Consider the following 115,343-nt stretch of genomic DNA (forward strand, 5'->3'; position numbering starts at 1 on the left):
TTGAAACTGGTACAAGTCATATGGAAGCCCGTCCATTCCTATTAAAAGCGTTTGAAAAAGAACGTAGAGAACTTAAAAGAATGATGGGAGGGTAATACATGTCTAACGCTATTGCAGCTATTAGAATGCTTGTAGAGAACGATGAAATAATAAAAGATAATCTATCAGAGTATGGTGAAGGCGAGGACAAAGGGCCTGCTCTTTCATTCCAAACTGCACAAGATGATATGGAAATGCCTTATGTAGTGATGAGAATTGAAGCAGATAATCCGGATGATGTTGAAATTATAGATCGTATGATTCTAAATTTCGATGTGTATTGTGATAATGGGGATTATGATAAGGCAAAGTTAATTGCTACACGTATTGAGAAGTTACTAGATAGAGAAGTGGGTTTAAAAGATGATGGGATACTTTCTATACATCGTGCAGGGAAACTGCCGGTACCGGATGAAGACCCATCTATCATTCATATAAATGCAAAATTTCTTGTCCGAACCATGCGAACGGACTTGTATTAGGGGGTAGGACAAATGAGCTGGAAATTAATTAATGGTGTCCGTGAAGGGACTACAGATAATTTTGTTATCGGTCCTGGTGTCATGTACAAAGGATTTAAAAGTGTAAAAGAATTAGGTGAACTTGTAGGAGCGACTACAGGCGGAACTAAAGTGGGTTTTGATCGTGAGTATTATGATGCAGATATTGATGGTGTGCTAGGTAAAATGGTGCGTGGTAAGTGGTTATTAAAAGATGAACCACATGTAGAACTTACATTAGTAGAGTTCACAAAAGAAAACCTGCAGTTAGCTTTACCTGGTATGACGGTAGATAGTACAACTGAAGAAGAATACGATATTATGAAACCTTCAAATGATATTCCAGATTCAAATTATCATGATATTGCACTCATTGGTATGATTTCGGGTAGTGAGCTACCAGTTATTTTTGTAATTCGTAATGCAATGGTAGTTTCCTCTATTGAAGTAGATCTTAAAGACGGTAAAGGAACGGTTGGTTTGAAATGTAAATTTATTGGTCATTACAGTGAATCTGCACCAACTACACCACCATACGAAATTTATTTACCAAAGAAAAAGAAAACAACAGTACAAAAAGCACCGGCTACCGCATAAATGGTAGTCGGTTTTCTATTACATAAAACGAGCTAAATGCTAAAAGGAGAGAACAAAATGGCTTCTATTTTAGAAAAAATGATGAATACCGGTACAGAAATTACAATCCTAGGCGAAAAAGTAGCAATGCGCCGATTAAATGTAACGGACGTTTGGCGATTTGCAAAAATTATCTCAAAGGTTGGACGCAGTGCAATGGCTAACTTTGCTGGTTTCGGTAAGGATAAGCAAGAAATGGATGAACTAACTAAAGCTGCTGAATCTCTTCCAGAAGAAGAAAAACAAGCGCAATTATCTGCACTTAAAGAGAAGCAACAACAAAAAGGATTAGAATTTGCTTTCCGTGTTCTAACGATGATCCCTGCTTGCGAAGATGATTTTACAGAGTTCTTTGCTAGTTTATTAAAAGTGAAAGCAGAAGAATTTAGACAGTTCCCTCCGGAAGCAATGGTTGCTGTTATACAGGGCCTATTAGAAAGTGAAGACTTAATGACTTTTTTCAACCAGGTCAAGGGACTCGTGAAAGTTCAGAGCGAGAAATGGAACCAATCAGCAGTAATTCCAGCAGCAGCTCCGATTCAAGCGTAAATGAAAATTCAGATGAATATTTAGAAGAAGCCGAACAAAACATGTTACGTGCTTTCGACAAGATCCAAAAGCGGTATGGATGGACAGATGAATATGTCTTATCTATACCGTATTCGCGTTTAATGGACCTATTTTCTTTAATTGCACGAGAAGAGCAGCAAGAAGAACTAAATGAGTGGAAGAAGATGGCGTTCATTGGCTTTCAAACTCGTCAACTAGAAGAAGGTACTACTTTTAATGATTATCTTCAAGCTTTTGGATTAACTGACACCCAGGACAATAAAGAGTCATTTTATGAAATGGGTGAAGTATGGACGAAAGAAGAGTGTGAAGCGCATGTTGAGCAGATTATGGCTCAATTCCAGGAAGACGACGATGAAGAATAAAATGGTTATCGGCCCCAGAAGGGGGTGCGTAAATGTTAGCTGAAATGTTCCAACTGTTCGGAACGATTGGTATTAAAGCAGAAGGCGCTTATAAAGATTTACAACAGTTTGAAGATCGAGTACAAAAGACTGCGAATGGAATGCATGATAAATTCCAAAAGGCAGGGGAATCCATTAGTCATGTAGGTAACAAAATGAAAGATGTTGGTACAAACATGACAACGGGCGTTTCCTTACCTTTAGCTGGTATCGGTGCTGCAGCTGTAAAAGTGGCTTCTGACTTCGATACTTCTCAAAGAAACATCCAATCTTCTTTAGGTCTTACTGAAAAAGGTGCTGAAAACCTTGGTAAAATCGCAAAAGAAACTTGGAAAGATGGATTTGGCCAAAGTATTGAAGAAGTGGATCAGTCTCTTATAAAAGTGTATCAGAATATGAAAGACGTTCCTCACGAAGAATTAGAAGAAGCTACAAAAAGCGCTATGACATTGGGGAAAACATTTGATTCTGATATCAATGAAGTAACTCGTGGTGCAGGACAGTTAATGAATCAATTTGGTATTTCTTCCAAAGAAGCATTTGATTTATTTGCTGCTGGTGGACAAGAAGGTTTGAACTATTCAAATGAAATGTTTGATAATGTGGCCGAATATGCGCCATTGTACAAACAAGCCGGCTTCTCTGCTAACGAGATGTTTACCATTATGGCAAACGGGACTCGTGATGGCAGTTATAATCTCGATTACATTAACGACCTTGTAAAAGAGTTCGGTATTCGGGTACAGGATGGTTCTAAAGGTGTATCTGATGCCTTTGCTGAAATGTCACCCCAAACACAAAAGGTCTGGGATAACTTCAACAAAGGTAAAGGAACTTCTGCAGATGTGTTTAATGCCGTCTTAGGTGATTTAGGTAAGATGGACGATAAAGTAAAAGCAAACCAACTTGGTGTTGCTGTATTCGGTACAAAATGGGAAGACATGGGTGCTCAAGCTGTCTTAGGTCTTAATAATGCAAATGGTGCGTTAGGCGATGTCGAGGGCACAATGGGAAAAATGCAGAAGACGCAGCAAGAAGCTTTTGGTGTTCGTTGGCAAAAGTTAATGCGTACTACAATGGCATCTTTAGAACCATTAGGACAAGCTATTTTAGATATTGCAGAAGTGGCACTCCCTCCAATTATTAAAGCGGTAGAAGTTGCTGCAAAAGCATTTAGTTCTATGCCTAAGCCAATTCAAATTGGTGTTGTAGCAATTTTAGGTATGGTCGCTGTATTAGGTCCATTAGTAGCCATGATGGGATTTATGACAAGTGGAGTTGGTGCATTTGTTGGTTCATTAAGATTCCTAGTACCAATACTTACTAAAGTACCAATGCTATTTACAGGCATTCTTAAAGTCGGCCCTAAACTTATCGGTATGTTTGGTGGAATCGGGAAAGCTCTAGCGCTGTTGGGCAGATCCATGATGACCTTACTGATGAATCCCTGGACGATTGCCATACTAGCAATTGTAGGATTAGTATATCTGATTTACAAAAACTGGGATGATATCGTTAAATACACCAAAAAAGCTGTTAAATGGATTGGTGATGTCTGCTCTAAGGCTTGGAACGCAACTGTAAAAGGTGCGAAAAAGGCATGGAATGGTTTAGGTAAGTTCTTCTCTGGATTCTGGGAAGGTACGAAAAAGGTATTCAGTTCTGCAATGTCATTCATAGGTAAAATATTTTCAAAAGCTTGGGATGGCTATGTAAAAATAGTTAAATGGTATTTTAACTTGTTGAAAAATATAATCGAATTCGGTTGGAATGCTATTAAATTCATTTTCAAATTTGCATTAGATGGATTGAAAAAAATTGTAGATGGCACATGGAAATTCATTAAGAATAGTGCCCAAAAGGCAGTTAACACCTGGAAGAAAATTTTTACTACTGGATGGAATGCTGTTAAAAGAATTTTCTCTATGGCTTTAGCAATAATAAAGCAGTACGTAAAAACCGAATTCGAAAAAATGAAAAATACAATATCCAGTGTTTTTAATACGATTAAGGAAATTGTAAAGAAAGCCTGGGACGCAATTAAATCAACCTTTACTACAGTATTAAAGTTCTTAAAAGATTTTGTGAAATCTTCTTGGGAATCTATTAAAGATACAATTTCTAGCGTTATGAACACAATTAAAAATGTGATTCAATCGGCTTGGAATTTTATAAAGTTTACAATCATTAATGCAGTTCGTGAATTTGTTGGGTTTGTAATTACTAATTTCAACAAATTATATAACACAATAACCGATGTTGTTGGCGGTATAAAAGAATTTATTGTTAGTAACTTTAAAACTATAAAGAAAGCAATCACTGGTGCATTTACAGGCGTTGTAGATACTGTAAAGGATGTATTCAGTAAAGTTGGTTCTATAGTAAAAAATGTAGCAAAAGATGCAGTTAGTTGGGGAAAAGATATTATCGCAGGTATCGGTGAAGGTATGTCCGGCATGGCAGATTGGCTTATAAAAAAAGCTAAAGGAGTTGTTTCGGGGATACCTAAAGCCGTATTAAAGTTCTTTGGTATCCGAAGCCCATCCCGGTTAATGATGGAATACGGGGGTTATATTACAGAAGGTCTTGGTGTAGGGATGGAAAAAATGATTCCTGCAGTAGACAAAGCTTCTGAACTATTAAATAAAGCTGTCGTTCCACCTAAACCAATGAAACTAGTAACCGATGTATCTAATCAAATTGGACAAATGGGAGCACGTTCTGCTGATTTAATTGGTAAAACTGCCCATCCATTTGCTGGACAAACCCACGTTGAGAAGAAAACGGATAATGGCGTAACAATTCAAAATGCTACATTTAGAGTCTCTGTTGAAAAACTACAATCTGCAGACGACTTTGTAAAAATGAGAAAGCTGCTACAAAACGTAGTTGCTGACGATCTAATGGGAATGGCGGTGCGAAATGTATGAGTATATTAAAAACATTACATAGAAGAGCTGGTTCATATCACCTCTTATGGGATGCTACAGAATTAGTAAGTACAATTAAATATACTATTAATTTTTCATGGCCTGGGACATATAACTTTTCTTTTATGTCCCAAGTTCCTATTGGTTCTGATGGTATGTTACCGGATAAACACTTTATTGTTCGAGTAAATGGTATTGAAAAATTTAGAGCAAGAGGTGCTTATGCCTGGGAAGCAAGAGAAGTTTTTGTTGGTGCAGGGCCACAAACAATTGAATTTACAACAATCGGTTACGGTTCCTCTGACGTAGCCTATTTGCGTGATGTTTATTATCATGCATATGGACCTATACCTACAATTGCAATGATTGAACAAACAAAAATGCCTAAATCATTAGACGGATTAAAAAACTATAATATTATGCATGGTTATCCCCGTTTCCAAAGTAACGGGAATAAAGGATGCGAAGTAGAATTCAATGTTTTATTCAACGATATTAGTTATTGGCGTGATTTCATGAAGGAAATATATCGCCCTCATATTATTACTGGGGATTACGGTACCTACGGGGGTATAATCCCGCCAAATGAAGTAGATGCAATAAGAAAAGGAACTCTAGTTATAGCCAAATGTAAATTAATATCTATGTCACAAGCAGGAGTAGGAGTTGATGGAATGTGAGGGAAGGATCTATTTCTTTAATTAGAATGTTGGGGAGCTATTTCCAGGTAGGGAATAACTCCCCTAATTTAATTGTTTATATGAAAAAAAGAGACTCTTCTACTTATGTCCAAATACAACATCGTGTAACGGGACTAGAAGTACAGGAGAACGCAGATCAGTTCGCTAGTACATTTACTATTACCTTTGCGAATGAATACGGTCAAATGGCTCCTGACAACTGGTATGGTAAGTTCTCTTCTATTCAAGAATGGTTTTATAACAGTGAAGTAACAAATACAAACCAGCTATATCCGCAGACTGAATTTAAGGTGTCTATCGGATACGGTGAAGAAGCTTTACCGTATATACATGGTTTTGTATCTGATGTGAAGGTAAATGCCGAAAGTGGGACAATATCCGTCACCTGCACAACATCATATAAAAAGGTTTTACACAAATCCGTTATCCCAACACCAGGATCAGATGAGATCGTAGCACCAACTGGTAATGTTTATGATGTGGTGAAATTCTTCTTTGAAAAAGCCGGAGTTACATTGCACGGTAACAGAGTAAACATTCCTGGCACCAATCAAAGTTGGATTGTTGAGGGAGCAACTGGTAAGAGGTTTCAAAAGTGGGATGAAATTGTTCGCGATATTATAGATACAACATTCCATTATATAAAACATGAACCGGATGGAAGTTGCACATTCATGAAAATGCCGGACTATGCAATTAATGAACCTGCAAAATTTAGTTTTAGAGAAGGGGTAAATTTTATCTCTTTAGATATGCAGCTAACTGATCAGGATATAAGTAACAGTATTGTTGTTAAATGCGGAGATTACGCAAACGGATTTCTTAATTCGTTTCTATTAAAAAATGTATCGCAAGGTGATTTACGTGAGGAAATGGTGGAGGTTCCTTGGGCGACAACGTTCTTTGCAAGAAGAGCGGTTGCTGCAGCATATCATTTAAAAGCAATCCAGAAGTTCAGAACGTTAACGGTTGCAGTTGTTGGGGATCCAAGGATTCAATTATTCGATGTTATTTCAGTTTACAATAGAGATTCTGGTCAACAGTGGAATTACTTTGTCAAAGGTATTAATACAATGATTTCTGCAGATGATGGATTCTATCAAACTTTAGATTTAACTGTTAACTATGGGTATGAACCTGCTCCATATACAGATATAACTGGTATTACAGTAAATGTAGATACATTACGATTAAAACTTTGGGACTATGATTATGAAGATGGCGACTTATTAAATATTTATTGCAATGATAAGTTAATAGAGGAAAATTACTTTATACGTAATAATCCTACATATGTTGATATATCACTCGAATACGGTGCAAACATGATTGTTTTCGAAGGGGTACGGACTCCTTTAAAATGGCTTACCGGACGGATACAAGTATTAGATACACAAAATAATATTTTATATGATTATGGTTCTTTACCCGATTTAACATTTAAACGAGTAAATATAGATGAATCAACTGGTTATTATATCAAACGCCCAGCGAAAACTTGGGCTGTCACAAGGGTGAATTAGGGGTGATCTTATGATAATGCAAAAGAATTTATATGATCCGATTATGTATCTAATGAAAGGGTTGATTGACAGGCAAATATATAACGGCGGTAAACCAATGCCTGGAAATGACCCGAACGATGTATTTAAAGAAGGTATGACAGAAGGCTATACCCTTATTCGTGATGGTGCTCGTTTATCCCAAGTTGATGGAGATAAATATCTTCATTACGATCTAGATTTTAATAACCAAGGGATGTTAGACAAGGTTATATTATCCCACAAGATAACAGGAAAGAAGATGGAAATTCAATTAATATACAATGCACAAAAACAATTACAGCGTGTACAACCGCGTTTACTGGATAAAGGCAGCGGTATACTGTCTGATTTACCAATTCCCGATGTGTCGTAATGATGCACGGGAATTTTTTAATACAAGAAAGGGTGATTGCTCTTGTTTGAAACAACCTATTTAGCCGGTGGCCGATTAGATCCACCTTTTCATCCAACTAAAACAGAACCATTCATACCAGGTTTCATTATGGATTCATTTTCATTCCAAACAAATGAAACTACATATACTTTACCTGCAGACATGGAGCTGTATGCAATAAGTGTAAGTGCATCTATATATGAATTAGATGATAAATGGAGCTTAATTGTAAACGGCAAAACGATTTGTAAAAACATATATACCAAGGATATTCCCGAAGGTATGCACTTTATGGTTTATAAACCTTTAGCAGCAGGAAGTACGGTTCAATTTTCATTTAAAAATCAAGGAATCCTTGATAAAACAGTATGGTTTGAATTGCATTTTTTATCATAAAGGAGGGGTATCATGAGTTTTGCTGTTACATATATGGCGGGCGGTAGATTTGACGCTCCTTATTTCCCTACAAAAACGGAACCGTATATAGAAGGTAGAAGAATCGGAATAGATGCTGCAGTAAAAAAAGATGAATTTTCACTGCCATTCGATACAGAGTTAATTGCATTCTCTATAGCTGCATCAAATTATAGTGATCGTGATTATTGGAATCTATTTATCGATGGAAAACAAATATTTAAAAATGTTTATGTAAAAGACGTACCAGAAGGATTCAATTTTTCTATTATTAGACCTATTCCGGCTAACGCTGTATTAAAGTTCGAATACCACAATATAACCGGAACATCCAAAGTAGTAAAGCTGAATTATCAACTATTAAGAGATTAGGAGCGTGAAACCTATGGCATATATTGAAAAAATAGTATCAGAAGCAGAATTCCATATGGAGTTAATAAATACCATGATTGAAAATGGATGGAAGAAAGTAAGTAGCTTTTACAAGGTTATTTATAAAGCTACAAAATCAGACGATCCTGTTCATAATTATTGGGCTGCAAAGCATGTAATTTTAAAAAACAACGATGGTGGTTTATACGGAATTGTTCAAGCTTGGAAGTGGACCGCAAAGTCTCAATTAGACATTGATTTTTCTAAGCCTGATGGTAAAACTGCATTTAAAACATACTTAGAAAACAACCCACAATATAAAGATCGTTCATGTATGTATTTATATATGATTGAAAAACTTCCAAGCTATCAAGAGGATAGTGTAATTATTATGGGAGCAGAAGACAAGAAAGAGTTCCAATCCATTCTAGATGTAGAATTGGCCGAAGTGATAGCTACAGAAAAAACAGAAATAAACAACGGAAGACCTTATACATATACCGTTTATGACTATACAGATAAGCCTGATTTAATGATGTCTCCTTGGGTTAAATCTACTTTGAGAAACCCTAAATTGCTAAATATAGATGCTGATACAAATTGGTGGCCAGATTCTTTAGTTCGTATTACAGGACAAGTTGATAAAAATAGAGTTGTCCTACTAATACAAGCAGATAAAACGCCAGCATTTGAAAATAATACTGTCCCTGTAACCCCAGTATACATGGGACGCTTAGAAAGCTATGGAAATGACGACACCATAGCAGATGCTCTTTGGGCTGGAACTGCTTACGATGAAGGTGGAGAAAGTTCTTCTCACAGCTTTAATTTTGAAAGTAAAACGCCATTTAGGGACGTATCGAACTATATGCCACGCACAAAGAAATACCCTAAGTCGCCAGGTAATGGAATTGATAATGTAATTATTAAACGTTCCCGTTTTGGTGCAAGATACCAAGCGCATTATATTGCGTGGAATATACCGAGTAATATAATGCCGCCGGATCGGAAAGGTGCTAATGGTGGCCAATACCCTACAGCATGGCAAAGCCACGATAATGACGAATATAAGTATCAATTTAATCCATCTTTATATAGCGGCAGAGTTCATACATCTAGGGCTTATATTGTACATCCGGATGAAGGGGTACGTGGTTATATGCCGTATGTTGTACTTCTCTCCCCGTTAGGATTGCTAAATGGAGATAAATTAAAAGTTAGAAAAAATACATGTCCAGATACACATGACATCTACAGATTCTTTACCGTGGATGCAATTTCACCAATTACAAAAATGCCAGCTACTGCATATCGTCCAGCAGGTTTAGGTATTTTCGAGAAAACTATATAGGGGATGAATATAAATGTGGTTCGATAAAATTGTAAATTTACAAACCTTACCTACAGAATTAGAAAAGTTATTTGTAGATCACGGATGGAAACGTGATCTATTTTTCCGTATTCAAAGAGAAAGCAGCAAATTCATAGATGTGCGATTATTCGAATCAACCGGAAGTGATTTGGAGCGTAGAAGATTTGGTTTTGCAGTTGCATACGATACTGCGGATTCTGATTTCGCAGATTCCAGATATGTAGCCACAGAATCACGATTAGGGGATTTTGGAGTAGGCGATGGTAAGAAAACAAACTTCATTATTCCCACTTCTCCAATCATTGCTAGTTCCTTATCTGTTTATATAAATAGTATCTATCAAGAAAAAAACACTTATACAGTGGATGGTAGAACAGGATTAATTAAATTTAATACACCAGTAGCAAAAGGAGCTAGAGTTACGGGGGAATATCGTTTAGCTAACGATGCCTATGAACCAACGAACGATATTATTTTCTTCACTTATACTCGATACTTTATTGAGAAGGAAGTGAAAATGAGTGATCAAGATGCAGATTTAGGAAATGGTAATGGTACAAAAACAGCTTTTAAATTACCATACCCAGATTTTGATGAAAGCCGTTTTGCAGTATACAAAAACGGAACAATTTTAGATGCAAACAACTATACATTTACAGGCGATACAATTATTTTCAAAGTTGCTCCTGCAAGTGCAGACAACATAAAAATTGCAGGTACACGTTTGCTAGAATCTAGTAACGGTAGCGATGTAACAGAAATACTACCTGCTAAGACGCAATTTACCGTACAGAGTACAAATAGTGTCCTGGCTGAAATTTTTACATCTATCAATTTTGTGAACGCTTCTCCCTATACAGTACTAAGTTTGACACCGGAGCAAAGATTCACAAAGGACTGGAAACGTGATTCCGTTGTTTACATGTACGGTAACGCTCATAAAGATCGTGTTGTAATGTTTATGCGAATTGATCCAACACCAAGCCCTGTACGAGCACTATTTGTTCCATTGTACATCGGAAGAATGTATACATTTGATAATAAACCGCAAAAGAATTTAATTATTATGGGCGGCTGCCGTTCTGGGGAAGAATTCAGCAATTCTACAAAGAAAATTGGTAATGCAAATATGGATTATGGCGAAAATACATCTGGTGGAAATCTTACGCCTGTTTTGTCTCAATCATTAACTGGATCTATGTATCAGCAGCATTACCTTGCCTTTATAACTCATAATGCCGATATCGATAGTGGACAAGGGAGATTTAATCCCTCTATGTATAGCGGTAAATACCATTTATCACAAATTTATATCGTACATCCTAATGATGGATATGTAGGGAAACTTGACGATGTATACGCAGTACATCCAAAAAATATTCAACAAACAGATGAGTTTGAAATTGAAAAAACTGTAACAGATGAAGTAATTGGTAAAGGCGATGGAACTAAAAAGATATTCCATTTAGAGCACAAACCAAAAGAAAATACATTGAACCTATTCATGGATTGTAAGGAAGTTCCTAAAACGGATTACGATTATAATGCGGAAGATAAAACTGTAACTTTTAAGGAATACCCTGGCGGTGAAATTCTAGCTAATTATCAAATGGCGCAATTATATCGCTACACATTGCCAACAACAGCAGTTTCTCCATTCACAAGTAAGTTTTCGCCTTTCAATCCAATTGGCCTAGCAATCTATAAAGAAGATATTTAAACAAGAAAGGGGGAAGGCAAAAGATGAACGAGAAAAATTATTCGATTGCTGCCCCTTCTTTATTTATAAATGAAAAGAATCATATAGTTTCTGTTAGTCCAAATCTTTCGTATGAAAAGACTTATTGTGTTTCTATTTCAATTGCTAATCCTTTTGGTGAAAACGTGCATGAGTTTCCTGTAAGTATGCCACCTAATTCAAGGTTTAAGGCTGTTAAAGAGGATAATGCAGGTGTATTCGCAACAAGAGTAAACAAAATTAAAGGTGTCTTCTCTGATGTAATTAACCAGGCTTCCAGGGACATTGAAGTTGAAGCAAGTATTACAACGTTAAATGCTTTTGATATAGATCGTAACGTTAATATAGATATTTCTGAAATGGAAAACCTCACACAATCAAGATGCTTTGCAATAGATATTACAGCTGATGAGTCAGCGCAGCAACGCAGTCGTATTTTTGATATGGATTATGTGAAAGAAGAACTTGCAGATAAACCATTTGATACGCGTGAAATTAAAATCGTAAATGAATCTATTATGTCTAGAACTACAGATGAATATGAAATGAATGAAAGTATAGAAGAAGAGCTTCTTCATAAGAAAATTCGTGAGTTTGCTACAGAAGTAGAAGAACTTCCCGACTGGGTGAAAGTAGCTCGTGTATTGTATGGAGAAAAATTCTACGAAAGTATATTGGCAGACCGAAAAGAAAAAGAACTGCAGTCTAATATATTTGAGAATGGCACGGGTGAGATTGTATTTAAAGAGTTAACTGCAGTAACAACACATCCTTTAGAAATGGCAGATAGATGTATTCATGAAGTTGCTGCTTCTTATGAAGAGTATGATTTATTTAATGATTTAGGAATACCTGTTTATTTACCTGATTATGATCTATTTGCAAGAATCCAAAGAGAATTAAAAGCAGATTATACAAAATTTGATACTGCAGATAGAAATATTATTCAAGTTGATGGAGGTTCAATATCATTCGAATTAGTTGAAAGAGAACAGATAGAAACCATAGCAGCGGTCCCAACAGACGAAACATTTATACGAAAAAACTTATCTTTGGAACTAGAAACCTTTGATATGGAAGATTCAAAAAGAACTCAAAATGAAGTAATAACATCATCTGCACGATATGAACAGGCAAATAAAATTCACTCATGTCACGAAAGTGAAATTGAAGATGAAACACAATCAATTCGAGTTACAAATGAATTAATTGGGAATTCTATCGAAGTATTGGAATCGATAGATAATAAGGTCCGTGAACTTGCTATTGATGTGGTCGATACTGCAGGTGATTTTGTTTTAACTCGGGATCTTATCGCAGAAAACATTATTGGATTTGATAATGCTACTCGTGAAAAAGAACTAATCTATACCATATTAGACAATGAAACTAATGCTCACAAAGTAGTGCCAGAAGTAATAGCAGATTCCATTGAATCACGGGAGTTTAATAGGAAATCACAAAATATCCTTTCATACATTACAACAGATGAATTGAGCACACGAGAAAACAAACAAATTGATGTTATAGAGGGAGAATCCTCTACAGCAGAAAGAAGTGTTATCGAATTAGAAGCCCAAAATGAAGAAATGGATTTATTTGAAGGTATGGGATTACCTGTTTATTTACCCGATTATGATTTATTTGCAAGGGTTAAACGGGAGTTACAAGCAACGACGGTGTTGTCCGATATAATGGATCGTTCCAAAGTTACTATAACTTCTGAAATTGTTGATAGTATTGATATGGAGCGTTGCACACCAAATATCATGACGGATGTGTCCGGAATAATAGATTTTAAAAGACCTGTATTAGAATTAGATTCAAAAATTGCTAATGATTATGATGCAGCTGACACACCTGCAAAGCAGTCTTTAATACTAGAACTAGATACATTTGATAGAGATGTAAGTATAGCAACTGATATAGAAGAATTCGAGCGATTTAACAGGGATACTTGCATAGAAAGTTCAGTGGCGGAATTTGAACCAGCGGAGAAAGTTCTGGGAATTGATACTGAAATCATCGAAAGTGAACGGTTTATTATTAATAAATTCATTGATACCGAGTGCATACAATTTGATGATTTTATTGTTAATAATGTTTACCCTACTGAAATCATTGAAGTTGATGAAAATAGAAAAGTTCAAAAAGAAAAACCGAAACTATGGTTACGTCATAGCCGTTCTTCTTGGTGGACAAATTCTAATTGGAAGAAAACAAGATAGAAGGTGATGAAATGGCTACCATTGGACAAGTATTAAAGACACCCGAACTGGGGTGGAGAAGATATGACTGTAATTCTCAAAATTTCTCACTATTTGATACAGATTTTGACCTAAGTAGCTCTGACCGATTTTACTCCGGTATTACAAACGGTCAATATATACGATTCAAGTTTTTTGGTAAACAGCTACGTGTTATTGCGGAAGTTTCTAATCTTCCTGGACAAGTTTCTATATCGATAGACGGAAATAAAGATTACTTCTCTTTAAATAGCAAAGCAGATGAAAATTATGTTCTAAAATATGAAAAGAAATTCACGGAACAAGCAATCCGTGAGTGTATTATTAAAATCGAAAACAACAATATATCATTCCATAGGTTTAACGCTTTTGATATTGATAGTTCTGGATACTTAATTGATTTTATGAGAAAAATCTCTTTATATAAAAAAGAAGCAGGGAAAATATTTATAGAGGATTTTGATTCCATAAACCCGGAATGGATTATATCACCGTCCGAATCTTTTAGTATTGCTGCAAGAAAAGGCTTTATAAGATTGAATCATACAGCAGATAAAGATGTAATGTTACTAATCAACAAACCGCAAGGAGATATAGCGATACAAGTCATTGCTGATTATACTCCTGATGTTGAAGGGGATAAGGGCGGATTGATTATATATCAAAACGCTGATAATAAAATAGAATTTCTTGAATCTCATTCTATTAATAGTTCTAAAGAACACAGGGAATGGCTTGCTACTTCTACTGGTGAACAATGGGACTTTTATAGCAAGGTAGATGCTACCTTTGATTATGCAGATAGCGACAAATTAGAAGCGACTAAAATCGGTGTTGTATTAAAGAAAGGTGTCGCAGATCCATACAAGCCGCTAGATATTGATCGTATCATTATCACGAGTGGCCACAAATTAAAGTTAAGACAACTGTTCCCAAATAACAGGGTAATTTTAAGAGATGAAAATGGCACTACAATATCTATTAATCAAGTGGGCAAATTAAATACCGGTATAGATATAAACCTACCATCTTTAGAGTTCCAAGGAACCATTGAAGTTAACGATGAACAAAATAGCCTTATAGCAGAAAAGAAAGCCCTATTTTATGGCGGTGACATCTATAATATGGGTTCTCCTTTAAAAATCATAATGGACTCTAAAGAATTAAACGATACTGATCCAACTAATTTAGGAAATATGATTGAGGGAAAAAGAATCATTAAAATGATGGTCCAAAATGAAAATTCTGTAGCTGTTCATAATCTCAAAATTTCTATTGAGCAATACATGGAAAAGGTGGGATATACGTGGGCAAATATTTCGTTAGATAACTTAGCTTGGGTAAAACAAATTTCAATAAATACATTAAGCGCGAATAGTTCTAGGGAGTTTTGGGTACTGGTAACTAAAGATTTAAACTACATTGGGTTTGAACCTATTTTATTTAACATTAAATTGCTACATGATTGAGGTGTTTACATGGGTACTGAAATGAAAATCAATCGTTACAAAGGAACTGTAGGTGATAGTTCATCGCCCGTACTTATCGAAAAATCTGAACAAATACTCGTACAAAACGGACAAACTCAATACCTTTCAATGAATATGGAATACAACAAATTTGATATTCGAACTATTCATGTAACAAACGATAAAGATGTTGAATCTATTATTTCAATTTTTGATAAGAAACAAAATGGACTACAGATATATAAGAGTAATCAAGAGAAGAAAACTTACGATATATTAGCAATCCCTTGCGAAGATAAAGATACAACAAGCGCTGCTCATGTTTTTATTGAAAACAAAGGAAATGAACCAACTTTATTTACAATAATCATTAAAGCAGTAAGTTTACAATAAAGGAGTGTCTTTTATGACAGAACATATATTCAAGAGATCCACACCATTAAAAAAAGATATATTCGACCTTGTTATTAACGAAATGTTGCGCGTTGGGTGGAAACAGTTAAACGCTAACAAAGAAAATGAAAAAGATATCTACATGATGTACTCCGACGGAAATGACGGTAAAAAAAACATCTTCATAGAATTTAGTCCATATGATGGGAGGGATGTAGAAAATCGTTCCGATAAGTCTAACTTTGATATAAGGAAAACTTTATATTCAGATTCATTTTTCAGATTTTGCACTGGATATGATAGTTCGAAAGGCAGAGGGATTAGCGAAGATTATCAATACCCTGTATCTTGGTATAACGGCCGCCGTAGTTACTCTGGTGTTTCTGCTGGAGACGGACCACAGGTTGATCCTTTACTTACAATAGAATTATATACATTCATTGATAAAGAAAAAATTATTATTTGTACAATTCCACCAAGTAGCCTAAGTAGTTACCCAGTAGTATCCTATGTCGGTGTTTTAGAAGATTTAATGCTTGAAGAGTTACACGAACCCTATACAAGAGCATTAACTTGGTATTCAAGCGCCTTTTCTAGTGCCAGCGAATCAAATACAGGGCTAACTTTTAGTAGGCCTAAAAATAGTAATTGGACGCAAAAGGTAGCTGCATATCGAAGTATATGGCTCTCTATACCTATTCCAAGAAACCCTAATATTGATAATAATTTCATTATGTTACCTTTTTACATTTCTCATAAGGACTATGGAGTTAGGGGAAAACTTGGCGGTATATACTCTACTGCCGATATAGGGATTGTAAGTGGAGATATCTTGGAGGTGGAAGTGAACGAAAAGGTACAAAAGTTTAAATATATAAACGCAAAAAGTAGTTATGGATCATTACCTGCTCCATTAGCATTTCGCATAGAATGAGGTGATTAAAATTAATATTTTTAAAGCTTCTATTTTTGATCCAGACTTACAAAAGATGAACAGGTCAGCATTACAGAGAAAGGGCACAATAATCGACAATATCATTCAAACCGGAAATAGAAAAACAGTAAACAGAAATGGATATATTTTCAGAGATAAATCGATTATCCAAAATGATTCAAAACAAGAAGTGAACTACCCTCGTCAAGAACCATTAGAGCATTCTTGGAAGAGACTAAATACGTAAATTCTAAGCGTACAACAGTAGGCTTTTTTTATTTTGGCCAAAATTTGAAAGTAGGTGAGAACTTGGAAAGAATTCACGAACTCATCAAGGCATTGAATATAAGCGATGTTATTACAAGTACTCAATTTAAAGTAGGTGGTGCTATAGGTGGTGGATTAGGAACAATAATTAATTTGTTATACGGTAAAGCGAACTTAAATTGGATATCGATCTATTGCTGGATTATCATGCTCGACTGGATTACGGGTAGTAAAGCTTCAAAGCTAGATGGAACATACTCATCACAATATGGAATTGAGGGCATCACGAGAACAGTGGTGCTTTTATCTTTACCAGCCCTTGCACATTTATTTGATATTGCTCTTAAACTACCTGATTTCTTTTTCTTCATGGTAGTCGGTGGATTGAGTTATCACATTTTTAATAGTTTTGCAGCAAACTGTGCACGAATTGGCTGGGAAAAATGGATTCCTGCATGGTTATTAGAAAGTGTAGCATCTGAAATTCAAGCAAAGATCCAAAGAAGTGATGCACGAAAAGAAAAACATACTACCAAATAAAAAATACACGCCTTACATAAGGAGAGCATTGTCAAAAGACGGTGCTCTTTTTGTTTGGCAAAAAGGGGAAAATACACAATGAAAAAACCAATTAAACTATTTAGCTCGTTATTTATGACTCTATTACTCTTATTTTCGTTTGCTACGGCTTCTTTTGCTGATAGAGTACTAATTATCCAAGACTTACCGAAACAAGCATATCGCTACGGTGTGGGCGCTTATGAGGGCGTTGTTGCACATAGTACTGCAACGCCAGAAGCACCAGCAATTAACATTCGAAATTATGAAGCTAGAACATGGAGAAATGCATTTGTACATTATGCCGTAGATTGGAACGAAACAGTCCAAATTGCCGATACAAAATATGTTGCTTATGGTGCTGGACCAGCTGCAAATAAAAGATTTGTTCACGTAGAACTTTCTGAAACTAGCAACCCAGATAAATTTAAATCTTCTTACGAGCGTTATGTAAAACTATTAGCTAAGATTTTAAAAGATAGAGGGATTCATCCAAGCAAAGGTTTATGGACACATAAAGATATTACTTACAAATTAGGTGGAACTGACCACGAAGATCCGATTGATTACCTTCGCAGTCACGGTGTATCAGAATCACAATTCAGGGCGGACGTACAAAAGGCGTATGAAGGCGCAACAGTTACAGTTAAACCAAAACCACAAGAACCATCTCAAAACGTTGTAGGCGAAACAGGAGTAGCTTATATTGATGGACTCAACGTAAACCTAAGAAGTGGACCATCAACAAATTATGGTGTTATCCGTCAATTAAATAAAGGAGAAGCATATCAAGTATGGGGAAAACAAGGTGATTGGTTAAATCTAGGTGGTAACCAATGGATTTATAACAACCCATCTTATATTAAATATCAAGGGGAACAAACTACTACTTCAAGTTCTGTAATAGGAAAACGTGTTGTTTCTAAAGTAGATGACCTTCGTTTCTATGACTCTGCTTCTTGGTCTGATAAAGATGTAGCAGGAACGGTAGATGAAGGACTTGGATTTACTATTGATGCTACAGTATCGGTGAATGGTTCACCACAATACAAGGTGCACAACAGTAAAGGTGCAACATACTATATAACTGCAAATGAAGCCTATGTGTATGTGAAGTAGAGAAAAAGGTCTACTCAATATGAGTAGACCTTTTTTATAAGTTTCTAGAAAATAACGTACTAATAACTATTTAGAATAATTTTCAAACCCCTTGCTAATAACTACAAGTCCTATTATGAAAGAAAGTGTTCTTATTATTAATTCAGCAACTAGCAAATCACCCATAGTCTTTGAAACATCATATAATTCACCAGTAATAATAATTGGTGCCATGATTATTAGTATTCCTATTAGAATTTGAATGAACAGAATATATTTAGGTTGCAGAGAGATCACCTCCATTAAATTAGCATGTATAATGAACGTAACATGTAATTAAGAAGTAATCGATCATTTAAAAATTTATCAACTTTAAAAATATACATATCCTTCTTTATAAGTATATTTATAGTGACTCGTCGCATAAGATGCATTAAAACCTACACTTCCTGTCTTCCCTACAGTAATGGATACATTGCCATTAAAAGTAGTTGTGCCATTATTATGAAAATCACCATTAACAATATAGAAAATTCTGTTAGGATCCTCTAAATTTGCTTGAACTGTACCACTGAACGTTTTAGAAAGACCATTTGCATCTCTATTCATATTAATATGTTTTATTTCCTTAATACCCCTGAAGCTTCCACCCCATTCATTTGTTTCACAATAAAACCTTAATGAAGGGCTATAGAAAGGTGTTACTGAAAAATTGGTTGTTAGTGTTCGGTACGTAGCGGCAAGTGTTGCAGCAGATGATTGTCCACGAGCTTTCCCCTGAGCCATGAGCTGCTGAGAAATTTCTTCTCTAGGTTTATTGGTATCTGCAGCAATTTGATTAACAAGTTCCCCAAACGTTAGTACTTCACCTATTTGTACATTCGATTGATCTGTTAAATCTAATACATTACCTTTTTTTATAGTAGAATCAACTGTGTTATTCTCAGCTGCGCTTGCAATTGTTCCTCCTCCGAACATAGCAAGAGATAATCCTGCAACACTTAAAACTTTACTAATCTTTTTCATTTTTCATACCTCCTAAAATATTAATTAAGACAATATCATGCTAATTTACCTTTATTTGTTAGCATAATTCAGATATTAACCCCGAAATAATGGGAAATAAATACTTATAAACCAAATAATTACCAAAACTTTTCGACAAATAAGGTTCACGCTATACCATTACTAGCATTACAATTAGTTTTATATAGATAATTCTTTCTTTACAATCTAACGATTTACCGATGTTTTTACGTCAATTGATAAAAATGAAATTAAATATTCTGAATATTATTTATAAAATTGTTTTTTACAACTTATTACAATTAAACTTTGTTATGATTGATTTTATATAAACTAAATAAAGGAGATTGTGATATGATAATTCTGAATAATGAAAAAGTTACTAGACTATTAAATGAATGGTATAAGGTTATTCTATCTAAACAAATAACAAAGGCGACAAGAATGAAAGAAGAAGTTGATGAAAAGATTAGTGTCTTAATGGTCGAACAAAATCGAGATTTACAAGATCAAAATCTCTTATTGTACTATTCTTTATTGGATTATAGTTATAAAGTGTTAATAAATAAATCATATGTAACTCGTAGTGATTTTGATGCAGTTGAAAAACTTACAACAAAAACTATTGATGAGTATTTAAGATACTACTACCATTTCTATAAAGCTGTGCATAACACTATGATTGCTAACTATATGGAAGCGATGGAGCAATTTGAAGAAGCTGAACGACTTTTAGAGTATATTCCTAATGACATTGAAAAAGCTGAATTTAATTATAAACTTGGTGAACTATATTACCACCTTCAACAACCTTTATTAACAATTAAGCATGTTATGAAAGCAAAAGACATATACAAAAAACATGAAGATTATGTAATAAATCAAATTGAATGCGATACAATCCTAGGATTGGCAAGTGTCACTTTAAGTCAGTTTGAACAAGGAGAAGAGCTTTTTGTTAAGTGCTTGGATATGGCTAAAAAACATAACTGTACTCGACTAATTACCTTAATTCAATACAACTTAGGTTTTCTTTATGCAAAACAAGGTATATCTGCAACTGCAATTCGGCATTTAATGGATGTGTATAAATCTGAAAAACCATATCATAAAACTGTATTCTTACTGGCTCGAGAACATTTCAAAGTAAATGAAATTGAAAAAGCACAAGAATTTTTGACTCAAGGCTTTGAATTAGCTGATGTTGAATATACACATCATTTACGAATACTTCGAGCACAATACGATGAAAATTATAAGCAGAATCTAGAAACAACGATTGCAGATGGACTAGATTACTTTGAATCCCAAAAACTTTATGGATTTATGGAAGAGTACTCTGGAATTTTAGCGAAAAAACTTTATCAAGAAGGTAATCATGAGAAGGCTAGCCAATACTTTAATATATCTTATGATGCTAAAGAATTACTTCAGAAGGGAAGTGCGTTAAAATGAAAAAAGTACTAATAGGATTTTTTAGTTTTGCTGCTGTTTTAACTATTGGAAGTTTTACAGAATCTTTTACATCACAAGCTGATCATGGTAGACCACCTGCACCACAAAGACCAGATTATATTTCTAATGTGGCCGATTTTGATCACGGTAGACCACCTGCGCCGGCATACGAATACGGCGATACTTATATTGATCATGGTGAGCATATCTAAAACAAAAAGAGGACGTGATATATACGTCCTCTTTTTGTTTTATTTTAATTATGACCGAATTATATTTGAAATAATATAAAGGATAATGTTCTAGTATATCAATTCCATCAATAATAATGTCTGCGTGTGGCTTGCTATCAAGAAACTGTCCAAGTGTCAACAGGAAAAAGTGTTAGTTTCTCATATAAATCTCATAATTGAGAATTGGTTTAAATAACCGGTGCAACAACAGCGAAATGCGATTCGTATATTTGCACACATTTTGCACACATTTTGTTCACGTACTATATAAAAAAGTACGAAAATCTATAAAAATAATTATTTCGATAAAATTTTTCTGGATTTTAAAAAAGTGCTAAAACCCTTATATCACAAGGGTTTTGGCACTTTTGTATTTTTGTATTTTATCAAATAAACAATCCTAAAATTGTTCATTCTTCTCCCAAGATTCAACGATATAATGAGCAATCGTCGGATTGAAGCCTTTACCAACTAAAAACATAATTGCAGCAACTTCTGTTAATGCGTGTTCGTGTGATGTATGTTTTGCTTCATTTAAACCGTAATCTACCCATGGTTTTACGAAATCTAGTACAGGTTTCTTGAAAGGTAAAAATTGTGTACCGACAACTTGTTGAATTTGTTGTTGTGTTGGTTCAGTAATTGGTCCAGGTGGTAAGATTTGTGGTTGTGTAATGTCTAGTGTTGGTCCGGGCGGTAAAATTTGTGGTTGAGTTGGATCTATTGTTGGTGGTTTAGGTGGTGAGACACGTGCGTCGTAGTTTGGTTGATACATTTGTTGTTGATATTGCGGTTGTTGTGGCTGAGTTGTGTATGGGTTTTGTGGTGCTACATATGGATTTTGTTGATATTGTTGTTCTTGATTTTGTGGTGCTACATATGGATTTTGTGGATATTGTTGTTCTTGGTTTTGTGGTGCTGCATATGGATTTTGTTGATATTGTTGTTCTTGGTTTTGTGGTATTACATATGGATTTTGAGGATATCGCTGTTCTTGATTTTGTGGTGCTGCATATGGATTTTGAGGATATTCATAATTTGGACGTGTGTCATATGGATTTTGTTGAAATTCAGTTTCTTGGTTTTGCGTTGTTGCATATGGGTTTTCGTCATATTGTTGCTCTTGCTGTTGTAACTCTTGTTCTTCGTATTGTTCTGTGTATCTCTGTTCTTGTTGTTGAGGATACAATGGTTGCCTTGGATAAGGCGGTTGATTATTATAGAACATGTTTATTCCTCCTTCATGATGATGCCTACCACCTAGTGTATGGGCGGACAAGAAAATATGTGATGAAAAAATGCGGGCGTGTTACAATAAGTAACTGGGTGAAGATAAAATGACAAAACAAGAAAAAATTCAAAAAACAATTACTTTTGTAAAACATATTTTAGAAAAAGATGCGAGTGGGCATGATTGGTATCATATTGAACGTGTACATAAAATGGCGATTTCTTTATCTGAGCAAGAAGGTGGAAATCGTTTTATGATTGAAATGGCAGCATTACTTCACGATGTGGCAGATGAAAAGCTAAATGAAAGTGAAGAAGCAGGAATGAAAAAAGTTTCTGATTGGTTAGAAGAGCTACGTGTTGAAGAAGAGGAAAGTAAACATATTCTTCATATCATCGCCAATATGTCTTATAAAGGTGGCCATGGCGGCACAGTAGAGTCACTTGAAGGGAAAATTGTTCAAGATGCGGATCGTTTAGATGCTCTTGGTGCAATAGGAATTGCTCGTACATTTGCATATGGCGGGGCGAAAGGGAGATTAATGTATGACCCAACTATTCCGCCGCGTGAAGAAATGACGAAAGAAGAGTATAGAAAAAATAATGATCCATCTTTAAATCATTTTTATGAAAAACTTTTGAAATTAAAAGATTTAATGAATACGAATGCAGCAAAACAAGAGGCTGAAATTCGTCATCTTTATATGGAACAGTTTATTGAACAATTTATGAAAGAGTGGAATGCACAAATATGAAAATGTTAACTGTGGAGAACTTATCAAAATCATATGGAGAAAAGCCGTTATTTGATGGATTATCATGTAGTATTACAGAAGGACAACGTGTCGGAATTATTGGTGTAAACGGAACAGGTAAATCGACATTATTAAAAATTATTGCGGGATTAGAAACTCCTGATACAGGTGATATGACGCATTCACGAGGGTATACAATTAGTTATTTATCACAGCAACCAGAGTTTGATGAAAAACTGACAGTATTAGAGCAAGTATTCCATGGTGATACACCTTTAATTCGTCTTCTTCGTGATTATGAAAAAGCACTATTAAATATTGAAAAAGATCCAAGTAATGAAAAAGTGCAGGAACAATTATTTGCAGTGCAGCAACGTATGGATGCAATGAGTGCATGGGAAGCAAATGCAAATGCGAAGTCTCTTTTAACGAAATTAGGAATTACGGACTTCACTGCAATTGTTGGGAATTTATCTGGTGGACAGAAAAAACGTATTGCAATGGCACAATGTTTTATTGAAACACCGGATTTATTAATTTTAGACGAGCCTACGAACCATCTTGACCACGAGACAGTTGAATGGTTAGAAGAATATTTAGCGAGATATACAGGTTCGGTATTACTTGTAACCCACGATCGTTATTTCTTAGATCGTGTGACGAATCGTATTTTTGAATTAGATAATGGTAAACTATATAGCTACGAAGGAAACTATAGTACATTTTTAGAAGCGAAAGCACTTCGTGAAGAGCAAGAATTGGCACAAGAATCGAAACGCCAAAATTTATATCGTCGTGAACTTGCTTGGATTCGTCGTGGTGCAAAAGCCCGTTCTACGAAACAAAAGGCGCGTATTCAGCGTTTTGATGAGCTAAAGGCACAAGAAGGACCCGCTGCAAAACAGTCAGTTGATATTGCACTAAGCGGAAGTCGTCTAGGAAAGAAAGTACTTGAGTTAAAAGATGTAACGAAAAAATTTGGCGATAAGACGGTATTACATAATTTTAATCATATTGTGAAACCGGGTGATCGTATCGGAATTATTGGGGCGAATGGAAGCGGGAAATCTTCCCTATTAAATATGCTTGCAGGTAAGTTATCTCCTGATAGTGGTGAAGTGGAAGTAGGACAAACTGTAAAAGTTGCTTATTATACGCAAGAAAATGAAGAGATGAATTTAAATCAGCGTATGATTGAATACATTAAAGAGATTGCAGAAGTTATTCATACGACAGATGGAAAAGTAATTGGTGCATCTCAAATGTTAGAACGTTTCTTATTCCCGACGCATTCACATGGTACACCACTTGGTAAACTATCTGGTGGTGAAAGAAGACGTTTATATTTATTACGTATTTTAATGGGAGAACCAAACGTACTTTTACTTGATGAACCTACGAACGATCTAGATACACAAACATTAACAGTACTAGAAGATTATTTAGAAGATTTCCCAGGTGTCGTTTTAACTGTATCGCATGACCGTTACTTCTTAGATAAAGTAGTAGATGAACTGTTCATCTTTACTGGTGGAGGCGAAGTGCGTGAGTTTCTAGGTAGTTATACAGATTATTTAGAAATGGAAAAAACGAGAGAACTTATGGAGAAAGCGGAAGTTCAAAAAGAGAAAAAAGTTGTAGAAGAAGCGCCAAAACAACAACGTAAACGTAAACTTTCATACAATGAACAGCGTGAATGGGAAACGATTGAAGATACAATTGCCGAACTTGAAGAGAAAATTGATTCAATTGGAGAAGAACTTGCGAAAGTTGGATCTGACTTCACAAAGGCACAAGAATTATCTGAAGCACAGCAGAAAACAGAAGAAGAGCTAGAAAAAAAGATGGAAAGATGGAGTGAACTATCAGACATCGTTGAAGGATTAAAATAAAAACAAGCTGCATATATTGAAAAGTAAAGAGAAAAACTTTACACTATTGGTAGAACCTATTTTAGGAGGGAAAAAATGAGAACATCTAATCCAATGTTGAAAAAAGAGGCATTCCGTAAAGAGGGAGCAAGTGCTTCTGCGATGACGATTGGCGGAACAGTAGGCAAAACGTTCATTATGCTTATCTTGCTACTTGCAACGTCTGTCTATTCATACATACAGATGATGCAGGGGACGATGAAGATGCCAGTATTAATTGGTGCTTTAATCGTTGCGGCAATCATCGCATTTGCGTCTATGTTCTTCCCGCGTATTTCACCTTTTGGTGCACCAATCTATGCAGCGGTAGAAGGGGTTGTGTTAGGAAGTATTTCAGCAGTTTATACAATGAAATTTGGCGATTCTATCGTTTTAAATGCTGTATTACTAACAATCTCAATTCTATTTGCAATGTTAGTGTTATATGCAACACGCGTAGTAAAAGTAACGGATAAATTCCGTACAGGCGTGATGGCAGCAACACTTGGAATTATGGTTATGTATTTAGTCGTATTTCTACTAAATATGTTTGGTGTAACTGTTCCATACATTCACCAAGGTGGTACAATCGGTATTATTATTAGTGCAGTTGTTATTGTAGTTGCTGCATTAAACTTATTACTAGATTTCGATTTAATCGAAAATGGTGTACGTAGTCAAGCTCCGAAATATATGGAGTGGTATACTGCGATGGGATTAATGCTTACATTAGTATGGTTATACTTAGAAATTCTTCGTTTCGTTTCGTACTTTACGAAAAATGACTAATAAAAAAATCCTGCATGAAAAATGCAGGATTTTTTTATTTTCAAAGATATATTGAATGTATGGTATAATATGGATGATAGCAACTTGAAGTGAAGGAGATGGAATATGATGAAAGAGAAGAAGGGGATTATGAAAAAACTATTTTCTAAAAGTTTTTTCATAGAACTAGATGAAGCTTTAACGTATCCATCATCAAAAGTTATTACTTCAGCGATTGAAGGATATGCAACTGAATGCAATGAAAGACTAAAATTTGAGAGTAAAGTTAAACCGATTACTTTCTACTTAGAAAATGCAATGTACCGTGCTGAAATAAAGATGGCTCGCGGAGGATATTACATATCTTGTACTGAAGTGTAATAAATTTTGAAACCATACATGTTTGAACTATGTATGGTTTCTTTTTTTGTTTTGTAAGGTCTAAAATAATACTTTTTACTTACGGATATATCATTTTGTGCTTTTTACCATTCAAACATTTCTCCTTACAATGAAGAAAAACATGTGAGGTGGTATAACTTATGATGAATCGAGTTGTATTAATCGGTAGATTGACAAAGGAGCCAGAATTATACTACACAAAACAAGGCGTCGCTTATGCACGAATATGTGTTGCGGTGAATAGAGGATTTCGAAATAGTTTAGGTGAACAACAAGTCGATTTTATTAATTGTGTCGTTTGGCGCAAATCGGCTGAGAATGTAACTGAATATTGTAAGAAGGGGTCGCTCGTTGGGATTACAGGGCGTATTCAGACTAGTAATTACGATGATGAACAAGGCAAGAGAATATATAGAACTGAAGTTGTGATTGAGAGTATTACCTTTTTGGAGAGAAGGCGGGAGGGGGCATCGTAATAAAAGGTGATTTGAAGTAATAGCTTCGGAAAAAATTGTGGAAAGTATTTTAATAAACTTAAAGAGGGGATACCCCAGCTTTTTTGAAAAAACAAGTAAAGAGTATACAAAGTTTTATAACGTTTTTTGGCTAATCCAGTAACAAACGAGAACCATAAAACCCATCACAGGATAGGAATGTATAAAAAGATGAATCGAGTGATAGAAAATAAAAAAAGGATTCCTTCTGAGAGTAAGGAATCCTCCTTTTTGTTGCTACCAATAACGAAAGTTATGTAAATAAGCTATCCATATGGATAGCTTAATATATTTTTGTGCTTAGCGTGTTTTTTTAAAAAAATACTGGCGGTACCTCAAGAAATGGATAAAAAATAAAAATCATCGGAAACGAAAGCTTTTAAAATCCCGTTCCTAATTTAAAATGTAAAAAGAATGAAATAGTATGGTAGCGGGAAGAAAGTAGTAAAATTAAGCATCCGAGTAGGAGTATAGAGTGATAACATGTTACAATACAGCTAAGATCATGCAATAAAGGAGAGTTTTTTACGTGAAGATTAAAGCAATTGAACCGACGCCAAGTCCAAATACAATGAAAGTTATTTTGAATGAAGTATTACCATCAGGAGCACGTAATAATTATACAAATGAAAATAAAGAACAAGCACCAATGCAAGTGCAAGAAATTTTGAAAATTGAAGGCATTAAAGGTGTATATCATGTAGCCGACTTTTTAGCAGTCGAGCGAAATGCAAAGTATGACTGGAAAGTATTATTACAACAAGTTCGTGCTGTTTTTGGCGAAGAAGTAGTGGAAGGAAGTGAAGAACAACAACTGTCTCATTTTGGAGAAGTGAAAGTGTTTGTTCAAATGTTCTTTACAATTCCAATGCAAGTAAAGTTAACAGATGGAACATCGGAAGAACGTGTTGGCTTACCAGATCGTTTTAAAGAATCAATTATGAAAGTGCAAATGTCTGCACCAAACGTTGTAAAAGAGCGTAAATGGGTAGAACAAAGTACACGTTACGGTAATTTTGAAGAAATTGGGAAAGAAGTAGTGGAAGAGATTGTTGCTGCTTATTCAGAAGAACGTGTAAATGAAACGGTTAAAGAATTATTAAATCAAGCAGGTGCTGTTGAAGTAACGATTCAAAAGCGTGAGCCATATAAAGTAACAGAAGAGATGATGAAAGATTCTGACTGGAAAAACCGTTTTGCAGCATTAGAACAAATGGATCCTACTGAAGAAGATATTCCAGTGTTGAAGATGGCGTTAGATGATGAAAAAGTTTCAATACGCCGTTTAGCAACAGCGTATTTAGGTATGGTAAAAGGTGATGAAGTATTACCGTTATTATATAAAGCGTTGTTAGATCGCTCTGTAAGTGTTCGCCGTACTGCAGGAGATTGTTTATCAGATGTAGGTGATCCGGCAGCGATGTTCGTTATGATTAAATCTCTGAAAGATCCAAGTAAATTAGTACGCTGGCGTGCAGCGATGTTCTTATTTGAACTTGGAGATGAAAGTGCGATTCCAGCATTAAAAGCAGCGCAAGATGATCCAGAGTTTGAAGTAGCGATGCAAGCACGTCTAGCATTAGAGCGTATTGAAGGCGGAGAAGAAGCAAAAGGTTCTGTATGGAAACAAATGACGGAGTCTCGTAAAGGGGAATAATGTATGATTGTTTTCTATGATAGTTGGTGTACGATGTGTACGGCCGTTGCAGAACGTACGAAAAAATTAGATAAAAAGGGTAAGATGAAATTTGTTTCATTTCGAAATGAAGATGTAGTTGAGAAGTATGAGCTTTCTCAAGAACTACAAAGTAAGATGGAACAAAGACTGTATATTTTTGAAAATAATAAGTGGTATGACGGTATTCAGAGCATAGATGTATTAGCAAAGGCCGTTCCATCTTATTGGTTTGCAGTTCCTTTTATAAAGCTATCTATCGTACTTGGTTTTGGAAGTAAAGTATACGATTATATCGCTAATAATAGAAAACTCGTTCCAGTGGGACATTGCCGTGGTGGGGTTTGTGAAATCCCTACAAAAAAATGAAATCATCGTTATCTTTCTTTTGCACCTATTAATAGAGCGTGATATGATGAATTTGGAATGAAAGTTGAAGGAGAGATTACAAGATGTCAAATGCTTATGAAGAATACATGCGCCAAATGGTAATCCCAATGCGCCAAGAGTTAGTGCGTTCTGGGTTTGAAGAGTTAACTACAGAAGAAGCTGTAACAGAATTTATGGAAAATACATCAGGTACAACTTTAGTAGTTGTAAACTCTGTTTGTGGTTGTGCAGCTGGTTTAGCACGTCCATCAGCAGGTCAAGCGGTTGTTCGTGCTGAAAAACAACCTGATCATCTTGTAACTGTATTCGCAGGTCAAGATAAAGATGCTACTGCAAAAATGCGTGAATACTTCGGAGAAATTCCTCCATCTTCACCATCTATGGCATTATTAAAAGGAAAAGAAGTTGTTCACTTCATTCACCGTCATGAAATTGAAGGTGCAACTATGGACGAAATTATTACGAACTTAGAACAAGCTTTCGAAAAGAATTGCTAAAGAAGGGGGAGAGTAAATCTCCCTCTTTTCTTTATATAGAGGTGAAACAATGATCGTAACAACAGCAGGAAGAACGAACAAAGAAATGACAGATTATGCAAACGAGGTAGCAGCAGAATTAAATGCTTCTTTCGTTAAACGTAATGACATACCAGTACATAAGCTACATGAGCAGTATGAACAAGATGTGCTTGTCGTAGGGAAGAACCGATTAGCTATTTATCCAAAAGGTACGGAAGAATCGTTTTTCTTTCATCCAAACTCAGCGATGTTTCGTGTGAAAAGGTTAATGCGTGGAGAACACGATCCGTTTGTACAAGCCGCGCAATTAGAGAGAGGAATGACAGTGTTAGATTGTACGCTCGGGATGGCATCAGATAGTATTGTAGCTAGTTATGTTGTTGGGGAAAGCGGAAAAGTAACAGGACTTGAAGGCAATGAGTATATGGCTTATATTATGGAAAATGGTTTGAAAACATGGTCTTCATCCGTTTCTGAAATTGATGAAGCAATGCAAAGAATCCAAGTAAAGCAAACGGAGCATTTTTCATTTTTAGCGCAATGTGAAGACAATAGTTACGATGTCGTTTACCTTGATCCGATGTTTGAAGAAACTGTCATAGAATCCGATGGAATTAAAGGGTTAAAACACTTCGCTTTGTATCATGATATTACTGACGAAACAATTGCGGAGGCAAAACGAGTGGCGAGAAAACGTGTCGTTTTAAAAGATCATTTTCGTAGTTCTAGATTTGAAAAACACAATTTTTATGTATACAAAAGAAAAAGTGCTAAGTTTCACTTTGGTGTAATTGACCCTTGCTAATTGTTTGAAAAGATGTATAATAAGCAATAATTAATTAAATATACTGTCTGTGATGAAGAGAGTAGTCTTTTTTAGAAGGAAAGCGAGCTAGGGATGGTGTGAGCCTAGTACGGAAGAAAAAGATGAAGCGCACTTCGGAGATGCTTCTTGAACGAATAGTAGAGAAAGCCGAGGCCCCCTGTCCTCGTTATAAACGGGAAAGTGGTTCGTAACGAACAACAAGGGTGGTACCACGGGTTAAAACTCGTCTCTTTTTTAGAGACGAGTTTTTTGTGTTTTAAAAAATAAGGAGGTTGTATCATGGATTATAAAATGCAGTTTGCGGAAAGTTTATCTAATATTTTCACGAATGAATTAACGCAAAAACAAATTTTAGATTTAATTGAAACACCGAAACAAGATGAATTTGGAGATGCAGCGTTCCCATGCTTTTCATTAGCGAAGCAATATAAAAAAGCACCAGCTCTTATCGCAAAGGAAGTTGCTGAGAAATTCAATGATCCGTTTTTTACGAAAGTAGAAGCCGTTGGTCCTTATGTAAATGTATTTTTCAATCGTGAAACTGTAAGTGATGCAGTATTAAAAACAGTTTTAGCGGAGAAAGAAGAGTTCGGTCAAAACCACTTTGGCTGTGAAAAAACAGTAGTAATTGATTATTCCTCTCCTAATATCGCGAAACCTTTTTCGATGGGGCATTTACGTTCTACAATGATAGGAAATTCGCTGAAACATATCGCTGAAAAATGTGGCTATGAAGTTGTAGGGATTAATTATATAGGAGATTGGGGAACACAGTTTGGAAAGTTAATTACGGCTTATAAAAAATGGGGAAATGAAGCAGTAGTTAAAGAAGATCCAATACGTGAGCTATTTAAGTTATATGTCCAATTCCATGAAGAGGTAAAAGACGACGAAGAACTAGAAGAAGAAGGACGTGCTTGGTTTAAGAAACTAGAAGAAGGTGATGAAGAAGCGGTAGAACTTTGGAATTGGTTTCGTCATGAGTCCCTTAAAGAATTTTCTCGCATTTATGAACTTCTCGGCGTAGAATTTACTAATTTTCAGGGAGAAGCATTTTATAATAATTTAATGGAAGATTTTATTGGGATTTTAGAAGAACATGAGTTGCTTGAAGAATCAGAAGGTGCATTAGTCGTTAATTTAGAAGAAGAAGGAATGCCGCCTTGCTTAATTAGAAAATCAGATGGTGCGACGATTTATGCAACGCGTGACTTAACGGCAGCTTTATATCGTCAAAACACTTATGGGTTTGATAAAGCGCTATATGTTGTTGGTCCAGAACAAAGCTTACATTTCAATCAATTTTTCACCGTATTAAAAAAACTTGGCTATACTTGGGTTGATGGTATGGAACACGTACCGTTTGGCTTCATTTTAAAAGATGGTAAGAAAATGTCGACACGTAAAGGAAGAGTTATTTTACTTGAAGAAGTACTCGAAGAAGCAATCGAACTTGCAAAACAAAATATTGAAGAGAAAAATCCAAACTTAAAACAGAAAGAAGAAGTAGCAAAGCAAGTCGGTGTTGGTGCAGTCATCTTCCACGATTTAAAAAATGAGCGTATGCATAATATCGAATTCTCATTAGAAAATATGCTGAAATTTGAAGGGGAAACAGGACCTTACGTACAGTACACACATGCACGTGCTTGTTCTATTTTAAGAAAAGAAAGTGTAGAATTTGAAACATGTACATTTGCTTTAAAAGACGATCATAGCTGGAGTGTCGTAAAATTACTTAATAAATTCCCTCAAGTAATTGAAGCGGCTTTCAATAAAAATGAGCCATCGATTATTTCGAAATATATATTAGATGTAGCACAATCATTCAATAAATATTACGGTAATGTTCGTATATTAGAAGAGAGCAAAGAAAAAGATAGCAGACTCGCATTGGTTTATGCTGTGACGGTTGTATTAAAAGAAGGATTACGTTTACTTGGGGTGGAGGCACCTGAGGAGATGTAATATAGTAGTAAACTGACAAACTGGGTCTAGTATAAACCTGGTTTGTTTTTTTATTGGATATATATTTTTTTTGCAAAATCAATTAAAATCTTTTTAGAGAGGGTGATTCATATTGATTCGAACTTTTATTTTACAAATTCCTTGTCATAGAAGATTAGATAGGAGTTTTTTTAAACTACAAAAGTACATACCTTTATGTGCGCGTTGTACAGGCATGCTTATTGGTATTTTAATGTTTCCAATTTATTTTTATATGACACCTTCATTTCTTTTGGCAATCATACTATCATTTTTCGCTCAAATTCCGTTACTTATCGATGGGTTCACCCAAAAGTGGAAATGGAGAAGTAGCTCAAATTTGCTAAGAATAACTACTGGTGTATTAAGCGGTAATGGTATGGGATTATTCATTTCCTCTAGTGTTATATGGATATTATCTTAAGATATATAGTAATGGAGGTATTTACATAGATGTTCTGGATTTACTTAATTCTAATTTTTATTTCAGGCGGAAGTGGAATTGGTTTTATGATTCAAAATAAGTATACAGAAGCAATAATAGCTTTTGTTATTTGTATACTATTGTTTGGGCTACTGTATTATTATCTTAAAAGAAACAAAAGAAAGAGAAAAGCAGATTGTGACGATTTAGACTGTACGGATTGTTTTGATTGTGATTGTACTTGTTAAATTTTTCTTCCAAATAAAAAGCTAGTGTATTATTAAAAATACACTAGCTTTTTTGCTTTGAAATTTTAAGAAAAGTGTAGGAATACGGCTATTATATAGAGAACTTTAGTTTTGTATATAAAAGGAGGCGTTAGATGTTGGAAACGTATGATTGGAACAATAAACTAACATATTTAAAAAACACGAGAGATTTATATTACAACGACGATTATGTAAGCTTTTTAGTAAATACAGTTTGGAAGATTACTAAGCCTGTACATATCGTTGATTACGGTTGTGGATATGGTTATTTAGGGTTAGTATTAATGCCATTACTCCCAGAAGGTTCAAAGTATACAGGTATTGATAGTGGAGAAACATTATTAGCTGAAGCCAGAGAGTTGTTTCGTTTACTTCCGTATGATTCAGAATTTCTTGAAGGAGATGCTACAGAAATTGAACTGAACGATAAATACGATATAGCAATCTGTCATGCTTTCTTATTACATATGACTACTCCAGAAACAATGCTACAAAAAATGATACATTCAGTTAAAAAGGGTGGAAAAATAATCTGTTTTGAACCACATTGGATTTCTAATATGGCTTCTTATTTACTAGATGGGGAGAAACAATCGGAATTTATTCAGCTAGGTGTTTTGCAGAAATTATTTGAAAGTGATACGCAAAGAAATGGTAAAGATGGCAATATAGGCATGAAAATACCGATATATTTAAGTGGATTAGGTGTGAAAAATATTGAATGTAGAGTAAGCGATAAAGTGAACTTTTTAGATTCAAATATGCATCACAATGATAAAAACGATTTGTATCAATCATTAAAAGAAGAGGGGATTGCAGGTGATCCGGGTGATAAGCAACAATTTGTAGAACGTTTAATAGCCAGAGGATTAACATATGATAATGCGCTAGCTCAATATGGAGCTGAACTACGATTTTTTAAAATATTTCATGTGTATTCTTCTTTTGTATACGCTCCCAATATGAAAATTACATTTGGTGACATAGTTTGTTAAAAGGTATGATGTATAAGGATTGTCGTTTAATGTCGATAAGTCGATATTCGACATATAATCGCTGATAAATGTTAAGAATCGGTCGATATAATTTGAAAATCGCCGATAAAATGAAAGAATCGCTGATATATTTGAATTATCGCCGATATAATTTTATGTACTAATTTCAGCTTCTACAAGATAAAAACCGCATGATACGTTATTCCATATAATTAAACAAAATACGGAGAAAAACAATCGTTTTTACTATATTTTGTTATAAATTTGAATAATATTAATTAATACCATCCATTTTAAGAGATTTTAGTTGAATACATACTATATGGTGTGTAAAATCTAAGCAAGTAGCAGTTTAAATATAAATTCGAGGTGAATGCATGCTAGATTTTAAGCAATTAGAAACTTGTTTAAAAGACAAGAGATTTGTAGATGGATTACAGGAAATAAATAATGAAATTGCATATATAAAAGAAACGAATACTTTATCCTATGTGAAGAATTGGCTTGCCAATATTCCTTCGCATAAGGAGTTCGATATATTAATTCGCCTTACTGATGAAGGGCTTATGCACCAATACAGTTCATTCCTCATTCGTTACGCTTATAAAAAATTCCCAAATATGAGAACGCTCTCTTTATATTGTGATGAGTTAATTGATGAGCGGAAAATTCTTGAAGCAGAGCAGCTGTTAAAAGAAACTTTAGAAGAGAGTAATAAAGAAGAAATAGATGCAGATTTTTTAGCGAAAACATATTTTACGTTAGTACGATGTCTTTTAGAAATGAAACGAAACGAAGAAGCGTTAATGTATATGCAAAAAGCAGAGGAGTACAGTGCACGCGCAGTGTTTGATAAATGGGGCTACGTTTATATGCATACAGGTGAATGGGAGAAAGCGGAAGAACAATTTATTGCTGGCATGCAGCATGAAGATTGTGAAGAGTTATCTACCTATTTATTATCACAATTGTATGCGAATAAAGGAGAACAAAAACGCGCGATACAGTTAATCGATGATGCGATTGTAAAATTCCCACAAGTACCATATTTTCATTTTGAGAAGATAAAGTATTTATTAGATTTAGAGCAATATGAAGAGATGTTAGCGGTAATAGATAACATAAATACTCAGCTGCCGTATCATGCCTATAATACTTACTTTGTACATTTACGTGCAGAAGCACTGTACAAAATGAATAAATTTGCAGATTTACAAAAACTATTAAAAGAAGAAAAGAATTTAAAAGAATCTTTATATCATAATTTAGAAAAAAATCCGGATGGAAAAAAGGTTCACTTGCCGATAGTTCCTATTGTACAAAAGGATAATTATTGTGTTCCAACAAGCTTAGAGATGATGTTGCATATATGGGGAGAGAAACGTACACAAGATGAAATAGCAGAGTTTATTTTTGATATGACAGGTTCGAAGTTTTCAGATACTGTTTCTTATTTAGAAGAATTAGGTTATGAATATCGTTATTTTAAAGGGAATGAAGAGAATTATAAGAGACTGATTGACGAAGGAATTCCTGTTTTATTAAGTATAGATATTGAGCATGCTTCACACGTACAAGTTCTATCTGGATATGATGATACATTGCAAGCTTTCTATGTTCAAGATCCAAACTTTATAGAACCAGTTCTTGTGGAATATAGTAAATTACAAGAAAAATATCGTTATACAGGCTGTTTAGCAATCACGTTTGTTCCGAAAGAAAAGAAGGAGCAACTAGCGTTTCTAAGTGAGGAAGAAAATCGTTACTTTAAATCTATTTTTTCTCTTACGGATCATTTAGATGAACATGACAAAGAGGGAATTAGTAACTTAGTACAATTTTTAAAAGAAACGAGTGATAATCCAAATACGTGGTTATATACGATAAAGCACTTAGATGTTGAAGTAGATAAAGAATTTATTTTATATTGTATCGATAAGTTAATGGAAAAGTTTCCGAACTCGGACTTTGTTAAATTGCATGGTGCACAGTGTTTTATTCGTCTTCAGGAAGTAGAGAAAGCGGAGCAAATGCTGACAAGCGTTGAGAAGAAAAATAATCGTGCTTTATATCATTTAATAAACGGAAGATATGCGTTTGAACAGGAAAGTTATCTAGAAGCGATTTCAAGCTTTCGTTTATCGTTACAATTAGACGCAGATCAGCCTATTGCTTGGAGTTTTCTCGCTTTATCCTATATGTATATTGATCAATCTGAAAAAGCATTGCAATACTCTCAAGTTGCGTTAGAGCGTAGTCCTGAAAGGTTCACTTTAACAAATCACGGTTTAATATTAATAGATTTAGAAAGATATGAAGAAGCATATGAAATCTTTAATGACTTGTTAAAAGAGTACAAATATGAAGCGCATGTATGGTATGAACGAGCGAGATGTGCACATCAACTAGGGAAAGTATATTTAGCAATAAAAGGGCTTAAAGTAGCGATTCATTTGGATAGTAATGCACCTTACATTTATACGAAACTTTCGGAAATATACGAAGCTGATTTGAAGGATGAGGAAAGTGCGAAAGAAATTTTATTAAACGGTATTGAGAATTGTGATGATAAAGCACCTCTTTACGTAAAATTAGGTGATTATCATTTTCAAAATGATAGCTTGGAAGAAGCAGAAGTATTGTATAAGCGTGCTTTAGAAGAAAATGATGAGGATGTTTATTCTCACTTCGGACTTACACAAGTTTATATGGCAAGAGAACAATATAAGGAAGCAAAAGAATATATACTTGGTCTTGAGAAGCAAATTGAAAAGAGCCAAGATTTCCTCATGAATGCAGGAATGGTTTTATGGGATGCTGAAATTGAACTTGGTGGAAATGAAGAAGGGTTTAAAGTAGCACTATCTAAGTTAGAAAATGGTATAAAGAAAAGTGATTATAATGTAGCAAGTGCGTTAGATGAATATGTGAATCGAATTAAAGGAACGGAATTTGTACAACGAGGTATAGCATTTTTAAGAACGTTACACAAAGAAAGAAATGAAGTAAGTGAGTACGGTTGTTATGCAGGTATTTTATATGAATCTATTGGACAGTACGGCCAAGCGATGAAAAGATATAATAAGGCGATAGAACAAATGGAAACGGCATTACCGTATTACCGAATTGGTGAAACGCTTATGGCATTAGGGCAATTGACGGAAGCAAAACAAGCGTATGAAACATGTTTAGAGCTTGATGGGAATTTCGTAGGTGTACATTTACAGCTTGCGGAAATATACGAAAAAGAAGAAAACCGTTCTAAAGAACAAAGTCATATGGTTCAGGCGATGAAAGAAGAGCCGTTGCATATTAATATGGAATATTTAGCACAGCTTTCAGTAGATATGAATCTTCAGGAAGAATTGCTGACTGAACTAGAACAATTAGCGGACGAAGTACCTGAAATATGGCGTTTAGATGCGATTGCATATGTGTACGGAGCGATGAATGAAATAGATAAAGAACAAGCACAGGTTGAATACGCACTACAATTAGATGGTGAGCATATAGAAGTTCTATATCATTATGCAAAAGTATTAGTGAAAAAAAGAAATGTAAAAGCAATTGAAGTTGCAATGAAAGTAATACAAAAAGATTTTGATAATGAACGTATATTTGATGTTTATGTAAAAGCAGTAGAGCAACATAAAAAATTGTCTAACATACGAGATTTTCTTCATACGTTAAAGGTGAAAAAAGCAGAAAGGAGTACAGCATTCATGTATGCTGCAGCTGCGGTTACGGAAATATGGATTGAACGCCAGCTGCATGAACAGCCAAAACGATCTATCATTACGAGAGCTTTTTATCGTATGAAAAATCGTGCGAAAGAAATTTCAATGGTTACTATGATAATTGATTTATATGAAATCTCTTTAAAGTTAAATCCGAAAAATAGTATGGCAGCACAGCGATTTGCGCTATTTTATGAGAATGTAGAGATGAATAAAGAAGCAATAGAGATTCTGCACACGTCACTAGAAAATAAATGGGATTATGACGTAGCGAAGCAACTTGTAAATCTTTTCGTTGAGTGCGAGGAAGAAGATATGTTAAGAGATGCTTTGGAATTAACGAAACAAATGGTTCGAGAACTACCAGATGATTATGATACTCTTCTTCTGCAAGCACAAGTATTCTTTAAAGCAGGGGAAGAAAGAAAAGCAGAAAAGATTATCTTACAATTAACAGAGCAAACACCGTTTGTAAGTAGAGCATTTCTTGCTTTAGGAGAAATATATCAAAGTCAAGAAAGGTTTGAAGAGGCAATTCATGTATTAGAAAATGCTTCTATACATCATCCAAATGAAACAGCAATTCTTCTTTCTTTAGCATCTTCATATCATGGTGCTGGCCAAACGATACAGGCAGAAAAAATAACAAATGAAGTATTAATAATTGACGCGAGTGATTTGTTAGCAAGATATGATCGTGCTTGTTATTTAGCGCAGTTAAATAGAAATGAAGAGGCGAAGGAAGAGCTTGAATTTGTCCTTCGTGAGGATGAATCGGGATTCTTTACTGAACTTATTGAGGATGATGAAAATTTAGCAGCATTGCGAGAATTTGAAAAGTAATTGTATAGGAATAGGGAAAAAAGATAAGGATATATTTTGAATTAGTTGACAATTAGTTGCTAAATGGCATAAAATAACTTTTAACAAAGTATACAAATCTGAAGACGAGAAAGAGTAAAATAGTGAGCTGTTCTCCAGAGAGCCGGTATATTGCTGAAAGCCGGTGTGCAGACGTTATTTGAAAATCATCTCCGAGGAGCCGAGGCTGAAAGTAAGTAAGCCCGGACGGATGTCTACCGTTACAAAGAACACGTATGATAGTACGTTGCTAAGTGCTATTAGTGAAAAAGCTAATAGAATTAGGGTGGTATCGCGGGTAAACCCGTCCCTACTTTATAGGGACGGGTTTTTTGTGTGCTTTAAAATATTCAAAGGAGTGATTGTATATGGAAAAAGTAGATGTAAAAGAATCAGCTGTAGGAAGAGAAATGCGAATTCGCAAACAGTGGAACGAACAAAATATTTTCGAACAATCAATTCAGAATCGAGAAGGCGCACAGTCTTTCGTATTTTATGAAGGACCACCAACGGCGAACGGACTACCGCATGTAGGTCATGCACTTGGACGAACAATTAAAGATTTAGTAGCAAGATATAAAACGATGGCTGGTTATAAAGTGTTAAGAAAAGCGGGATGGGATACACATGGTTTACCTGTAGAATTAGGCGTTGAGAAGCAACTTGGTATTTCTGGTAAACATGAGATCGAAGAATATGGTATTGAACCATTTATTCAAAAGTGTAAAGAGAGTGTTTTCACATATGAGAAGCAGTGGCGTGAATTCACTGAAAGTATTGGTTATTGGGTAGATATGGATGATCCATATGTAACTTTAAAGAATCCATATATTGAAAGTGTATGGCATATTTTGGGGACAATCCATGAAAAAGGATTGTTATATAAAGGACATAGAGTTTCACCATACTGCCCAAGCTGCCAAACCTCATTGAGCTCACATGAGGTTGCACAAGGGTATAAAACAGTAAAAGATTTAAGTGCAACTGTGAAGTTTAAAGTGAAAGATAGTGAAAATGAGTATTTCTTAGGTTGGACCACAACACCTTGGACACTTCCAGCAAACGTTGCGCTTGCTGTCCATCCAAATATGGAATACGTTAAAGCAAAACAAGAAAGTCATGTATACATTGTTGCGAAAGAACGTGTACAAGAAGTATTAAAAGAGAACTATGAAGTATTATCTGTTCATAAAGGCGAAGAATTATTAAACACATCTTATACAGCGCCATTTCCGATGAAAGAAGTTACAAATGGTTACCGCGTTATTGCAGCAGATTTTGTAACGGGAGATAGTGGTACAGGACTTGTTCATATTGCTCCAGCATATGGAGAGGACGATTATAGAGTTGTTCAAAGTGAAGGATTGTCATTCTTGCACGTTGTAGATGAAAAAGGTGAGTATACAGAAGCAGTACCGTTTTTGAAAGGGAAATTTGTAAAAGATTGTGACGTGGATATCGTTCGTTATTTAGCGAAGGAAGGTTTACTGTATCATAAAGAAAAATATGAACATAGCTATCCGCATTGCTGGCGTTGTGATTCACCACTACTTTATTATGCAGGAGAAAGTTGGTTAATCCGAACAACTGCAATTAAAGATACATTTTTACAAAATAATGATTCTGTTACATGGTATCCGGATCATATGAAACATGGGCGTTTTGGTAAGTTTTTAGAAAATATGGTGGACTGGAATATTAGCCGAAATAGATATTGGGGAACGCCATTAAACGTGTGGGAATGTGAAAGTTGCAATCATCAGTTCGCACCGAAGAGCATTGCCGAATTAAGAAAGTATAGTACGAAAGAAACACCAGAAGATTTGGAATTGCATAAGCCGTATGTAGATGAAGTGCAAGTGTGCTGCGGGAAATGCGGAGGCACAATGAATCGTACACCAGAAGTGATTGATGTTTGGTTTGATAGTGGTTCTATGCCATTTGCACAATATCATTACCCATTTGAAAATAAAGAGTTATTTGAAGAACAGTTTCCAGCGGATGTTATTGCAGAAGGAATTGATCAAACACGCGGCTGGTTTTATAGTTTATTAGCAGTATCAGCACTATATACAGGAAAAGTACCGTATAAACGAGTGTTATCACTAGGGCATGTTTTAGATGAAGAAGGGCAGAAAATGTCTAAAAGCAAAGGAAATGCACTAGATCCAGTTGATTTAGTAGATAAATTTGGTGCAGATGCGCTAAGATGGGCTTTACTTGTTGATAGTGCCCCGTGGAATGCGAAGCGTTTTTCTGAAAGAACAGTACTGGAAGCGAAATCTAAATTTGTAGATACATTAGTCAATGTGTATAGCTTCTACGTTTTATATGCAAATTTAGATGAATATAATCCGAAAGAAACGTATGATGTAAAGCTTACAAAATTAGACGAATGGGTATTATCAAGATTGCATAGTACAACGAAAAAAGTAAGAACTGCACTTGATGATTATCAATTTACGAATGCAGCTCGTGAAATTGCAGCACTTGTAGATGAAGTGAGTAACTGGTATGTAAGACGCTCACGTAATCGTTTCTGGGAATCTGGTATGAACGCTGAGAAAGCAGCTGCGTATGAGACACTTCATGAAGTGCTTGTAACAATTAGTAAATTAATTGCACCATTTACACCGTTTGTCGCGGAAGACATTCATCTAAATTTAGAAGGAAGCAGCGTTCATTTAGCTGATTATCCAGTTGTAAATGAGTCACTACTTCAACCGAAATTAGAAGCGGAAATGGATGCTGTTTTACAAGTTGTTGAACTTGGAAGAAGTAACCGTAATCAGCATTCTTTAAAAGTAAAACAGCCGCTAGCAGAACTTGTATTACTTGAGCATAACGAGAATGATATGGATTGGGAATCTTATCGTGATATCGTTATGGATGAGTTAAATGTAAAAGCATTCCATGTTGAACTCGATGAAACAAAATACACATCATATCAATTGAAGCTTAATTTTAAAACAGCGGGGCCGAAATTCGGTAAAAATGTGAATGCAGTGAATGGTTGGCTAAAACAATTATCACAAGAAGAAGTACAAAACTTTGTATCAACAGGAAGAGCAGTTTACGAAGCAACACCAGGAGAAGAAGTAGTTGTAACTGTTGAAGATGTGTTAGTTGAGAAAGTTGCAAAATCAGGATTCTCTAATACGACTAACGGACAATATACAGTTATGTTAGATACGAATGTAACGGAAGAATTGTTGCAAGAAGGCGTAGCGCGTGAATTCATTCGTGCGGTTCAAGAATATCGTAAACAGTTGAATTTACCAGTTAATTTACGAGTCGATGTTATTCTTGATACAGAAGTAGAGCTACAGCGAACGTTAACGAACCATAAAGATTTATTGGAAGAAAACTTACTCGTTAAACAATTTACATTTGGTCACTTAACGAACGAAGACGATGAACTTTCTTTAGGTGAAACGAAAGTTCGAATTAAATTAAGCGCGGCTCATTAAAGGAGAAGGAAGTTGGAATGATTCCAACTTCCTTTTTGTATGATTAGAATTTATTTGACTATACATTCGATAGGACCACTAGCAATTGTCTTTTTTCATAGCGTACCGAACACAATACTGTAGAAATTTATTTCTACAGTATTGTGTTCAATTTATACATGAATATTGAGAAAATTTCACTTACCCTAAATGGAAAGGTAATAGAAGTGTTCATAGAGAATTACTCGTAGATTCAATTTTTATCCATCCGTTTTGCGGGGAATCATTGCCTAGTGGTAATGGGATAAGGTTGAGCTACTTTATTAGGGGGAGTGGTTCTATGTTTAATAAAAAAATGGTGGCAATGGCAATGACTGTGCCGTTAGTAATGGGGACAATTTCTACGGTTTCGGCATTGGAAAAACAACAGCAAGTAAAGTTAGAAGCTTATTCGCCACAGAAAAAAGCAACTGAATATTTAAAAGAAAATGCTGCGCAGTATGGATTGAAAACAGATCTTTCAGACTTGCAATATATTTCTACAACAGAAACGTCAGTAGCTTCATATGTTAGGTTCCAACAAGTTGTTAATGGTGCACCTGTATTTTCAAAACAAATAACAGTTACGCTTAACGGAGAGGGAAAGGGAGTACTCGCTGTTTCTGATTATCAGCCTGTTACAGGTGTGAAGGAAGTAACGACAAAAATTAGTGAAAAAGATGCAATACAAAAATCAATGGCGTATGTTGGAGAAGCAAGTGAGCAAAATTTATGGGCTCCTACAGATAAAGAGTTCGGATATATTGTTGAAGAAGGAATTGCTCGTCCAGTATATAAAGTTGTAGTCCATTCTAATAATCCATTTGGTGCATGGGAAACATTTATTGATGCAGAAAATGGAAAGTTAATTAAAAAGGTTGATATAAACCGAAAAGCTGAAGGGTCAGGAAAAGTATTTTTACCTAACCCAGTCGTATCTAGCGGTAGTAAAGTAGGCTTAAAAGATAATAACGATGCAGATTCAACAGCTCTAACGAACCAACTGAAAACTGTTACGTTAAAAGGTTTAGATGGAACAGGATTTTTAATTGGAGAATATGTAACGATTTCTTCAAAAGCGAAAACAAAATCTACGAATTTACAATTTAACTATACACGCGCAAATGATAGCTTTGAAGATGTTATGTCGTACTATCATATCGACACATTGCAACGTTACATTCAAAGTCTAGGTTTTAAAAATATTAATAACCGTTCGATAAAAGTGAATGTTAATGGTACAACTGATGATAACTCATTCTATTCTCCATCAACAAAAGCTTTGACTTTCGGTACTGGCGGTGTTGATGATGCAGAAGATGCTGGTATTATCGCACATGAATATGGGCATTCGATTCAAGATAACCAAGTTCCTGGCTTTGGTAGTTCAGCAGAAGGTGGAGCGATGGGAGAAGGATTTGGCGACTTCTTAGGTGCTACATATGAAGATGCAGTATCGACTACTGGATATGGTAAAGCATGTGTTGGAGAATGGGATGCGACAGCTTATTCTAGTTCAGATCCAACATGCTTACGCCGATTAGATACGAATAAAGTATATCCGAAAGATATAACGAATGAAGTGCATGATGATGGTGAAATTTGGGCTCAAGGCCAATACGAAATGGCACAAGCTTTTGGCCGTGATGTAGCAACAAAAATCATTTTACAATCACACTGGTCATTAACACCAAACTCTAAATTCAGTGATGGAGCGAAAGCGATTAAGCAAGCGGATGCTCTTTTATATGGCGGACAACATGCTGCTGATATCGATCGCATTTGGGCAGCGAGAGGCATTAGTACGAATTAATATAAAAAGTCGTGGCATTATAAGCCACGACTTTTTAATTTGCTTACGAACTGGTACTAGTAAATAAAGCTATATCAATGATAGTGTGAATATATCCGTATCCCATTTACTTTTTGGCTTCTTTAAAAACAAAATGCTCTTTAAATTTTCTAGATTCAACTTTTTGACCATTTCGCATCGATCGGAATGGGTGTTCTTGCCATGTAATAATAACATCAACTTCATCTGCTTTTGTAGCAACGGGTAAATTAGCGTGTTCAAATCCAGTTTTTCCACTTGCCAAACGACTTTCCTTTAGGGAAAAGAGTTCATATTTCGTTTTCTTATTTGGTTCGTTGCGGAATACTTCGACGTTTACATTATATACTTCACTATTCCCGACATTCTTTACTGAAAAATGATATGTTTGAAATTCATCTTTTTTAGCTTGAAGCATATTCTTGTTTGTTTTTTTCGGTTTATCAATATTCACTTGCCATCGATCAGAGTTTTGAGAGATTGGTAAAGATTTTGGTGAATAGGCATACGTTTCGTTTACTACAATTAAGCAAAACAAAAGGAGAAAGAAACTAATTGCTTTTTGCATATACACACCTCGCTTTAAAATTTTTATTAATATGCGTAAATGAATTAGTTTTTATGTAAAAATTGGAAAATATTAAAGGTGTAATTTCGGATGTAATAAATAAGAATATGTATTACAAAATTAACTTTTCACACTTTAGAAGAAGTTAGGAGTTATAAAACCAGAATGTTTCAAAAAAAGCTTGCGTTTTATAAGGTGAGGAGTTAGAATACTCTGTAAATATAAAAGTGATGATCAGGAAAAGTACATGGTGCAAAGGTCTACAGAGAGCAGCCGGTTGCTGGGAAGGTTGCGATACCGCATGATGGAAAGACACCTGTGAGTGTTGCTTTGAACGTGATTATTAGTAAAAGCAAACGGTACCTACCGTTATCAGGGCTAAGATGGTCAATATGACAATTTGGGTGGTACCGCGGAAAAAATCCGTCCCTATTTATAGGGGCGGATTTTTGTATTCTTTGAAAGGGGGTGAGTGACCGTGGATGATGACGATGACAACAATAACGTAAATAAATATAAAATTACTGGAGGGAAAAATAATGGATTCAATAATGAAGCGTTCACTCACAAAAGAATGTACAAAGAAAAGCGGAAAGGTTGTATTACTTCAAGGATGGGTAAAAAAGATTCGACATCTTGGAAATGTTAGTTTTTTATTATTACGGGACAGAACAGGAGTAATTCAATGTGTATTAGAAAATGAATTGGCCGGATATAAAGTTGATGTAGAAAGTGTCGTCCATGTAATCGGTGAAACAGTCGAGACGTCGAAAACAGAATTGGGTGTTGAAGTACTTGCTCATGAAGTGAAAGTAATAAACGGTGCAGAGCCACTTCCATTTGAAATAAATAAAAAGAAGTTACAAGTTGGCTTAGATCAACTACTTAATGAGCGAGTAATATCATTAAGGCATGAGCGAACCGCAGCGATTTTTAAAGTGAAATCTACACTCGTTCAGAGCTTTAGTGAATTTCTTATAGAGAACGATTTCACACGGATCTTTACGCCGAAAATTGTTTCGCAAGGGGCAGAAGGAGGAGCAAATGTTTTTAAGCTTCCATACTTCCAAAAAGAAGCTTATTTAGCACAATCACCACAGTTTTATAAGCAAATGATGGTGGCAGGTGGGTTAGAACGAGTTTTTGAAATTGCACCTGTATATAGAGCGGAACATCATAATTCTTCCCGTCATTTGAATGAATATATATCGTTAGACGTAGAACTTGGTTTTATTCATGATTTTTATGAAGTGATGCAACTAGAAACGGATGTTTTACGATATATGTTTCAACAAGTAGCGAAAAAATGTGAAATAGAACTACAACTATTACAAATAGAAGTACCTGTTATTACTGAAATACCTAAAATTACATTGTTAGAAGCACAAGAAATTTTGAAAAGTAAGTATCGTAAAGAATCTCCTGTAGGGGATTTAGATACAGAAGGTGAAAAGTTACTAGGGAAATATGTAAAGGAAACATATAATAGTGAATTTGTTTTCATTACACATTATCCGAAAGAAGCGAGACCGATGTATACGATGCAAAATAAAGAGAATCCAGCTATTACTGATTCATTCGACTTATTATATAAAGGGCTAGAAATAACGTCAGGGGCACAGCGAATTCATAATTATGAATTGTTACTCGCTTCGTTTAAAGAAAAAGGATTACATCCAGAGAAATTTCAATCTTATTTAAATACATTCCGATATGGTTGTCCACCACATGGAGGTTTCGGAATTGGGTTAGAAAGGATTGTATATAAACTATTAGAATTAACAAATGTACGAGAGGCGAGTGCTTTTCCGAGAGATTGTACTCGTCTCATACCGTAAAAAGAATCTTCGCGATTATCGCGAAGATTCTTTTTTTATAGTTCGTTTGAAAAGGTGAAAATATAGATTCTTTCTTTTTCTAATAAGCTTAGTAAAAGTCAGTTGAAATATGAACCATTTCGACAAAAAAATCAATATACCCCTTGACAGTTACAAATATAACCGATATACTTCATATTAATTTCAAAAGAAAATATATTCTAAATATTACAATGTGTTGAATAGGAGTAGTAAGGTCATGTATTTGTACAGAGAGCTATGGGTTGGTGCGACATAGTCAAATGACATCCTGAACTCGCCTAGGAGCAGTAAGGTGGAACGGAATCACATTCTTAGTAAATCTTAACGGTTAACCTTCGATATTAGGTTTGTAATCAAACGATTACTACTAAGGTGGATTCATAATGGAATCAATAAGGGTGGTACCGCGTTAAGTAAATGGCTTAGCGTCTCTTTATATAGAGATGCTAGGCCATTTTTTTATTATATGGAAGAAGAAATGGAGGGTTTATTTGAATAGGTTTATAAAATTTATTTATTTATATAAAAAGATTTAATTAGGAGGAAAATGAGATGAAACAGACGGAGCAATGGACTTCGAAATTAGGTTTTATAATGGCGGCAGCCGGATCAGCAATTGGACTTGGTGCGATATGGAAGTTCCCTTATATCGCTGGGAAGAGTGGGGGAGGAGCGTTCTTTTTAATCTTTATATTATTTACTGTTTTAATTGGACTACCGCTACTTATAGCTGAATTTATGATTGGACGCAGTACGCAGAAACAAGCAGTTGGAGCATTTAAAAGCATCGCACCAAATACAGGATGGCATTGGATCGGACGCCTTGGTGTTGGAACTTGTTTTATACTACTTTCGTTTTATAGTGTTGTAGGTGGATGGGTATTAATTTATTTATTCAGAGGAATAACTGGACAACTGATTACTCCAGGACAAAATTACGGTACATTATTTACTGAAACAATTGGGAATCCTGCTTGGGCTATTATGGGACATTTCGCTTTTATGTTCATTACGATATGGGTTGTATCAAAGGGTGTACAAAACGGAATTGAAAAAGCAAGTAAATATATGTTGCCAGCATTGTTCGTTTTATTTGTCGCTCTTATTATTCGTTCGTTAACACTTGATGATGCAATGAAAGGTGTGAAGTTTTTCTTACAACCAGATTTCTCAAAGATTACTTCGGAAAGTATTTTGTTCGCAATGGGGCAATCATTCTTTGCAATTAGTATCGGGATTTCAATTATGGTTACGTATAGTTCCTATTTAAATAAAAAAGAAAGTTTACCAAAATCAGCAATAACAATTGTTGGATTAAATTTATTTGTTTCATTATTTGCAGGTCTTGCTATTTTTCCAGCCGTATTTTCATTAGGAATGGAGCCAACAGAAGGACCTGGATTACTATTTATCGTATTACCATCTGTATTTAGTCAAATTCCATTTGGTGGGTTTTTCTTAACAGTATTTCTTGCACTATTTACATTTGCGACATTAACATCAGCATTTTCTCTACTAGAAACTGTTGTTTCAGCATTAGCAAATGGTGAACAAGAAAAGAGAACGAAATTATCATGGCTGATCGGTTTCGGCATTTTCTTAGTAGGTATACCATCAGCGTTATCATTTGGAGTATGGAGTGATATTACGATTTTCGGAAAGAATATTTTTGATGCAGTAGACTTTTTATCTAGTAATATATTAATGCCGCTTGGTGCACTATTTATTAGTATTTTCGTTTCATTCAAAATGGAGAAGAAGGTACTAGAAGCGGAGTTTTTTGTAGGTGGAAATTATGGAAAGAAAGTATTTACTTGTTGGGCATTTTTACTTCGATTTGTAGTACCACTTGCAATAATTATCGTCTTCTTAAATGTAATAGGGATTATTTAATATTAAATGTTATAATATTCAGTAAAAAAAGAAGATGGGGATGTTTATGGCGAATTTGATAGAAACAGGAGAGTATATGAATATTAGAGGGAAAAAGCTATACGTTGAAACACATGGAAATCCTAAAAATAAGCCAGTCTTATACTTGCATGGTGGACCAGGAGAGAGTTGTTATGATTTTTCATTTCATCAAGCGGAACGTTTAAAAGGTTCTCTATATGTAATTATGATAGATCAAAGAGGTGTTTGTCGCTCAGAAGAAATTACTGAAGACGAAGCTTTTGGATTAAATGATTTGATTGAAGACTGTGAGGAATTAAAAAAAGTATTACAAATTGAGAAGTGGTCTATAATTGGACATTCTTTTGGTGGATATGTAGCATTGCTTTATGCGTCGATATATCCAAGTTCAATAGAGAAAATAATATTTGAAGGACCAACTTTTGATTTTGCATTAACAAGTAGAGCTTTGTTGCAAAAGACAGGGCATTTATTAAAAAAGTATGGAAAAGAAGAAGTAGCAAAAGAGTGCTTTGCTTATTCATCTAGCGATGCTAGTTCAGAAGAGTTGTTAGAAGCTTATATAAGATTAAGCGCTGAATTAGAAGAAAAAAGAATGGAGATTTACAATAATAAGGAAGATAGGACAGATGAGAGTTTATACAGTGATGAAGAGTGGGAAATATTTTCAAATCGCTCCAAAATTCACTTTGATAGATTAAAATTAGAGGGAGCATGTCATACATCATTATTATCAAAAATAAAAGATGTACAAAATCTAATGTTATTAATAGTAGGAAAACATGATGTAGTAACGTGTGAAGAACAAATTAAAACATTTAATAAAGATGCCCGAAACGGCAAGTATATCGTATTTGAAGAGAGCGGTCATTCACCTCATTATGAGGAAGCAGATAGATTTGCAGAAACAGTCATACATTTTTTGAAATGAAGAAAAGGGTGCTTCTATAAATGAGAGGCACCCTTTCTAAATTTCTGGATATGTGATTGTGATGTTAGGCCACTTACTTTGCCAATTCTTTTTTATAACTCTGTTTTTGTACATATGTAATCGTTCTTTTGATTCAAGAAAATGAGCTGTTGGTCTCACTTGTAAAGAAAGGACATCTCCAATACCACATGGGGCTGTTAAGATAACGTTGTTTAGTTCATCAAGTGTAACTCCTAAAGCCGTTGCTGTTTCAGGGAATTTAGAAATAGCATTAACAGAAGAAGAATATGGTGGCATATTATTCACTACATGCATACGAGCTTGATTTTTTACAGACCAAGGGATAGTAGCATCCATATTCATTAATTTCGTTTCTAATGATTGTTCGTATATCTCATCTTGATGTAGACTATCATAATAAATCACATCAACATCAGGCATAGCCGTTTTAGCTTCATAGTCATGTAAAGTATCCCAAATTTTAGAACGAACAAATCCGGCACAAATCCACCAATCAGGTAGCTCTAGTGATTTTGCCATTTGTAATACATTCATCATCCATTCGTCGTTTTCTATTAAGCGAATTATATCTTTCTCTGTTTTGATCTTCATTGATAAATTCACCTTTCTAGTAAATTAATGCATCAGTTCAATAATCCATAAAATCCAGTAAGCACCTGGTACAAATAGCAGTTGTGCTAATAATGTGCCGAGAAGTCTAGAAATCATTAGCCAACCATACATTTTACTCATAGATTCAGCACCGCTTTCTGATTGTAGAGCACGTTCTGTTAAAAGAGCAATGCGTGGATCGAGTAATACAGTTAATAAAATAGTGGCGAAACCATTTACAAGGCCAGAAGCTGTACTTGCATTTGTTGCATAATCTGGATTTAAAAAAGAAGCGTAAAGGGCTGAAAGTACCCCTGCTGTATAAATAGCAGTAGCAAACATGTTAATAAGCATAATACGCTTTGGAATACCACCGATACGCAGTCTATGAATCATTTCTAACTTTGGAAAACGGACATATTTTTTTGTGTACTTTAATTTTTGAATGTTATTCGTTTTCATCATTCGAATGAAAGAACCGTCTGTTTCAAAGTTTTGAATGACATATCCAAATAATTTTGTCAAAGTTGGATAAAGAATGATCGCGATTAATGTACCGATAGAAGCCGATAATAGTACGAGTCGTATAATATGCTCTAAATTAATAGAAGAATCTAGTTTTGCTTCATCGACAATACCACCGATTAAAAAGGCTTGTAGTAAGTTTGATGTTCTTGAAATAAGTAACACCATTCCTACAACAGACAGGGCAACCGCAATCTTCTTTAAACGTACTCCAGCTAATCGAATACTATAAGAGCTTGTTTCAACTGCGTGGATCACAATTGTGAAAGCCATTATAAAAATTAACGTAATTGACATTTGTTTCACCAGTTTCTATTAAAATAATTGTAACTTTTTTACTGTATCATATCTATCGTATTTTGTAACTGAAAGTATGTGACATATGGAAATTGATTTTTCGAAAAAATAGATAATGATAGTATAATAGGGAGAAGTGGAAGAGATGTTAGCACTTATTTATACAGCAAATTAAGTGGAGGAATGAAACATGTATAAAACATTTCTATTTGATTTAGATGGAACTTTAACGGATCCGAAAGAAGGAATTGTAAATTCGGTTTTGTATGCGTTAAAAAAAGTAGGAATTGAAGAAGTACATATAAGTGAGTTAGATTCATTTATAGGTCCTCCTATTCAGCAATCATTCGTAGAGAGATATAATATGAGTGAAGGAGAGGTTGAACGTGCAGTTTTTTACTTCCGTGAGTATTTAAAGCAGCGTGGATTGTTTGAAAATAATGTATACGAGGGGATTCTGAAGCTCTTGCAACAATTAAAAAGTTCAGGGAATCGCATATTCGTAGCAACTTCAAAGCCCACTGTATTTGCGAAACAAGTTATAGAGCATTTTCAATTAACGAATTATTTCGAAGACATCATTGGAAGTAATTTAGATGGTACGAGAATAAAAAAAGAAGAAATAATTGCTCATATTTTACAAACAAATGAAGAACTAAATAAAGAAGAAATGATAATGATTGGTGATAGAAAGCACGATATAATAGGTGCAAATCAGAATGGAATTGCTTCAATTGGTGTTTTATATGGCTATGGCTGTGAAAAAGAACTGACTGAAGTTAGTGCGACCTACATAGTGAAAGATGTTGAAGAACTGTATCATTTTTGTGTAGAGAAAAATTTAATACAGCAGTAAATATAGATTCTAGCAATCCCTTTATAACGTATGACGATGAATTCGTTTCTGTTTAAAGGGATTTTTCATATGTAATCGAATAATTATAATTAGACATTTTTAGCATAAAAATTTGTATGAATAAGAGGAGGGATGTCAGAATTAAAAGGTTAGTAGAAATTTATCAATAAAATTTAGAATATTCTGTTTAATGGAGGGGTAAAATTGGAGTTAGTTATTATATTATTAGCACTAAGTTTACTTATGTTCGTAGCATACAGAGGTTTTTCTGTTATTTTATTCGCGCCGATATTTGCATTATTTGCAGTATTTTTGACAGAACCTAGTTATGTATTACCTTTCTTTTCTAATATCTTTATGGAGAAAATGGTTGGATTTATAAAATTATATTTTCCTGTGTTTTTATTAGGAGCAATATTTGGAAAAGTAGTGGAAATGTCAGGAATTGCAGATTCTATCGCAAAAACAATTATTGAGTTAGTTGGTGAAAAACGTACTATATTAGCGATTGTATTAATGGGGGCTATTTTAACGTATAGTGGTGTTAGTGTGTATGTAGTAGTGTTTGCTGTTTATCCGTTCGCAGCTAAGTTGTTTCGACAAGCTAATATTCCAAAGCGTTTAATCCCTGGAACGATTGTTCTTGGAGCAGTAACGTTTACAATGGATGCGTTACCTGGATCACCACAAATTCAAAATGTAATACCTACAACATTTTTTAAAACGGATATTTATGCTGCACCGATACTTGGGATTGTAGGAGCAATTTTTGTTCTTACAGTAGGTTTACTATATTTAGAGAGTAGACGTAAGAAGGCAAAAGCGGCAGGTGAAGGATACTTTGGTTTTAATGATGGAAATACTGAAATGGCAGCATCTTTGCAAGTAGAACAAAAAAATATGCCATTAACTAATAACATTGAAATCACAAGAGCACAACAACTTATTGCATTTATACCACTTATTTTAGTAGGTGTAATGAATAAAGTGTTTACTATTATGATACCGAAGTGGTATCCAAGCGGTTTTGATTTTTCTGCAATTGGTATGAAAGCATTTGGAAAAGTAGAATTAAGTGCAGTAGTAGGAATTTGGTCTGTAGAATTGGCACTTATTATAGGGATCTTAACAACGTTATTATTATATTGGAAGCGAGTAGTAACAGGTTTCCAAGCTGGATTGAATACAAGTATTGGTGGAGCGCTACTTGCAACGATGAATACAGGAGCTGAGTTTGGATTCGGTGGTGTCATTGCAGCACTTCCAGGTTTCGCAATTATGAGAGATGGCATCTCTGCTACTTTCGCAAATCCGTTAGTGAATGGTGCAGTAACGACGAATATTTTAGCTGGAATTACAGGCTCGGCATCAGGAGGAATGGGAATAGTATTAAGTGCAATGGGAGATAAATTTATTGCAGCGGCCAATCAATTTGATATTCCATTAGAAGTTATGCACCGTATCGTATCAATGGCATCAGGAGGAATGGATACACTACCACATAACGGGGCTATTATTACTATTCTTACAGTAACAGGATTAACACATAAACAGTCATATAAAGATATATTTGCTATTACAATTTTGAAAACGGTTGCTGTATTTTTAGTTATCGCATTCTATACTTTAACAGGACTCTATTAAAAAATTTGAAACGTAAAGATTCATCAAATCGATAATTTATGTTATAAAATATTAATTAGGATAAGAAGGGGTGGGGGACTTGCAAGAGGTTTCTGAGTTTCGTATGCCAAAGTCGGTATTATATGGAAGGAATTCGCTTGAAAAACTGGGAGAACAATCAAAAAAGTTAGGGAAAAGAGCTTTTATAGTTACTGATACAATTATGGAAAAATTAGGATATGTTGAAAAGTGTATGCAACAATTAAATAAGAAAGGTATTACTGTTAGTACATATAATAAAGTGGATGCTGAGCCTACAAATATACACGTATTAGAAGCGTTATCTCTTTGTAAAGAGGAAAAGTGCGATTTTATTATCGGTATTGGTGGTGGAAGTTGTATTGATGCTGCGAAAGCGGTAGCGGTTTTATATACAAATGGTGGAGAAGTTGAGGATTATGTCCAAAAGGATATTAAAATAGAAAACAATCCACTACCACTTATTGCAATTCCAACAACTTCTGGTACTGGATCGGAAGTTACAAGTGTAGCAGTAATTACGAATAAAAAAACAGATGTAAAAATGATGATGAAGCATCCTAGTTTTATACCGAAAGTAGCAATTATAGATCCAGTTTTGACAAGTTCGTTACCCCCACAAATTACGGCAGCAACAGGAATAGATGCGTTATGTCATGCGATTGAAGCGTATATTTCTAAAGTTTCACAACCACTTACAGATGTACTTGCTCTTTCAGCTATTGAAAGTATTATGAAATATTTACGTATAGCATATGAAGATGGACGTAATATGGAGGCAAGAGAAGCGATGATGATTGCTTCCTTACAAGCTGGAATTGCATTTTCTAATGCATCAGTTACATTAGTTCATGGAATGTCAAGGCCAGTGGGAGCATTATTTCATGTACCGCATGGAATATCAAATGCCATACTATTACCTACAGTGTTAGAGTTTACAAAAACAAGTGCAATGAAAAGGTTAGCAAAAATTGGACGTAGTTTAAATAAGGATTTGTATTCGAATTCTGATGAGGAAGTAGCAGACTACACACTTGGTGAAATAAAAAAACTTTGCTTTGATCTTCGTATTCCAAATTTAAAAGAATACGGAATCGATGAAATTGAATTTGAAAATGCTATTTCTAAAATGGTATCAGATGCAATTGAAAGTGGTAGCCCAGCTAATAACCCACGTGTTCCATCATATGATGAAATCAAAGAGTTGTATCGAGAGTGTTTTAATTATAAGTATAAAGAATTTATAAAAACATCAGATTGTTAATTTCAGAATATTCTATAAAAATTTCCTTGGAAATGAAAGTAGAATTATTCTTTATTTTTCCGTTAAAACAAGACTTTATATTCCAAACTTAAAGTCTTGTTTTATTATGTATAATATACATAATAAAACATTGTTATTAGTTTTATAAAAATAGTTTAGGTAGGTGTTTATATGAAAACGATAGGTCTTATAGGTGGTATGAGTTGGGAATCAACTTCTGAATATTATCGAATTATTAATGAAGAAATAAAAGAGAGATTAGGAGGGCTACATTCAGCAAAATGTTTGATTAATAGTGTGGATTTTGAAGAGATTGAACGATGTCAGTCTAGCGGAGATTGGGATGGTGCTGGAGAAATTCTAGGGAATGCGGCATATTCATTACAAAAGGGGGGAGCAGACTTTATAATCATTTGTACAAATACAATGCATAAGGTAGTTGGAAAAATAAAGGCGAAAATTGATATTCCAGTCTTACATATTGCTGATGCAACTGCAAAAGAAATTAAAAGAAAAGACATTCAAAAGGTTGGTCTGCTTGGAACTAAATATACAATGGAGCAAGATTTCTATAAGTCACGTATAGAAGAAAATAATATAAAAGTAATAGTACCATCAGAAAAAAATAGAAAAGAAATAAATAAAGTAATATATACAGAATTATGTTTAGGAAAAATAGTATCTCAATCTAGAGAATATTATAAAAGAGTCATCGAAGAGTTAGTGCAAAAAGGAGCACAGGGAATCATATTAGGTTGTACAGAAATAGGATTATTAATAAAGCAAGAAAACGTATCTGTCCCGATATTTGATACAGCTCATATACATGCAATTGAAGCGGTCAAGGTAGCTCTAGATAGAGTATAATTATATTATGTAAACTCTATTCGTATATCTGGAAAACATTCAGAAAATATTTTATAATGTAAGTGGTTACATTTAAGGGGGAATGCGTATGTTTTCAGTTCAACCAATCGCATTTGTACATAATGAAAGAAAGGAAATAAAAGATGATGAGTGGGGAGAAGTAAGATCCCGTATAACTTTAACTGAAATGTATGCAGAAGAAAGTATACAAGGGATTGAAAATTTTTCTCATATTGAAGTTGTTTTTTATTTTCATAAAGTAACTGACGAGCAAATTCAGTATTTTGCTAGACATCCTAGAAATAATAAGGATTATCCTGAAGTAGGTATTTTTGCACAGCGCGGGAAAAATCGTCCGAATCGCATAGGTGTAACAATTGTAAAGGTGATCAAAAGAGAAGGTAAATCAATTATTGTTGAGGGATTAGATGCTATTGATGGCACTCCTATATTGGATATAAAACCAATAATGAAAGAGTTTATGCCGACAGAAGAAATACACCAGCCTAAATGGGCAACGGATATAATGAGACAGTATTGGAAGGGGAATGGAGTAAAATGAGAATATATGAGGCAACAATTGCAGATTTAGATGGACTGGCATCAGTTTTTAATAACTATCGCATGTTTTATAGACAAGATTCTGATTTAGAAGGGGCAAAAGTATTTTTACGAAATCGAATTGAGAGAAAAGAGTCCGTTATTTTCGTAGCAGTTGAAGACGACGAATATATTGGGTTCACGCAACTATATCCATCATTTTCTTCCATTTCAATGAAAGAATTATGGATTTTAAATGATTTATTTGTACAAGCGGCGAAGCGTGGAGCCGGAACAGGTAAAAAATTATTAGAAGCTGCTAAAGAATACGCATTAGAAAATGGAGCAAAAGGTGTAAAATTGCAAACAGAGATTGATAATTTATCAGCACAACGATTATACGCTGAAAATGGCTATTTGAGAGATAATCGTTATTTCCATTACGAATTAACGTTTTAAAAAATTAAGTTGAAAGAGGCATTATCAAGAAAAAGAATTTCTTTGTAATGAGAAATTCTTTTTTATTTTTGCCTAAATTAAAAAATACATTAATGAAAACGATATTTATTTATTGTTAAGCGATAAACGTTGTGATAAAATTATGTTGCCATTAAATAAGTGAGGTATTGTAAATGAATCTTAAACGAAGTTCAACAACGTTCTTAAAAGTAATTATTTTTCTTGCTGGAATTTCAGTACTTGCTTTATGCATATTTTTAGTGCCGGAAATGGCGAATTTCGCAGCAAATTTGTATCCTAATATTGCTCCGATGAAATATCTTGTTTTCATTGTGATGTATGGAGCAGCTGTGCCTTTTTATGTTGCTCTTTATCAGGCTTTCAATCTTTTACAGTACATTGATGAGAACACAGCGTTCTCGGAATTATCAGTAAAGGCGTTAAAGAATATAAAGCGCTGTGCAATTACAATCAGTGGTTTGTATGTATTAAGTTTGCCACTTTTTTATTTTATAGCGAAAAAAATGGACCCTCCTATTGGGTTAGTGGGACTCATTATCGTTTTTGCTTCGCTCGTTATCGCCGTTTTTGCTGCTATCCTCCAACGACTTCTACAAGAAGCAATTAACATAAAATCAGAAAATGATTTGACGGTCTGAGGTGGCGGATATGACAATCATTATTAATATTGACGTCATGTTAGCAAAACGAAAAATGAGTGTAACGGAGCTTTCGGAGAAGGTTGGAATTACTATGGCGAATCTTTCTATTTTGAAAAATGGGAAAGCAAAAGCGGTTCGTTTTTCAACATTAGAAGCGATATGTAAAGCTTTGGAGTGTCAGCCAGGGGATATTTTGGAGTATAAAAACGATGAGAATACTCAATAAAAACAGATAACAAATGTAAATAATAGAAGTCAATAAAGAAGGAATAGCAACTAAGCTATTCCTTCTTTACGTTAATTGCTGTTACTAATAAAAAATATAATTTGAATTGCAATGTTTGCGTATCAAAAGGGAACTTGCTACCTTTTGAGGTGATCTGTTTTGTGGAATACAATTATTTGCCAAAAAGGCTATTTTAACTATGTTTTAAATTATTTCGGGTGAATCAAAATTTTCATTTGTATTATAGTTGATTTAAAACCCAGTTTGTTGCATCTTCAAAGTTATCTGCAATGTAGTTTGGTTCAATATGTGCCCATTTGTCTCGGTACGTATGCAAAGCATCATACCCAGCGCCTGTTCGGACTAGAATCGTAGTCGCATTTACTTTTGCTCCTGCAACAATATCAGTCCAACGATCACCAACTACAGCACATTGTGTTAAATTAAGTCCATGTTTTTTTGCTGCTTTAAGCAGCATGCCTGTACTTGGTTTACGGCATTCACAACCATCACCGTGTTTATGAGGACATACATAAATATCATCAAAACCGAAGCCTTCTAATTCTTGTACAAAATCGGCTACAGTTGCTATTCCATCTGCGATACCGGGTTGATTTGTGAAAGAGAAAATTTTTATATTTTTAGCTTTTAGTTTTTGCAAGGATGTTTTTGTGAATGGAAATAATGTAAAGGATCCTGGATAATGTATTGTAGTGTCACCACCAATTGTACCGTCACGATCAATGAAAATTGCTTTAATGTTTGTCATAGTTATAGTCCCTTCACTTTATAAAGTAGTTTAAAAATATTTTACAAATCGGTAGCCATTTACTTCATAACCTAATTTTTTGTAAAAAGGATGAGCTTCTACTCTTTTTGTTCCACTAACTAGCCATGTGCCAATGCAATTATGTTTCTTTGCTAATTGCTCGGCATAATCCATCAAAACTTGTCCAATGCCTTTCCGTCGTATGTTAGAATCAACGCTAATAATTGAAATCTCTCCATAACGTGTTACATCTTCTAAATTTTCACGTATACGAAATCCAAGTAATCCAAATATAGCTTCTTCTTCCTCGTAAACATATAAAAAATCAAACGGACTCATTTGTACGAATTGTAGGCGGTTGTTCATATCTTCATAGGAAATAGAGGAACCTTTTAATTCTTTCGTTAAAGAACAAAGTGCGTCTATATCATCTATCGTTGCTTCACGAATTTGAAAAGACATATTATCAACTCCAATAAAATGTAATCAAACATTTAATATTCTGTTAAAAAATGTTTTTTCCTGCTATAAAAATAAATATTTTATAATGATATATAGATAGTTATATGTTATTCTTTTCCTTGATTGTATTGGAAATGGAAAGAAGGGGAATGCATGTTAAAAGTAAATATCCGCTCAGCTGGATATGAAATAGGTGAAAAAACAATTCATGATATAGCTTTTTCTATCGAAAAAGGTGAACTAGTTGCTCTTATTGGAGCAAATGGTGCTGGGAAAAGTACGACGATTAAAACGATACTCGGATTACTTGTAAATATGGACGGTGAAATATCATTCGGTGAAAAGAAAAATCCGTATGCATACGTACCAGAACATCCAACATACTATGATTACTTGACGCTCTGGGAACATATTGAATTATTAATGGCAGCTCGTGGAAGTGAAATGGGAAGTTGGGAAGAACGAGCGGAACAATTATTACATACTTTTCGAATGAATAAGCATAAACATGAGTATTTATCAAAGTTTTCAAAAGGCATGAAACAAAAAGCTATGCTAATATTGGCGTTTTTAACTGAGCCAGATTTTTATATCATTGACGAACCTTTTATCGGTTTAGATCCAGTAGCTACGAAAGAGTTTTTAAATTATTTATATAAAGAAAAAGAGCGCGGGGCAGGAATTTTACTTTGTACGCACGTATTAGATACTGCTGAAAAAATTTGTGAAAGATTTTTACTCATTTCACAAGGTACATTAGTCGCAGATGGACATTTAGAATCTATTCAAATATTAGCGGAAATGCCGGGTAGTTCATTATTAGACTGCTTTGATGTAATTGTAAGGCGTGAACAACATGATTAAACAACAATTTTATAAGAGATTACGCCATGAACTCCAGCGGAAATGGAAGTCTATATATTCGGTAACAGATTGGTCAGTCGCATTATATATTATTATTCCAGCACTTATATTTATGGGAATCTATTATCGATCGCTATGGATAAATGAATTATCAACGGAAGAGACGATTTATTTCGGATTAGGATTACTCGCATTTTATCTAGTAACATATTCAAGAGGAGTTCGTTCATTTTTTGAGCAAGCGGATAGTTTATTTTTAATTTCGTATGCAACACATATGCGAAAATTAGTCCAGTATGGCATGATGTACACATTTGTTCGAATAGCGATAACGAATATAATAGTAGTAGTTATTATGTTACCGGTGTTGATGAAAAGTATCGAAGTAACAGAAATACAAGTCCTATTATTTTGGGTATTCTTTACTATATTTCGATTTATGTTGTCGTTGTTAACGAGATTTGTTCATGTACATGTGGGGAAACGATGGGTTTTATGGATTGTAAAAAATATAGTATTTTCTATGAGCGTGTCCTTTTTTGGAATTAGTTTATTTTTTATTTATAAAAATCCGTTGTATTCAATTTTATTTATCGGTCTAGTAATTTTCTTAAGTAGTGTATTAGTAAAAGAGAAAATGAATTATAAAAAGTTCTTTTTTAAAGAAATCGAGAAAGAAAAGGAGGAAAGCATGCGCTGGACGAGCGGAATTATGCAAGCTGGTGGTCATGCGGCTAAACCGAGTAGTTCGAATAAAAAACCGTGGATGTTTCCGCGCTCTAAAAGACTTTTAGGGAAAAAAGCTGATTCTCGTATTGTCGAATCTTTTTTGAAAGAATTTTTCCGTACAAGTACTGCACGAATATTTTATATTCAAATTGTATGTATCAGTACTGCAAGTATAATTATGACTCCAAGGTGGATTGCAGCTATTGTTCTCGTATTTGCTGTAGTTGCAATTTCTCGCTATGCACGTGATTATTGGAATGAATTTACGAATAAGATGTTTCTTCGTTTATATTGTGATGAAGGGAAATTACTATTGTTAAGATGGAAGGCAGATCGTTATTTATTACTACCAGCAATACTTTTATATGGAATAGTTATACTTTCACAGTTTTATTTATTGCCAGCTGTGGTAGGCAGCGTTGTTTTTATTTTATTAATTGTATGGATTGTATTTGTACCATTAAAAAAGAGCCATTGACGGCTCTTTTTCTAGTCTGTAACACATTGATAAATAAAATATACTAAAACGAGTATACTTGCGGCGGAATACATGACATCTAAAGTCATCTGATCGCCTCCTTATTGTTGTTGTATTTTTATTGTATGAAATCTTACAATTTCATATTCAAGTGAAAAATATGTGAACGTTAACAAAATTGTAAAGTGCAAAAATTACAATCATTTTGTATAATAGAAGAAACCACCGTTATATAAAAAATAATGAGTGAAAGGGGAGGGAACATAAATGCCAAATTGGTTTAGAAAAACCTTAGTCGCATTAATTACCGTGTTTACATTTGGTTTAGTGACGCCTCCTTCCATATTACTTGATAATGCCAAAGCTGCGGACAAGCCTACGAGCACAGCTGGGCAACAAAGTTTGGAGAGCACGTCCTATACATATGAAGAAACGAATGACAGGTTAACCACCGATACTTTTATTACTTATGCAATGCAAGAAGCAGAGAAGCAGTCGATGCAAAAGTTTGGTACTAAAATTGGTCCAGTAATTGAAGATGAGTTTAAAGATGTAATATTACCGAAAATTGAAGAGGCAATTGCTGAGCTTGCTAGTGATGTACCAGAAGATTCACTACAATCATTAGCGATTTCTCAAAAACCAGCTGGTGGAAATAATGAGAAGATTTTTCACGTCTACGATACGAAATCTGGAAATGATTTATTGCGTTTCCATGTAAGAAGAGATCATCCACCGCAAGATGGTTATTATTTTAATTTCCATTACCACCGTTTTGATGATGGATACTCTGGACATCATGAGTTAGGAAATATTTATTGGAATACGAATGTACCACCGAAATGGTTGTCTTAAAAAGAACAAGAGAAAATCTTGTTCTTTTTTATTTTTATAGAAGGGACAGACAACTATGTTGTTGAATAACATAGGTTTAGAAAAAAGAAGCAAAGGGAGTATGGGAATGCAAAAATATATTGTTTTTGACTTTGATGGCACATTAGTAGATTCACAAAATATATTTGTACCGATTTATAATCAACTTGCTGAAAAACATGGGTATAAAGCAGTAAAGGAAGACGAAATTGAACATTTACGTAAATTAACGATGCCAGAGAGATGTAAACAACTTAATGTACCACTGTATAAACTACCGATATTAGCGTTGGAATTTTATAAATTATATCAGCCTGCTATAAAAAATCTCGTTTTGTTCCATGGGATGAAAGAAGTATTAGATGAACTACATAAAAAAGGCTACGGAATTGCAGTCATATCATCGAACTCAGAAGAGCATATTCGGGCGTTTTTACACAAGAATGGTATCGAAAATATTCAAGAAGTGTATTGTTCTAAAAATTTGTTTGGTAAAGATAAAATGATAAAAAGATTTTTGAAATCAAAAAAAATAACAGAGAAAGATATGTTATATGTCGGTGATGAACAGCGAGACGTAGCAGCGTGTAAAAAGGCTGGAGTGAACGTAATTTGGGTATCTTGGGGATATGATGTTATTGAAACAGTGAAAAAAGATGCACCAGATTACATGGTTCATAAGCCGATGGAAATTGTGCAAGTAGTACAAGGAGCGTATTCTTAATATGAATACACTGCGAGCAGGTATTCATCATATTGAATTTTGGGTAGCAAATTTAGAGGAATCCATTTCTTTTTATAATAAGTTGTTTTCCATAATTGGGTGGAGAAAGTTAAATGAAGTAGCATATAGCACAGGAGAAAGTGAAATATACTTTAAAGAAGTAGATGAGGAAATTGTAAGGACGTTAGGGCCTAGACATATTTGTTATCAAGCTATTCATAGAGAAGTAGTTGATGAAGTAGCAGATTTTCTTTCTAGTACGAAAGTGAAGGTAATACGTGGTCCAATTGAAATGAATCATTATTCGGAAGGTTATTATACGATTGATTTTTACGATCCGAATGGATTTATTGTAGAAGTTGCCTATACACCAAATGCAGAAATGTAAGGGGAATAGATATGAAGATAATTACAGCATGGCAAAATAATATACAAATAGTAAAAGATGCAGTGGATATTAAAGAAATTTCTAAAGGTTTTTCGCCTGATAAGAAATATATAATTACGAGTACGAATAATGAAAAATATTTATTGCGGACAGGCGATATAAAAGAGTATGAAAGAAAGAAAATAGAGTTTCAAATTTTAAATGAAATGCAAAATCGTAGTGTGCAAGCACAAAAACCAATTGAAATGGGTTTGTTGGCAGAAGAAGGTTTATGCTATGGCATTTTTTCATATTTAGAAGGGGAGGATGCGAAGAAGCTATTGCCTACGTATTCACCAAAAGAACAATATGATATTGGTATAGAGGCAGGAAAAGATTTAGCAAAAATGCATACATATGAAGCTCCTAATAATATACTTCCATGGTATGAAAGAGCAATGAAAAAACATAGTAAATATTTAGAGGCATATAAAACATGTGGAATAAACATAAAAAATGATGATAAAATCATAAAGTTTATTGAAGAAAATGAAATATCTTTAAAGAACCGCCCAAATCGATTTCAACACGATGATTTTCATTTAGAAAATATAATTGTACGGGATGGAAAATATGTAGGTGTTGTTGATTTTAATGGCTACGACTGGGGCGACCCACTTCATGATTTTGTGAAAATTGCACTGTTTGCAAGGGACATTAGTATTCCGTATTCAATCGGACAAATAGAAGGATACTTTAATAGGAAAATACCAGAGGAGTTCTGGAAATTATACACAGTGTACGTTGGCATGACAGTTTTCTCCTCAGTTGTCTGGACATTACGAACAGCACCGCATATGTTAGAGGATATGTTAGAGCGTCTTACTATAGTTTTAGAGGATCATAATAACTTTGAGTTATCGAAGCCAATTTGGTTTCAACCAGATAAGATTGATATGAAATAGAAAAGGTAGGTGTGATTCGCACCTACCTTTATTTTTTACCATCAAGATACTTATTTAATTTTCTTAAATGTAAGCGGCTGAGTACTTAATGTAGTTGGTACATGTAACTGAAGGGATGGGAATTCACCACTTACATTCATTTCATAAGCGAATAATAAGCTCATTTTCATTTGGAATAAGTCAACTTTTGCGGAGAAGATGTCGTAATGATGATGCCCTAATTGAATATCCATTTCCATAAATTGTACATATAACGAATCATCTCGTTTGTATACTTGTAATGTTCCGTATGCAGGATGTTCAAAAGTACCAGTATAATCCTCTAACTTGTGCGAAGGTGTAGTCCCTTTAATTTGTTCAGGGAGGGATTCAGTTGCTTCTTTCATCATTTCCTTCATTTTTTTAGTATCTTCTACAGCACGTTTATGCCAATCAATGGATTCTAATTCAAGTAGTTCGTCATAAATTTGATTAGCGAGATAAGTAGGAAGTAATGTTCCTCCAGCATTCGTTAAAATGACAAGGCCTATGTTTTCTGTTGGTATGAATGAAACAAGCGCTGAAAATCCATCGATATTACCGCCATGATGAATCACTTTTTTACCACGATAAGCGCTAATAAACCAACCAAGACCGTAACTATTTAATGGAGATTCAGGGAGTGATAAAACCGGTTGGTCTGGAATTGAATTGTGTGGTGTATACATTTGTTGTAATAATTCAGAGGAGATTAATTCATGATCTCCAAATTTTCCTTCATTTAAGTGGAGAAGTACCCAATTTGCCATATCTTCAATTGTGGAATTAATACACCCAGCAGCGCCAACTGTATCGATGTTACGGAATGGAACTGCTTTTATTTCACCGTCATTTTCAATGTAAGGTAAAGCATAATCATCTGTAGTTTGTGAATCGTTAACAGAGAAGTTTGTATGTCTCATATTTAAAGGTTCTAAAATATGTTCTGTAGTGTATTGCTCCCACGTTTGATTTGTAATGTTTTCAACAATGTAGCTAATTGTTGCATACATTAAGTTGTTATATAGAAATGCAGTCCGGAACGGTGCATCAAGTGGTAAATGTTTTATTTTTTCAACGAGATCTTTTCGAGATAAGGAAGAACTGTACCAAAGAGCCTCATGACGACTCACTCCAGTTCGATGAGAAGCTAAATCCCGTCCTGTAACTTGTGAGCTAGCAAGTAGTTCAGATAAAGTAAAGTTAGGTATATAAGACTGGATAGGGGTATCCCAATTAAACTTTTTTTGCTGTGCTAACAAGCTTAATGAAAGTGTGCCAAATGCTTTCGTTGAGGAACCGATTGCGAATCGAGTATTCGGTGTAACAGCCTCTTTTGTTTCTATATTACGATAGCCAAAACCTTCTGAAATAATAACTTCACCGTCTTTTATAACAGCGACAGCAGCACCAGGAACATTTAAATCCTTCATCATTTTTTCAACCGTTGTTTGTAAAGAAGTCATAACAGGCGTTTCAATTTTAGACATACTTCTAACCTCCAAATATAAATTTTGTTCTACCGCACTATACTTTCGGTAATAGAAAATGAAAACCTTTTTATATTCGGAAAGTTAATAATTTTGTAAGAATTAGCGCAAGAAATTTTATTAATTAGGATTATTAAATTTATCATTTTTCATGTTATGATAAATTGCATATACGATTGAAAGAAGGTTTTCCTACATATGAAACATGCTGAAAATGAATACTTAAATTTATGCCGCCATGTAATGGAACATGGTACGAAGAAAGAAGACCGTACAGGGACAGGCACTGTATCTGTATTTGGATATCAAATGCGTTTTGATCTAAGTAAAGGTTTTCCTTTATTAACAACAAAGAGAGTACCGTTTCGCCTTGTAGCAAGTGAACTGCTTTGGTTTATGAAAGGTGATACAAATATTCGCTATTTATTGCAGCATAATAATAACATTTGGAATGAATGGGCTTTTAAGAGCTGGGTAGAAAGTGATGAGTATACTGGTCCTGACATGACTGATTTTGGTCTTCGCTCACAACAAGATGAAGAATTTAAAGTACAGTACGACGAGCAAATGGAATTGTTTAAAAAGAACGTTTTAGAAGATGATGAGTTCTCAAATAAATATGGTTATTTAGGAGACGTTTACGGTAAACAGTGGCGTGCTTGGAAAACGACAGCTGGTGAGACACTTGATCAATTAAAAGATGTAATTGAAATGATTAAAAAAACACCAGACTCACGTCGTTTAATCGTTTCTGCATGGAATCCAGAAGATGTACCAAGTATGGCCTTACCGCCTTGTCATACGCTATTCCAGTTTTATGTAGCAGATGGAAAGCTTTCTTGTCAGTTATATCAAAGAAGTGGTGACATATTCCTTGGAATTCCATTTAACATTGCAAGTTACTCATTACTAACACATTTAATTGCACATGAATGCGGACTTGAAGTGGGAGAATTTGTTCATACAATTGGTGATGCACACATTTATACAAATCATTTTGAACAAGTAGAAAAGCAATTGGCACGTGAACCACGTCCATTCCCGAAACTTACATTAAATCCAGATGTGAAATCTGTTTTCGATTTTGAAATGGAAGATTTAACGATTGAAGGATACGATCCGCATCCAGCAATTAAAGCACCGGTTGCAGTATAATTGTAGAGGAGATGAAAAAATGATTGTTTCATTTATGGTCGCTATGGACGAAAATAGAGTAATTGGTAAAGATAATAATTTACCTTGGCGTTTACCGAGTGAATTACAATACGTGAAGAAAACAACGATGGGTCACCCGCTTATTATGGGAAGAAAGAACTATGAAGCGATTGGTAGACCACTGCCTGGAAGACGTAATATTATTGTAACTCGTAATGAAGGGTATCATGTTGAAGGCTGTGAAGTTGTTCATTCTGTAGAAGAAGTGTTCGAACTATGTAAAAATGAAGAAGAGATTTTTATTTTTGGTGGAGCGCAAATTTACGATCTCTTTTTACCTTATGTAGACAAGTTATATATAACAAAAATCCATCATGCATTTGAAGGAGATACATTCTTCCCAGAAATAGATATGACAAATTGGAAAGAGATTTTTGTAGAAAAAGGTTTAACGGATGAAAAAAACCCGTATACGTATTATTACCATGTATATGAGAAACAACAATAATAAAAAGATTGATGTGAGAATTCGCATCAATCTTTTTATTTATATTCACTAATATAAGTTTATAGATGAGATTCGATAGTGCTATAATGATAGGTAGCATGTAAAAATGCTAAAATTTTCAAAAGTACTAATATAGAAAGAGGAGGAGAATCGATTGAGAAAGATATGGGGGATTCTTTTTCTTTGCTTAACATTCATGTTAGTTGGATGTGGTAAAGAAGAAAAACCACAAGAAGCGTTTGATACATATGTAAAAGCGTGGAATAAACAAAAATTTGCAGATATGTATGATCAACTATCAAAAAATGCAAAAAAAGATATTTCAAAGAAAGAGTTTACTGAGAAATATGAAAAAATTTATTCTGGTATCGAAGTGAAAGACTTAAAGGTAGAAACAGGGGAAGTAAAAGAAGATAAAAAAGATGAAGGTCCTGTTCCTTTTAAAGTAAGCATGGATACAGTTGGTGGTAAAATTACATTTGGTCATGAAGCAAAAATGGTGAAAGAAAAAGATGGAGATAAAGAATCTTGGAAAATAGATTGGACTCCTGATTTTATTTTCCCAGGCATGACGAAAGATAGTAAAGTGCGTATGCAGACAACACAGCCAAAACGTGGTGAAATATACGATCGTAATGGAAAAGGTCTTGCAACGAATGGGAAAGCTTCTGAAATCGGATTGATTCCTGAAAAGTTAGGCGATACTGCTCCGCAAACGAAAGAAACAGTAGCGAAGTTATTAAATATGTCTGTAGAAGAAATTGATCAAAAATTAGCTGCTAAATGGGTAAAACCAGGGTATCTCGTACCAATTGGAATTTTGCCTGAAGGGGCAACACAAAATACGTACATTGATTTACCAGGTGTTTCAACAAAACCTGTAAATGTTCGTACATATCCGTTAGGGGAAGCGGCAGCTCATCTGACTGGTTATATTGGAAAGGTAAATGCTGAAGATTTAAAAACGCTACAAAAGAAAGGCTATCAAGCTGATGACCCAGTTGGTAAAGCTGGTTTAGAGCAAGTATTAGAGGAAAAGTTACGCGGTAAAAAAGGTGGCCGTGTCTTTGTAGAAGATGCGCAAGGAAAAGAAATTAAAAACTTGGCAAAAACAGATGCTGTTGATGGAGAAAATGTAACTTTAACTATTGATAGTGCTGTTCAAGAAAAAACGTATAATGAAATGAAGGGCGAAGCTGGTTCAAGTGCAGCAATTAATCCGAAAAGTGGAGAAACAATTGCACTAGTAAGTAGTCCAGCATATGATCCTAATATAATTGCACGAGGGACATCGAAGGCACAACGCGAAGCTTGGAATAATGATCCGAAAAAACCAATGACAAATCGCTTTACACAATTGTCGGTACCAGGTTCTGTATTTAAACCTATTACAGCTGCAATTGGTCTTGAAACGAAAACGATTGATCCAAAAGAAGAGTTGAAAATTGAAGGATTAAAATGGACAAAAGATTCTTCTTGGGGTAATTACTATGTAACGCGTGTGAAAGATGCAAATCCGATTGATCTTGATAAGGCGATGAAATACTCGGATAATATTTACTTCGCACAAGAAGCTTTGAAAATCGGAAAAGACAAGTTTATGAGTGAAGCAAAAAAATTCGGATTCGATGAGAAACTACCAATTGAATATGGATTCCCTGCTTCTAAAATTGCAAATGACGGCATTAAAAATGATATTCAAATGGCAGATACGGGATATGGACAAGGACAAGTATTAATGACTCCTCTTCATTTAGCTTTAACGTATGCGCCAATTGTAAATGATGGAACGATTCCGTCACCGTATATTATTAAAACAGATAAACAACCAAAAGCTTGGAAAGAAAATGTAATTTCTAAAGGAAATCAGGATATATTAAAAACTGCAATGACGAAAGTAATTAATGATCCAGATGGTACAGGGAAAATTGCTAAAATTGATGGCATGACTCTTGCTGGAAAAACAGGTACAGCGGAATTAAAAGTATCAAAAGAGGCCGAAGGAAAAGAACTAGGTTGGTTCGCTGCATTTGATTTAAATTCCCCAGATATGGTCATTACAATGATGATTGAAGATGTAAAAGGTAGAGGCGGAAGTAATATTCCAGCTGAAAAAGTAAAACATGTATTTCAAAAATAATATGTAATAGTAGGCTATCTCTATAAGTTGTAGAGGTAGCCTTTTTATATGAAAGAGTTCTTAATATCTGTATACTGAATTTTAAGGAAACAAAGTAAATCATTAACTTACGAAAAAAAAGTAGCTATTTTTTATTGACATTGATTAAAACTTTTTATATTATACTTACATAAGGTAAGTTATTAACTTTTGAAAAACAAATCTTGAATTAAAGATAAAGAGAAAAAAGGGAGAGAATACAATGACAAAAGTACTATTTATTACAGCAAATCCAAATTCAGCAGAAGGTTCTTTCGGAATGGCAGTAGGGGAAGCTTTCATCGAAGCTTATAAAAACGAACATCCACAAGACGAAGTTGTAACAATTGATTTATTCAACACTACAGTACCAGCAATTGATGCAGATGTATTTGCTGCTTGGGGTAAATTTGCAGCAGGTGAAGGCTTTGAAGCTTTAACTGAAGTTCAACAACAAAAAGTAGCAGCAATGAACATAAACTTAGAAACATTTATGAATGCAGATCGTTATGTATTCGTAACTCCAATGTGGAACTTTAGCTATCCACCAGTAGTAAAAGCATACTTAGATAACGTAGCAATCGCAGGTAAAACATTCAAATATACTGAAAATGGTCCAGTCGGCTTATTAGAAGGTAAAAAAGCGCTTCACATTCAAGCAACAGGTGGCGTATATTCTGAAGGAGCATACGCAGCTGTAGACTTCGGTCGCAATCACTTAAAGACTGTATTAGGATTTGTCGGTGTAAATGATACTGAATATATTGCAGTTGAAGGTATGAATGCAAACCCTGAAAAAGCACAAGAAATTAAAGAAGCAGCAATTGCTAATGCTCGTGAATTAGCAAAACGTTTCTAATATAGAATGCTTAAAAAGTCCGAACACTTGCTGTTTGGACTTTTTTTCTTCTTTTTCCTTCGTTTGTCTAGTATAATGAAGGTCGGAATGATAATAGGTGGGGGTTCTGTATGATTCAAACGTTTTTTAAAATCTTTTATTTAATTTTAATCGTAATTGCGATTACACCGAGAATGTGGCGTCTTAAAAGACAAGTAAATACGATGGCGCCAAAAGTAAAAGACAATGCTGTGTATAAAACGACAAATTGGTTTGGTAAGAAAATGGTACGTGTAGCTGGAGGGGCAGTAGAAGTGAAAGGACTTGAAAATGTTCCGAAAGACAAGCCAGTACTAGTTGTAAGTAATCACCAAAGTAATATGGATATCCCTGTTTTACTAGGTTACTTAAATAAACCAATTGGATTCGTTTCAAAAGCAGAGATTAAAAAGTTCCCAGTTGTACCAACTTGGATGGAACTGATGAATTGTGTATTTATGGATCGTAGCGATCGTCGTCAATCTCTTCAAGCGATTAAAGATGGAATTGAACTATTAAAGAATGGACATTCTATCGTAATTTTCCCTGAAGGAACGAGAAGTAAGGGTGGCGAAGTTGGAGAGTTTAAGGCTGGTAGTTTTCATCTGGCAGTAAAGTCAGGTGTAGCAATTTTACCTGTAACGTTAGATGGTACATATAAGATGTTTGAAGCGAATGGAAATCGTATGAAGCCAGCTCATGCAACAGTAACAATTTCTAAGCCGATTACACCTGAAGATTATGCGAATATGGATATTAAAGAATTAACGAAGCATACACAGGAAGTTATTGCCTCACAATTACATAAGTAATAAAAAAGGATTCAGCTTATAGTAAGCTGAATCCTTTTTTATTATGCTGTAGGTAAGACATAAAAGAGTACACAGAAGAACATCATCGCACTACCACCTAAAACGAACAGGTGCCATATGGCATGGTTGAAAGGTAGCTTTTCCCAAAGGAAGAATATAGCTCCGACAGAATATAAAATTCCACCTGCTAAAAGTAGTGAAAAACCATGTCCAGTTAGATTTTCATAAAGTGGTTTAATAGCAACGATTATGAGCCATCCCATAATGATGTAACATAAAGTTGAAGCCTTTATAAAGCGACGTACAAAGAAAATTTTGAAGACGATACCTCCGATTGCTAGTGTCCATATTATAGCAAGCAACGTCCATCCTAATGGGCCACGAAGTGTAATAAGTAGAAAAGGAGTATACGTGCCAGCAATCAATAAGTAAATGGCTGAATGATCTAAAATAGTAAATATTTTTTCTACTTTAGGATGATGAATGCTATGTAGCAATGTTGAAAACAAGTACAGTAAGAACATGCTTACACCATAAACAGTAAATGCAACTACGGCTGATGCGGTACCGTGCTTAGAAGCATGAATAATCAATATGATTAAGGCAGGGATGCTTAAAATGGCACCGATACCATGTGTAATTGCATTTGCAATTTCTTCTTTTACAAATTGGGTCATTCGTGTCATTTTTTCAGTCATAATGCAAATCCTTTCTACTATCATAAAATAATATGTCATTTCCCTTACCATATCATACACAAGAGCAATAGAAAATGAAATTTGTATAATTGATTATATTTTTGAATTTTTTTGACAAAAGACAATGGATTTGTTGACGTTTTCAAACTTTTTTGACAAAATAAAATTATGTAATAGTAGGACAAGGAAACTACTAATAAAGGGGATGGGGAAATGTTTTCAAATATTGGCTTTCCAGGGTTAATTTTAATTTTAGTAGCAGTACTCATTTTATTTGGACCTAAAAAATTGCCGGAAATCGGGAAGGCTTTAGGGGAAACGTTAAAAGAGTTTAAAAAATCAACGAAAGAATTGACAGATGACGCATTTCAAGAAAAGGAAAAGAAAGAAAAAATGTAGTGTATTTTCCTTGTAATGGATAAATAAAGTGTGGTGAACGAGATGGAAAATCGGGAAATGAGCGTAGTAGAACATATTGTTGAGCTTCGAAAAAGAGTAATATATACGGTGTTATCCTTTGTACTATTTTTAATTATTGGATTTACTTTTACAAAGGATATTTATTTTTGGCTTGTAAAAGATTTACCAATGAAATTAACTGTTCTCGGTCCAAGTGATGTATTGTGGATTTTTTTCTCGATTGCTACAGTATTTGCTATCGTTTGTACAATTCCTTTTGCTGCTATACAAATTTGGTTATTTGTAAAACCGGGTTTACATCCAAATGAACAAAAGATGACAATAATGTATATACCGGTATTGTCTATATTATTTATCGCAGGTTTATGTTTTGGATACTTTATTGTAATGCCGTTTCTATTTCACTTTTTAACTACGATAGGTAATGAAATGTTTAATACGATGTTTACGACAGAAAAGTATTTTCATTTTGTACTTAATTTAACAGTTCCATTTGCTGTGATTTTTGAATTGCCAGTCGTTGTAATGTTTTTAACTAGTATTGGAATACTTACGGCGGAATTTTTAATAAAAATAAGAAGGTATGCTTACGTAGCATTAATTATCATTGCATCTTGTATATCACCGCCAGACTTTTTATCTCATAGTTTAGTTGCAGTGCCGCTTATTTGTATTTATGAAGTAAGTATTGCGTTATCAAAGGTTGTTAGTAAGAGGAAAAAGAAAAGAGAAGAAATGCAGTCAAAAAGTGCCTCGTTATAAAGGCACTTTTTTATTTATTTGTTATACTATAGCTATAAACGTATACAATATATAGAAGAAAAAAATTATAGAATCTCCAAAATTTAGACAAACTTTGCGCTTTTATAAGCTTATACTAAATGTATTAAACAATTGATGGATAATGAGATTCCCGTCTCAGAGATATTTAGAACGGGAAGGTGAATTAGGTGGAGATGAATAGAGTATAAATCTTCTAGCCATAAGGACTACAGAAATCATATAAGTCTGATTTTACTCCACTTTAAACAACGTGTTACAGCGCAAAGTAGAGGAAGTTCAAAAATCCAATGAAAAAGAGGATTGATATTGTGATTACGAAAAGTTTTTATTTCACTCATTCAACAGGGGATTGCATTAAAATATTTGAAATCCCTGTCCTACAGGCACAGCATCCATTATCGTTTCTAATTCAGTCTCGTCTTCAATTATTTATTGCAAAAATTCAAAAACAAAAACACCCAAGATTTTCGTATTCTTTCCGTGAATATTTACAAAATTGTTTGAAGTGGAATGATTATTTAAATGTATATAAAACAAATACCCTTGAAAAAAATGCATGATACGAAGTACGGACAGGGTTAGTAAACTCTGTCTTTTTCATTTTAGATATGAAAATATAATTAATTTGATGAAATTTCGTTCCAAATTGTTGAAAGCAATGGGAATACTAGTATAATAACAAGGAGAGCGTATTGGAAAGGGAAGAAGTATAGTATGCAAAAAATTAAAATTGTAACAGATTCAACGGCAGATTTATCACAAGACGTAATCGAAAAGTATGACATTCATGTTTTACCATTATCAATCTCTGTAAATGGACAAACATATTTAGATCGCGTTGATTTACAACCTGACGAATTTATTGAAGAAATGATTAAATCAGAGGAATTACCAAAAACATCACAACCAGCTATGGGTACATTTGTAGAAATGTATGACAAGCTAGGGGAAGATGGAAGCGAAGTCCTTTCTATCCATATGACAAGTGGAATGAGCGGTACTGTAGCAACTGCAAATAGCGCTGCATCAATGACTGATACAAAAGTAACAGTTGTTGATTCTCAATTTATTACACATGCTTTAGCATATCAAGTAATTGAAGCTGCAAAAATGGCAAATGACGGACGCTCACTAGAAGAAATTTTAAAACGTGTAGATGAAGTAAGAAAGAATACTCGTTTATATGTAGTAGTGGATACATTAGAAAACTTAGTGAAGGGTGGACGTATCGGTAAAGGAAAAGCGTTTATCGGTTCGCTACTTAATATAAAGCCAATTGCTAGTCTTGAAGACGGTGTTTATAATCCTGTAACGAAAGTTCGTAGCCAAGGCCAAATTGTAAAAACATTAGCTAAGTTATTTGAGCAAGATACGGCTGGAAAAGTCGTAAAAGCTGTTGCAATTCCGCATGCGAAAGCAATTCCTTTAGCTGAAAGTATGAAAGCGGCGGTTGAAAAAGTGAGTGGATTTGCTCAATCAGAAATTTTCTATACAACGCCTATTATTAGTACTCATACAGGTCCGGGCGCAATCGGATTTATGTATTTAGCAGAGTAATAAAAAAGCTACTTGAAAATATATTTCAAGTAGCTTTTTTATGTAAATAGAAAGTAAGAAATAAGAAGAGCTACACAGGCACTACCGCTAATGATATAGCGAGTCTGTAAATATTCATTCATAGAAAACACCCTTTATCCCGCTATTTGCGGACAGTAAAACTCTCTACCTCAAATTTAGCTGGAGCAAAGAGGTTAGGTAGCGGGCTGCCCGTAAAAGCTTGATTGGTGAAGGCAAATAATCAGTGGGGATGAAGAAAACCCACTAATTAAATTTTCACTATAGGATTTTCTATATTATATGTTGGATATAGAAAATCAGTCATTACGTTACACATGTAAAGTTTCAATTTTTTCGTTTATTTGCTTATTATTTGTTGCGTTACTATAAATAAAAGTTTGACCTAAAAAGAGTACATGCAGTTGTTCCCACGGTAACATGCGCAAATTCCAATTATTTCGAAGTCTAGTTATTGCTTCACGAGGTGTTTCATCGGCGAGTGCAAAAGCTCCGTAATGCATTGGTATAAAATGCGTAGCGTTTAAATCTAAATAAGCTTGCACGGCCTCTTCAGGTGAAACATGAGATACTTTCATAAACCATTCTGGTTCATAAGCGCCAATGGGCATAAGAGCAATATCAATTAAAAAGCGTTCACCAATTTCTTTGAAACCTTGGAAATAGCCACTGTCACCACAAAAATATATGGTTTCCATAGTCGTTTCATTATCAATAATCCATCCACCCCAGTGAGACGTATTCATATCAAATAAGAATCTTCTCGTCCAGTGCTGAGCAGGTACGAAGTGAAAAGAAACTTCGTTAATTATCGTACTTTCCCACCATTTATACTCTTCTACATGTTTAAATTTCTTACGAGTAAATAATTTTTTTAATCCAATAGGTACAAGATATAGAACATCATCATTCAACTGACGAAGAGTTGAAAAATCTAAATGATCATAATGACCATGTGAAATAAGGACAATATCAATTTTAGGTAGTGCTTCTATAGAGAGTCCAGGTTCTGTAAGTCTTGGAACTAGCTTTAATTTATTAGCCCATACTGGATCTGTTAATATATTAAGTTCATTCGTTTGGATAAGAAAAGTGGAATGCCCAATCCATGTAATAGTCGTTTTTTCAACATTACTTTGCAAAAATGCACTTTGTTTAACGGGTGATTGTTCTACTAAGAAAGAAAAATCTTTTTTGTTTTGCTTTCGTTCTTTACGCCAGCGTAAAAAAGAGCGAATTGATTTTTTTGTACTAACATTATCCATATTTTCATAGCGCTTTGCCATGAACATCACCTCATTTAAAATCGTTGTATTTGTATTGTACCGAAATGTTGTTAAGGAATACAGTGTAAAACATGGATTAATGTTTAAGGAATTGTTAAAAAATAGGGAGAGGTATTTACAAAAGTAACAATAAAATTAGTTTTATCACTTTTATTTATAGAAATAATAGTAAAAAAATATATTTTGTCTAGTAATTCGCTTGAAATAAAGAAGTAACATACGTAAATTCGTACGATTTCGTGAACAAATGTAGTAAACAATTTTCTCGTAGTGTTAACTTTTGTTATTATAAACATAACCTATTTAAATTTAGGATAGAGAAAAGAGGTTTATAAATGAAGCGTTATCAAAAAATAATTGGTCTTATGGTTGTATTTTGTCTCTTTGTACTTGCTGGATGTAGTGAATCAGGTTCAAAGCTTCGTAAACCATTAAATTGGGATTTAGAAACCTTCCAATTTACAAATCAAGATGGAAAGCAATTTGGTACAAAAGATTTAAAAGGGAAAGTTTGGGTTGCAGATTTTATGTTCACAAATTGTCAGACAGTTTGTCCACCAATGACTGCAAATATGGCCAAGCTTCAAAAGATGGCAAAAGAAGAGAAATTAGACGTTCAGTTTGTTTCATTTAGTGTAGATCCAGACCTTGATAAGCCAGAAAATCTGAAAGCTTTTATTCAAAAGTTTACAGAGGATACTAGTAACTGGAATTTATTAACGGGGTATTCGTTAGAAGATATTACAAAGTTTTCAAAAGATAATTTCCAATCACTTGTAGATAAGCCGGAGAACGGTCAGGTCATGCATGGTACATCATTTTATTTAATTGATCAAAACGGAAAAGTAATGAAAAAGTATAGTGGCATTAGTAATACGCCATACGAAGACATTATACGTGATATGAAGCGATTAGTGGGTTAAAAATAAGGGTGCATAGCACCCTTATTTTTTTGCATTAGTCTATCGATAAAATGTCATGTTGCTGGGGAAGTTTCGGCGCCCGAATTTCTAATACGCCGTTTTGATAAGAAGCTTTTGCCGCTTTTTTATTAATTGAATACGGCAATTTAATCAATCTTGATGCTTCTGAAATGGAACGTTCTCGGCGATAATAGTTATGGGATGTTTGTTCTTCTTCCTCTTCAAGTATCTCTTCTTTTACAGAGACTTTTAAGTATTCACTTTGTATTTCAATTTGGATTTGTTCTTTTTGTATACCTGGTAGTTCAGCTGTAACAACGAGTTCTTCACCAACTTCATATAAATCTACAGGGAATGTTAATAAACGGTTTCCTTTTTGGAAAAAATGATTTAAATCAGCGATTACATTGCGAAGAGGTGTTTGCTCGAAGAAATCATCAATTTGCTTTAAGTAATTACGAACCGGTGGGCGAGAAGAATCTTTTTTTTCTTCACTCATGGTATTCCCTCCTAGAAATCAATTTGCAATATCATATGACAAAAGCGGAGAAAGGTGAGTGCCTAGTTTTCATGTTTTCATAAAAAATTGTTAAAAATGTGAAATGGAGTGATTTTTTTATAGTTTTTGGTCGCCATATTCAGTTGATTATGCTAGTATAAATAGGGTTGATATAGTAGTATAGAGACAGAATGAAAACTGAAAGAGGGTAAGAAGTATGTGTGGTTTTGTAGGATGTTTATGTGAAAACCCTAGAGAGTTTTCAGAAACAGAAAAACATCAATTTGAAAATATGAACACGATGATTTTCCACCGTGGTCCAGATGACGAAGGATATTTTCGTGATGAACATGTACAATTTGGCTTCCGCCGTTTAAGCATCATTGACTTAGAGGCAGGACATCAGCCGCTAACTTATGAAAATGATCGATATGTAATTATTTTTAATGGTGAAATTTACAACTATGTAGAATTACGTGAAATGTTACTTGAAAAAGGTGCAACGTTTGCAACGCAATCTGATACAGAAGTTATCATTGCATTGTATGCACATATGAAAGAAAAATGTGTAGATTACCTTCGTGGTATGTTTGCATTTATGATTTGGGATCGTGAAGAAAAGAAACTTTTCGGTGCACGTGACCACTTCGGTATTAAACCTTTATACATCGCACAACAAGGTGATACTACATTCTTCGCATCTGAGAAGAAAAGTATTATGCATGTGATGGAAGATAAAGGCGTTAATCCAACGTCACTACAACATTACTTTACGTACCAATATGGTCCAGAGCCAGAAACTTTAACAATTGATGTTAATAAAATCGAGCCTGGTCATTATTTCGTAAAAGAAATCGGTAAAGAGATGGAAATCCATCGCTACTGGAAACCTTATTTCAACGCTTCAAGTGCAACGAAAGAGGAGCATATCCAAGCAATTCGTGATGTGTTATATGATTCAGTAAAAGTGCATATGCGTAGTGATGTACCAGTAGGTTCATTCTTATCTGGTGGTATCGATTCATCTATCATCGCTTCTATCGCAAGAGAAATGAATCCAAATCTTTTAACATTCTCTGTTGGTTTTGAGCAACGTGGTTTCAGTGAAGTTGATGTTGCGAAAGAAACTGCTGAGAAATTAGGCGTTAAAAACCATAACGTATTCATTTCAGCGAAAGAATTTATGGATGAGTTCCCAAAAATCATTTGGCATATGGATGATCCTTTAGCTGATCCAGCAGCTGTACCATTGTACTTCGTTGCGAAAGAAGCACGTAAACATGTAACAGTTGTTCTTTCTGGTGAAGGCGCAGACGAGCTATTTGGTGGTTATAACATTTACCGTGAGCCAAACTCACTAAAAATGTTCTCTTACATTCCTAGCCCAGGTAAGAGCGTTCTAAAAGCATTAAGTGGTGCTCTTAAAGAAGGATTTAAAGGTAAGAGCTTCCTAGAGCGTGGATGTACACCAATTGAAGAGCGTTACTATGGAAATGCTAAAATCTTCCGTGAAGAAGAAAAAGCTGAATTAATGAAGTATTACAATGAAAGTGTTAACTATATGGATATCACGAAACCATTGTATAACGAGATTAAAGATTATGATGATGTAAGTAAAATGCAGTACATTGACATGTTCACATGGTTACGCGGTGACATTTTATTAAAAGCTGATAAAATGACAATGGCAAACTCATTAGAACTTCGTGTACCGTTCTTAGATAAAGAAGTATTCGATGTTGCATCTAAAATTCCAACTGAATTTAAGATTGCTAACGGAACTACGAAAGCTATTTTACGTGAAGCAGCACGCGGAATCGTTCCAGATCACGTATTAGATCGTAAAAAACTTGGATTCCCAGTACCAATTCGTCACTGGTTAAAAGACGAAATGCATGATTGGGCTATAAATATTATAAACGAAAGTAAGACAGAGCATTTAATCGACAAACAGTATGTATTAAACTTACTGGAAGCACATTGTGCAGATAAAGGCGATTATAGCCGTAAAATTTGGACTGTACTTGCGTTTATGGTATGGCACCAAATTTATGTTGAGCATAAATACGATACGAATAAGTTCCATGAAGAAACAAAACGTGCGTATAGCTTAGTTTAATTAGAAAAACCTTAAGATCGCATACGGTCTTAAGGTTTTTTTCATAAATAGGAAGTATTATTGATACAATAATAGTAAAAGGATGGACAACATATGATTACGTTTGAGAAAGTTACTGTAGAAAATGAAAGCGTTGTTAAAGAAATGTTTAAATCGCATAGTTTAGGTGAGAAAAAGGTACAGTACTGTGTGAAAGTTGATGATACATATATTGGTGTAATAGATTATAGTGTACAAGAGGAACGGGCTGTTTTATCACAGCTAATTATTCATTTTGATTACCAAGGTTACGGTTATGGTACAAATACGTATTTTACATTTGAAGAAATGATGAAACAAAGAAATGTGAAAGAAATAAAAGTGCTACAAGAGAAATTAACAGAAAAGGCGAAGTCTTTCATAGAGAGTTTTGGTTTTACTTCAGAAGATGAAGAGTATGTAAAGAAAATATAACGATGATTATTTATGCGATACAATAAATATAAGGCAGGTGGATGTATGACGATGACTTCTGGTCTTGTATTAATTGGAGGGTGCTTTATAGTAGCAGAATTATGTCATATAATCATTCGGAAAAGAATGATTAAGAAAAAAAAGCCGTATGAATTACAATACGTCCCTGTCTTTTTCATTATGTTTTGTATGCTTAGTACATTACAAAATCTAATAAACTTTCCACCACTTGTAAATGTTTTTTTAAAGTTCGGTTTACTTTATAGTGGTGTTGGAATAGCACTTTTATTTATTTTATTTTGCATACGTTATGTTCACTATCAATCGTATATATTTATTTTAAATTGGTTAAAGCAAGATGATAGAAACCGCCTTACATAAGGCGGTTTTTTTATTTGCAATTGTAACAGAACTTGTATATTTCACATAAAATAGGACGAGTAGAAATGCAAACATATTACAAGAAAGGGGCGGGGCAATAAAATGAAACTTGTTATAGACGCAGGGCACGGTGGATATGATTCTGGTGCTGTTGGTAATGGTTTAGTAGAAAAAAACTTAACACTTCAAATTGCTAGACGCGTTCGAGACATTTTAACGGTAAATTACCCAATTACAATTAAAATGACACGTGATAGTGATGTGTTTATTTCTTTATCTGAACGTGCTAATATTGCTAATGCTTTCAGTGCGGATTATTTTATTTCATTTCATATTAATAGCGGCGGGGGTACAGGTTTTGAAAGTTATATTTATAATGCGTTATCCAATAGCAGCACTGCATATGCAAAGCAACAAAAAATGCATACAGCTGTCAATCCTGTATTAACAAAATATGGTCTTCGTGATCGAGGAGCAAAAAAAGAAAATTATGCGGTATTAAGAGAAACCGCAATGGATGCAATTTTAACTGAGACTGCTTTTATTGATACAGCGTTTGATGCAAATTTATTAAAAAATCCACAATTTATTGAAGATTTAAGTCAAGCGTATGCAAATGGAATAGCAGCTATTTTTGGAGTAACTCCAAATCCACAACCTCCTAACCCACAACCGACACCTCAAACGAAGGGAATCGCTTATGTTCTTGGGAAAAATGTAAATTTAAGAAATGGTCCATCAACTTCTTCCTCAGTTATTCGTCAATTAAATTCTCCAGAATCTTACGTTGTATATCAAGAAAGTAACGGATGGCTAGATTTGGGGAATGGACAATGGGTGTATAATGATCCTTCTTACATTAATTTTGTAAAGACAAGCAATAGTGATGGAAGCCCAATTGGGGTTGCATATATACAAGGGATGAATGTAAATTTAAGAAGTGGTCCATCAACTACATCTGCAGTAATCCGCCAATTAAATTCTCCAGAATCTTATTTAGTATATATAAATGAAAATGGTTGGTTAAACCTTGGGGGAAATCAGTGGGTATATAATGACTCAGCGTATATTAAGTATACTCAATATTAGGAATTGAAATGATAGTGCAATATGGATGCGTATCCTTGTTATGTATAACAAGGGTACGCATTTTAATAACAACATTTTTTTCATACTTATGCACTATGTTTTAAAAAGAAACATTAGAAAAGCGGATAGAATCTAAATAGTATATATTAAAAAAGTTTTCTGATATACATTGACAATGTATGTAAGATACATTAATCTTTAAATGTTAATGATAATCGATTTCATCTAGGGAGGACATATGATACATACTAAAAAACTAATTATGTTCTGCATTATGATACTCATGGTTGTAATTGCAGGATGTAGTAAAGAAGAGAAAAAAGAAAATAATATATCAGCGAAAGCAAAAGATTCATATACGGTAAAGCATGCAATGGGTGAAACGACAGTAAATGGTACACCTAAAAAAGTTGTTGTTTTAACAAATGAAGGCGCAGAGGCTCTCCTAGCTGTGGGCGTAACGCCAGTGGGGACTACGAAACCACGTGCTGGTGATGAATGGTATCCTCATTTAGCGAAAGAGTTAAAAAACACGGAAGTTGTAGGAACTGAACGTGATATTAATTTAGAGGCTGTAATGAAGCTTAAGCCAGATTTAATTATCGGAAATAAAATGCGTCATGAAAAAATATATGATCAGCTAAAAGAAATCGCACCAACTGTTTATGCAGAAACATTACGCGGTGATTGGAAAGAAAACTTTACACTTTATACAAAAGCTGTAAATAAAGAAAAAGAAGGGCAAAAAGCTCTTGATGATTATAAAAAACGCATTGAAGGAATGAAAGAGAAGTTAGGCGATAAATTAAATTCTAAAGTTTCTATTATTCGTTTCGTGCCAGGTGATGTTCGTATTTATCAAAAAAACTCATTCTCGGGCGTTGTTTTAAATGATATTGGATTTAAACGACCACCATTACAAGATAAAGATGATTTTGCGATAAAAGGAATTACAAAAGAGCAGATTCCAAATATGGACGGAGACTACTTATTCTATTTCACGTCTGATAAAGATGCAGATAAGAATAATGAAGGAAATTCGTTAGCGAAGGAATGGACAGAAGATCCACTCTTTAAGCAACTACAGGCTTCTAAAAATAATAAAGTATTCCAAGTAGATGAGGTAATTTGGAATACAGCAGGCGGTATTAAAGCTGCGAACCTTATGTTAGATGATATTGAAAAATATTTCCTTAAATAAATGATAAAATACATCACTTTTACGAAGTGATGTATTTTTAGTTTGTAAAAATACAGAAAATTCCTTCTTTCAGGGTGTCATAAGTTGTACAATAAAATCAATCATGTGATAAAGGAGTGGGGAAGAATGAAAGCTACTCATAAAGATTGGATCTTGTTTAATGGGAGAATGATTAATACGAAAGAAGAACAGCCGATGGTAGCATTAGAAGAGCGAGGCTTCCAATTTGGTGATGGGATTTATGAAGTATTTAGACTATACGATGGCAAGCCTCATTTATTAGATTTACATTTGGAACGATTCTTTAACTCTATGGCAGAAATAAAACTAATTCCACCATTTACAAAGGAAGAATTAGTAGAAGAGTTATATCAAATGATTGAAAAAAATCAATTTCAAGAAGATGGGAATGTATATTTACAAATATCAAGAGGTGCACAACCGCGCAATCATGTATATGAATCAGATTTACAACCGACATATTTTGCAAATCTTGTTTCGTTCCCAAGACCAGTTGCTTCAATGGAGGCAGGGATTAAGGTGACAGTAGAAGAGGACATCAGGTGGAAGTTTTGCCATATAAAATCTTTAAATTTGCTTCCTAATATCATGATCAAAAACAAAATAAATGAACAAGGGTATCAAGAAGCAATATTAGTACGAGATGGTATTGTGACTGAAGGGTGTCATTCCAATTTCTTTATCGTGAAGAATAATAAGTTGATTACACATCCAGCGGATCATTTCATTTTACATGGTATTACACGTCACTACGTAATTACATTAGCGAAAGAGTTACATATCGATGTAGAGGAACGAGAGTTTTCATTACAAGAAGTATATGACGCTGAGGAGTGTTTCTTTACAGCGACGCCACTTGAAATATTCCCAGTCGTTCAAATTGGTGATGAACAGTTCGGGGCTGGTGAAAGAGGCCCAATTACGAAAAAACTACAAGCTGCATACGAAGAGAGTATTCGTTTGTTTAAAGTGACAAATTAATCATGAAGAAAAAAGCTGGTATTCTTCCGGCTTTTTTTCGTGATATAATTCAAGCATAGGACAAGTTTTGAAAACGCTGTAAAAAGGGGATTTAATATATGAATTATGAAGATTTTAAAGAAGTAATTCACGGAAGACGAAGTGTTAGAAAGTTTACAGATCAAGAAGTATCTACTAATGATATAAAAGAAATAATTGATTGTGCTCGTTACGCACCGAGTGATACGAATTCACAAACGTGGGAATTCTTAGTTATCATGAATCGAGAGAAGATTAAAGAAATTGAACAAATGACATGGGATGTATTACATAAACTTGCGGCAAAAGCAGCAGAAAATGGAGAAGAGAAAGCAGGGAAATTACTTACACGTTCTTTCGGACCATATGCAACAGCTTTCTCGGAGGCACCAGTATTAATCGTATGTTTGGCAACACCATATGAATCAAAGTTCCGTGAAAAGATATTTGATCCAATTGCTTTTGTTCCAGATTCAGTTTGGGAAGAAGAAGGCATTAAGAGTAGCTGTTTAGCGGCACAAAACTTAATGCTAGCTGCACATGCAAAGGGACTTGGTACTTGTCCAATGACAGGGCCAGTATTGCTAGCTCAAGATGAACTGCGCCAATATTTACAAATTGAGCCTGAAAAACAAATAAATATGGTTATTTCACTCGGATTTCCGAAAGATAAACCGAAGAAACTTCCAAGAAAAGAAGTAGATGAGATTACAACGTTTGTTTTTTAATTGCTGTATAGAAAAGACATTGAATTAACAATGTCTTTTTATTTTTGAGGGTATGTAATTCATATGTTGGGCTAAAATGATAGATAAGAAGGAATTACTATTTATTTCATAAAAAAAATTAATGTTCTATTAAGGAAAGTATGATACATTAATCGTGAGCAGGATTCTATTTGTTCATGAAAGTGTTGAATGTAGTCTCAAAATTTAAAAGTTATTTTTGTATAATAAATTATAATGAAGTTACAGGGGGGATGAATTTTGAAAAAATTCATAATCACTGGATTGTCTGTATTGTTATTAGTTGGTTGCGGTGCTCCACAGGAAAAAGAGGACGCGCAATCAAAACAGGAAGAACAAGTTGTAAACGCAAGTGATGAGAATATGGTTGTATTTCCTGAAGGAGCAATGTCAATTGGAGAAGGGAAAGTAAAAGTTATTACTCCAGATGGTACTTCTGAAAACGGCAATATACCGACTGTATTCATCAAAAAGGATACGTTAATTCAGCAAGTTGAATTAGAACTTTCTAATTTTCAAAGTGATAAAGAAACATTCGTATTTGTAGATCAAATGTATACAGATAAACATCAAGTAACTAGTACAACGCAGACAACAGTGCAGTTAAAAGAAAAAACGCTGGAAACAGGTAGTCATACAATTACTGCAGTTCAGTATGAAAACAATGATCCGAAAGGAAAGGTTATTAGTTTTAATCAAGCAACATTTGAGACAAAACCTGCGTCTTAATAAGAATAAAAAGTACATTACTCAAAAAGTAGTGTGCTTTTTTGTTTGGACTAGAGTGTGCAAGAGTGAATAACTTATTTCATTTTCTAATACGATTAAATAGGAAGTAATCACTTGTTACTACTATGACAGAGAAAGAGGTTGAATACGTGAATCGGTGTATTCGTATCATTTTGATTAGCCTAATGATGGCAGTAATTTGGTTTACGATACAAGAGTTTATGCAAATAACGCTCAATTATCAAATTCATGACTTGTTAATAGGAGCTATTTGTTTTACCATTGTTTATCTATTATATGATAAACTCGGACTAAGGTAAGTTTCAGAAGAAAAATGTAGGTATTTCATTTGAAATGTCGAATAGTACATACGATGTCGTAATAACAAATTTTCTATTGTTTACTGTGAAACAGAAGAAGGAGAGATAGTGGTTATGAAACGAGCTCTTATTAATATTGATTATACATATGATTTTGTAGCGGAAAAGGGTGCTTTAACTTGCGGGAAACCAGGACAGGAAATTGAGAAGGAAATTGTACATATAACGAAGCAATATATTGAAAATGGAGATTACGTTGTCTTTGCTATTGATAAACATGAAGAAAATGATGTATATCATCCAGAATCAAAGTTATTCCCGCCCCATAATATAGCTGGTACAAGTGGAAGAGATTTGTTTGGTGAATTACAAGATGTGTACGAAATATATATAAATGCAGAGAATGTATATTATATGGACAAAACGCGATACAGTGCGTTTGCTGGAACGGATTTAGATATGAAGCTAAGAGAAAGAGGAATAGAAGAAGTTCATCTTGTAGGTGTTTGTACCGATATTTGTGTTCTTCATACAGCAGTAGATGCTTATAATAAAGGGTTTAAAATTGTTGTTTATGAAAAGGCGGTTGCATCTTTTAATGCACAAGGGCATGAATATGCACTTGGACATTTTAAGTCATGCTTACATGCAGAAGTGAAGTGAAAAAAGAGGCCTTTAAAAAAGGTCTCTTTTATTTGTCCTTGTTCATTGAAAACAGCTACAGCAACTCCTGCTAGATTGAGTGGTCTTGATCCGACAACTTTTCTAAGTTCTTCAATATATCCTATTGTATGTAACCTCCGTAAGAAAAAATAAGAGCAAATAAACTATTCGTTATTATGTAGATATATTCCTCTTTATAAGGGGAGAGATGACATATAACTTATTTGTTTTATTTGGTAAAATATACATCAAAAAAGGTCGAACAAAAACTTTGACCTTTTTTGACCAAATGTTATAATAAAGGCAGAAAGAGATAATCTTTCATTCATAAATAATAAGGAGGAAAAAATATGCGTAATTTATTTCCAGAGATAACAAAACGTCAAAATGGCATTTTTGATTTTGGGCCTTCTTTATTAGAAGGGATGACAGATGCTTTCTTTAGGCCACTGAACATGGATACTTTTAAAGTAGATGTTCATGAGCAATCTGGTAAATATACTGTGAAAGCAGATTTACCAGGTTTTCAAAAAGAAAACATTCAAGTTGATTTTGAACAAGATATATTAACGATCCAAGCAACGAATCATAATGAAGTAGAAGAAAAAGACGAGAATGGCACATATATTCGTAAAGAACGTTCTATAGGTTCTGTAACTCGACGCTTTAATTTTAAACAAGTTGAGGAAGAAAATGTTAAAGCAAATTATAAAGATGGCGTATTGACAATTGAATTGCCAAAATTGAAAGAAGAAAAAAGTAGTAAGACAACAATTAATATTGAATAAAAGAGCTGATAAATTCAGCTCTTTTTTACGTAGTTAATGAATAAATGAGTTGAAATCGTAATGAGATGAATAAAGTTTTAACGTATAAAAAAATTTCACGATTTGCTCCCCCTTAGGTTATTAAAAAGGGTATATTTAAAGGGAAAGGAAAAAGAACACCTAGACATACTGTTTAAGGTGAATTAGTAATAGAGTCAAAATACATAGTAAGGATAGTGGCATTTTAGATTAGGATAATAGATTTTTCTGGAACAAACTTAGGCGATTATGAATTTTTTAATTAGTAAGGAAGTGGTTAAATGAGCTTATTAACGTATACTGAAGAATTTTTTAATTATGTAAGAGAGTTTTTACTTTTAAGATTTTTACTATTTGCTTTAGTTTTAATCATTATTTCTTTTGTAATAAACCGTATTATTGATTGGTTTTTTAGGAAATCAAGCTTTTTTGATGAAGAGGTAGAGCAGACGATTCAAAGTGTAATTCGATCTATTTTTAGATATATCATTATCATCAGTCTTATCATATATTTAATTAGCCAATTTGTAGATATAAAAAGTATTATTGCAGGTGCAGGGATAGCTGGAGTTGTCATCGGTTTTGCTGCACAACAGATGCTAAAAGATGTTATATTAGGCTTTGCAAGATTAGCGGACAAAGAGTTTCGGGTTGGTGATTTTGTAACTTTTAACGGAACAAATTCAGGAACTATTGAAGAGATTAGTATTCGTTTTATGCAAATTCGTGAATGGTCAGGAAAACTACTTACCATCCCGCACGGAGAGATTAGAACGATACAAAATTTTAATAAAGGATGGATGCGTGTAATTGAACGCATCACGGTAAGTTATCAGGAAGATCCAACAAGAGTGAAGGAATTGTTAGAAGAAGTATGTGTTATATGCAATGAAGAATTGAATCAAACTCTTTATAGAGTAGAGGATGAGGCTGTTGAACCATTTAAATACGTCGGTGTTACAGACTTAAATCCTAACTTGAAATATGTTGGCTATGAATTTTGTATTACAGGTTTAATAAAGCCAGAAGATTATTTTGAAACTTCTAGACAAGTAAGATTTGAATTAATGTCTATGTTCCATAAGAATCAAGTGCAAATGCCAGCAGCAAATATGGTTGTTGCTACTGAAGGTTTACAGCATATCCATGGTGGACAATCTTTATCGGACAGCTAAAGTAGAATCGTTTGTTAACAAAAATTCTGCTTCCAACATTGGATAGAATAACAATAATAAAATGATTGATATAAAGAAAGGGCTGAAGGAATTCGGTTCTTTTTTTATTTATAGAATTTAGAAATTTCTTAATGTTATAATTGTAGTTGGTGATGAGAATGAACTTTGAAGAAAAAGAGATGCGTCGTTTAGAAGCATTAAAAGAAATTGCTGAATTATTAAATGAAGCAACAAACTTACAGGATATGTTAGAAAAAGTGTTGCATACATTGTTACAAGTAATGAATTTACAAACAGGGTGGATATTCTTTATTGATGAAAGTGGAAAGCACAGCATGCTTGTAGACGAAAATTTACCAGAGGCTCTTACGTGGCAAAAGAAGAAGCCGATGTGTGAAGGAAACTGTTGGTGTGTAGAACGTTTTGTGAATGGGAGATTGGAAAAAGCGACTAATATTATTGAATGTAAGCGAATAGAAGATGCAATTGAATGTAATTGGGGAGAGACAGAAGATGTTACACATCATGCGACAATTCCGCTTAGGTCTGGATCAGAAAAATTTGGTCTACTAAATGTGGCTGCACCTCATAAGACTCATTTTTCTGAGGAAGAGTTAGCATTATTAGAATCAATTGCATTTCAAATTGGAACGACAATACAACGTATTCAATTAGTTGAGAAAGAACGTAAATATGTAGTGGTAGCGGAAAGAAATCGACTTGCACGTGATTTACATGATTCAGTAAAACAATTGTTATTTTCTATTATGCTAACGGCGAAAGGTACTCTGAATATGACGCAAGATAGAGAATTGCAAGAGATGTTAAGTTATATTGGGGAATTATCACAAGAAGCATTACAAGAGATGACGCTATTAATTTGGCAATTAAGACCTGAAGGATTGGAGAAAGGATTAGCAGAAGCAATTCAAAATTACGGGAAGTTATTAGGAGTTCAAGTGGAAGTTCGAATTGATGGGATGGTTTCAATTGGGGATGAAATAGAAGAAGTTTTATGGCGTATTAGCCAAGAGGCGCTACATAATTGTAAAAAGCATGCTTCGTGTGAAAAGGTACATATTCTTTTGAAAATAGAAAATAACCAGTTACATTTTTACATAGAAGACAATGGAATAGGATTTATACAAGAACAAGTAAGGGAATCAGCACTTGGCCTGAAAAGTATGAAGGAACGTATTCAGTTAATGAAGGGATCGTTTCAAATTATAACAGAGCTGAAAAAGGGTACAAAAATAGAAATTCAATTGCCGATTTGAAGGGGAGAATAGGGTTGAAGATTAAACTGCTACTAGTTGAGGATCATCATATCGTTCGAAGAGGACTTGTATTCTTTTTGAAAACGAGAGAAGAATTTGAAATTATTGGGGAAGCGGAAAATGGCGAAGAGGCATTACATTTCGTGCAAAAAGAAAGACCAGATGTCGTACTAATGGATGTATCGATGCCGAAAATGGATGGAATTGAGGCAACAAAACGTCTAAAGCAATATGATGAGACAATAAAGGTACTTATATTAAGTAGTTTTTCAGAGCAAGATTATGTTATACCAGCACTTGAAGCTGGAGCAGATGGTTATCAATTAAAAGAAGTACAACCTGAGCAACTTGTCGCTTCTATTATTGCAGTACATCAAGGAAATGCGAATTTTCACCCGAAAGTAACACCTGCATTAATGGGGCGTTCTGCAGTAAAGAAGGAAGTGGAAAATCCTTTTTCAATGTTAACGAAAAGAGAGCAAGAGGTACTTCGCGAAATTGCGAAAGGAAGAAGCAACAAGGAGATTGCAGCAGAACTTCATATTACAGAACAAACTGTGAAAACACACGTTTCAAACGTTTTAGCTAAATTGGAAGTGGATGATCGTACGCAAGCCGCATTATACGCAGTGAAACATGGAGAGAACTATTCATAAGCATGAATAATTCTGTTATATCGTATGACAGAATACATAGGAGCAATTAAAATTTATAGTAATCCCTAATATAGGTTTTTCTTCTTTCGATAATTAGGTACAATAAAGTGAAACTCTAATCAGTGGGGGACCATCCCCACTGATGATTAGTTTAACTAATCGGTTTTTACAGGATAAAGCTACGATGGAAGGGGAGGATATGCTATGCCTGGTACAAGAAGTGGGATTGGAAAGATTCAGGCTTCGTTAAATGGTTTATCACCGAAATTGCGAAGTATTGCCGAACATATTTTGAAACATCCACAAGATGTTGTACATAAATCTATTACAGAATTAGCTGAAGTTACGAATAGTTCCGAAGCTACGATATTCCGCTTATGTAAAAACCTTGGTTTGCAAGGTTTTCAAGATTTAAAGATTACATTAGCTCGTGAAATTGTACATACACCGATGCAAAATATCCATGAAGAGGTATCAGCAGAAGATAGTATGGTAACTGTTGCTAAAAAAGTTTTTCATTCGCATATTACAGGACTGCAAGATACTTTACATTTGCTTAATGAAACGGCACTTGAGCAGGCTGTACGAGCCTTACAAGAAGCAAGTCGAATTGAGTTTTATGGAAATGGTGGCTCTGGTATTATTGCAATGGATGCGTATCATAAGTTTATGAGAACGGGTATTTCTTGTATCGCTCATACTGATTCGCATTTTCAAATTATGGGAGCAGGTTTACTCTCGGAAAATTCAGTTGTTATTGGTATTTCTCATTCTGGTAGCAATAAAGGATTACTTGAAGCGTTAGAAGTAGCGAAAGCAAGAGGGGCCAAAATCATTGCGATTACGAGCTATAAGAAATCAGCATTAAGTCAACTTGCTGATATAACGTTATATACATCAACACGTGAGACTGAATTCCGCACAGAAGCAAGTTCATCACGATTAGCACAGTTAAGCTTATTAGATACTTTGTATGTAGGGTTGTCGTTGCAGCGACAAGAGGAAACTCTAAAAAATTTACAAAGTATACGTGAAACGATTTCGATGAAGCGAATATAAAAAAAGCTCTTCAAATGAAGAGCTTTCAGACTGTAGACAAACTATTTTTGGAGAGTTCAAATGCTAAAAATAGTTTGTTTCTTATTTTAGGGATAATTTATCCAATGGAATTTATATGTAGTGCTTTCTATACTATAATTTACTATAAGTGAGGAAGATGTCTTATGAAAATATCTGTTTATGTTGCAAGTGCATTTAGCAAGGAGCATAAAGGCGGAAATAAAGCAGGAGTGGTATTTATTGAGAATACAAATACATTGACCACTACTCAAAAAATCGAAATAGCCAAACAACTGGGTTATGCGGAAACCGCATTTATATCAGAATCTGAAATTGCTGATTATAAATTTGAGTATTTTACTCCAAAAGAAGAAGTTGATTTATGTGGTCATGCCACAATTGGCTCTTTCGCGATACTGATGCATTTAAATAAACTTTTCAGGAATCGCTATACGATTGAAACGAACAGCGGTGTTCTTACTATCACTATAACAGATGACATCATATTCATGGAACAAAATAAACCGAGATTCTATGATGTTGTATCTCCAAACGAGTTCATCGACTGTTTTGATAGTAAAGATATAGACAATAAATACCCAATTCAAATTGTCTCCACTGGCTTAAAAGATATTTTAATTCCTATAAAAAGCGAAATACAATTACATGCACTGCAACCTAATTTTGAAAAAATTAAAGAAATCAGCAAGTATTATAATGTTGTCGGGATGCATTTATATACTTTTAATGACAATCGAATTATATGCAGAAATTTTGCTCCACTATACGACATTAATGAAGAAGCAGCGACTGGAACTTCAAACGGTGCATTAGCTTGCTATCTTTATGAACAGCACTATTTGCAAAAAGAAGTCTATGTATTTGAACAAGGTTATTCTTTACACTCGCCTTCCGAAATATTAGTTAAATTAGCAACCAATAGCAAGAATAAAATAGAAAAAGTTTATGTTGGTGGCAAAGGCTATTACTGTGAAACTAAGTGTTTACATATAGAAAATATTGAGTGAAGAGCTTTTTATCGATGAGAAGTTTGTTACTTTATTTTCTTTTAGAAATGTATGACTTACTTATAGTCAGTGATAAACTCTCATTTTTAAAAATTTAAAATAAAGACCGATTTATGTAATAATTCAAATATTGTTCATAATTTCACAAATTGTTTATGAAGTGTCATGTTATGATGAAGATGTAATGATGATTGAACACTTAAATTTGGTACAATAACTAGCCAAAGTAGTGAAGAAAGTAGTTGTGAGATAAACTCATTAAAATGCTAAAACACTAAAGGGGAGATCACATATGAAAGCAGTAGTGGTTAATAAAAACAGCAAAGCAAACATCGAAGTGATTGAAAAAGAATTACGTCCGTTACACTCAGGTGAAGCGTTAGTAGATGTAGAGTATTGTGGAGTTTGCCACACTGATTTACACGTTGCGAATCATGATTTTGGTAACACTGATGGCCGTATTCTTGGTCATGAGGGTGTAGGTATTGTTACGAAAATAGCTGATGATGTTACTTCACTAAAGATAGGTGACCGTGTAAGTATTGCATGGATGTTCCAATCTTGTGGACGTTGTGAATATTGTGTAACTGGTAGAGAAACATTTTGCCGTGAAGTTAAAAACGCTGGTTATTCAGTGGATGGTGGTATGGCTGAACAATGTATCGTTACAGCTGATTATGCGGTAAAAGTACCAGAAGGATTAGATCCTGCTCAAGCATCATCAATTACTTGTGCTGGTGTAACTACATATAAAGCTATTAAAGTATCAGATATTAAACCTAGTCAACCTATTGTAATCTATGGCTGCGGTGGATTAGGTAACTTAGCTATCCAATATGCTAAAAATGTATTTGGTGCAAAGGTAATCGCAGTAGACATTAATGACGACAAATTAGCCTTAGCGAAAGAAGTTGGTGCTGATATGACTATCAATCCAATTTCTCAAGGTCCTGCTGATAAAATTGTGCAAGAGGAGTTTGGTGGCGCTTATGCTGCGGTAGTAACAGCAGTCTCTAAAGTAGCCTTTAACTCAGCAGTTGATGCAGTACGTGCTTGCGGTAAAGTAGTTGCAGTAGGGCTACCAGTAGAAACAATGGACTTAAACATCCCACGACTTGTACTGGATGGAATTGAAGTAGTTGGTTCTCTAGTTGGTACTCGTAAAGATTTGGAAGAGGCGTTTATGTTCGGGGCAGAAGGAAAAGTAGTGCCAGTTGTTCAAACTTGTTCTCTAGATAAAGTACAAAATGTATTCGAAGAAATGGAACAAGGTAGAATTCAAGGGCGTATGGTAATTGATTTTAAAAAACATAATTGTGATTGCAAATAATTCACTTTAAATATAAAAAACATGAGTCTAGCAAAGGACATGTAAAAAAGTTAGACAGCATAAGAAGATGATCCCTGTATTTAATAGGGATCATCTTCTTTATTTTCTACTAATATCGATGCCAATTAATACTTCATTAATGAGAAATGATTAAAGGTTTACTTTATTTGCAAACGAAAAGGAATCTTTATGTTTAACAAATTTTTTATGATCTGGAACGTTTTGAATTGCTACAATTTGCGAATCTCTTGCTTTCAGTGCATCTTGAATCCCGATGGTCATAAGCTTAATAAATAGAATCGTAATAAAGAATGAAGCGAGAGTATAAAAAATAATCCACCATGAAAGATTCATTTCATTACGATTTAATCCAATAAGACCTGCCCAATCATTAGATAGAGAAACAGGTTTGAGCACTCCGTCATAGAGTTCACGCATTTGTATGCCGCCAATTACAATGTTAAGCAGCGCTAAATGGATAACGAGTATGAGTGTTTGGACGATATGTTCCATAAATAATACAAATAAGCGGTCAAGTAATAAGACTCGTAAGTGTTTTTTAATAATATGAAAACGACTAGCCCCCAGTAATTGTGAACTTAAGATGTAATCTTGTTTCATAAATTCATCAACCTCTGAGGATATGTATAAAGAAAGTGTAGGCAGAGCAACGAAAATAAGTACGAGTACTTGATAAAACGTAAATGAAATATTTGGATCTACCCCATCAGCATTTGATGTGATTATAATATTAACGGGCGTGATGAGTATGAATGCGATAAATAGAGTTGGAATATAATAAAAAACTTCTGAGCATGACTGGAAAAATCTTTTGAGTTTTGGAGCAAATAAACTTAAGAGGATTCCTATACATGTTCCGCATAAAATTCGAAAGAAGCTAATTGCCATGGCTAATAAAATAGTGAATTTTGCTCCTTCTACAATTTGTAAGAAAACAGACTCTCCAAAACGATCAGATCCAAAAGGTGGAATTAACGATGGCGGAAAGGGGGCCTTTCCAAGTAATTCGTTATTGTCATTGTAAAGTAACTGAGGAGGTTTTGGGATGTTATCTTTAAAGAACCAACTATAAATAAAACTAGCTGAAATAAGTATGAATAGATAAGTAAAGCCGATTAAAAAGCGTTTTGATTTCCAAATAGATTTCATAATGATACTCCTTTCAATTGCTTTTTCCATCTATTCATCATGGATGAGACTATTTGGAAAATAGCATAAAATGGTAAAATAATCATAACAAGTATGATAAATGCAGCTGGAGGTGAAACAAACGCCTTATTAAATAAAAATTGAATAATGCCTTCCATATTAAAAACAAATTCTAAAATGAATAAATTAGAAAGTAAGAAAACAAAAATCGTTTTTAAATGGTGGAAGAAGTGGATAGATATATTTTTGAATAAATGAATGCATAGTATATAACTTGATGAAAGGCCTTTTCCATATGCAACCTCTACGTAATGTTTTCCTTGCTCTTCTTTTATGTATAACACCATCATCCGAAACATTTGTAATGTAGGTAAGACAGCTAATGATAAAATAGGGAGTAAATAAGCTCGATTTTCATTAAAGGAAATAATAGTGACAGGAGATTCCCCAAATTTCTGAAGTACCCATATGAAAAAAATTTGCAAACAAATCATCATCATCATATCAGGGACAGCTTCTAATATGAACACAATTCGGTTTATCCATTTTTTTATATAATCTTTTGCTAAAAAATACAAAAATGCCATGCTAGATGATAAAAAGAGAGCAAGAAAAAAGGCTAAAAATAATATAGTAAATGAATATAGGTAAGGTTCTAAAACAGTTGGAAATAATGGTGTTTTTTTGAAATGGCCAAACTTCGGGTCTGATCCTATAATCACTAATGATTCAGGGGAAAAAACCTGTTTTAACATAGTAACGGTCTGATTAAAAAAATAAATTGGTTGAAAGGTAAATCCTTGTTGAGTAATAAATAAATAAGGTAAATTTAATAATAGTAAGAGTGATAAAAGAATTGATGAAAGCTTAATTGTGAATTGAGATATTTTATTTAACATTAAATCCCTCCGACATCTTTTTACAACATTATACAATAAATTTCGTGTTATTGTTTTTATTTTTCTGAAAAATAAAAATACTTTTCGATTTTATAGTATGCAAGATATATTTACAAGATAAAAAAGTGATAATAGGGGGTCACGCTCTATGTTTATCAAGATAAAAGACTAGTGAACCTAAAACAATAAATAAGAGTAAAATGCACAGAATTCTCATTCTGCGGTTAGTTACTTTTCTTGGTTTGATGGTGATGTTACGTGACCGCTAAAAATAAATATTGCTTTTCAACTCTTTCTTCAAGCAAATAAGTAGAACGTATGGAGGACTATGTATGTGTTGTTAATGAGAGAAAAGAGTGTATTGCGTAACGAATATAACGTAATTTTACCGCATGGAAAAGCTAAATTTAGTATATAAGTGAAATGGAATGAGGGGATTTATTTTTTGATATGAAAAAAATTTTCTTTTTATAACTTGATAAACGAAAAAATATTTTATATACTAATTCATGTAAACGGTTTACTAAATCGTATTTTGCTAGAAATGAAGGGAAGATTCGCATGGAAACAAGGGGGAGAGTAATCGGGATTGATATCGGTACCACAAGTACAAAAACGGTTGTGTTCACAGAAAAAGGAAAAGTCATTGCATCACATGCAATCGATTACCCAATTATTCAACCGAATGTAGGATGGGCTGAGCAAGATCCTGATGTAATATGTGCCGCTGTATACAAAAGTGTAAGCGTTGCCATTGAAAAAGGTAATGTATTACCAGAAGATATTTCTTCAATCGGTATTAGTACAGCTATGCACGCATTAATTGCAGTAGATGAAAATGGTGCGCCATTAACGCGTTCTATCATTTGGGCAGATAATCGAAGTACGAAGCAATCAGAAAAATTATTACAACAAATGAATGGGCATGAAATTTATAGACGTACAGGTACACCGATTCATCCAATGTCACCACTTTCTAAATTGTTATGGATGAAAGAAGAGGAACCAGAGTTATATACAAGTGCCTATAAATTCATTTCCATTAAAGAGTATGTGATTTACCAATTATTTTCACGCTACGTAGTTGATTATTCGATTGCTTCTGCTACAGGGTTATTTAATTTAGAAACATTAAACTGGGATGAAGATGTTTTAACTATGTTACATATGTCACCAGAACAATTATCAACCCCTGTACCAACTACATATATTTTATCAGGTATGAAGCCAGAATTAGCACAGAAGATGGGGATAAGTGCAGAAACACCAATTGTCATCGGAGCAAGTGATGGGGTTCTTGCAAATGTAGGAGTTGGTGCGATATCACCGGGTGCGGCTGCAATTACGATTGGAACGAGTGGTGCGGTTCGAACAATCTCATCAAATATAAATACAGATGAGAAAGGGAGAACGTTTTGTTACGCATTAACAGATGAGCACTGGGTAATCGGTGGTCCAACGAATAACGGCGGAATATTACTGAGATGGTTACGTGATGAATTTGGTAGTCCAGAGCAAGAAGTAGCAAGAAAGCTCGGCATTGATCCTTATGATTTATTAATTAAATATGCAGAAAGCGTACCAGCTGGAGCGGATGGGCTATTGTTCTTACCTTTCTTATCTGGAGAACGCGCACCTTACTGGAATGCAAATGCTCGTGGTACATTCTTTGGAATCAATCTTCAACATAAGCGAGAACATTTTATACGTGCAGTGATGGAAGGTGTTTGTATGAGTGTATATTCAGTAGCACTCGCAATCAGGGATTGTACAGGGCCACTTACTGAAATACGAGTTTCAGGAGGGTTTGCAAAATCTGCATTTTGGAGACAAATGTTGTCCGATATGATGGGAAAAGAATTGCTTGTACCTGAAAGTCATGAAGCATCTGCGCTTGGGGCAGCGGCAGTTGCTTTATATGCTGTAGGAAAAATTGATTCTCTTGAAGAGGTAAAGGATTGGATTGATATTGTCCATCACCATGTACCGAATAAAGAAAATACGGCTATATATTTAGAAATGTTTTATATATATGAACGACTTTACAATCGCTTGAAAGAAGAATTTGATTGTATAGCTGCTTTCCAACGTAAACAATAGGGGGATTGGGAGAAATGGTAGTTGGGATCGTACTAGCGGCAGTTGTCATACTACTTTTACTTATTACGGTAGTAAAATGGCATCCATTTGTCGCATTAATTTTAACAGCAATTGGTGTAGGATTAGCAATGGGAATGCCTTTAATTGGAACTTCACCAAAAGATCCAGGGATTATTGATTCTATTAAACTAGGGCTTGGTAATACGTTAGGGTTTTTAGCGATAGTTTTAGCACTAGGAACGATGCTTGGAAAAATGATGGCCGAATCTGGTGGTGCTGAACGTATCGCTAACACATTAATTAATCGTTTTGGGAAGAAACGAGTTCACTGGGCGATGATGTTCGTTGCATTTTTAGTAGGGATTCCGGTATTTTTCCAAGTTGGATTTGTACTATTAATTCCGTTAGTATTTACAATTGCGTTAGAAACTGGGGTATCACTTATTACAATTGGTATTCCGCTAGTAGCAGGACTGTCAGTCGTACACGGACTTGTTCCACCGCATCCAGCGGCAATGGCGGCAGTTGGTATTTTTAAAGCAGATGTAGGGAAGACAATTTTATATGCGTTAATTGTCGGACTTCCAACTGCAATTATTTCAGGTCCACTTTACGGGAAATGGATTGGTGCTCGTATACATAAGGAAGTACCATTAGATATAGCGGAGCAATTTGTTGAAAAAGATAATAAAAAAGAGCTTCCTAGCTTTTGGAATACATTGTTTACAATTTTACTTCCAGTATTTCTTATGCTTGGTGCATCAATAGCAGAAGTTGCATTAAATAAAACGAGTCAACTAGCACAAGTATTACACTTTATTGGAGATCCGATTGTGGCTTTATTAATTGCAACCATTTACTCTTTCTTTAGTCTTGGATATGCAAAAGGTTTCTCAAAAGATAAAGTGTTACAATTTACAAATGATTGCCTTGGACCTATTGCAAACATATTGTTAGTGATTGGTGCAGGCGGCGCATTTAATAAAGTATTATTAGATTCTGGAATTGGAACGACAATTGCAGATATGGCGAAAGAATCACATATTTCACCGATATTATTAGGGTGGGGAATTGCGGCACTAATCCGAATTGCAACTGGATCGGCAACTGTTTCTATGATGACAGCAGCTGGTATTGTTGCGCCGATTGCAGCAAGCACACCAGGTGTAAATGTTGAATTATTAGCACTTGCAACTGGTGCAGGGTCATTAATTTTATCACACGTGAATGATTCAGGATTTTGGATGATTAAAGAATATTTCGGAATGACTGTGAAAGAAACATTATTAACATGGACTGCAATGGAGACTATATTATCTGTAGTAGCACTTGGGCTAATTTCGATATTAAATATATTTGTATAGAATAGGAGATTGATTAATATGAAACTAGGTTTAATTGGATTAGGAAAAATGGGATTCCCATTAGCTGAACACTTATATGAAGACAAGCATGAAGTAGTTGTATACGATGTAAATAAAGAGCTTGTTGAAAAGGCAGGAAAACTAGGAATTACTGCACGTCATACATTAAAAGAAATGATTGCTGAACTAGAAGCTCCTCGTACAATTTGGGTAATGGTGCCTGCAGGAGAAGTTGTAGAGTCAGTACTAAAAGATGTATATCCATTATTAGATGAAGGTGATATCGTTATTGAAGGCGGAAATTCATTCTATAAAGATACGTTACGCCGCGCTGAAGAAGCAAAAAGCTTCGGATTACATTATGTAGATATCGGTACATCAGGCGGTGTAGAAGGAGCTAGATACGGTGCTTGCTTAATGGTTGGTGGAGAAAAAGAAATTTACGACCAATTAGAACCTTTATTTAAAGATTTAGCAGTAGAAAATGGCTATTCTTATGCTGGCCGTGTTGGTAGTGGTCATTTCTTAAAAATGGTTCATAACGGTATTGAGTACGGCATGATGCAAGCAATCGCTGAAGGATTTGAAGTACTAGATAAGAGTGACTTTGATTTCAATTATGAAGATGTTGCAAAAGTATGGGCGAACGGATCAGTTATCCGTGGTTGGTTAATGGACTTAACTGAAAAAGCATTTGCAGAAGATCCGAAACTAGATGGCATTAAAGGTGTAATGAACTCTTCAGGAGAAGGAAAATGGACTGTTGAAACTGCACTTGAACTTCAAGCTGCAGCACCAGTTATCGCTATGTCATTATTTATGCGCTATCGTTCTCAGGAAGATGATACATTCCATGGAAAAGTAGTTTCAGCATTACGTAATCAGTTCGGTGGACATGAAGTTGTGAAAAAATAAGGATGTTTTTAAAAAGAAACTTGTGTATAAGCGCAAGTTTCTTTTTTATAGTTTAAGAAACTACTAATTTAAAAATACCAATCAATCATCGTTTTTTTGTCACAAATGATAGCTTCAACGTTCATTGAATGAACAATATATTCTATATTTTCTTCTTTAGCTAATAATAAGGTTGTAAAGGAATCGTATATACTCATAAACGCATACTCATTGTCTTCGCCAGTAATACTTAACTCATTATTGCTAATGTCCCAAATATCTAATGGAGTAGTATTATTTACCTGTAATAATCCGTTTGTATCAAGAATTGGTTCAGAGAAATATAGATTTTTTGCACCTTTAGAACCGAGGAGTTTAAGTAATTTGTGTAATAAAAATATAGACGTATAATCTTCTGTTGGATAATAAAGATCTTTTTTTAAGTTTGAATGTAGCTTTTCAGCTAAATCCTCTCTTTTATATTCTTCTGAAAGGGCACTAATGGAAGTCAACATGGCCATTGCTAGGTCTGCGTATGAATGTAATCCACTACAAGACATCATTTCCTTCCAAGAAACGGATTTCCCATTATAAATGATTTCTTCAGCGCTAGGATAGATGTGCTCATATGGTCTTTTTCTCACAGACTTTTCCCATCCTAAAGGCATTTGGATAAAAGGATGTAGCAATATAGCTGCAGATTTAAAGTTTCTTGGTAGTTGTTCTAAAATTGGTGATTTGTCATCTAGCCAAATGTAATCCAACAAAATATAACCACCTCTTAGACTTTGAAATGTACGGATTCCCGCATTATGTTTTTTGTATTGATTGTATCAAATATAAAGCGAAGCATGAAATATGTCCCAACATAAAAGTAAGAATAAATAAAATGAAGTTTTCATAAATAGTAAAAGGGTGCTTATGTCATCAGTATAGCTAAGAAATGTTGTTACATATGAGAAGAGCGTGTTAATAAAATATGAGGTGGTTAAATGGGAAATGAGCAAGTGAAGTCTGTAAAGGAAGAAAAAAAGTTATGTCTTTGTATGATCGTCAAAAATGAGTCTAGAATTATGGAAAGATGTTTAAATGCAACAAAATCAATTGTAGACTTTGTTTCTATTTGTGATACTGGATCGACGGATAATACGCCTGAAATTATTGAAAATTGGTGTAAGGAAAATGAGATACCTGGGACGGTTCATCATGAGCCGTTTAAAAACTTTGGTTATAACAGAAGCTTAGCTGTTTCGTTAGCGCAAAAAACATACCCAGAAGCAGATTATTTATTAATATTAGATGCGGATATGATTTTAGAGGTTGATCCGAATTTCGATAAAACGAGCTTAACGGAAGATCATTATCTTACATTACAATATGATGTTCATATTAAATATTGGCTTACGCGTCTTTTAAAAGCTTCTTTACCATGGAAATCTGTCGGTGTTACTCATGAGTATTGGGATATAGATCGTTCAAAAGTTGGAGCGAATTACAATACGAGGGTAGCTCGGTTAGAGACTCTTGTCGTGAATGATCCCGGAGATGGCGGGAGCAAAGCTGATAAATTTGAAAGAGATGAGAGGTTGTTGTTACAGGGAATAAACGACCCAGAAACAACGCCAGATTTGCATATAAGATATTTATTTTATTTAGCTCAGACTTATTTTCATTTAAGTCAATTTGAGAATTCAATTAAATGGTATAAAAAACGAGTGGAAGCAGGAGGATGGGTTGAAGAGGTATTCTATTCGTTATTGCGAATAGGATTTTGTTATGAGCAGTTAGCAAATCGTTCAGCAAATAAACAAAATGAAGTGACAGATGCTGATGAAAAAGAAACTGTTAAAGGGCAAGAAGAGCAATATTTAGCATTAGCTGTTTTTTATTTTCAAAAAGCTTGGGAATATAGACCAACCCGGGCTGAACCATTATACCAACTTGCAAGGTTGTATCGATTACGATCTCAAAACAATATTGCTTTGATGTATGCTCTGCAAGGGAAGGAAATTCCTTTTCCAAAGGATGATCTACTATTTGTAGATTATCATGTGTATGATTACTTATTTGACTATGAAATTTCTATTAGTGCTTTCTATATACCTCATAAAAAACATTTAGGGGCGGTGTCGCAAAAGTATTTGGAATCGATAAAAGAAAAGATTCCATTTCATATAGCAAATATAGTAGAGAATAATGCGAAATTTTATTAAATACATTTTCGATTAAAGGAGTAGTGGAGTAATCATGGAATTAATGCGATGGGCGATTGAACTAGGAGAATCGGTGCATGGAAATACGTATGAAGAATTGATGCCACTACTAGACTATTATTATGATCGTGATCATTTAAAAGCGTACTGTATCGCAAATCTTCTTTTAAATATGGATGTATTAGATGAAGATCGGGAAAGAATCGAATTAAGAAGATGCATCGCTGCTTATTATGCTGGATTATATAAAGTAGCAAGAAAACATGCAAATGAGTTGGTACTTAAACATCCGGATGTAGATCTATATAAAAATAATTTAAGATTAATGGAAGTTTATTTGAATAAAGAATATGATTATTGTCTTTTTATATGCCCAAAGACATACGGTAGTTTCATAGATGTTGCGCGAGCTTTAAAGTGGCGGTTGGAGCAGGAGGGAAATACAGTAATTATATCAGAAACAATATTGGAAAATGTAAAGAATACAGTTGTTTTTGGAGCCCATACATACGCATATAACCCGAACCTTCTTCCGAAAGATGCAATTATTTATAATTTAGAACAGCTATACGAAGGAAGTCCATATGCGCATCCCCTTTATTTAATATTATTAAAAGATAGAGTGATTTGGGATTATAGTAAACAAAATATAGAATGGCTTAAACAAAAAGGGGTAGGAAAAGAAATAAAACATGTAGAAATGAACTATGCTCCAACTTTGGAAATAAAAAAAGATGCGTTTGAAGATGAGATTATTGAAGATATTGATATTCTGTTTATAGGTGCTCTTAATCCGAGGCGACAAGCTATTTTTGATCATCTAAAAGCGATTGCCCCGAATTTAAATATAGTTTTTAAAAATAATGCGTGGGGAATTGTTCGAAATGAATTGATTGCTAGAGCTAAAATTATATTAAATATTCATTTTTACTTATCAGGAATTCTTGAAACACCTCGCGTATCTTATGCAGTCGCAAATAAGAAATTTATTATTTCCGAAAATAGTAATCCAGAAGATGAGGTAGAGTGGCCAGGAATTGTATTTACTCCGTACGAAAAAATAATTGAAAACGTAATGAAATATATAGAATTACCAGAAGAACGGAAAAGATTAGCGGAAAAAGCATATAATCATTTTGAAGCAAATGAAAGTTTAGGTACATTGAGTATGAGAGATGAATCAAAGTAATTGTACGAAACTCATACGAAAGTATGAGTTCTTTTTTGTTTATCATACTATTTTATGAAACAAGTTAACTCTTTATATTGTGTTTTGTATAGAAATTTCTGATAATATATAAGTAGAACTTGAAAACAAAGGGGAGAAATAATCATGAAACTAGTCGTTATTAACGGTACACCAAGAAAATTTGGTAGAACTCGCGTGGTGGCAAAATATATTGCGGATCAATTTGAAGGGGAATTATATGATTTAGCAATTGAGGAGTTACCTTTATACAATGGAGAAGAGTCGCAACGTGATTTAGAGGCAGTAAAAAAATTAAAAACGTTAGTGAAAGCTGCGGATGGGGTTGTATTATGTACACCAGAATATCATAATGCGATGAGCGGTGCGCTGAAAAACTCTTTAGATTACTTAAGTAGTAGTGAATTTATTCATAAACCAGTTGCGTTGTTAGCGGTTGCTGGTGGCGGTAAAGGTGGAATAAATGCATTAAACAGCATGCGAACGGTCGCTAGAGGTGTTTATGCAAATGCAATTCCAAAACAAGTTGTGCTTGATGGATTACATGTGCAAGATGGTGAACTTGGGGAAGATGCAAAACCATTAATTCATGATGTAGTTAAAGAATTAAAAGCATATATGAGCGTATATAAAGAGGTGAAAAAACAACTAGGAGTGGAGTGATATGTCCTCACTTTATCATGATTCTCGCTTGTATTACATTCTAGGAGCCAATAGTCTATCTGCTATTGGTTCCGGAATTGTATGGTTCGAATAAACCTTCTTTTTCATTATTAATTACTTTCCACTTTATTTCTTCTAGGTAAGGAACTCTTTTTTAAAAAACGAAAAACACCTCCTGAATTTGCATACTTAGTATGCAAATTCAGGAGGTGTTTTTATCATGTACCACTATTCGGGTTCACTTCAGTGAGAAATGCTCTTTTTTAGTGTAATCGTCATAAAAAAGAACGGTTGTTGATCTATTTTATGTAGTAATATAAAAAACAAAAAGAAAGAGCATCTAGAAACGAGGTTTGGTAAGATGTTTTTTTGACATTAACCAGTAGATACAGGGTGATTAGGATAAAGAACTAAAAAGTGTAATAGTTAATATTCTAAATAGTCAGGTTCAATGTATTTTTCTGTTTCAGGTGAGCTTTTAATTTCTATAGGATATTTCTTAAAAGCTACAACAGTAATTCTATCTCCTTGGACTAAACTTCTGGATTCATTTATAGAAGAGAAGCCTGTTCGCGTTAAGAAATTATATAGAGAAGGTTTTGTCATCCAAAAACTAGTAATGTTATCTAATGATGCCCACTTTGATTGTAAACGTTCTTCTAATGATGAATTGGCAGGATGTTCTGGTATTGTGTGTCCCTTATATTCATAATTTTTATAGAATACTGATATATTAGAGGTGTATGCAATATGGGTATCAATTATTACAAATCTTTTGCATACTTCATACAATTTTTCTAAAAAAGGAAATACGTCTGAACTGTCTAAATGGTATAAAATACCAGAGCATAAAACGATATCAAATTGACCATATTTTTCAGCACTTAAATTTCTTACATCATCTTGATAAAAGGTTACATTTGCTAAATTTAATGTATCTTTAGCGAATATAGCTTTTTGTATGTTTGATTCTCTTCCTTCAATTCCTACAACGGTTGCTCCTTGCAAAGCAAATTCAATGGCATAATGACCCTCTAAACAAGCTAAATCTAAAATTCGAAGGTTTTTAAAATCACATTGTGTGATATCTTGAATCATTGTCACAATTTTTTTTAATGGAGGATTGGGTTGTCGAATATCCTTTGTATATAGAGTTTCAGTTAATTTAATATCATATGCAGTCCATTCACCATATTTACGAATAATGCGTTCTTTTTCGAAACCAAAATCTTTCATTATACACTTCGCCACCTTTTACATAATATTAGGGTACTATATACTTTTATACGATCAATGTATGTGTGTATAACTTGTATTTAGACGGAGATAAACTTTTTATTTCGCTCAAGTTACATAATTAAAAACCATTCCAGTTCTTGAAGCACTGGAATGGTTTTTAATATAAAACGGAATAATTAATAACGAGAGCAGTTTACTAAAAGCCAATGCCTCTGTATACATAATAGAGGGCACGATGTACGGTGTTGGAGCGGTTGTTGCAGGAATCTGTATTCCACTCATAATGAAATATATCAAAACAGAAGTTTCAATCGTTATGACGATGTTCATTTATGTAATTTCAATTACCGCAATGATTATTGAACCTTCCGTAATTTTCTTATATGGACTTGCAATTTTTCAAGCAGTTGGAAATGCGGGTACAAGAGTGGCGAGAAATGTATTGATGATGGAGGAAATTCCAAACGAAGTAATGGGACGTGTAGACAGCTTATTTCGCCTAATTGGTACTGGAATACGAATTGTATTATTAATGCTGTTTACAGCGGGTGTATCTAAAGCCGGAGTAATGCTTCCGTTTTACGTATTAAGCTGCATATTGATCTTCTCATTAGGAATCGCTATTTATTATGTACTATCACAACGTAAAGTAGCGGCGAATGTTTCTAATAAATCAATCGTTTAAAAAAACACTTCTGCCGCCCTTTCTTTTTCTGTATAATAAAAAGAAAGGGAGTGCAAACTTATTTATGAACAAATGGATCTTTCTTATCATTTTATTATTACCGCCACTATACATCATTTATATGACGTTTAGAATGAACAAAGTTGCTCGTGAAAAGTTGAGCTATCACTCTCCGTACGTTCTTATACTGGGTGCAAAGTTATTTGGAGATAGACCGTCTTTATCTCTTCAAAATCGTTTGGATGTAGCGTTGGAGTATTTATTTTCCCATCCTGAAGCGAAAGTAATTGTTTCAGGTGGTCAAGGAGAAGATGAAGATATACCGGAAGCTCACAGCATGAGAAACTATTTAATGGTACACGGTATAGATGAGAGTCGTATTTTAATAGAAGATCAATCTACAAATACGTATGAAAACTTAAAGTTTAGTATGGATTTATATAATGTGAAACATGCGGTAGTTGTAAGTAATACGTATCATTTATATCGAACGAAAATAATTGCAAAGCGTTTAGGCATGAAGATGGAGGCACTAGCTGCTGAAACACCAATTCGTTCTAAGAGAAAAATGTATGTTCGCGAATATGCTGCTATTATGAAAACAATATTGTTCGACCGTTAGAGCTCAAATGTGAGCTCTTTTTTTATTTAAAAGCGTATCATTTGAAATGAATGCCATATTCCATCAAAATAAAGGAAACAACATTAAAGGAGTTGTATTTGTGATTCAATTTAATCATGTGTCAAAATCGTATGAAGATGGCACGAAAGCAGTGGATTCATTGCATTTAGAAATTAAAAAGGGAGAATTTTTTGTTCTCATCGGTCCGAGTGGATGCGGGAAAACAACGACAATGAAGATGATTAATCGTTTAATCGAAACGACTGAAGGATCGATTTTAATCGATGGAAAAGATATTCAACAATATAATATAAACGAATTACGTTGGGATATAGGATACGTGTTGCAACAGATTGCTTTGTTTCCTCATATGACAATTGCTGAAAATATTGCAGTTGTTCCTGAAATGAGGCAATGGAGCAAAAAAGAAATTAAAGCACGCGTCGATGAATTGTTACATATGGTTGGATTAGATCCGGATATTTATCGAAATCGTATGCCTGATGAATTGTCAGGAGGACAAAAACAACGTGTCGGTGTCGTGCGAGCATTAGCTGCAAACCCGAAAATCGTTCTTATGGATGAACCATTTAGTGCGTTAGATCCATTAAGTAGGGAACAGCTTCAGAAGGATATTGTACAGTTGCAAAAAAAGATTCAAAAAACAATCGTATTCGTAACACATGATATGCAAGAAGCATTATCACTTGGAGATCGCATTTGTATTATGAAAGAAGGAAAAGTTGTTCAACTAGATACACCAGAAGGAATTATACATAATCCGAAAAATGAATTTGTAGAGGAATTCATTGGAAATCGTGGGCGAACTTGGTATGAGGGGAAAAGTATAGCAGATGTATTGCCGCTCGATCAAAGTGTGCAATTAGAAGGGCAGGCGCTATCATTACATTCTTCTTTACAAGAAGCGTTAGTTCGTGTGCGTGATGAGGAGGTCGTTCCAGTTGAAAAAAACGGTCAATATATTGGAACGTTAACAAGTCGTCATATTGTCAATTACATTGTTGAACAAATGAAGGAAAGAGGCTAAACAGTGACTAATTTTATACAAACGTTCCAAGAACGAAAAATAGAATTACTAACTGCATTAAGTGAGCATTTACAAATATCGCTTATTTCATTATTTTTTGCAGTAATTATAGCGGTGCCACTTGGCATATTATTAACAAGAAAAGAACGAATGGCTGAATTTATAATAGGAACTTCTGCAGTAATGCAGACAGTGCCATCACTTGCATTACTCGGACTATTAATTCCATTAGTAGGAATCGGAAAACTTCCAGCGATTATCGCATTAGTTGTGTATGCACTATTACCTATTTTACGAAATACATATACAGGAATAAGGGAATTAGATGAATCTCTAATAGAAGCCGCAAAAGCTATGGGGATGAATAGTTGGAGAAGATTGTGGAAGGTAGAACTTCCTCTTGCATTGCCTATCATTATGGCTGGTATTCGTACAGCGATGGTATTAATTGTTGGAACGGCTACATTAGCAGCTCTCATTGGTGCTGGTGGGCTCGGTAAGCTTATACTATTAGGTATAGATCGAAATGATCATGCACTTATCATTTTAGGGGCCGTACCAGCCGCGTTACTCGCTTTATTCTTTGATATAGTACTTCGCATACTTGAACGACCGAAACGCTCTTCTAAGCGTGTTATATTGACGATATGTATTGTTTGTATAATGATTGCTTCTCCATTTCTTTGGAGTACAGAAAAGAAAGATATTGTTATTGCGGGCAAACTTGGATCAGAACCTGAAATTTTAATTCAAATGTATAAGCAGCTTATTGAACAAGATACAGATTTACACGTACAATTAAAACCAGGTCTTGGAAAAACAGCATTTGTATTTGAAGCGTTGAAATCAGGGGAAGTAGATATATACCCAGAATTTTCAGGAACAGCTTTATCTACTTTCGTGAAAGAAGAACCAAAGAGTACAAATCGTGATGAAGTATATGAGCAGGCTCGCATTGGAATGGAAAAGAAATATAATATGATTATGTTGAAGCCAATGGAGTATAACAATACATATGCACTAGCTATGCCGAAAAAAATAGCAGATCAAAAGAATATAAATACAATTTCTGATTTAGGGAATGTTGCGCAGGAAGCCAAAGTAGGATTTACATTGGAATTTGCTGATCGTGAAGATGGTTATAAAGGAATGCAAAAATTATATAACTATAAGTTCTCGAATGTTAAAACCATGGAGCCGAAGCTGCGTTATAGCGCAATTGAATCTGGAGATGTTAACGTAATTGATGCATATTCAACAGATAGTGAATTGGAGCAATACGGACTGAAAGTGCTGAAAGATGATAAAGGGTTATTCCCACCTTATCAAGGAGCACCATTATTAAGAAAAGAAACGTTACAGAAATATCCTGAACTTGAAAAGGTATTAAATAAATTATCTGGAAAGATTACAGATGAAGAAATGCGAAAAATGAATTATGAAGTTAACGTAAATGGTAAAAGTAGTGAAGAAGTCGCAAAACAATTTTTACAAAAAGAGAAGTTACTTCGTTAAATTTACAAGAAATATACAAATTTATATGTTTGAAATGACCGTTCATTACAAAATGAGCGGTTTTTTTGTGCATACTTATACATTTTTTCAAAAAAGTATTCCATTTTTGCTCATTTTCTTTTAGAATAAGTAATGTTTTCCTGAAAAAATATAAGAGAAACGTCTATTAGAGAAAAAGGTGACTTTAATAGTTGAACGAACATAACACCTAGAATGACAGATGGGGTGGTACAAATAGAAAAGAAGTTAGGATTTTTTCCATTAATCGCATTAGTAGTTGGAACAATGGTTGGTGGCGGTGTTTTTAGTTTACCGCATGATTTAGCAGTAGGAGCAAACAGTGGTGCAATAATAATTGGCTGGTGTATTACAGCGATGGGAATGATTCCACTTGCGCTCGTATATCAAACGTTAGCAAGACAAAAACCGGAACTTGAAGGTGGAATTTATAGTTATGCACGTGCTGGTTTCGGTGAATATATTGGATTTAATAGTGCTTGGGGATATTGGCTAGCAGGAATCTTAGGTAATGTCGCAACAATTATGTTACTGTTTAGTACATTAGGTTATTTCTTTCCAATTTTCAAAGGAGGAAATAATGTTGCGTCTATCGTTGGGGCATCACTTTTATTATGGACACTTCATTTTTTAATTTTATTTGGAATCCGTGAAGCTTCTATTATGAATGTGATCGCAACAATAGGGAAGTTAGTTCCAATCGTTTTATTTATTGTTGTAATGGTAACAGCCTTTCGCTGGGACACATTTACACATGATTTTTGGGGAGAAGGAACGATTTCACTTTCCGCTATACTTGGTCAAGTGAAAAATACAATGCTTGTAACACTTTGGGTTTTCATTGGAGTTGAAGGAGCGGTTGTATTATCTGGAAGAGCGAAGAATAGTCGAGATGTTGGTAAGGCAACAGTATTGGGACTTATTTTAGTAATGTCCATTTATATTTTAATTTCTGTCCTGTCAATGGGAGCTATGACAAGAGGCGAACTTTCTGTGTTAGAAACTCCGTCAATGGGACATGTATTAGAGCACGTTGTTGGTCCATGGGGTGCAGTTGCGATTAACATCGGATTAGTTGCTTCACTTGTCGGTACATTAATTGGCTGGTTTTTACTTGTTTCTGAAATTTCTCATGTAGCAGGAAAAGATGGCGTATTTCCGAAAGTCTTTACGAAAACAAATAAGAAGCAAACACCGCACATGGCATTATGGATTTCAAATGGTGTTGCCCAAATTATATTTATCATCGTTTTGTTTTCGGAATCAACATATCAAATTATGTATTTCATTGCATCAACATCAATTTTATTACCATATTTATTATCAGCGTTATTCCAATTTAAATTAGTCATTACAAACGAGTTAAAAGACGCTAAATTAAAAAACGGAGCGTTAGCTTTAATTGCTTCTATTTACTCTGTATGGCTTCTTTATGCAGCTGGTTTAAAGAATTTACTACTCGTTTCAATTGTGTATGGAATTGGAATTATTGTTTACACGTTTGCAAGAAAAGAACAAGGGAACCGTTGCTTTGTAGGTGCAGAGAAGTATGTGATGTGGGCAATTATTGTTGCGGCTATCACATCCATATATATGTTATTAACTGGAAATATAAAAATGTAAAAAGTCCTTTTCATTTAAAGGGCTTTTTTCTTTGTTTAGAGAATATTTACTACATAAGATATTCAGGAGGGATGAGAATGGAAGAAAAAGAACAGTTGTCTAGAATAATTGATTTAGCTAGTGAGTTAAGGAAAGTATTAGTGCAAGAATCTTTTTTTAATCATCATCCTGAACTAAGAGGAGTCATTGAAAATTTAGCAAGTTCTGTTGAAAATTTGGCGGAATTACAAATAAGTAAAGATGAAAACGCTGAAGATCGATTACGTTACGTACTTGCGAAAATGAAAATTGCTCATAATGCAATTTTACAAGAGAAAAAAGCATTTCCTTCTCATTAATATAAGTTTTTATTTTGAACCTGGCGGATAACGTCAGGTTTTTTATTTCTAGTTTTTCGTTTCTTTCATACACTAAGAATAGTATGAAAAAAGAAGGTGACTAAGGTGAAATTACATAAAGCTCTTCAGCCAAGTTTTATAAAACGAATGTACTATATGAGATTTTTAGGGAAATTTACAAAAGCTGAGAAAGAGAAGAGTGGAGAGAATTTTTTTGTACAATGCTTATCGCCAATACCATTCACTTTACAGGAACAATTTATAAATGAACCATATGTATTTGAAGGGTTATGTAGCAATAAAAAGAATGAAAAAATCTTTTCGGAATTAAAGAAGAGGAAATTAGAAAAGCAATTAGTAATGTTTCGTCTTTATTATGAAAGAGGAAATGTATACGTGGAGTTAATATGTACAGAAGAACCGAAAGAAATAGCAAGCAGCTATAAAATGATTCCGGCACCTAAAGTTACAAATCATAAAAAAAGAGAATCTTTAGAGCGAAAACTTAGCAACGGTTATTTATCATTTCTTATGCCAAAATTTCCGAAAGACTTTGAGCCTCCTGAATTATTGTGGCACGATGGAAGACTGTACGGAAACATATCCCTAAGGTCATCAATTAGCTCAATCGCCTATTTTGAACAGAAACGTGAATGTAAATATATAAACTGCAGTGACTGGACGAAGTATGTAGAAATAGCGGTAGAAGATCAATTATATTTTGTAAGTGATTATGTGTATGAGCAATTAAAAAAACGAATGCATGAAGAAGGTAAGCTAGTTGAAGTAGAGGATATAAAAATACAAAAAGATGAATGGGAATGGGATGAGCGTGAATCGTCCTTTTTACAGTATGTACAAAGTATGGTGCATAATAAAGGGTTATATTTGGATGAAACGGATATTTATAATTTCCATATAAGTGTAAAAACAAATATGTTAACGATTCTTGGTGGTATACCGGGCGTTGGAAAATCACGTTTTGTGCAAACTTATGCAGAAGCATTAGGGTTACAGTATGGGGAAGAGTTGGTTTGGATTCCAATTTCGCCATCGTATCAAGAACCACATGATTTACTTGGTTACCTTCATCCAAATGGTACTTTTATTGAATCTGAAGCGAAGTTAGTTAGGACGTTAATGAAGGCGAAAGAAAATCCAAATCAACTGTATATAATCGTTTTTGATGAAATGAACATGTCTCATATTGAGCATTGGTTTACTCCGTTTCTATCTGTTCTTGAACTTGAAACAAAAAATCGTATTTTAAACTTGTATGAGGGTGTACAGGACATAGAGAATTCAATTCCATCAACAATTGAAATTGGAGAAAATATTATATTTGTAGGTACTGTAAATTTTGATGAAACAACGAAAGAGCTCTCTGATCGATTATTAGACCGAACGAACCTAATAACGTTACAGAAAATTCCGTTTTGTGAGATGGGCATGGAACAGGGGAAAGTCGTATTACATCCACCTTTGAAAGTAACGGCGGGAGAATTTCGGATAAATTGGATGAGAAATAAAGCGATGATTGAAGTGTTTTCTGAAGAAGAATTAGAGCTATTAGATAAGTTGCATGTCGTATTGTCATCACATGACGCGTCTAAGGGAATTTCTTTCCGATGTGCAAATGCAATTGCGACTTATTTGCAAAACATACCGTTTCAAAATAACCATACCTATATGATTAGTAGAGAAGAGGGGTTTGATTTACAAATAAAGCAGCGTGTATTGACGAAAATCAGAGGGACCGAAATGATGGTTGGGCCTTTACTTTCTGAAGAAGCAAAAAGGGGGGCGACCTTAGTACCTCTTTTGCAATCTACACTTGCAAACAGAGTATCTACATTTGAACACTCTTTAGCATATATACGAGAAAAACGTAGAGAACTGGAGTTGTATGGATATGCAAAATGAAGGGCGTTATGAAACAAAAATCGTTGATACGAATGAAACGCTCCCTTTTGTATTAAAGTTAATCATTGGAAATGAAGGGAAAGGAGATTATATTTTATTAAATCGTCTTTGTACATCTACTACAGCATTAGTTCAATGTATTTATAAAGTACAAGAATTAAAACCAATAAGATTACAGTACAATTATGAAATCCCAATGAATATTACTTTTATATGGAATAAAGTATATGAGGGACAGAAAAATATAAAAGAGGCTCAATATGAAATAAATGAAAAAAAACAAAGAGTATTAATATATGAACATGGGAAAACAGAATTCTTTTATCCATGGCGCTGTGGTCTATACCATTTTGAAGTGCGTATAGAAGATACAACGTATTATGGCGCATTTCAAATCGTACCGAAAAACTTTTTTGATGATCAATTTGAAATGATTCAAGACTATGTGAAGTCAATTTTAAATGAGTTGATTTTGGATAGAGGTTACTATAAAAAGACCTTCTCTGCACTTAGCGATATTGAGGATTCTTCTTATTTAGTGTTACTTAGAAAGTTACCGCAAAAAATGAAAATGATAAAGCAAATCTTTAAGAAAATAGAATCAAGCTCAACTTTTATAAATGAATATAAATGGGAAGGAAAAGAGCGAAAGCCAACAAGAAAAGGAACTATAGTGGCAGAACGAAAACCTTATGCCAAACATTATAATCGTAAGTTTATGGAACAAAAAAATAGTAAGGAAAATGCATTTCTTAAATATAAAGCGATGCAATTTTATCATTATTTAATTGAAGCTAAAAGTTTTTTACGTCAAACAATTGAAATCTTAGAAAGAGAAAAAAAGAAAAAATCAGAAGAGTTTCAAGCTGTAAAAACGATTATACAAACAATTGAGCGTAATGGATCAGTAACCGATAGAGAGAAGCAAAAATATAAAAATATACATTTACTAAAAGAAGCCGATTTACGAAAGAGCTCAATGAAAATACAAGAATATAAAATATTGGCGCATATTGTGCATGAAAATGTACAATACTTTCAAATGTTAATGCACTCTTCATTTTGGAGGGAAGTTACTGAAACAAGTAACATGAACTTACATGATTTACCGATACCACATCAACAATTACTACATCATTTAGAAGTACTCCCGCAATATACGGATCAATCTCCATCATTATTATTTGTTTATAAGCCAACGTTTTTAGTGTATGAATATTACGCTTTTTTTATCGTTATTTCACTTTTAGAGCAAATTGGTTTTGAGGCTAGAAACTCCATCCGTGAACAAATACAAGAACATTTTTATGTAGATGGATTACAAGATGGAACGACAGTAGTTTTAGAACGAGATGATATAAAGGTGCATGTCGCATTTAATGACTTAATTGAAACACATCCTCTTATTGCATTAAGTAAAGGTAGTAATTTTTACAATGGTGAGGATACGAAGAAGCCAGATATTCGCTTAGACTGTTATGTAAAAGAAGATGGGAAATACGTATATAAATCTTCTATTATTATTGAAGTGAAGTATAGTCCAATGTACAATATTTTTCAGCACGTCGGAAATACGAAAGCAACTGAGCAAATGTATAAGTACTGGTCTATAAAGTATGTAGAAGAACGGGATGGAAAGCGAGTCTATTATCGAAGGTCAATTTATGAAGTCATTTGTGTATATCCAGGAAGCCATATGCATAGTAAAAAAATTGAGTCTGGATGCGGTGTTTTCTTGCAGTTATATCCATATAAGACGAAACAAGGGGAAGAGAAATTAGCTGGAAAACATGGGATGGTACAAATTTTTGAAAAATGGCTAAAAAGCATTAAGAAGTAAAAGAAATCCTTTTTCATAAAGGATTTCTTTAGATTAAGAAGAATTATATGCTGTATGGAAAGAAACGTAGTGTAATTGAGATTTGAAAAGTGCTACAAATGTGTTATTAAAAGGAATGTGAGCGCGGGATAAAAGTCGATTAAATTGGAATCTAATTCATTTTGCAGAATATAATAAGTCATAAATATTTTTAGTTGCATACGAAGATTTGTTCTTATATGATAGATAGTGAAAGCGTTATCAAAAAACAGAGCGGCGATGGGAAAGGCGGTTAAATATGTTCCAGCGTGTTCAAACAAAGGAAGAACATTTTGGGTTCGAGCAACTATGGGGAGATTTTTGTGAAGAAAGAAACTTAATGTTCGTAGAACGTAATTTAAATCCATCACGATTTTTATTAATAGAAGATGAACATCCTATTGGTACAGTAGAATGTATTAAGTATACGGTACCTGAACAATCAAATTCTGAGTTTTTCTATCCGTTTTCTAAAAATGATTTAGTAAAAGATTTGAAGAATGTATATGAAATAGGCAAGTTAAGTATTTCGAAAACGTCTCGTGGAAGAGGACATTTCAAAAGGCTAACAGCTATTTTATTTATACATGCGTTAGAAACAAAAGCTGAATGGTACATTGCAGCAGTAACAAAAAGAATGTATATGTATTTACTTACACTTGGTTTTCCAATTGAACCAATAGATAATCCTTTTCAGTTTCATGATACTTTACAAGGTGTACCAGTAAGAATTCATGCTCGAAAAGGGGTTACGCATTTGTATTCTTTAAAAGAATTTCGTGATGTGATTCAAGGGAATGCTCATGCACAGGCATTAATTACAGAATACAGTAAAAATATTATGTTAACGAAATAAAGCGAAGTGAATATGTATAATAAAGAGAATAATATTTGTATAGGATATAACTCTTCATTAAAAAAGACCCTTATTATTTTAATAAGGGTCTAAAAATTATAATCCAAATATACTAAAAATCATTTTGCGGCGCTTCGGTTTCTTTTCTCGTTCATATGTTGGTTTTGAATCCGGAGTAATATAAATGGGTTCTTCTTTCGTTAGGGCAGCTTCTAACTTTTGAATTCGCTCTAACATTTCCTCCATTTCACGACGGTGTTGTAAAAGTTGGTACGTGACGACATCATTTGCCTTATCTTGCATTTGTTCTTCCATTCGATCAAGTCTTCTCGTAATAGTGTTTAATTGATTAGCTAATTGCTCAAAATCATTCGATGATATGTTTTGAACAATTGTATTAACTTGAGTTTTTAATTCCTCAACTTCATTTGAGGAAGCCTTTTGAGTAGATTGAGAATTTTGAGATTGCTCTATTTGAAATCGATGGTGTTCTAACATTTGATCGACATCCTCTTGTGTGAAAATAAAG

Annotated in this window: 112 protein-coding genes, 3 pseudogenes and 4 other annotated features (2 of these 119 cut by a window edge); of the genes and pseudogenes, 97 read left to right on the forward strand and 18 right to left on the reverse strand. The window is 34.2% G+C overall.

The window, feature by feature from the left end; translation table 11 throughout:
* From ACTFP3_RS07085 to ACTFP3_RS07180, 20 genes are all read left to right on the forward strand, one after another.
* Positions 1–95: the 3' portion of an HK97-gp10 family putative phage morphogenesis protein gene (locus ACTFP3_RS07085; RefSeq protein WP_000024034.1), read on the forward strand. The gene continues 316 nt to the left of window position 1, outside the view; 95 of the gene's 411 nt are visible here — the last part of the coding sequence; its start codon lies off the left edge, out of view; its stop codon occupies positions 93–95.
* A 3-nt stretch (positions 96–98) separates the two neighbouring features.
* Positions 99–521 (forward strand): hypothetical protein, encoded by a 423-nt coding sequence (locus ACTFP3_RS07090; RefSeq protein WP_000063400.1) that lies wholly within the window; start codon positions 99–101, stop codon positions 519–521.
* Positions 522–533: 12 nt separating this feature from the next.
* Positions 534–1,136 carry a hypothetical protein gene (locus tag ACTFP3_RS07095; RefSeq protein WP_000118570.1) on the forward strand — a complete coding sequence of 201 codons (603 nt, stop codon included), beginning with the start codon at positions 534–536 and terminating at the stop codon, positions 1,134–1,136.
* A gap of 57 nt (positions 1,137–1,193) precedes the next feature.
* The gene (locus ACTFP3_RS07100; RefSeq protein ID WP_063536229.1) at positions 1,194–1,724 is read left to right on the forward strand and encodes a hypothetical protein; all 531 of its coding nucleotides are present in this window, start codon (positions 1,194–1,196) and stop codon (positions 1,722–1,724) included.
* Entirely contained in the window at positions 1,676–2,110 is a 435-nt protein-coding gene (locus tag ACTFP3_RS07105; RefSeq protein WP_063536230.1) for a hypothetical protein, read from the forward strand. Before ACTFP3_RS07100 ends, ACTFP3_RS07105 begins: the two co-directional genes overlap by 49 nt.
* A 32-nt stretch (positions 2,111–2,142) precedes the next feature.
* On the forward strand, positions 2,143–5,079 hold the full coding sequence (locus ACTFP3_RS07110) for a phage tail tape measure protein (protein ID WP_088346004.1): 2,937 nt from the start codon (positions 2,143–2,145) through the stop codon (positions 5,077–5,079).
* Positions 5,076–5,759 (forward strand): hypothetical protein, encoded by a 684-nt coding sequence (locus tag ACTFP3_RS07115; protein ID WP_119683278.1) that lies wholly within the window; start codon positions 5,076–5,078, stop codon positions 5,757–5,759. Before ACTFP3_RS07110 ends, ACTFP3_RS07115 begins: the two co-directional genes overlap by 4 nt.
* Positions 5,756–7,303 (forward strand): hypothetical protein, encoded by a 1,548-nt coding sequence (locus tag ACTFP3_RS07120; RefSeq protein ID WP_440009820.1) that lies wholly within the window; start codon positions 5,756–5,758, stop codon positions 7,301–7,303. The genes ACTFP3_RS07115 and ACTFP3_RS07120 overlap by 4 nt, the downstream gene beginning before the upstream one ends.
* A gap of 10 nt (positions 7,304–7,313) precedes the next feature.
* A complete protein-coding gene (locus ACTFP3_RS07125; protein ID WP_021727719.1) occupies positions 7,314–7,697 on the forward strand; it encodes a hypothetical protein in 384 nt (127 codons plus the stop codon).
* A 42-nt stretch (positions 7,698–7,739) separates the two neighbouring features.
* A complete protein-coding gene (locus ACTFP3_RS07130; protein ID WP_088346020.1) occupies positions 7,740–8,114 on the forward strand; it encodes a Low copy number virion structural protein in 375 nt (124 codons plus the stop codon).
* A 12-nt stretch (positions 8,115–8,126) separates the two neighbouring features.
* Positions 8,127–8,504, forward strand: a complete 378-nt coding sequence (locus tag ACTFP3_RS07135) for a Low copy number virion structural protein (RefSeq protein WP_088346022.1) — start codon at positions 8,127–8,129, stop codon at positions 8,502–8,504.
* Between the two features lie 13 nt (positions 8,505–8,517).
* Positions 8,518–9,855: a hypothetical protein gene (locus tag ACTFP3_RS07140; RefSeq protein ID WP_089607452.1), complete on the forward strand. Its 1,338-nt coding sequence runs from the start codon at positions 8,518–8,520 to the stop codon at positions 9,853–9,855.
* Positions 9,856–9,868: 13 nt separating this feature from the next.
* Positions 9,869–11,596, forward strand: a complete 1,728-nt coding sequence (locus ACTFP3_RS07145; protein WP_440009824.1) for a hypothetical protein — start codon at positions 9,869–9,871, stop codon at positions 11,594–11,596.
* 23 nt (positions 11,597–11,619) lie between these two features.
* Positions 11,620–13,842: a hypothetical protein gene (locus ACTFP3_RS07150; RefSeq protein ID WP_440009827.1), complete on the forward strand. Its 2,223-nt coding sequence runs from the start codon at positions 11,620–11,622 to the stop codon at positions 13,840–13,842.
* On the forward strand, positions 13,824–15,329 hold the full coding sequence (locus ACTFP3_RS07155) for a cell adhesion protein (protein WP_440009829.1): 1,506 nt from the start codon (positions 13,824–13,826) through the stop codon (positions 15,327–15,329). Before ACTFP3_RS07150 ends, ACTFP3_RS07155 begins: the two co-directional genes overlap by 19 nt.
* A 9-nt stretch (positions 15,330–15,338) precedes the next feature.
* Positions 15,339–15,722, forward strand: coding sequence for a hypothetical protein (locus ACTFP3_RS07160; protein WP_061457126.1), 384 nt, complete (start codon positions 15,339–15,341; stop codon positions 15,720–15,722).
* A gap of 13 nt (positions 15,723–15,735) precedes the next feature.
* On the forward strand, positions 15,736–16,656 hold the full coding sequence (locus ACTFP3_RS07165; RefSeq protein WP_119683283.1) for a hypothetical protein: 921 nt from the start codon (positions 15,736–15,738) through the stop codon (positions 16,654–16,656).
* A gap of 55 nt (positions 16,657–16,711) precedes the next feature.
* Complete coding sequence (locus tag ACTFP3_RS07170) at positions 16,712–16,903, forward strand: hypothetical protein (protein ID WP_129542637.1); 192 nt, start codon at positions 16,712–16,714, stop codon at positions 16,901–16,903.
* Between the two features lie 62 nt (positions 16,904–16,965).
* A complete protein-coding gene (locus tag ACTFP3_RS07175; RefSeq protein ID WP_440009832.1) occupies positions 16,966–17,463 on the forward strand; it encodes a phage holin family protein in 498 nt (165 codons plus the stop codon).
* A gap of 78 nt (positions 17,464–17,541) precedes the next feature.
* Entirely contained in the window at positions 17,542–18,600 is a 1,059-nt protein-coding gene (locus ACTFP3_RS07180; protein ID WP_119683284.1) for an N-acetylmuramoyl-L-alanine amidase, read from the forward strand.
* 66 nt (positions 18,601–18,666) lie between these two features.
* Here ACTFP3_RS07180 and ACTFP3_RS07185 read toward each other — a convergent pair whose 3' ends face one another.
* Both ACTFP3_RS07185 and ACTFP3_RS07190 read right to left on the reverse strand, forming a co-directional pair.
* Positions 18,667–18,882, reverse strand: a complete 216-nt coding sequence (locus ACTFP3_RS07185; protein WP_033665752.1) for a hypothetical protein — start codon at positions 18,880–18,882, stop codon at positions 18,667–18,669.
* A gap of 69 nt (positions 18,883–18,951) precedes the next feature.
* Positions 18,952–19,605 (reverse strand): hypothetical protein, encoded by a 654-nt coding sequence (locus ACTFP3_RS07190; protein WP_061139362.1) that lies wholly within the window; start codon positions 19,603–19,605, stop codon positions 18,952–18,954.
* A gap of 354 nt (positions 19,606–19,959) precedes the next feature.
* On the opposite strand from ACTFP3_RS07190, the gene ACTFP3_RS07195 reads away from it, so the two are divergent.
* Positions 19,960–21,060 carry an aspartate phosphatase gene (locus ACTFP3_RS07195; protein ID WP_000584829.1) on the forward strand — a complete coding sequence of 367 codons (1,101 nt, stop codon included), beginning with the start codon at positions 19,960–19,962 and terminating at the stop codon, positions 21,058–21,060.
* The gene (locus ACTFP3_RS07200; RefSeq protein WP_000756629.1) at positions 21,057–21,272 is read left to right on the forward strand and encodes a hypothetical protein; all 216 of its coding nucleotides are present in this window, start codon (positions 21,057–21,059) and stop codon (positions 21,270–21,272) included. Before ACTFP3_RS07195 ends, ACTFP3_RS07200 begins: the two co-directional genes overlap by 4 nt.
* Before the next feature lie 421 nt (positions 21,273–21,693).
* On the opposite strand, the gene ACTFP3_RS07205 is transcribed toward ACTFP3_RS07200, so the two are convergent.
* On the reverse strand, positions 21,694–22,521 hold the full coding sequence (locus ACTFP3_RS07205; RefSeq protein WP_211478039.1) for a hypothetical protein: 828 nt from the start codon (positions 22,519–22,521) through the stop codon (positions 21,694–21,696).
* A 109-nt stretch (positions 22,522–22,630) separates the two neighbouring features.
* Between ACTFP3_RS07205 and ACTFP3_RS07210 the strand changes: the two genes are divergently transcribed.
* The 16 genes from ACTFP3_RS07210 to ACTFP3_RS07285 all read left to right on the forward strand — a co-directional run bounded on the left by ACTFP3_RS07210 (position 22,631) and on the right by ACTFP3_RS07285 (position 43,834).
* A complete protein-coding gene (locus tag ACTFP3_RS07210) occupies positions 22,631–23,278 on the forward strand; it encodes an HD domain-containing protein (protein WP_326036067.1) in 648 nt (215 codons plus the stop codon).
* Positions 23,275–25,170 (forward strand): ABC-F family ATP-binding cassette domain-containing protein, encoded by a 1,896-nt coding sequence (locus ACTFP3_RS07215; RefSeq protein ID WP_211478041.1) that lies wholly within the window; start codon positions 23,275–23,277, stop codon positions 25,168–25,170. Before ACTFP3_RS07210 ends, ACTFP3_RS07215 begins: the two co-directional genes overlap by 4 nt.
* A 75-nt stretch (positions 25,171–25,245) precedes the next feature.
* The gene (locus ACTFP3_RS07220; RefSeq protein ID WP_001260655.1) at positions 25,246–25,977 is read left to right on the forward strand and encodes a Bax inhibitor-1/YccA family protein; all 732 of its coding nucleotides are present in this window, start codon (positions 25,246–25,248) and stop codon (positions 25,975–25,977) included.
* A gap of 105 nt (positions 25,978–26,082) precedes the next feature.
* Positions 26,083–26,337 carry a DUF4318 domain-containing protein gene (locus ACTFP3_RS07225; protein WP_000975138.1) on the forward strand — a complete coding sequence of 85 codons (255 nt, stop codon included), beginning with the start codon at positions 26,083–26,085 and terminating at the stop codon, positions 26,335–26,337.
* Positions 26,338–26,498: 161 nt separating this feature from the next.
* Positions 26,499–26,834, forward strand: a complete 336-nt coding sequence (locus ACTFP3_RS07230; RefSeq protein WP_000982018.1) for a single-stranded DNA-binding protein — start codon at positions 26,499–26,501, stop codon at positions 26,832–26,834.
* Positions 26,835–27,381: 547 nt separating this feature from the next.
* The gene (locus tag ACTFP3_RS07235) at positions 27,382–28,509 is read left to right on the forward strand and encodes a conserved virulence factor C family protein (RefSeq protein ID WP_086385943.1); all 1,128 of its coding nucleotides are present in this window, start codon (positions 27,382–27,384) and stop codon (positions 28,507–28,509) included.
* A 3-nt stretch (positions 28,510–28,512) separates the two neighbouring features.
* Complete coding sequence (locus ACTFP3_RS07240) at positions 28,513–28,896, forward strand: DCC1-like thiol-disulfide oxidoreductase family protein (protein WP_326036069.1); 384 nt, start codon at positions 28,513–28,515, stop codon at positions 28,894–28,896.
* An 83-nt stretch (positions 28,897–28,979) separates the two neighbouring features.
* Entirely contained in the window at positions 28,980–29,414 is a 435-nt protein-coding gene (locus ACTFP3_RS07245) for a BrxA/BrxB family bacilliredoxin (RefSeq protein ID WP_000063706.1), read from the forward strand.
* 49 nt (positions 29,415–29,463) lie between these two features.
* Positions 29,464–30,240, forward strand: a complete 777-nt coding sequence (locus ACTFP3_RS07250) for a class I SAM-dependent methyltransferase (protein WP_326036070.1) — start codon at positions 29,464–29,466, stop codon at positions 30,238–30,240.
* A 40-nt stretch (positions 30,241–30,280) separates the two neighbouring features.
* Positions 30,281–30,495, forward strand: a binding site (T-box leader).
* Positions 30,496–30,540: 45 nt separating this feature from the next.
* The gene (gene argS, locus ACTFP3_RS07255) at positions 30,541–32,229 is read left to right on the forward strand and encodes an arginine--tRNA ligase (RefSeq protein ID WP_326036071.1); all 1,689 of its coding nucleotides are present in this window, start codon (positions 30,541–30,543) and stop codon (positions 32,227–32,229) included.
* 112 nt (positions 32,230–32,341) lie between these two features.
* On the forward strand, positions 32,342–32,671 hold the full coding sequence (locus tag ACTFP3_RS07260) for a DUF2085 domain-containing protein (protein ID WP_000621475.1): 330 nt from the start codon (positions 32,342–32,344) through the stop codon (positions 32,669–32,671).
* Between the two features lie 29 nt (positions 32,672–32,700).
* Positions 32,701–32,919: a hypothetical protein gene (locus tag ACTFP3_RS07265; protein ID WP_000498601.1), complete on the forward strand. Its 219-nt coding sequence runs from the start codon at positions 32,701–32,703 to the stop codon at positions 32,917–32,919.
* 137 nt (positions 32,920–33,056) lie between these two features.
* Positions 33,057–33,935 carry a class I SAM-dependent methyltransferase gene (locus tag ACTFP3_RS07270; protein ID WP_440010001.1) on the forward strand — a complete coding sequence of 293 codons (879 nt, stop codon included), beginning with the start codon at positions 33,057–33,059 and terminating at the stop codon, positions 33,933–33,935.
* Between the two features lie 377 nt (positions 33,936–34,312).
* A complete protein-coding gene (locus tag ACTFP3_RS07275) occupies positions 34,313–38,515 on the forward strand; it encodes a tetratricopeptide repeat protein (RefSeq protein WP_440009841.1) in 4,203 nt (1,400 codons plus the stop codon).
* 92 nt (positions 38,516–38,607) lie between these two features.
* Positions 38,608–38,848, forward strand: a binding site (T-box leader).
* A 53-nt stretch (positions 38,849–38,901) separates the two neighbouring features.
* Complete coding sequence (gene ileS, locus ACTFP3_RS07280; RefSeq protein ID WP_326036073.1) at positions 38,902–42,003, forward strand: isoleucine--tRNA ligase; 3,102 nt, start codon at positions 38,902–38,904, stop codon at positions 42,001–42,003.
* Positions 42,004–42,322: 319 nt separating this feature from the next.
* The gene (locus ACTFP3_RS07285; protein ID WP_000482274.1) at positions 42,323–43,834 is read left to right on the forward strand and encodes a M36 family metallopeptidase; all 1,512 of its coding nucleotides are present in this window, start codon (positions 42,323–42,325) and stop codon (positions 43,832–43,834) included.
* Between the two features lie 106 nt (positions 43,835–43,940).
* Here ACTFP3_RS07285 and ACTFP3_RS07290 read toward each other — a convergent pair whose 3' ends face one another.
* Entirely contained in the window at positions 43,941–44,420 is a 480-nt protein-coding gene (locus tag ACTFP3_RS07290) for a hypothetical protein (RefSeq protein ID WP_001167921.1), read from the reverse strand.
* A 221-nt stretch (positions 44,421–44,641) separates the two neighbouring features.
* Positions 44,642–44,854 (forward strand) — a binding site (T-box leader).
* A 105-nt stretch (positions 44,855–44,959) separates the two neighbouring features.
* Here ACTFP3_RS07290 and aspS point away from each other — a divergent pair.
* From aspS to ACTFP3_RS07305, 3 genes are all read left to right on the forward strand, one after another.
* The gene (gene aspS / locus ACTFP3_RS07295) at positions 44,960–46,258 is read left to right on the forward strand and encodes an aspartate--tRNA(Asn) ligase (protein ID WP_000377334.1); all 1,299 of its coding nucleotides are present in this window, start codon (positions 44,960–44,962) and stop codon (positions 46,256–46,258) included.
* A gap of 208 nt (positions 46,259–46,466) precedes the next feature.
* Positions 46,467–46,715 (forward strand) — a binding site (T-box leader).
* A gap of 116 nt (positions 46,716–46,831) precedes the next feature.
* Positions 46,832–48,172, forward strand: a complete 1,341-nt coding sequence (locus tag ACTFP3_RS07300; RefSeq protein WP_440009846.1) for a sodium-dependent transporter — start codon at positions 46,832–46,834, stop codon at positions 48,170–48,172.
* A gap of 46 nt (positions 48,173–48,218) precedes the next feature.
* The gene (locus ACTFP3_RS07305; RefSeq protein ID WP_001284946.1) at positions 48,219–49,124 is read left to right on the forward strand and encodes an alpha/beta fold hydrolase; all 906 of its coding nucleotides are present in this window, start codon (positions 48,219–48,221) and stop codon (positions 49,122–49,124) included.
* 36 nt (positions 49,125–49,160) lie between these two features.
* Here the strand turns inward: ACTFP3_RS07305 and ACTFP3_RS07310 are convergent, their stop codons facing one another.
* Together ACTFP3_RS07310 and ACTFP3_RS07315 are read right to left on the reverse strand one after the other, a co-directional pair.
* Positions 49,161–49,736, reverse strand: coding sequence for a nucleotidyltransferase family protein (locus ACTFP3_RS07310; RefSeq protein ID WP_326036075.1), 576 nt, complete (start codon positions 49,734–49,736; stop codon positions 49,161–49,163).
* Between the two features lie 24 nt (positions 49,737–49,760).
* Complete coding sequence (locus ACTFP3_RS07315; RefSeq protein WP_000028915.1) at positions 49,761–50,558, reverse strand: lipid II flippase Amj family protein; 798 nt, start codon at positions 50,556–50,558, stop codon at positions 49,761–49,763.
* 190 nt (positions 50,559–50,748) lie between these two features.
* Between ACTFP3_RS07315 and ACTFP3_RS07320 the strand changes: the two genes are divergently transcribed.
* The 8 genes from ACTFP3_RS07320 (at position 50,749) to ACTFP3_RS07355 (ending at position 57,094) form a co-directional block, all read left to right on the forward strand.
* Positions 50,749–51,414 (forward strand): HAD family hydrolase, encoded by a 666-nt coding sequence (locus tag ACTFP3_RS07320; protein WP_326036076.1) that lies wholly within the window; start codon positions 50,749–50,751, stop codon positions 51,412–51,414.
* A 204-nt stretch (positions 51,415–51,618) separates the two neighbouring features.
* The gene (locus tag ACTFP3_RS07325) at positions 51,619–53,058 is read left to right on the forward strand and encodes a GntP family permease (RefSeq protein WP_440009851.1); all 1,440 of its coding nucleotides are present in this window, start codon (positions 51,619–51,621) and stop codon (positions 53,056–53,058) included.
* A 79-nt stretch (positions 53,059–53,137) separates the two neighbouring features.
* Complete coding sequence (locus ACTFP3_RS07330) at positions 53,138–54,340, forward strand: iron-containing alcohol dehydrogenase (RefSeq protein ID WP_440009853.1); 1,203 nt, start codon at positions 53,138–53,140, stop codon at positions 54,338–54,340.
* A 171-nt stretch (positions 54,341–54,511) separates the two neighbouring features.
* Complete coding sequence (locus ACTFP3_RS07335) at positions 54,512–55,207, forward strand: aspartate/glutamate racemase family protein (RefSeq protein ID WP_124749749.1); 696 nt, start codon at positions 54,512–54,514, stop codon at positions 55,205–55,207.
* Between the two features lie 88 nt (positions 55,208–55,295).
* Positions 55,296–55,769 carry a tRNA (N6-threonylcarbamoyladenosine(37)-N6)-methyltransferase TrmO gene (gene tsaA, locus ACTFP3_RS07340; protein WP_065223614.1) on the forward strand — a complete coding sequence of 158 codons (474 nt, stop codon included), beginning with the start codon at positions 55,296–55,298 and terminating at the stop codon, positions 55,767–55,769.
* The gene (locus ACTFP3_RS07345; RefSeq protein ID WP_001223868.1) at positions 55,766–56,206 is read left to right on the forward strand and encodes a GNAT family N-acetyltransferase; all 441 of its coding nucleotides are present in this window, start codon (positions 55,766–55,768) and stop codon (positions 56,204–56,206) included. Before tsaA ends, ACTFP3_RS07345 begins: the two co-directional genes overlap by 4 nt.
* 173 nt (positions 56,207–56,379) lie before the next feature.
* On the forward strand, positions 56,380–56,865 hold the full coding sequence (locus ACTFP3_RS07350; RefSeq protein WP_440009856.1) for a DUF2975 domain-containing protein: 486 nt from the start codon (positions 56,380–56,382) through the stop codon (positions 56,863–56,865).
* A gap of 10 nt (positions 56,866–56,875) precedes the next feature.
* On the forward strand, positions 56,876–57,094 hold the full coding sequence (locus ACTFP3_RS07355; RefSeq protein ID WP_000152534.1) for a helix-turn-helix domain-containing protein: 219 nt from the start codon (positions 56,876–56,878) through the stop codon (positions 57,092–57,094).
* A gap of 241 nt (positions 57,095–57,335) precedes the next feature.
* Here the strand turns inward: ACTFP3_RS07355 and ACTFP3_RS07360 are convergent, their stop codons facing one another.
* Both ACTFP3_RS07360 and ACTFP3_RS07365 read right to left on the reverse strand, forming a co-directional pair.
* Positions 57,336–57,863 carry an HAD-IIIA family hydrolase gene (locus tag ACTFP3_RS07360; protein ID WP_000181785.1) on the reverse strand — a complete coding sequence of 176 codons (528 nt, stop codon included), beginning with the start codon at positions 57,861–57,863 and terminating at the stop codon, positions 57,336–57,338.
* Positions 57,864–57,893: 30 nt separating this feature from the next.
* Positions 57,894–58,325: a GNAT family N-acetyltransferase gene (locus ACTFP3_RS07365; RefSeq protein WP_000009777.1), complete on the reverse strand. Its 432-nt coding sequence runs from the start codon at positions 58,323–58,325 to the stop codon at positions 57,894–57,896.
* Between the two features lie 153 nt (positions 58,326–58,478).
* On the opposite strand from ACTFP3_RS07365, the gene ACTFP3_RS07370 reads away from it, so the two are divergent.
* The 6 genes from ACTFP3_RS07370 to ACTFP3_RS07395 all read left to right on the forward strand — a co-directional run bounded on the left by ACTFP3_RS07370 (position 58,479) and on the right by ACTFP3_RS07395 (position 63,325).
* Positions 58,479–59,189 (forward strand): ABC transporter ATP-binding protein, encoded by a 711-nt coding sequence (locus ACTFP3_RS07370; protein ID WP_440009859.1) that lies wholly within the window; start codon positions 58,479–58,481, stop codon positions 59,187–59,189.
* Positions 59,182–60,396, forward strand: coding sequence for an ABC transporter permease (locus ACTFP3_RS07375; RefSeq protein ID WP_440009862.1), 1,215 nt, complete (start codon positions 59,182–59,184; stop codon positions 60,394–60,396). The genes ACTFP3_RS07370 and ACTFP3_RS07375 overlap by 8 nt, the downstream gene beginning before the upstream one ends.
* 267 nt (positions 60,397–60,663) lie before the next feature.
* The gene (locus tag ACTFP3_RS07380) at positions 60,664–61,251 is read left to right on the forward strand and encodes a YpjP family protein (RefSeq protein WP_001134421.1); all 588 of its coding nucleotides are present in this window, start codon (positions 60,664–60,666) and stop codon (positions 61,249–61,251) included.
* Positions 61,252–61,357: 106 nt separating this feature from the next.
* Positions 61,358–61,993: an HAD family hydrolase gene (locus ACTFP3_RS07385; protein WP_025687389.1), complete on the forward strand. Its 636-nt coding sequence runs from the start codon at positions 61,358–61,360 to the stop codon at positions 61,991–61,993.
* A gap of 1 nt (position 61,994) precedes the next feature.
* Entirely contained in the window at positions 61,995–62,381 is a 387-nt protein-coding gene (locus ACTFP3_RS07390) for a VOC family protein (RefSeq protein ID WP_001094668.1), read from the forward strand.
* 11 nt (positions 62,382–62,392) lie between these two features.
* Positions 62,393–63,325, forward strand: a complete 933-nt coding sequence (locus tag ACTFP3_RS07395) for an aminoglycoside phosphotransferase family protein (RefSeq protein WP_440009865.1) — start codon at positions 62,393–62,395, stop codon at positions 63,323–63,325.
* Positions 63,326–63,375: 50 nt separating this feature from the next.
* On the opposite strand, the gene ACTFP3_RS07400 is transcribed toward ACTFP3_RS07395, so the two are convergent.
* Positions 63,376–64,833 (reverse strand): serine hydrolase, encoded by a 1,458-nt coding sequence (locus ACTFP3_RS07400; RefSeq protein WP_000034344.1) that lies wholly within the window; start codon positions 64,831–64,833, stop codon positions 63,376–63,378.
* A 198-nt stretch (positions 64,834–65,031) separates the two neighbouring features.
* On the opposite strand from ACTFP3_RS07400, the gene ACTFP3_RS07405 reads away from it, so the two are divergent.
* The 5 genes from ACTFP3_RS07405 to ACTFP3_RS07425 all read left to right on the forward strand — a co-directional run bounded on the left by ACTFP3_RS07405 (position 65,032) and on the right by ACTFP3_RS07425 (position 70,343).
* A complete protein-coding gene (locus tag ACTFP3_RS07405) occupies positions 65,032–65,988 on the forward strand; it encodes a thymidylate synthase (RefSeq protein ID WP_000679609.1) in 957 nt (318 codons plus the stop codon).
* 19 nt (positions 65,989–66,007) lie between these two features.
* Positions 66,008–66,496, forward strand: a complete 489-nt coding sequence (locus ACTFP3_RS07410) for a dihydrofolate reductase (RefSeq protein WP_000637205.1) — start codon at positions 66,008–66,010, stop codon at positions 66,494–66,496.
* 154 nt (positions 66,497–66,650) lie between these two features.
* Positions 66,651–68,636, forward strand: a complete 1,986-nt coding sequence (pbpC, locus tag ACTFP3_RS07415; RefSeq protein WP_001227243.1) for a penicillin-binding protein 3 — start codon at positions 66,651–66,653, stop codon at positions 68,634–68,636.
* 241 nt (positions 68,637–68,877) lie between these two features.
* Positions 68,878–69,513 (forward strand): FMN-dependent NADH-azoreductase, encoded by a 636-nt coding sequence (locus ACTFP3_RS07420; RefSeq protein ID WP_440009870.1) that lies wholly within the window; start codon positions 68,878–68,880, stop codon positions 69,511–69,513.
* Positions 69,514–69,623: 110 nt separating this feature from the next.
* A complete protein-coding gene (locus ACTFP3_RS07425) occupies positions 69,624–70,343 on the forward strand; it encodes a lysophospholipid acyltransferase family protein (RefSeq protein ID WP_440009872.1) in 720 nt (239 codons plus the stop codon).
* Between the two features lie 41 nt (positions 70,344–70,384).
* On the opposite strand, the gene trhA is transcribed toward ACTFP3_RS07425, so the two are convergent.
* On the reverse strand, positions 70,385–71,041 hold the full coding sequence (gene trhA / locus ACTFP3_RS07430; RefSeq protein ID WP_000136889.1) for a PAQR family membrane homeostasis protein TrhA: 657 nt from the start codon (positions 71,039–71,041) through the stop codon (positions 70,385–70,387).
* Between the two features lie 213 nt (positions 71,042–71,254).
* Here trhA and ACTFP3_RS07435 point away from each other — a divergent pair, with 213 nt between their 5' ends.
* The 4 genes from ACTFP3_RS07435 to ACTFP3_RS07450 all read left to right on the forward strand — a co-directional run bounded on the left by ACTFP3_RS07435 (position 71,255) and on the right by ACTFP3_RS07450 (position 73,801).
* On the forward strand, positions 71,255–71,440 hold the full coding sequence (locus ACTFP3_RS07435; protein WP_000492443.1) for a twin-arginine translocase TatA/TatE family subunit: 186 nt from the start codon (positions 71,255–71,257) through the stop codon (positions 71,438–71,440).
* A 42-nt stretch (positions 71,441–71,482) separates the two neighbouring features.
* Positions 71,483–72,223 carry a twin-arginine translocase subunit TatC gene (gene tatC / locus ACTFP3_RS07440; RefSeq protein WP_000431523.1) on the forward strand — a complete coding sequence of 247 codons (741 nt, stop codon included), beginning with the start codon at positions 71,483–71,485 and terminating at the stop codon, positions 72,221–72,223.
* Between the two features lie 329 nt (positions 72,224–72,552).
* Entirely contained in the window at positions 72,553–72,804 is a 252-nt protein-coding gene (locus ACTFP3_RS07445; protein ID WP_000629012.1) for a DUF2535 family protein, read from the forward strand.
* Positions 72,805–72,958: 154 nt separating this feature from the next.
* A complete protein-coding gene (locus ACTFP3_RS07450) occupies positions 72,959–73,801 on the forward strand; it encodes a DegV family protein (RefSeq protein ID WP_001169470.1) in 843 nt (280 codons plus the stop codon).
* A 329-nt stretch (positions 73,802–74,130) separates the two neighbouring features.
* Here ACTFP3_RS07450 and ACTFP3_RS07455 read toward each other — a convergent pair whose 3' ends face one another.
* The gene (locus tag ACTFP3_RS07455; protein WP_440009875.1) at positions 74,131–75,105 is read right to left on the reverse strand and encodes an MBL fold metallo-hydrolase; all 975 of its coding nucleotides are present in this window, start codon (positions 75,103–75,105) and stop codon (positions 74,131–74,133) included.
* 335 nt (positions 75,106–75,440) lie between these two features.
* Between ACTFP3_RS07455 and ACTFP3_RS07460 the strand changes: the two genes are divergently transcribed.
* Positions 75,441–76,028 (forward strand): SCO family protein, encoded by a 588-nt coding sequence (locus tag ACTFP3_RS07460; protein ID WP_000833335.1) that lies wholly within the window; start codon positions 75,441–75,443, stop codon positions 76,026–76,028.
* A gap of 34 nt (positions 76,029–76,062) precedes the next feature.
* Here the strand turns inward: ACTFP3_RS07460 and ACTFP3_RS07465 are convergent, their stop codons facing one another.
* Positions 76,063–76,527, reverse strand: a complete 465-nt coding sequence (locus ACTFP3_RS07465) for an Hsp20/alpha crystallin family protein (RefSeq protein ID WP_001288085.1) — start codon at positions 76,525–76,527, stop codon at positions 76,063–76,065.
* Between the two features lie 217 nt (positions 76,528–76,744).
* Between ACTFP3_RS07465 and asnB the strand changes: the two genes are divergently transcribed.
* The 10 genes from asnB (at position 76,745) to ACTFP3_RS07515 (ending at position 85,248) form a co-directional block, all read left to right on the forward strand.
* Positions 76,745–78,646 (forward strand): asparagine synthase (glutamine-hydrolyzing), encoded by a 1,902-nt coding sequence (gene asnB / locus ACTFP3_RS07470; protein ID WP_000333816.1) that lies wholly within the window; start codon positions 76,745–76,747, stop codon positions 78,644–78,646.
* Between the two features lie 93 nt (positions 78,647–78,739).
* Entirely contained in the window at positions 78,740–79,099 is a 360-nt protein-coding gene (locus ACTFP3_RS07475; protein WP_000627523.1) for a GNAT family N-acetyltransferase, read from the forward strand.
* 51 nt (positions 79,100–79,150) lie between these two features.
* Entirely contained in the window at positions 79,151–79,480 is a 330-nt protein-coding gene (locus ACTFP3_RS07480; RefSeq protein WP_000200455.1) for a hypothetical protein, read from the forward strand.
* 102 nt (positions 79,481–79,582) lie between these two features.
* Positions 79,583–80,569: an N-acetylmuramoyl-L-alanine amidase gene (locus tag ACTFP3_RS07485; RefSeq protein ID WP_000779892.1), complete on the forward strand. Its 987-nt coding sequence runs from the start codon at positions 79,583–79,585 to the stop codon at positions 80,567–80,569.
* Between the two features lie 238 nt (positions 80,570–80,807).
* The gene (locus tag ACTFP3_RS07490) at positions 80,808–81,770 is read left to right on the forward strand and encodes an ABC transporter substrate-binding protein (RefSeq protein ID WP_000581989.1); all 963 of its coding nucleotides are present in this window, start codon (positions 80,808–80,810) and stop codon (positions 81,768–81,770) included.
* Positions 81,771–81,896: 126 nt separating this feature from the next.
* The gene (gene dat / locus ACTFP3_RS07495) at positions 81,897–82,772 is read left to right on the forward strand and encodes a D-amino-acid transaminase (RefSeq protein WP_000648383.1); all 876 of its coding nucleotides are present in this window, start codon (positions 81,897–81,899) and stop codon (positions 82,770–82,772) included.
* A 98-nt stretch (positions 82,773–82,870) separates the two neighbouring features.
* Positions 82,871–83,518, forward strand: coding sequence for a nitroreductase family protein (locus tag ACTFP3_RS07500; protein ID WP_440009878.1), 648 nt, complete (start codon positions 82,871–82,873; stop codon positions 83,516–83,518).
* 258 nt (positions 83,519–83,776) lie between these two features.
* A complete protein-coding gene (locus tag ACTFP3_RS07505) occupies positions 83,777–84,265 on the forward strand; it encodes a hypothetical protein (RefSeq protein WP_000713496.1) in 489 nt (162 codons plus the stop codon).
* A gap of 125 nt (positions 84,266–84,390) precedes the next feature.
* A complete protein-coding gene (locus tag ACTFP3_RS07510) occupies positions 84,391–84,585 on the forward strand; it encodes a hypothetical protein (RefSeq protein WP_017674122.1) in 195 nt (64 codons plus the stop codon).
* 114 nt (positions 84,586–84,699) lie between these two features.
* Positions 84,700–85,248 carry a cysteine hydrolase family protein gene (locus ACTFP3_RS07515; protein ID WP_006925148.1) on the forward strand — a complete coding sequence of 183 codons (549 nt, stop codon included), beginning with the start codon at positions 84,700–84,702 and terminating at the stop codon, positions 85,246–85,248.
* A gap of 29 nt (positions 85,249–85,277) precedes the next feature.
* On the opposite strand, the pseudogene ACTFP3_RS07520 reads toward ACTFP3_RS07515, so the two are convergent.
* Positions 85,278–85,373, reverse strand: a pseudogene (locus ACTFP3_RS07520) (NUDIX hydrolase); the annotation flags it as partial.
* A 225-nt stretch (positions 85,374–85,598) separates the two neighbouring features.
* Between ACTFP3_RS07520 and ACTFP3_RS07525 the strand changes: the two are divergent.
* From ACTFP3_RS07525 to adhP, 7 genes are all read left to right on the forward strand, one after another.
* Entirely contained in the window at positions 85,599–86,036 is a 438-nt protein-coding gene (locus ACTFP3_RS07525) for an Hsp20/alpha crystallin family protein (protein ID WP_440009881.1), read from the forward strand.
* A gap of 299 nt (positions 86,037–86,335) precedes the next feature.
* On the forward strand, positions 86,336–87,229 hold the full coding sequence (locus tag ACTFP3_RS07530) for a mechanosensitive ion channel family protein (RefSeq protein ID WP_349561295.1): 894 nt from the start codon (positions 86,336–86,338) through the stop codon (positions 87,227–87,229).
* Between the two features lie 179 nt (positions 87,230–87,408).
* Positions 87,409–88,506 (forward strand): two-component system sensor histidine kinase CasK, encoded by a 1,098-nt coding sequence (gene casK / locus ACTFP3_RS07535; RefSeq protein ID WP_170879395.1) that lies wholly within the window; start codon positions 87,409–87,411, stop codon positions 88,504–88,506.
* A gap of 14 nt (positions 88,507–88,520) precedes the next feature.
* Positions 88,521–89,162 carry a two-component system response regulator CasR gene (gene casR, locus ACTFP3_RS07540; protein WP_000694629.1) on the forward strand — a complete coding sequence of 214 codons (642 nt, stop codon included), beginning with the start codon at positions 88,521–88,523 and terminating at the stop codon, positions 89,160–89,162.
* 204 nt (positions 89,163–89,366) lie between these two features.
* Entirely contained in the window at positions 89,367–90,221 is an 855-nt protein-coding gene (locus ACTFP3_RS07545; RefSeq protein ID WP_001119646.1) for a MurR/RpiR family transcriptional regulator, read from the forward strand.
* Positions 90,222–90,385: 164 nt separating this feature from the next.
* Positions 90,386–91,249, forward strand: a complete 864-nt coding sequence (locus tag ACTFP3_RS07550) for a PhzF family phenazine biosynthesis protein (protein WP_349561292.1) — start codon at positions 90,386–90,388, stop codon at positions 91,247–91,249.
* A gap of 292 nt (positions 91,250–91,541) precedes the next feature.
* The gene (gene adhP, locus ACTFP3_RS07555) at positions 91,542–92,579 is read left to right on the forward strand and encodes an alcohol dehydrogenase AdhP (protein ID WP_000649119.1); all 1,038 of its coding nucleotides are present in this window, start codon (positions 91,542–91,544) and stop codon (positions 92,577–92,579) included.
* 150 nt (positions 92,580–92,729) lie between these two features.
* On the opposite strand, the gene ACTFP3_RS07560 is transcribed toward adhP, so the two are convergent.
* Positions 92,730–93,749 carry an ABC transporter permease gene (locus ACTFP3_RS07560; RefSeq protein WP_000836565.1) on the reverse strand — a complete coding sequence of 340 codons (1,020 nt, stop codon included), beginning with the start codon at positions 93,747–93,749 and terminating at the stop codon, positions 92,730–92,732.
* The gene (locus ACTFP3_RS07565) at positions 93,746–94,648 is read right to left on the reverse strand and encodes an ABC transporter permease subunit (RefSeq protein WP_349561289.1); all 903 of its coding nucleotides are present in this window, start codon (positions 94,646–94,648) and stop codon (positions 93,746–93,748) included. The genes ACTFP3_RS07560 and ACTFP3_RS07565 overlap by 4 nt, the downstream gene beginning before the upstream one ends.
* 561 nt (positions 94,649–95,209) lie before the next feature.
* On the opposite strand from ACTFP3_RS07565, the gene gntK reads away from it, so the two are divergent.
* From gntK to gnd, 3 genes are read left to right on the forward strand one after another with little or no spacing between them, the layout of a single operon-like run.
* Positions 95,210–96,748, forward strand: a complete 1,539-nt coding sequence (gntK, locus tag ACTFP3_RS07570) for a gluconokinase (RefSeq protein WP_349561288.1) — start codon at positions 95,210–95,212, stop codon at positions 96,746–96,748.
* Between the two features lie 14 nt (positions 96,749–96,762).
* Entirely contained in the window at positions 96,763–98,112 is a 1,350-nt protein-coding gene (locus ACTFP3_RS07575) for a GntP family permease (RefSeq protein ID WP_000260208.1), read from the forward strand.
* Positions 98,113–98,130: 18 nt separating this feature from the next.
* The gene (gene gnd / locus ACTFP3_RS07580; protein ID WP_000765995.1) at positions 98,131–99,027 is read left to right on the forward strand and encodes a phosphogluconate dehydrogenase (NAD(+)-dependent, decarboxylating); all 897 of its coding nucleotides are present in this window, start codon (positions 98,131–98,133) and stop codon (positions 99,025–99,027) included.
* 68 nt (positions 99,028–99,095) lie between these two features.
* Here gnd and ACTFP3_RS07585 read toward each other — a convergent pair.
* Positions 99,096–99,859, reverse strand: a pseudogene (locus tag ACTFP3_RS07585) (DUF2711 domain-containing protein).
* A gap of 139 nt (positions 99,860–99,998) precedes the next feature.
* On the opposite strand from ACTFP3_RS07585, the gene ACTFP3_RS07590 reads away from it, so the two are divergent.
* From ACTFP3_RS07590 to ACTFP3_RS07600, 3 genes are all read left to right on the forward strand, one after another.
* Entirely contained in the window at positions 99,999–101,219 is a 1,221-nt protein-coding gene (locus ACTFP3_RS07590; protein WP_000526219.1) for a glycosyltransferase, read from the forward strand.
* A gap of 34 nt (positions 101,220–101,253) precedes the next feature.
* The gene (locus ACTFP3_RS07595) at positions 101,254–102,408 is read left to right on the forward strand and encodes a hypothetical protein (RefSeq protein WP_000422328.1); all 1,155 of its coding nucleotides are present in this window, start codon (positions 101,254–101,256) and stop codon (positions 102,406–102,408) included.
* 144 nt (positions 102,409–102,552) lie between these two features.
* On the forward strand, positions 102,553–103,089 hold the full coding sequence (locus ACTFP3_RS07600) for an NADPH-dependent FMN reductase (RefSeq protein WP_000780355.1): 537 nt from the start codon (positions 102,553–102,555) through the stop codon (positions 103,087–103,089).
* Positions 103,090–103,515: 426 nt separating this feature from the next.
* Here ACTFP3_RS07600 and ACTFP3_RS07605 read toward each other — a convergent pair whose 3' ends face one another.
* Entirely contained in the window at positions 103,516–104,325 is an 810-nt protein-coding gene (locus ACTFP3_RS07605) for a class I SAM-dependent methyltransferase (RefSeq protein ID WP_000651190.1), read from the reverse strand.
* A 190-nt stretch (positions 104,326–104,515) separates the two neighbouring features.
* Here ACTFP3_RS07605 and ACTFP3_RS07610 point away from each other — a divergent pair.
* The 9 genes and pseudogenes from ACTFP3_RS07610 to ACTFP3_RS07650 form a co-directional block, all read left to right on the forward strand.
* Positions 104,516–105,013, forward strand: a pseudogene (locus ACTFP3_RS07610) (MFS transporter); the annotation flags it as partial.
* A gap of 64 nt (positions 105,014–105,077) precedes the next feature.
* Complete coding sequence (locus ACTFP3_RS07615) at positions 105,078–105,635, forward strand: YdcF family protein (RefSeq protein WP_001045713.1); 558 nt, start codon at positions 105,078–105,080, stop codon at positions 105,633–105,635.
* Between the two features lie 100 nt (positions 105,636–105,735).
* On the forward strand, positions 105,736–106,683 hold the full coding sequence (locus tag ACTFP3_RS07620) for an ABC transporter ATP-binding protein (protein WP_000614085.1): 948 nt from the start codon (positions 105,736–105,738) through the stop codon (positions 106,681–106,683).
* Between the two features lie 3 nt (positions 106,684–106,686).
* The gene (locus ACTFP3_RS07625) at positions 106,687–108,198 is read left to right on the forward strand and encodes an ABC transporter permease/substrate-binding protein (RefSeq protein WP_000181014.1); all 1,512 of its coding nucleotides are present in this window, start codon (positions 106,687–106,689) and stop codon (positions 108,196–108,198) included.
* Between the two features lie 213 nt (positions 108,199–108,411).
* On the forward strand, positions 108,412–109,839 hold the full coding sequence (locus tag ACTFP3_RS07630) for a basic amino acid/polyamine antiporter (RefSeq protein ID WP_000129444.1): 1,428 nt from the start codon (positions 108,412–108,414) through the stop codon (positions 109,837–109,839).
* 77 nt (positions 109,840–109,916) lie between these two features.
* Positions 109,917–110,177: a hypothetical protein gene (locus tag ACTFP3_RS07635; RefSeq protein WP_000391445.1), complete on the forward strand. Its 261-nt coding sequence runs from the start codon at positions 109,917–109,919 to the stop codon at positions 110,175–110,177.
* Between the two features lie 105 nt (positions 110,178–110,282).
* The gene (locus tag ACTFP3_RS07640) at positions 110,283–112,100 is read left to right on the forward strand and encodes an AAA family ATPase (protein WP_440009889.1); all 1,818 of its coding nucleotides are present in this window, start codon (positions 110,283–110,285) and stop codon (positions 112,098–112,100) included.
* Positions 112,090–113,940: a hypothetical protein gene (locus ACTFP3_RS07645; protein WP_440010004.1), complete on the forward strand. Its 1,851-nt coding sequence runs from the start codon at positions 112,090–112,092 to the stop codon at positions 113,938–113,940. Before ACTFP3_RS07640 ends, ACTFP3_RS07645 begins: the two co-directional genes overlap by 11 nt.
* 277 nt (positions 113,941–114,217) lie before the next feature.
* The gene (locus ACTFP3_RS07650) at positions 114,218–114,814 is read left to right on the forward strand and encodes a hypothetical protein (RefSeq protein WP_000487796.1); all 597 of its coding nucleotides are present in this window, start codon (positions 114,218–114,220) and stop codon (positions 114,812–114,814) included.
* Positions 114,815–114,910: 96 nt separating this feature from the next.
* On the opposite strand, the gene racA is transcribed toward ACTFP3_RS07650, so the two are convergent.
* Positions 114,911–115,343, reverse strand: partial view of a chromosome-anchoring protein RacA gene (gene racA / locus ACTFP3_RS07655; protein ID WP_000456023.1) — the 3' portion only. Its footprint extends 110 nt past the window's final position; only the last 433 of its 543 coding nucleotides appear in the window; its start codon lies beyond the right edge, outside the window — the gene reads right to left on this strand; its stop codon occupies positions 114,911–114,913.

Origin of the sequence: Bacillus cereus group sp. MYBK5-2 (assembly GCF_051915685.1) — a bacterium.
In the GTDB taxonomy this organism is placed as follows: domain Bacteria; phylum Bacillota; class Bacilli; order Bacillales; family Bacillaceae_G; genus Bacillus_A; species Bacillus_A cereus.

Coding starts and splice junctions, on each gene's coding strand:
- ACTFP3_RS07090 (WP_000063400.1), top strand. CDS start 99: ATGTCTAACGCTATTGCAGCTATTAGAATGCTTGTAGAGAACGATGAA.
- ACTFP3_RS07095 (WP_000118570.1), top strand. CDS start 534: ATGAGCTGGAAATTAATTAATGGTGTCCGTGAAGGGACTACAGATAAT.
- ACTFP3_RS07100 (WP_063536229.1), top strand. CDS start 1,194: ATGGCTTCTATTTTAGAAAAAATGATGAATACCGGTACAGAAATTACA.
- ACTFP3_RS07105 (WP_063536230.1), top strand. CDS start 1,676: ATGGAACCAATCAGCAGTAATTCCAGCAGCAGCTCCGATTCAAGCGTA.
- ACTFP3_RS07110 (WP_088346004.1), top strand. CDS start 2,143: ATGTTAGCTGAAATGTTCCAACTGTTCGGAACGATTGGTATTAAAGCA.
- ACTFP3_RS07115 (WP_119683278.1), top strand. CDS start 5,076: ATGAGTATATTAAAAACATTACATAGAAGAGCTGGTTCATATCACCTC.
- ACTFP3_RS07125 (WP_021727719.1), top strand. CDS start 7,314: ATGATAATGCAAAAGAATTTATATGATCCGATTATGTATCTAATGAAA.
- ACTFP3_RS07135 (WP_088346022.1), top strand. CDS start 8,127: ATGAGTTTTGCTGTTACATATATGGCGGGCGGTAGATTTGACGCTCCT.
- ACTFP3_RS07140 (WP_089607452.1), top strand. CDS start 8,518: ATGGCATATATTGAAAAAATAGTATCAGAAGCAGAATTCCATATGGAG.
- ACTFP3_RS07145 (WP_440009824.1), top strand. CDS start 9,869: ATGTGGTTCGATAAAATTGTAAATTTACAAACCTTACCTACAGAATTA.
- ACTFP3_RS07150 (WP_440009827.1), top strand. CDS start 11,620: ATGAACGAGAAAAATTATTCGATTGCTGCCCCTTCTTTATTTATAAAT.
- ACTFP3_RS07160 (WP_061457126.1), top strand. CDS start 15,339: ATGGGTACTGAAATGAAAATCAATCGTTACAAAGGAACTGTAGGTGAT.
- ACTFP3_RS07165 (WP_119683283.1), top strand. CDS start 15,736: ATGACAGAACATATATTCAAGAGATCCACACCATTAAAAAAAGATATA.
- ACTFP3_RS07170 (WP_129542637.1), top strand. CDS start 16,712: ATGAACAGGTCAGCATTACAGAGAAAGGGCACAATAATCGACAATATC.
- ACTFP3_RS07180 (WP_119683284.1), top strand. CDS start 17,542: ATGAAAAAACCAATTAAACTATTTAGCTCGTTATTTATGACTCTATTA.
- ACTFP3_RS07185 (WP_033665752.1), bottom strand. CDS start 18,882: ATGGAGGTGATCTCTCTGCAACCTAAATATATTCTGTTCATTCAAATT.
- ACTFP3_RS07190 (WP_061139362.1), bottom strand. CDS start 19,605: ATGAAAAAGATTAGTAAAGTTTTAAGTGTTGCAGGATTATCTCTTGCT.
- ACTFP3_RS07195 (WP_000584829.1), top strand. CDS start 19,960: ATGATAATTCTGAATAATGAAAAAGTTACTAGACTATTAAATGAATGG.
- ACTFP3_RS07200 (WP_000756629.1), top strand. CDS start 21,057: ATGAAAAAAGTACTAATAGGATTTTTTAGTTTTGCTGCTGTTTTAACT.
- ACTFP3_RS07205 (WP_211478039.1), bottom strand. CDS start 22,521: ATGTTCTATAATAATCAACCGCCTTATCCAAGGCAACCATTGTATCCT.
- ACTFP3_RS07210 (WP_326036067.1), top strand. CDS start 22,631: ATGACAAAACAAGAAAAAATTCAAAAAACAATTACTTTTGTAAAACAT.
- ACTFP3_RS07215 (WP_211478041.1), top strand. CDS start 23,275: ATGAAAATGTTAACTGTGGAGAACTTATCAAAATCATATGGAGAAAAG.
- ACTFP3_RS07220 (WP_001260655.1), top strand. CDS start 25,246: ATGAGAACATCTAATCCAATGTTGAAAAAAGAGGCATTCCGTAAAGAG.
- ACTFP3_RS07225 (WP_000975138.1), top strand. CDS start 26,083: ATGATGAAAGAGAAGAAGGGGATTATGAAAAAACTATTTTCTAAAAGT.
- ACTFP3_RS07230 (WP_000982018.1), top strand. CDS start 26,499: ATGATGAATCGAGTTGTATTAATCGGTAGATTGACAAAGGAGCCAGAA.
- ACTFP3_RS07240 (WP_326036069.1), top strand. CDS start 28,513: ATGATTGTTTTCTATGATAGTTGGTGTACGATGTGTACGGCCGTTGCA.
- ACTFP3_RS07245 (WP_000063706.1), top strand. CDS start 28,980: ATGTCAAATGCTTATGAAGAATACATGCGCCAAATGGTAATCCCAATG.
- ACTFP3_RS07250 (WP_326036070.1), top strand. CDS start 29,464: ATGATCGTAACAACAGCAGGAAGAACGAACAAAGAAATGACAGATTAT.
- argS (WP_326036071.1), top strand. CDS start 30,541: ATGGATTATAAAATGCAGTTTGCGGAAAGTTTATCTAATATTTTCACG.
- ACTFP3_RS07265 (WP_000498601.1), top strand. CDS start 32,701: ATGTTCTGGATTTACTTAATTCTAATTTTTATTTCAGGCGGAAGTGGA.
- ACTFP3_RS07275 (WP_440009841.1), top strand. CDS start 34,313: ATGCTAGATTTTAAGCAATTAGAAACTTGTTTAAAAGACAAGAGATTT.
- ileS (WP_326036073.1), top strand. CDS start 38,902: ATGGAAAAAGTAGATGTAAAAGAATCAGCTGTAGGAAGAGAAATGCGA.
- ACTFP3_RS07285 (WP_000482274.1), top strand. CDS start 42,323: ATGTTTAATAAAAAAATGGTGGCAATGGCAATGACTGTGCCGTTAGTA.
- ACTFP3_RS07290 (WP_001167921.1), bottom strand. CDS start 44,420: ATGCAAAAAGCAATTAGTTTCTTTCTCCTTTTGTTTTGCTTAATTGTA.
- aspS (WP_000377334.1), top strand. CDS start 44,960: ATGGATTCAATAATGAAGCGTTCACTCACAAAAGAATGTACAAAGAAA.
- ACTFP3_RS07300 (WP_440009846.1), top strand. CDS start 46,832: ATGAAACAGACGGAGCAATGGACTTCGAAATTAGGTTTTATAATGGCG.
- ACTFP3_RS07305 (WP_001284946.1), top strand. CDS start 48,219: ATGGCGAATTTGATAGAAACAGGAGAGTATATGAATATTAGAGGGAAA.
- ACTFP3_RS07310 (WP_326036075.1), bottom strand. CDS start 49,736: ATGAAGATCAAAACAGAGAAAGATATAATTCGCTTAATAGAAAACGAC.
- ACTFP3_RS07315 (WP_000028915.1), bottom strand. CDS start 50,558: ATGTCAATTACGTTAATTTTTATAATGGCTTTCACAATTGTGATCCAC.
- ACTFP3_RS07320 (WP_326036076.1), top strand. CDS start 50,749: ATGTATAAAACATTTCTATTTGATTTAGATGGAACTTTAACGGATCCG.
- ACTFP3_RS07335 (WP_124749749.1), top strand. CDS start 54,512: ATGAAAACGATAGGTCTTATAGGTGGTATGAGTTGGGAATCAACTTCT.
- tsaA (WP_065223614.1), top strand. CDS start 55,296: ATGTTTTCAGTTCAACCAATCGCATTTGTACATAATGAAAGAAAGGAA.
- ACTFP3_RS07345 (WP_001223868.1), top strand. CDS start 55,766: ATGAGAATATATGAGGCAACAATTGCAGATTTAGATGGACTGGCATCA.
- ACTFP3_RS07350 (WP_440009856.1), top strand. CDS start 56,380: ATGAATCTTAAACGAAGTTCAACAACGTTCTTAAAAGTAATTATTTTT.
- ACTFP3_RS07355 (WP_000152534.1), top strand. CDS start 56,876: ATGACAATCATTATTAATATTGACGTCATGTTAGCAAAACGAAAAATG.
- ACTFP3_RS07360 (WP_000181785.1), bottom strand. CDS start 57,863: ATGACAAACATTAAAGCAATTTTCATTGATCGTGACGGTACAATTGGT.
- ACTFP3_RS07365 (WP_000009777.1), bottom strand. CDS start 58,325: ATGTCTTTTCAAATTCGTGAAGCAACGATAGATGATATAGACGCACTT.
- ACTFP3_RS07370 (WP_440009859.1), top strand. CDS start 58,479: ATGTTAAAAGTAAATATCCGCTCAGCTGGATATGAAATAGGTGAAAAA.
- ACTFP3_RS07375 (WP_440009862.1), top strand. CDS start 59,182: ATGATTAAACAACAATTTTATAAGAGATTACGCCATGAACTCCAGCGG.
- ACTFP3_RS07380 (WP_001134421.1), top strand. CDS start 60,664: ATGCCAAATTGGTTTAGAAAAACCTTAGTCGCATTAATTACCGTGTTT.
- ACTFP3_RS07385 (WP_025687389.1), top strand. CDS start 61,358: ATGCAAAAATATATTGTTTTTGACTTTGATGGCACATTAGTAGATTCA.
- ACTFP3_RS07390 (WP_001094668.1), top strand. CDS start 61,995: ATGAATACACTGCGAGCAGGTATTCATCATATTGAATTTTGGGTAGCA.
- ACTFP3_RS07395 (WP_440009865.1), top strand. CDS start 62,393: ATGAAGATAATTACAGCATGGCAAAATAATATACAAATAGTAAAAGAT.
- ACTFP3_RS07400 (WP_000034344.1), bottom strand. CDS start 64,833: ATGTCTAAAATTGAAACGCCTGTTATGACTTCTTTACAAACAACGGTT.
- ACTFP3_RS07405 (WP_000679609.1), top strand. CDS start 65,032: ATGAAACATGCTGAAAATGAATACTTAAATTTATGCCGCCATGTAATG.
- ACTFP3_RS07410 (WP_000637205.1), top strand. CDS start 66,008: ATGATTGTTTCATTTATGGTCGCTATGGACGAAAATAGAGTAATTGGT.
- ACTFP3_RS07420 (WP_440009870.1), top strand. CDS start 68,878: ATGACAAAAGTACTATTTATTACAGCAAATCCAAATTCAGCAGAAGGT.
- ACTFP3_RS07425 (WP_440009872.1), top strand. CDS start 69,624: ATGATTCAAACGTTTTTTAAAATCTTTTATTTAATTTTAATCGTAATT.
- trhA (WP_000136889.1), bottom strand. CDS start 71,041: ATGACTGAAAAAATGACACGAATGACCCAATTTGTAAAAGAAGAAATT.
- ACTFP3_RS07435 (WP_000492443.1), top strand. CDS start 71,255: ATGTTTTCAAATATTGGCTTTCCAGGGTTAATTTTAATTTTAGTAGCA.
- tatC (WP_000431523.1), top strand. CDS start 71,483: ATGGAAAATCGGGAAATGAGCGTAGTAGAACATATTGTTGAGCTTCGA.
- ACTFP3_RS07450 (WP_001169470.1), top strand. CDS start 72,959: ATGCAAAAAATTAAAATTGTAACAGATTCAACGGCAGATTTATCACAA.
- ACTFP3_RS07455 (WP_440009875.1), bottom strand. CDS start 75,105: ATGGCAAAGCGCTATGAAAATATGGATAATGTTAGTACAAAAAAATCA.
- ACTFP3_RS07460 (WP_000833335.1), top strand. CDS start 75,441: ATGAAGCGTTATCAAAAAATAATTGGTCTTATGGTTGTATTTTGTCTC.
- ACTFP3_RS07465 (WP_001288085.1), bottom strand. CDS start 76,527: ATGAGTGAAGAAAAAAAAGATTCTTCTCGCCCACCGGTTCGTAATTAC.
- asnB (WP_000333816.1), top strand. CDS start 76,745: ATGTGTGGTTTTGTAGGATGTTTATGTGAAAACCCTAGAGAGTTTTCA.
- ACTFP3_RS07475 (WP_000627523.1), top strand. CDS start 78,740: ATGATTACGTTTGAGAAAGTTACTGTAGAAAATGAAAGCGTTGTTAAA.
- ACTFP3_RS07480 (WP_000200455.1), top strand. CDS start 79,151: ATGACTTCTGGTCTTGTATTAATTGGAGGGTGCTTTATAGTAGCAGAA.
- ACTFP3_RS07485 (WP_000779892.1), top strand. CDS start 79,583: ATGAAACTTGTTATAGACGCAGGGCACGGTGGATATGATTCTGGTGCT.
- ACTFP3_RS07490 (WP_000581989.1), top strand. CDS start 80,808: ATGATACATACTAAAAAACTAATTATGTTCTGCATTATGATACTCATG.
- dat (WP_000648383.1), top strand. CDS start 81,897: ATGAAAGCTACTCATAAAGATTGGATCTTGTTTAATGGGAGAATGATT.
- ACTFP3_RS07500 (WP_440009878.1), top strand. CDS start 82,871: ATGAATTATGAAGATTTTAAAGAAGTAATTCACGGAAGACGAAGTGTT.
- ACTFP3_RS07510 (WP_017674122.1), top strand. CDS start 84,391: ATGACAGAGAAAGAGGTTGAATACGTGAATCGGTGTATTCGTATCATT.
- ACTFP3_RS07515 (WP_006925148.1), top strand. CDS start 84,700: ATGAAACGAGCTCTTATTAATATTGATTATACATATGATTTTGTAGCG.
- ACTFP3_RS07525 (WP_440009881.1), top strand. CDS start 85,599: ATGCGTAATTTATTTCCAGAGATAACAAAACGTCAAAATGGCATTTTT.
- ACTFP3_RS07530 (WP_349561295.1), top strand. CDS start 86,336: ATGAGCTTATTAACGTATACTGAAGAATTTTTTAATTATGTAAGAGAG.
- casK (WP_170879395.1), top strand. CDS start 87,409: ATGCGTCGTTTAGAAGCATTAAAAGAAATTGCTGAATTATTAAATGAA.
- ACTFP3_RS07545 (WP_001119646.1), top strand. CDS start 89,367: ATGCCTGGTACAAGAAGTGGGATTGGAAAGATTCAGGCTTCGTTAAAT.
- ACTFP3_RS07550 (WP_349561292.1), top strand. CDS start 90,386: ATGAAAATATCTGTTTATGTTGCAAGTGCATTTAGCAAGGAGCATAAA.
- adhP (WP_000649119.1), top strand. CDS start 91,542: ATGAAAGCAGTAGTGGTTAATAAAAACAGCAAAGCAAACATCGAAGTG.
- ACTFP3_RS07560 (WP_000836565.1), bottom strand. CDS start 93,749: ATGAAATCTATTTGGAAATCAAAACGCTTTTTAATCGGCTTTACTTAT.
- ACTFP3_RS07565 (WP_349561289.1), bottom strand. CDS start 94,648: ATGTTAAATAAAATATCTCAATTCACAATTAAGCTTTCATCAATTCTT.
- gntK (WP_349561288.1), top strand. CDS start 95,210: ATGGAAACAAGGGGGAGAGTAATCGGGATTGATATCGGTACCACAAGT.
- ACTFP3_RS07575 (WP_000260208.1), top strand. CDS start 96,763: ATGGTAGTTGGGATCGTACTAGCGGCAGTTGTCATACTACTTTTACTT.
- gnd (WP_000765995.1), top strand. CDS start 98,131: ATGAAACTAGGTTTAATTGGATTAGGAAAAATGGGATTCCCATTAGCT.
- ACTFP3_RS07590 (WP_000526219.1), top strand. CDS start 99,999: ATGGGAAATGAGCAAGTGAAGTCTGTAAAGGAAGAAAAAAAGTTATGT.
- ACTFP3_RS07595 (WP_000422328.1), top strand. CDS start 101,254: ATGGAATTAATGCGATGGGCGATTGAACTAGGAGAATCGGTGCATGGA.
- ACTFP3_RS07600 (WP_000780355.1), top strand. CDS start 102,553: ATGAAACTAGTCGTTATTAACGGTACACCAAGAAAATTTGGTAGAACT.
- ACTFP3_RS07605 (WP_000651190.1), bottom strand. CDS start 104,325: ATGAAAGATTTTGGTTTCGAAAAAGAACGCATTATTCGTAAATATGGT.
- ACTFP3_RS07615 (WP_001045713.1), top strand. CDS start 105,078: ATGAACAAATGGATCTTTCTTATCATTTTATTATTACCGCCACTATAC.
- ACTFP3_RS07630 (WP_000129444.1), top strand. CDS start 108,412: ATGACAGATGGGGTGGTACAAATAGAAAAGAAGTTAGGATTTTTTCCA.
- ACTFP3_RS07635 (WP_000391445.1), top strand. CDS start 109,917: ATGGAAGAAAAAGAACAGTTGTCTAGAATAATTGATTTAGCTAGTGAG.
- ACTFP3_RS07645 (WP_440010004.1), top strand. CDS start 112,090: ATGCAAAATGAAGGGCGTTATGAAACAAAAATCGTTGATACGAATGAA.
- ACTFP3_RS07650 (WP_000487796.1), top strand. CDS start 114,218: ATGTTCCAGCGTGTTCAAACAAAGGAAGAACATTTTGGGTTCGAGCAA.